Origin of the sequence: Clostridium kluyveri, from assembly GCF_001902295.1 — a bacterium.
Lineage (GTDB): Bacteria > Bacillota > Clostridia > Clostridiales > Clostridiaceae > Clostridium_B > Clostridium_B kluyveri_B.
On the sequence record NZ_CP018335.1, the window covers coordinates 4,145,287 to 4,260,629 of the forward strand.

The following is a 115,343-nucleotide window of genomic DNA, read 5'->3' on the forward strand; positions in this document are numbered from 1 at the left end:
AATGCTATTACTAAAGCATATATTAAATGAAATAAATTCTGTGGATTTACATAATCTATTGTACCAATTTTATCTAGTATTAAATATGCAGGTGGAAATAATGTAGTTATCCATTTTAAAAAAGAGAATGCTTGGATAAGAGGTTTTTCAACAACTGAAATAATAATAATAATATTTAAATACAATATTGCCATTTTTCTATCCTTAACTAATCTAGAATTAAATAAACTTCCAACAGCAACACCAAGAAATCCAATAATTGCATGATTAATTAAAGCAACGATAATATCCGATACAACAACTTTTCTAATAAAAACACCCTTTAAAATTGGGTAGTAAACTGTTAATATATCCAATATAAGAATGAAAAACCATACAAACAGTATTTTACATAAGTAATAAATATTTTCTTTTTTAACATGCAAAATGGTTAGCTGCTGCTGTACAATATCTTCATTATCAATAAATCCAAAAGCTACCCATGCAGAAATTGCATATATACATATACATGTAATTGCATAGGAACTCATTACATAAGCAGGCTTAACTGAATATATACATGCCATTAAAATTATATATACTAATAAAGGAGCAATGTACTTATGCGATCTTTTATAATCTTGAAAAAAATATAATATTAAATACTTAAAAGTATTCATACTTCAATTTACCTCTCTAACCAATTATAATTCAACTTTCATTTACCGAAACAATACTACAGCCCATTTGTAACAATCTCAATATATTAACATCACTATATTGTTTATTCATTAATATACTAACTGATTGTCCATTCTGTATCATATTTAATAAGCCAGTAAATTCTTTTACTATACTAACATCAAATTCTTTAGCTACTTTAAAACATATTAGCATATTTGTATAACCATTATTCTCATTATGTGTATTGGATACAATTTCACCACCCTTGATTTCTACAATTTTATCTGCCAATTTATCAACTAAATGCATCTCATGACATGCTAAAACAATACAAATTTCTTCTGTTTTAAATTTCTGTAATATGTCAATAAATCTCTCTTGAGATTTGTTATCCTGTCCTGAAAGTGGCTCATCTAATAGCAAAATATCAGGTCTTGATATAATCGCCTGTATAACAGCAACTTTTTGAATCGTACCTTTTGATAAATATTTTATACGAGTATTTTTCATTAAAGCAATGTTAAAAGTATCAAATAGTTCCTCTGAAAACTGATTTATATATGCTTGAGAAAGTCCCTGCATTTTTCCCATATGACAAATATATTCATAAGGGGTAAAATTAAGTTTGGGAAAATAATCTGGAACATAACCAATTTTAAGTTTATCTCCTTTATCACATAAAATCCTTCTTCCACTAGATAAATTACTTAAACCTGCTATTATTCTTAGCAATGTACTTTTTCCTGTACCATTAGCCCCTGTAACAGCTAAAGTTTCCCCTCTTAAAATAGTTAAATTTATATTATTTAAAACACTCTTATTACCATAATGCTTACTAACATTTTCGAGCACAATTAATTTTTTCATAAATATGATATTTCCTTTCCCTGTATATAATTTTCATTTTTTTACATAAACCAAGTGAAATGTCATTAAGCCTCTTATCAATAAAGATATTCAGAATCTCATTCTCACCATGAATAAATAATATAATATACGAGGTAATCCGATAGCAGATAGTATTGTGATTGCAGTATGTACTTTTTTCTCATCTCGTAATATAAACAATAAAAACTTATACCCTAAAATACCAATCAATCCACCCAAACAATTTAGAATTATATCATCAATGTCTGATGCTCCAATGCCTAAAAGCCCTTGAATGATTTCAACAAACAAACTCACTATAAATATAAACAACAAATTGCTTATTACTCTTTTATCATTTTTGAATAATGACAAATATGTACCAAGGGGAATAAAAATAACTATATTGCCAACCACATTACTAAAAGAAAATGCTTTTATATTCGCAGAGCTGCCAGATATATATTCCATTATACTATAAAAAGGAATGAGATTGATTGACCTATGCTCCAAATGCGAAATTCTTGATAAGAACAATACTTTAATTAACAAAATCATGTAACAAATGAAAACACCATATAAAAAGACTGTTTTAATTCGCTCTCGTTTATTCATAATACCTCCATTTTTCATTTCATCTCTGCTTATTCTCTGACGTTCAGTTTATAAATAATCTTCAGTTCGCACTTTATAACTGTTCCAACTCAACACACCAGAACGCATCTTGGCCGTTATAAAACTTGTATATTGTAAAATCTTTATTTTTAAAATAAACTTCAATTAGGTCCGCTATGGACTACTCATCGTCTACAACCAAAATATTCATACTCATAAGTTCTATCCCTTCTTCCTGATTAAGCACTCATTATTATAGTACTACAAAACAAGATTTATATCATAATAATTTTCTTAATAAAACCTTAAGGTTTTATTAATATAGGCCTTAATCTTTATGTAAGTCATTTAAATATTCATTAAAATTCTCTAATGCTTTCAAAACATTCTGCATGTAGAGGTCTGAATTTAAGCCCCCTTGAAGATTCCTTCCATCAATCATACACTGGAGGTTAAACATTGGTATGCTTAATGTCCTAGTATATACCTTTAAAAACACGGCAATATAATGCGCTCCTTCCTTAAACCCTTGACAGACCAAATTTTTGCCGTGTTATGGCTTTGCCGAAAACGGGGAACAGAGAAACAAGCGGGAGGCGTTGTCAACGGGAACGTGGAATAGCAGAGAGAGCGCAGCGGAGGAGCATACAAAGCCTCACACTTACCCGCAGGAGTGTTTGATGTCCGCCGGTCACGCCCGGCCGCATGGAAGCGGCCGACAAAATTGTAAGGCAATTTGGAATGACATAGGAAAACCCTCCAAACTCACGTTTTTTTATTTGGCTGGTACCGCCTTTGGATATTTTACGGTAATAATGAAATAGAAAAAACCTGCCGCAAAGAGGGTATAAATGTCAACCTAGAAATGTAACTTTTTGATCATTTAAGAATGTAGTTTTTTTAATCTTCCTCTTGCTTAAAATGATCTTTCAGTCTATACGACTTCCCATTAATTGTAACAACATGGGCATGATGTAAAACTCTATCTAAGATAGCATTAGCGATGACAGCATCATAGAAAATATCATCCCAGGAATTAAAATTTATGTTAGTGGTTAAAGATCGTGCTTTTTTTCTCATATCTCATATCGATTAACTGGAAAAATAATTTTGAATCTTCCTTATCTACAGGTAAATAACCCAATTCATCAATAATAAGAAGCTTATATTTACTAAAGTGCTTAAGTCTAGCATCTAATCTATTTTCTAGATTTGCTCGCTTTAGCTGTTGCAACAAATCATTACACTTAATGAAATATGTGCTGTAACGTCGCTTTGCAGCTGCAATTCCTATAGAAGTGGCAAGGTGTGTTTTCCCAACGCCACTAGAACCTAGAAATACAATATTTTCTCGTGATTCTAAAAAACGTAGTGTCAAAAAATCCAATATTTGATCTTTATTAATGCCAGGTTGAAAATTAAAATCAAAGTCCTTAATTTCTTTTTGATGTGGAAAAGCTCCAACTTTAACCATAGATTTAATCATGTTTGCTTCTTTACAGTCAATTTCATGAGTTGTAAGCTTAATAAGAGCATCAACAAAAGATAAATTATTTTTTGTTGTAAAATCAATAACTTCGTCCAAATGATTAATCATTTGCTTCATCTTCAAATATTCTAAATTATTTATAAGTTGTGTATATGTACTATTCATTCTATTGTTTAAATCTGAAACAAGATTATGTAGACCTTCATAATTCAGTGTTCCATTGTACGCTCTTATTTCATCTAATAGTTTCATAGGAGCTTCAACTTTAGCTTTTGTATTCGGTCTTCCTGCTATACAGGGACGAACCTTAAATCCATAGTCATCTGCAAATTGTTGAAATCTATTATTTACTTTTCCCTTAGAATAATTAGTTCTAGCTTCATCCATAACAGTTTCCATGTTATCTGTTAGCAATTCTTTTGCTACTCCTCCAAATGTTTCAAATGACTCGTCTAAAAACGAAAGTAGCACATCTTGTGTTTTATCAAGAGATAATTTATATACTCTAAACCTTGAGTATGAGAGGATTAATACAAAAACATTTATATTAATGACTTCTCCTGTAGTTAACACAAATTCTATATTTTCCTTCCAATCTAATTGTGCTTGTTTCCCTTTTTCAGTTTCATACCGCATAGGCGAAGTAGTGGAAATATATCTTTTTTCCTATTATTAAAGTACTCATTAAATTCTGAGTGATTGGAAATGTATCTTCTGAACGAAGATTGCGCACAATCTAGTCCGTGATTATCTTTAAGATACTGCCATAAAATGCGCTTGTAATAAAATATTTGAATCAAATCTTTACTAAGAAGCTTCTTATATGATCATTTCCTTACATTATTATCTTACCATTTATAAACATAGCCATGTTCTCCTTTTTTATAAGTTTATTTTTGTGGATTCAGCTTATATTTTAGGACTTGGCTATGTTTTTTTCTATACTTTTTTATTAGTAATTTAACCCTTGGTTGACATCCCCCTTTTCACTGTCCATAGATCAGCCCCCAGAACATTTATTGCCAATGGGCGCATAAATAAACATGTATAAAAAGCAGGTATATAACTATAGCAATCCCCGTTACTAGTAAAATGACGGGAGCAACTCTGTAGCACCAGGCTTTCATAATTATCACAGCTTTCTGCAGGTACATTTTCGAGTTTGCTTTTTGAAGTCCGATTTTAACATAAATAAGTATGTTTATACCTATTAGGCTTTTCTTTTGTAGAAGCTGCATTTAATTCAATTACCTCTTTTGAAAAAGGAAAACGACGGTTTTGAATCAAGTCATATCATCCCGAAGCGCGTCGATAATATTTTCTCTTTTTATCTTGCTAATGGCATACAGCATTGTAATGAACACCACAAAGAGCACGCTGAACACGCTAATTCCGATACTGCCCCACGGGAACACAAAATCGATATTGTCCGCCCCACCGGCGACCATCCATTTGTAAATCAGCCAAGAAGAGATTGCCGCTATAGGGAGCCCCAAGAGCAACGCCCTCATGCCATAAAAGGCACACTCGAAATTCATCATCTTTTGGAAATCGCGTTCAGACATCCCCACAGAGCGGAGCATGGCAAGCTCTCGCCTGCGCAACTTGATATTCGTGGAAATCGTGTTAAACACATTGGCAACCGCAATAAGCGAAATCATAATGATAAAAGTATAAGCGAACACGTTGGCAATGAATATATAATTGCGGCTCTCATCAAATATTTCATGAGAATTGTACAGTTTATAATTGGATTTAATTCCTGCACCCTTAAGCATCGCTTCCATTTTAGCCGCCGACTTTGAAGGATTCTTTGAACTAAAGGTCATTCCCTTATTAGACACATGGATATCCGGGGTTTCAAATTTCTCTTTGAGCGAATAGGGAACCATCACCCTAAAAATGAACGGATTGTTCGACCCGGAGTTTTCTAAGACCGGGAGTGTATCAGGCGGCACGATATTGACAAACTTAATGTTTACGTTTCGCCCCTGTTCCATCTTCGGCTTGCCATTTGTTTCGGGAGCGATGGTAAAATTCATGGAAGAACTCTTGAACATATCAACAAACTTGTCAACCTCCTGATTGGCTTTCATGTGGCTTGTTATTTTGGCAACGGCAATCATTTTCGTATTTTGCCCGGTATATTCCTCTGCGGACAAGCCCAAGCCTTTGATAATACTCAGATAGGTGCTGTCATCAAGAAACTGGAGATCCATTGGCAGATTAACCGTTTCACCCGGCAAATGTGAACCCGCGTATTCCCAGTAATAGTCTGAAAGATCGCTTGCTTTGGCAGCGCATGAATACTTCATAAGCGCTTGATACGAGCTTTTGTAAACACCGTCGGCAGTTTTTAGTTTGTCGTAAAGCGGCAACATTTCGCTGTCGTCCATGTCCTGTGTGGCAACACCGATGTCATAGGTAGTAAGCTCTACTGCCCGCTCCGACACCTGTTTAAAATCCGTTACAAAAGCATTGGTCGATATAAACAGCACTACGCTTAAAACAAGTGATAGCACAATGCTGCGATAGCGTTTCTTGTTTCTTTTAAAATTCTTTAGCGCAAGGGTTCCCTCCAAACCGTAAATACGCTGCGCCAGTTTTGACGCTTTCACGACTTTGGATTCAACTTTGACCTCGTTGGTCTGGCGAATACTCTCCATAACGGGAGTGCTTGCGGCCTTCCTGGCCGGGATATAGGCCGAAATCAGAATCGTAACCATGCTGACTGCCGCCGCGCCGACAATCGCGGGGACGGACACTGTCAAGGTGAAAGAGACATTGCTGTAGGCAATGTTCTCAAAATTCCTGGCGACAACGGAAATCACAAGCCCGATGCTGCCCATGCCGACCATAACGCCAATCGGTATGCCGACCGCACCAATGCAAAGTCCCTCAAACAGCACCGAATTTCGCAGCTGTGTCGCTGTGGCTCCCACCGACGAGAGAATTCCGAACTGGTGTGTGCGTTCGTTCATCGATATATTGAACGAATTGTAAATCAGAAAAATCGAACCTACCATTATCAAGGCAATCAAAATGCCGCCAATCGAGTACAGAAGCGTGTTGAACAAATTATCGTCCGAAAGACCCATGAAGCGCAGCACATTATCGTTAAAGACGTAAGCTTGGCTTCCGGCTGTGCTTCTTGCGTAAGCGTGAACACCACGCGGGTTTTTAAGCGTGACCAATAGGCTTAAGCTGTCCGCTTTGTCTTGTGCATCTGCTTTCGTTATCAAGGTATATCCCGGTGCGGAAGATTCCTCAAAACCGGGTCTTAGGCAGATTCCGACAACCGTGTAGGTTTTTTCGGCTTTTGGCATAAGAGTTTCTTTCCCGGAAATGTAAGGGTCGTGTTGACCGAGGTTTTTATTTCCATCCATGCGGCTTCCAACAGCAAGTGAAAGCGTGTCACCCACCGCGAATTGAACACCGCCGCTTGCTTCGACGCTCATCGGAACAAGAATCTCCCCACTGTTTTTCGGCAATCTACCTGAAACTAGGGTTATGGGCAAGGTATCAAAGGCTTTCTTGCTGAATCCGGCTATAAAAAGATACGGCCTTTTGGGGTCTTTCCCGACCTCAAGTTTTGCGTAGCCGATATTTTCAAATGTTGCTGTGTTTGCAACTCCATTGTCGAGGGCTCGTTCCTGTGCGAAAGAGGAATCAACGTTCAAAAACTCGACGTGCCAACCACCGTATTTCTGGGCCGCGCCATTTGCCAAATAGTTCAGCAGGGAAACGCCCAAGGTAGCAACTGCCGTAATCATGGCGGCGGATAGGATAACTCCGATAACCGTTACAATGGTTCGTGTGCGGCTCTTTTTCATGCTTTGCAGGGTAACTTTGTTGAAAATGTTCATGGTCTCACCCTCTCGTCTCGCACTACTTTGCCGTCTGATATGCCGATAATGCGGTCTGCTTGCAGGGCGATATTTTCGTCATGCGTGACAACGATTAGGGTCTGCTGATATTTTTTATGGCTTAATTTCAGCAGATTGATAATTTCATGTCCATTTCGGCTGTCCAAACTACCCGTGGGTTCGTCGGCAAGCATGACCGCCGGAGCGTTCATTAAAGCACGTCCTATGGAAACGCGCTGTTGCTGACCGCCCGAAAGCTGATTGGGTAAATGCATTTTTCGGTCTTTTAGCCCAAGCAGTTCCAACAAGTCATTCAGCCGTTCCTCGTTGACCTTCCGTTTGTCCATCAGTATAGGCAAAGTGATGTTTTCCACCACATTTAGAGTTGGGATGAGGTTGTGAAACTGGTAAATCAGTCCAACCTGCCGCCTGCGGAAAATGGCGAGTTTTTCATTGCTTTGGGCATATACATCCTGCCCGTCCAAATACACCTTTCCGCTTGTTGGCACGTCCACGCCGCCGATGATGTGAAGCAATGTGGATTTGCCGGAACCGGAGGAGCCGATGATCGCGGTAAACTCCCCCTTTTCGATTGTAAGCGAAACATGGTCAAGTGCGGTAACTTGGTTTTCGCCCTTGCCGTAGACCTTGCATAAATTTTCAATTTTTAAAAATTTCATTATGTGAGTCTCCTTTCTCATGTTTTACCTATATAATAGAACCTTCAACTTACATCTCTGTGACTTTCAGGTGAGAGATTAGTCACTTTGGGAAACGAATGGCAAATATCGCGCCGCCCTGCGGGTGATTTTTTGCGGTAATCGTCCCTCCCTGCCGTGTTATAATCATCTTGCAAAGAGCCAATCCAATCCCATATCCTGTTGCGCCTGCGTTTTTCCCACGATAGAACCTGTCAAACAGGCAGGGTAAATCTTCTTTTTCAAAGCCTGCGCCGCTGTCGTGGATGGCAATCTCGGTAAACAATGAGTTGTCCACGCAAACAATCTCAATCTTCCCGTTCTCGCCTGCGCTTTCTATGCAATTTTTGAGGATGTTTTGAATTGCTTCCGAAAGCCAACTAGAATCGCCCTGAATGATTATCTTTTTTGGCACGTCTATTTGCAAAACAATATCGTGCAGTTCCATTGGGATTAGGAACGGGCGAAGCGCGGCGCATATCAAGTTGTTGACATCTATCTGCTCGCTTTGGAACACCACAATGCCCGCGTCCAGGCGGGATAATTTCAACAGGGAAGTAAGCAGCCAATCCATCTGTACAAACAATTCCTTTGTTTCCCGTATCAATACTTTCCGTTCATTTTCGTCAGGGTTATTCTCTAACAATGACAGAATAAGGTTCACGGATGTGAGAGGGGTTCGGAGTTGGTGTGCTATGTCGGCCAGCGAATCGGCAAGATGTTCTTTTTCTTTTTTCAGCGCGTCGTTTTGCTCCCGAATGCGCAGCGTCATTTTTGTTATCTCGCTTTGCAAAATAGAAAGTTCGCCCTCGTCCGATTCACCAATATACAGATGGTCAGCGTTATGAAGCACAAGATCGATTTGATCTGAAATCTGCGCAATGCTTTTATATCGGGCTTTGGTAAACGCAAAAAACGCTGTTCCAAAGGCGGCGGCAGAAGCAATGGCAAGGATTCCAGCCAACCTATTGATTGCAAATTCCAGCGTTACAGTGGTGGCAGCTATTAAGGAGAACAAAATAGCAAGCTGCCGAAACTCTCTATTCCGAAGCATACCCGTCCCCCAATCTATATCCCGTTCCGCGAACGGTCAGAATGATTTGCGGGCTTGCGGGCTTGTTCTCTATCTTCTCCCGCAGGCGTTTGATGTACACGGTCAATGTATTGTCATTAACAAACTCGCCCGCAGCATCCCACAATTCGTCAAGCAGTCTGCTCCTTGTGATAATACTTTTTGGGTTACTAATAAACACCAGTAACAAGCGGTATTCTAATGCTGAAAGAAAAACCTCGTTGCCGTTTTTTTTCACAACGCCGCTTGCCATATCGACATAAAGTCCGCAGATTTCAAAAGTCGATGGAGAACGTCCGCTTTTTCGCAGGGCGGTTCTGATTCGTGCGATCAGTTCACGCGGACGAAAAGGCTTGGTGATATAGTCGTCCGCGCCCATATTCAGCCCGGTAACAACACTCGCCTCATCGCCGGAAGCCGTCAGAAAGATAACGGGAACATCTTGCGTTTCTTTGATTTCCGTGCAAACCGTAAAGCCATTTCCGTCAGGCAAAGAAATATCAATCAACGCCAAGTCAAATTTATTCCCGGCAAGTGCAGCAATAGCTCCACTCCGCGTAGGGGCGTGAGTGACTGTAAATCCCTCCGAGCGGAGCAAAAGCACAAGGTTTCTGGCGATTGCCTTATCGTCCTCAACCAAAAATATCCGTTTCATTTATTTTCACCATCCTTTACTTTACTGCTCCTATATCGTCCATCAACCGGTTTTTCAGCGTCAGCAGGAACAAGCCACGTATTTCCCATTTTTTTAGCTCCCTTAATCCGTCCAGCAGAGCAATGGTACACTACCATCCTGTCTGTGATTCCCCAATTTTTCGCTACTTCTTTTGTTGTTATATAATCCACGCATAACACCTCCATAATTTTATTATATTTCTTTTAGCGGAAATATACAAGCTGAGCTATAAAACAACGTCAAGAGATGCTAAAAGCATACCGAGTGCAATTGAAATCAATGCAATCATTCTATTTTTATTGGTTAAAGTTGTCACAGTTATCATAGCTTTCTTAAATGTAGTACCGTTCGTTCAGTTTGTATTTGCTCTGGCTTTCATAAACAATATTTCCAATACCCAGTCTATCATTAGATTGTGTTACTTGATGTTTCCGACTTCATTTTTCAGCATTTGTATGGCAAGAAGCGTCATCCAACACCAGACAACCGAAATTGAAATACGTTGAAATAAACCACCAAAATTAACAAAGCCATGTATCTGTCCAAATCCCAAGCTTGAGAATACAAAGAAGCATACGAATAGAATTATCGATATGAAAGAATAGATAGCCCAACTTACATTTTTGAATTTTAAAAAATATCTACAATATTTATATGCGGCAAAAGGAAAACCAAGAAAGAAAAATGATGAGAACAAATCATGGAGTTTTCCTGAAACACTTCTATTTGCTGGAAGAGTATGCTGTCCCATAGGATATCCACTCAATGGATCGGATACAAAAAAAGCCGCGCCAATAAGCCCAATTGCACAAAGTGCTATTAATATAGCACCCGAAGTCGAGACACTTTTAAATCGAGATATGTGGATAAGCGCAACAGAAAATCCTAATAAGAGGATTCCAGTTAATAAAAAAGTGGTAATCTGCGTCCATCCGTAACTCCCGATGGATAAAGAACTCACTGGATGGCGTAAAGGATCATATCCTTTACGAGTTGCTCCTGCTATTAACCAAGAAAGTGTAAAAATAGGTCCAGCTATAAGGCCACATATGATTAATATTTTCAGTGTTATTGTCTTCATAATAACACTTCCTTCTTAAAATATAATTATTAATTTTATTGTTGATCTACATATCTCCACCATACAAATGTTGCTATTGCACCAGTCATGCCTGTCAAAAAAACAATGATAAAGCTCACGAAAGGAAGAACTATACTACCTGCCGCTCCAGAGTAAATTCCAAGAATGCTCCAAGGGAAGTAAGCACCATGCCCCATTGTTGCCATGATATTCCCAACAAACAATACAAAAATTAAGAATCCGAGAGGCGGTAAGTATCCCTTTCCAAAACAAGCAAAATAAGCAATTGGAGAACTTAAGAAAATCGCCATTAAACTACAAACAGAATACGTACCAGCATTTATTAAATAAATGTGCATATCAAATCCGGGTATAGAAATTAACCCTCCAATAATGGTCGCTACTAGGAATGCAGTAATGGCCAGAAATGTACTCCAAAGGATAACCGAGATAAATTTTGCAGTTATAATTATACTTCTCGCCAATGGCAAAGCAAGTAAATCCTTTATCGTACCATCTGAGTACTCCCTTCCAAAAGTCCAACTTGTAATAAATCCAAAAAGTATAATACCACCAACCGAAATCATCTGAGAAATCAGACCTAAATACGACTGCCAACCTGCAACCGATATAATTTTAGCCTTTTGCGTTATTATTCCAGACTTTTGTGCTAAATCGGGATGCATTGCTATAAACATAAATAAACTGCAAACCAAAGGCAAGAATAAGAAACTGATAACGGATATATAAAAAATCTTTGATTTTCTTATTTTAAGACATTCTGTTAACACAACTGTAAATAAAGCGTTCATCATCAAACCTCCTTTTGTGCGATAATTCTAAAAAAATACGACTCAAGCTCCTCGTTCTTTGTAAATAAAGATTTAGGAGGACATTCGTTTTTTACAAGTACTTCAGCTATTTTCTCCGGGTGCATAACAGCTTTTTCATCACAACATGTTAGAACAGATTTACTTTCAGTAATGTTGTAGCCATTATTTAAAAGTATTGATTTTGCACGATTATTATCAGTTGCTTCAATTAATACCGTTTTCTCCCTCAAATTTTCAAAATCATAAGCATTGAACTCACTTATCAATTTTCCTCCATGAATAATACCAATTCTACTTGCTGTTTTAGAAATCTCCCCAAGCAAATGGCTTGAAATAAGTATTGTTATCCCCATGTTTGCAGCAAGGTCTTTAAGCAAGTTCCGTATTTCAACAATTCCAGCTGGGTCTAACCCATTTGTCGGTTCATCAAGAATCAATATTTTCGGCATGTGTATTAGTGCTTTGGCTATGCCTAACCTTTGTTTGTTGCCCAGTGACAAAGCTTTTGATCTTTTATTAATGTGTTCAGTTAGAGCAAGCTTTTCAATGATTCTTTTTGAAGCTGAATTATCTTTTATATTTCTGAGTTTCCTTGCAATTTCAAGGTTTTCATATACAGTAAGTTCGGGATAGGCATTCGGCATTTCAACCATATAGCCGACATTTTCCCATAGCTTATAGTTCCCTGCATTCACAATATTGCCATTTATATAAGCCTTGCCCTCCGAAGGCTTAATCATTCCCAGCAGCATTCTTATCATTGTAGTTTTACCAGCGCCGTTGAGACCTAAAAATCCATAAATTTCACCCTCAGAAACATTTAATGAAACATTATTTACTGCTGCTAATTTTCCATAATATTTGGATATATTATCTGTTGCAATAATACTATTCATAATCCTTCACAACCTTTTCAACAATGCTTTGGAGTAAAATATCTGTTATTATGCTGTTATCACTATCAGATTGATTCTGTATACAGGCTATCGTTGCCTTTTGAAACACCTTAGCCACTATAGGATGTGGATAATTAAATCTAATTTTATGATTTTCAAATATTTCAAGCCTTAAAATATCAGATTTTAATTCCGCATCAACTTTTTCCTGTGGCAATTTACGATATAGAAGTTCAATTATTTCAGAATTCACCATGCCGAGCAAAGGATACTCAGTAAGTTTTTCTAAGGCGGTTTTCAGAAATAGAAAAACCTTTTTCTTATCAGAACAATTATCAAACGATAGAATTGGCTCAAGGTCGTTGAATAATTTTTGCTGATAGTAGGTACTAATATCTAGAAACAGTTCTTCTTTGGTTTGATAAAATGAATAGAATGAACCTTTTGCAATGTGTGCAGCACTTGCCAGTTCATCAATTGTCACTTTTTTAATACCACGTGCCACAAATAGTTTTTGTCCCTCTTCTCGTAGAATAGTAATAATTCTTTCTTTTTCAATTTCAGTAAAACCTCTTGGCACAATATCGCCTCCGTCTATATGACTATATTTGAATATTTGGTCATATAGATTGTATAACAAATATATTAGTTTGTCAATAAAAATAGCTTAGGAAACTACAATGCCCTTTTTAAGGGATCATTACATATAAACCTTTTTCAATAAAATTAGCATTCATATTTTCAAGATTGGCCATTACAATAAGCTGCTCAATTGTTGCATAATCTCTTATATTTCCTTTTAAATCCGAATTCTCATAGCGCCACTGTTTTGCAGTTTTTCCAAACAGGGCCATATTCAACATATCTGCCTCATTTGCATATGTAAATCCTATTTGCTTATTTGTTAAATCGTTAGAAATTAGATTTTCTTTTATAGCATCTGTATGTATCTTATAATTTACTTTAGAAAGCACACGATTTACATTCCACTCAAGAGATAACCTACTGTTTTCATCTTGTTTTAATCTTTGATAGTCCTTAATTATATAAAGTTTAAATTCTGGTGAAATCCATGAAGCAAATTCAAAAGCAATATCCTTATGGGCATATGTTCCACCGTACCTACCTGATTTTGAAACAATACCAATTGCATCTGTTGCTGATACCCATTTTTGTGGTGACAATACAAATACATTAGAACCAACTTGATTTTTAAACTGGTCGAATTCGACCAGTTTAAAATCTGGATTGTTCATCTTCTCCCACAATCCTAAAAATTCTATAGTACTTCTACTTCTTAACCAATTTTTAACTATATCGGCAGGATACTCCGGATTTTTATGTTTTGCAATATCAGTTAAGCTTATATAATCATCTTTGTTTCCTTTTGAAACAACAGAAATATTTGTTCCATTTGCATGTATAGTTTCTTTATACTCTTTCTCTTTAGGCATTAATTCCACCTCGCTTCTTGCCATTTAATTAATATTATTTTATCATATAGCTAATTAACTTGTCTTATTTTGTCTTAAAAATTTATCATGTGTTTTTCTCACACTATCTCCCGATGCATATAGACTAATACTTGCTACAACTTACGCTGTTCCCAAGCAAATGTAAGAAAGTGAAAATCTCACCTTCCTATTACCAACAAATCTAAATTTTTACACCTAAAATCTTCAATTGTTCATTAATCTCTGCTTCAAGTTCCGCAATTTCCTTATTATCTTGTTCTAACTGCTTATTTACTTCTTCCAAATCAATTAGAGCTTCTTCTTCAAAAGTGTCAACATAACGTGGAATGTTCAAGTTAAACTCATTTTCCTTGATTTCCTCAATTGATGCCACATGAGCATATTTATCAACATCTTTACGTTCTTTAAACGTATTGATGATTTTATGTATATTTTCATTATTTAAGTTATTTTGATTCTTACCCTTTTCAAAATCATTACTTGCATCAATGAATAATATATCTTTCGTTTTACGATTCTTCTTGAATACTAAAATTGTTGTTGGAATACTAGTTCCATAGAATAAGTTAGCTGGCAAACCAATAACCGTATCAAGATAATTTTTCCCAATCAGAGTTTGACGAATTTTACCTTCTGATGCACCACGAAATAGCACGCCGTGAGGCAAAACAATAGCCATTGTGCCAGTGTTGTTTAAATGATATATACTGTGCAAGATAAATGCATAATCCGCTTTTGAAGCTGGTGCTAATTTCCCATAATCGCTAAAGCGTGGATCTTTTAATTTTGTTTCATCATTATCCCATTTTGCAGAATATGGTGGATTTGCAACCACTGCATCAAAACTGCGTGGGTGGTCAATCCCTTTTCCGTCTGGTCCATCTGGCCAATCACTTTCCAAAGTATCAGCATTATTTAGTGTCATATTATTATAAGGTACATCATGCATCATCAAGTTCATACGAGCCAAGTTATAAGTTGTCGTATTCAACTCTTGACCAAAGTACTTCACAGGACTACCATTAGGCAATTCTTGTCCAACAGTAAGTAGTAAGGAACCTGATCCCATTGTGGGGTCATATACATTGAAGAATTCATCTGATTTTTCTACACCGTTAGTAACTACTTTAGCTAAAATTTTACTTACTTGATGAGGTGTATAGAATTCTCCACCTTTTTTACCAGCACTTGCAGCAAATTGACCAATTAAATATTCATAGATTTCGCCTAAAATATCTTTTCCATCATCTCCCTTGTATTCAATTCCATCAACTAACTTAACTATATTGTTAAGTGATTTTGCACGTTCATTTGTAGAACTTCCAAGACGTGAATCTCCCAAGTTAATATCGTTGAATATACCACGAAAATCTTTCACCGCTTCTTTATTTAATTCCGCGTTTTTATTAAAGTTATCGAAAATAGTTTGATAGTCACTAGGAATAACTTGTGCATCATTAATTTTATTAGTCAAAGATTCCCATGTATCATTTGGGGCAATTGCATACCCCAAACTTAATGAAATATCTTGTAAATAGTCATCTAAATCTGCACCTATTGCTTGTTTTAGGTAAGCATCATTAATAGATTCTCGCCCTGCAACATCAATAACATTGTTTCCCACCAAATACTTCTCTTGATGTTCCGAAAGGTATCGATAAAACATAAATGCTAAGATATAGTTTTTGTACTCTGATGCATCCATTGTGCCGCGCAGTTCATTTGCCATAGCCCAAAGTTTACTTGTAATTGTTTGTAGATTATTACTCATTGTTTTTATTTCCTTTCTCTTTTCAGCTTATTTTATACAAACATCTGTTGTAGTAATGCTTTCTTTTGTTCTTGCAAGTGATTTAACTTACGTTGATGAAGGATGATAAAATCGTCAAATTGTTTAAAGAACTCCCCAATTTTTTTCTGTTCTTCATAACTTGGTAACACTACTTTAATAGTATAAAATTCAGAATGATTCAAATCTGGTATTGTAGACGTTCCTGCTCTAGATAAAATTTCTTTTTGTATACAGACTATATTTAAAAGATAATACAAAAACATTTTGTCATACTTTGAATGATTGAAATCAATCTTAAAAAAGTTATTATGATAGGCACCACTCACATTTGTAACTATTTTCCCAGTGTTTCCCGTTCTAGTCATTAATATATCATCTTTTGTTGCTACTACATTTTTAAGTGGATTTTTAATGTAATATTTTTTATCGCTTTTAGGATTTAGAAATTCATTTGTAATATAAAAGTATTTACTACCATCTATATTTTCTGTATATCTTTTACTTATTGCAATCTGTAGCCCTTGTGATAATTTTGTAAAATCTTCAAACTTACGCTGTTCCCAAGGGTCAGTAAATCCTGGGAAACGAAGTTCTGGAAAATCTTCGCCATTTTTGGGGAACATTTTTTGTAACAAACTTTTCTTCTTATCTTGCAAGTGATTTAACTTACGCTGATGAAGGGTGATAAGGTTGTCGAGGTCCTTGAAAAAGGTGCCAATTTTACTCTGCTCTTCTTCATTTTCAGGAATACTAATTACTAAATCTTTAACAATGTTCCCAGATAAATTTCCTTGTCCACCTTGTAAATAAGTATTGACTATTAAGTTTCTTTGTTTTCTTAGCCACTGAGCAATAAAATAACAATTATATTTTGGACTTGGTTTGATTGCTAAGATTGCTTGGTTAATAGCCCCATTCATATGTGATATTCCTACTTCACCGCTAGTTGCACCATAAAGGGCGTACAAAATATCTCCCTTCTTTACTTCTTTAGCTGATGAATTTTGCAATCCTTCTTCTGTTAAAAATAATTCTGTTGAATAAGCATTTATTTCACCTGATCTAATAAATGGAATGGTACCTCCATAATATGTTTTATTTCTTACACTTGGCGTGCCTCCAGAATAACATTCTGTTATATCTCCTAACTTACACTGTTCCCAAGGGTCAGTGAATCCTGGAAACCTTATTTTAGGTACATTCGCTTTATCTTTATCCATTTTATCTCCTATCTTAACTGTCAATTGATAGTCGGCAGTTCAATAATTAATTTTAAAGTGTTATTAGATATAAATTAGCTTTCAGCCTGTTCATCCGCTAATTTATAAATTGCTTCACGCAAACTATTACGATACTTGATTTTAGACAAAGATTGTATCCCTTCATTATGTGCTAACGTCTTATAATCCACGCTTGCTTGGGCAATTATATCTCGAATTTGACCAGTATCATCTAAATCTTGTAAGCCATAACGATGATGACTAAACAATTCACGCATCTGAACACTTGTGATAATATCTGTAATTCCCCACTTCACTCGAAAATCCAGGAACATTCTATCAAGGCTGACATTGTTAGCCGCTTGAATAATTTGTTCACTATCTCTCAATTTTACTGGATATTTAAAATTAGAACCTTCTGGCGGAAAATGTCCTTTGATAATAGCAGTTGCTGCATTCATAACCTTCGCAGCGTAATTTCTGTCTTCCAAACCAGTGGCAAATTGATCAATTTTCTCTTTCGTAGCTTGCGCTTCTTGGCTCTTGCCCTCATGCACTTGGTTTAATAATTGTTCCACCAATTCAGTTAAATAATCATAATCTATTTTCACATCCTTGATATGAGTCATTCTTAACTCAATTTGATAAAAAGGAATTTTCTTTTCTTTTGATATATGTTGTTTAAGCTCATTGGTTAAAACTGTAGTAAGCATAACTTCTTCTTCACTAGTCATGCCTAATTTTTCAACTAACTCATCAGGATTGTCGTAATTGAAACCTACTGTATTTCCATCAACTTCTTCAGGGGTATATTGTTTTAATTTAGCCATACCAGCATTATAATCACGCAACAAATCAAGCATATATTCTTTTTGCTTCTCAGAAGGTGGTAATTGTTGAAACTCATTAGTTAAGCTGTCTAATTTCTCAACAACCTCTTTAACTTCATTAAATACATCTTCAAAAGATTTAGCTATAATACCATCTTTTTGGTTAGATTTACGTTGCTCATTTTCTGATAAAATTGCGGAATCTTTATTAGCATAAATTGCGAGAGCTTCATTCATCAATTTCTCATTTTGAGCAGGCCAACGATAATTTACAATATGCCCCCAAGGTTTTTCTTGCGTATCAGCAATACGATTTGTTCTTGAATAGGCTTGAATAAGTCCAGCCCCTTTAAGTGTTCTATCTACATAAAGTGTATTAAGTTCTGGTGCATCAAATCCGGTCAAAAGCTGATCTACCACAATCACAATATCTAAGAATTTCTTATCTGTAGCAGTTTTATTCAAACGACTAGTAACATCTTGTGTATATCCATCTACATCATCCATACCAAAGCTTGTACCGAATTCTTTGTTATAGACCTTGATAGCATCATGCAAACCTTGATTGGTGGCAAGCATACTATCATTATTAGATGAGTTTTGACTAAATGTAACTGCCACTTTTAATGCTTGTCCGCCATTCTTCTTATTCTCACCGTTTACTCGTTGAAATTCATTGAAATACATCATTGCCATTGGAATACTTACTTTTCCACCACCAACATGAGTAGTAAAGAGGGCGTTATACTTACCTTCATTTGAACGATTTCGCCAGTTCTTGAAAATATCTTCAACTACTAACTTAATATGATCTGGATTTTCATCATAGAAGCTTGGTTCAACCGCATCATCCATGTCTTCTTGACTTATATTATTAATCTTCTTTTGAATCTGTTCTTCAGTCCACTTCGGATAACGTTCTCTATAGAAATTTGGCAGATATTTTAATTTCATTTGTTTTTCATCAATGGTTGTTTCAAAATCCACTTTAAAGCCCAAAACATTTCTATCTGCAATTGCTTCACGAATAGTATATGCATGTAACAATGGTCCAAAAATATCTTCTGTTCGCAAACCACTAGTAGTTTCATCAAACATGGGCGTTCCTGTATAACCAATCCAAGCAGATTTTCTAAACGCCTTTTGTATCTTTGCAAAACTTTCGCCACCAGTTGAACGGTGTGCCTCATCCACAATAAATACAATATTTTTATCAGGTGCTTTAAAAGATTTACGTTTCACTAAGGTATCAAGCTTTTGAACAGAGGTAACAATAATACTATTATCTTTACTTTTTAGTTTACGGCTCAAATCATTAGTATTATTAGTATCTTGAACGCTGCCAATAACATCTTCACCAGCATCTGGATCATAGGCCCTATAATTTTCATTTGTTTGTTTCGTTAAAGCAATTCTATCCACTACGAAGACAACTTTATCAACTTTCGGCATGCGGCTTGCAAGCCATGCTGTTTTAAAACTAGTTATAGTTTTACCAGAACCAGTAGTATGCCAGATATAACCTACTTTATTTGTGCCCAGTTCAAAATCAACTTGCTTTAAATTTTCAATTACATTCTGAGTCGCATATACTTGATATGGACGCATTACCTTTAACATTTGTTTGTTTTTTGTGCCATCCAAAATCATATAATTAGTAGCCATTTGATGTGCCATTGGAATACTCAACATTAAATCTGCAAACTCCTTCCAATTACGCACAATGGTATTATCACTTTTACGCTGCCAGTTAAAAGCAAAGTCCTTATTGAACTTATCCGATGTGGTATTCGCCATATATTTCACGTTATTTGGCGTAATTGCCACCAATATTTGTAGAGTGGAAAAAATATCACGATATTGGTTTTCTTCGGAATATTGATGCATTTGATTTAGTGCTTCATTGACATCATGTGTATCACGTTTTTCTTCAATTTGTATGATAGGTAAACCATTAATAAGAAGTGTTGTATCAAAACGACGATTTTGTTTCCCAGTGATAATTGCAGGGCGTTCAATTTGATTGACCACTTGATACACTGTATCTCCAGCACCAATTTGTTTTTGATCGAAAACCGTTAAAAACACGTGACGACCGTCATCTAAATCAATTTCGATTTGCGATACACCATTAAGTCCATATAAAAATTGTCCAGCTTCATATGGTATTTGAATACCAGATATAATCTTTTTAACTTGATTAAATTCCACAGTACTTAGTGGATGATCAAGTGTATTTTGATTGTGCCTCTCAAGAATCTCTTTAAAGTTATCCCAAAGTTTTTCTGTAGTTTTAATTTTTGGTTCATACTTCCACAGCTTTGTTTTTACACTGTAATCAACAGATTTTTCACTAATCACAAAGTCACTGATTCCTTCTAAACGTTCAGGTTTAGTTATGGTTCCACTGGTAATATATTGTATTAATTCAGTTTCAAATTGAGGTTCATTCATCTCTTCATTGCCTCCTCTAACTTGGATAATCTGATTTTTGTTTCAAGTTCTGCTGCCCTATTTCTAAGAGTTTGCAGCCTTAACTGACTAAAATAGACTTGTCCTATAATTTTTTGCTTATCTATGGAAGGTATTTTAGGTATTTCAAGCTCTTTAAGTTGCTTGAGAGTATACTTTAAAACTTGTGAACCTTGCAGTCCCAGCATAAATTGTTTTTTGATTGTTTTGTTTTCATTAATGAGATAAACCAAAAACTTTGAATCAATGTTTTTGCCAGGCAATAATTTAACGTAGTTTTGCGTATAAAGGTATCCCTGGTGCTCTTTTCTTATCATCGTTGCAATTCCCGTGATTAAACTAAACACCACATCACCCTGGCATAAAGTATTTACTTTATCATTAGTTCTAACTTGCTTATTATGCACATCGTTTGAAGTAACGCCTACTAAATCATCTGTTAAATCTGTTTGACTATAATAAGTAAAAACAGGTGTTTTCTCATCAAACGCTTCAGTAATCCTAAATTGAGGTGTTCCACTTACTAACCTAACCAATTCATTCAACTTTTTCATAAAATATTGTGCCTTTCTAAAATTAACTTTATTTACTATAATATAATCATAGCACAAAAGGAATTTTATTGCAACTATCAAAAATGTAATTTTAAAAAATTACATTTTTAAATTTTTTCACTAATTACTCTCGCTAAAAAGTAAACACCCTTGCACCCTTTTACACACTTCTAGTACATTTTTACTATTAGGTCTTAATTTTAATGAAATAATTTAGTCTAACCAACTTATTAATTTTAACAAAAAACGATGAAAGCCACTGATTTCAGTGACTTTTTATTGTATCAAAATTTTAGTTCTTATTTGATGGAGGCAAGGGGTATTATACTTGCTGTTTCCTACCCGTATCACTAAATATATAAAGTTTTTACCACCTACTAATTGCAGCTATACCAATGCCTCTAGCTGTCTTTACTTTTAAGCTTAACTACCGTCTCTACATGACTTGTTTGCGGAAACATATCTACAGGTTGTACCTTTTCAACCCTATACTGGAAATTCCTTAAAATAGCTAAATCTCTTGCAAGAGTTGCAGGATCACAGGATACATAAACTATTGTCCTTGGCTTCATATCCGCAATGGAATGAAGAAGTGCTTCCTCACATCCTTTCCTAGGAGGATCTACTACCACTACATCTGCTTTTATCCCTTTTTTTATAAGTTCTGGTATTACCTTTTCCGACTTCCCCACTATAAATTCCACATTGTCTATGCCATTTTCTATGGCATTCATATTGGCATTTTCTATGGCCTGGGGAATTATTTCTACTCCATAAACTTTTTTAGCTTTCTGTGACAAAAATAGAGATATGGTTCCAGTTCCACAATATGCATCAAATACAACTTCACTTCCGGTTAATCCCGCATACTCCAATACCTTGTTGTAAAGTACCTCTGTCTGCACAGGATTTACTTGAAAAAATGACAATGGGGATATGCTAAATTTAAATTTTCCAATATAATCATTTATGGTGTCCCGTCCCCAAAGAGTTATACACTCTTTTCCCATTATTACATTAGTTCTATCCCTGTTTATATTTTGTACTATGCTTTTTATGCCAGATACATTTCTAGTTATTATTTCTATAAATTCTTTCTTATAAGGTAAATGAGCCACAGCTGTTACTATTACCAGCATAATTTCACCTGTAGTAAAGGCTTCCCTTATCATTATATGTTTTAGGATCCCTTTACCATCTTTTTCATTATAAGGCTCAATATTATATTTTTCAATCCACTGTCTAGTTAGCTTAACTATTTTATCAGAAATTTCACTCTGTATGAAACAACTGCTCATATTGATTATCTCATGAGTTTTCTTTGCATAAAATCCTATATTTATGCCATCCTTTGATCTGCCTATCGGCAATTGTACTTTATTTCTGTACCTATAAGGATTTTCCATGCCTATAGTATGATATAAATTTGTCACGGCTTCATGTTGGTGAATACTTTGTTCTCCTGAAATTACTTGAAGCTTACCTATTCTCTCCAAACAATCTTTAACTCTATTTTCCTTAAAAAATAGTTGTCCATTATAGGATACGTGCTGAAGCTGACACCCGCCACACCTTTTATATATGCTGCAGGTAGGAGTTGCCCTGTACTTAGAAGCTTCAGCTACTTCCATTAATTTGCCAAAAGCAAAATTTTTATTTACCTTTACAGCTTTTACTCTGACTTTTTCCCCTTGGATGGCTCCAGGTACAAAAATTGTAAAGCCCTCTATTTTTCCTACTCCCTCTCCTTGATACCCCATTCCATCTATAGTTAAAACATATTCTTTATTCTTATCTATTTTATTTGCCATAAATTCACCTACCAAAAAAAATTGCACCTGTAAAGGTGCTTAAATATGGAATCAGTTGTCTCTTAATTTCCCATCATATAATTTTAACCATATATTTCTGTAATATACAATAAATTTATGTAAATTTTTAATGAACATTTTTTACATTATATTGGCTCTGCCATTATACACTATTCCTCTTATAATATCCATAGTTATAAATGTACCTGTTTTCAATATTTCAGTGGCTCCTCCAGCTCCACAGATAATAGGTATTTCCCTTGTAAGACATTCAATAGCAAGATGAGAAGTTAATCCCCCATTTTCAGCTATAATCCCTGAAACCCTATCCAATACATCCATATATTCTATATCTAAATCTTTAACTACTAAAATATCCCCATCTTCTATTATCTCCTTGGCATCCTTAGGATTATAAACTATTTTTGCATTTCCATAACCAGGTCTAACTCCTGACCCTCTCCCTTGAACTAATATATCTCCAACTATATGAACTTTTAACATATTAGTAGTGCCAGAATAACTAACCGGTATGCCTGCTGCTATAATTACTAGATCTCCTTTTTTAACATAGCCACTTTCTAATGCTATCTTAACTGAATCTTCTATTAATTCATCCGTAGAATCCACCCTTTTAGTAAGTATGGGAAATACCCCCCAATTTAATGCAAGCCTTCTTGCCACTTTACCGCTCGGAGTTACAGCTATAATATGACATTGTGGTCTATACTTTGAAACCATTCTAGCCGTATGTCCGCTCTGTGTAGCAGTTATTATAGCAGAAGCTTTCAATTCCGAAGCAGTGCTGCAGGTAGCAAGGCTTATAGCATTTGGTACATTCTGTATATGAACTTCCCTCCTTTTTTTCAATAAGGAATCATAGTCGATTTTTTCTTCTGCTGCCTGGGCTATTCTTGACATAGTCCGTGCTGCTTCTACAGGGTATTTTCCATTGGCAGTTTCACCACTTAACATTATGGCATCTGTTCCATCAAATATGGCATTGGCTATATCTGATGCTTCAGCCCTAGTAGGTCTTGGATTCCTTATCATAGAATCAAGCATTTGAGTTGCAGTTATAACCGGTTTACCTGCTTTATTACACTTTTGTATTATAGTTTTTTGTATTAAAGGTACCTGTTCTATGAGAATTTCCACTCCCATATCTCCTCTTGCCACCATTATTCCATCAGAAAATTTTATTATTTCGTCTATATTATCAACACCTTCTTGATTTTCAATCTTAGAGAATATCTGTATGTCTTGTCCTCCATTTGCCTCCAGTACCTTTCTTATGGCAAGTATATCAGAGGCTTTTCTTATAAAAGATGCCGCTATCATATCTACGCCAATTTTGCATCCAAATATCAAATCCCCTTTATCCTTTTCTGTTAATGCCGGCAGTGAAGTAGAAACTCCCGGTACATTCACCCCCTTATGATTACTGATTGTTCCATTATTTTTAACTATGCAGTATATTTTATTATCTTCAATATCATCCACTTCCAAGGCAACCAATCCATCATCAATTAATATACTGTCTCCTTTTTTCAAGTCATTACCTAACCCATCATAAGTTATGGAGCATTTAGTATTATCCCCTATAATGTTATTTCCACAGTAGATGGTAAATTTATCTCCCTCTTTTAGCTGAACTTTCCCATCTTCAAAGTCCCCTGTTCTTATTTCAGGTCCTTTGGTATCCAGCATAATTGCTATAGGTTTACTGTACTTTTCTCTGAGCTTCTTCACTGTATTTATTCTCTTCTCATGACTTGGATAGTCACCATGAGAAAAATTGTGTCTGGTTACATTCATGCCAGCTTCAATAAGTTTTGATAAAACTTCTTCTGAATCACTGGTGGGTCCAATTGTAAAAATCATTTTAGTTTTTTGCATAATTCCCATACTCTCCTTATACAAAATTTATTTTTATCACTATCATAATGCCATCATGCCAATGCTTCTGCTATTTCATATAGTTTCTCATCAAATGTTCTTGGCATATTTAAGGCCTCATCTATGTTTAAATCAATAATCTTTTCCTCTTTAATGCCAATAACTCGTGAGGTTTTTCCCTCTTCCAATAGCTCAACTGCTCTATATCCAAACCTCGAAGCCAATATTCTATCCCTGCAAGTAGGACTGCCTCCTCGCTGAATATGTCCTAATTTTGTAGCTCTAGCTTCTATTCCAGTAACATACTGTATCTTTTGGGCTAAGGCTTCTCCTCCTCCTATACCTTCTGCTAACACTATCAAATTATGCACTTTACCATTTAGCTTTGCCTCCAGTACATTTTTACACAATTCTTCTTCTTCATATCCCTTTTCTGGTATAATTATATTTTCAGCTCCACCGGCAAGTCCTGCATAAAGAGCTATATCTCCGCAATTTCTTCCCATAACTTCTACAATACTTACCCTTTGATGGGCCGTGGAAGTATCTCTCAACTTATTAATTGCATCTAAAACTGTATTTGTTGCCGTATCAAATCCTATGGTAAAGTCTGTATATGCCATGTCATTATCTATAGTTCCCGGTATTCCAATAGTAGATATGCCCAATTTGGATAATTCCTGAGCTCCCTTGAAGGAGCCATCTCCACCTATTACTATCAATCCATCTACTTGAAACTTTTCCAGTATACCTACAGCTATTTTTTTGCCTTTATCTGTTTTAAACTCTTCTGATCTAGCAGTCTTTAATATAGTACCTCCCCGCTGTATAATATCTGCCACACTTTCTCTTTCCATAGGTACTACTTCTCCATTCATGAGTCCCCTATATCCTCTTTCTATCCCCAGTATATTGAAATCTTTATCCAGAGCAGTCCTTACAACTGCTCTTATGGCAGCATTCATACCTGGTGCATCTCCCCCACTAGTTAACACAGCTATTTTTTTCATACACAAACCTCCCATAATTACAGGGAATCAAATATCCCTGCCAACTTAAAGCAAATTTCTATCCAATCTATTAATTTTATTTATACCACACTTATGTATTTTTTACCATAAAATAATTAATCCTGCTCAATTTGTACTTATACACGAAAAAAGTTTTCTTTAATATTTTGTTTACTTTACAATAAAATATACAAATTTCATCTTATATAATTTTTACATTGTTATCTCCAAATCTTTTTCTCAATATACTCATAAGATCCGGATCAGATTTTATCCACAGATCCCTATCTAATCTGAATTTTTTTCTCTCCTTTTGTGTACATAAATACACCGGAACACTTCCACTAAAATTTATAAGTAAAGGTTTCACTTCTTTCAATGTATTTTTTATATCCTGCTGTTCTTTAATTAATATATAAAGTTTTTCTGTATCTATTCTCATAAGAGGTTCTACAATTTCACAGATCAATTTAGGCTGTTCCTCTTCTCTAATGCTTATTCTGCCCTTTACTAAAATCATGGAATCATCATAAATTAGACTTTTAAATTTGTGAAAAGTTTTAGAGAATATTATTATTTCCATAATCCCATATAAATCTTCTAATCTGGCAAAAGCCATCATGTCATTATTCTTAGTAACCTTTCTAGATACCTGTGATAATATTCCTCCAACTATAACCTTATCTCCATCTCTTACTCTGGATTCTTCTATGAAACTTTCTTCTAATGTCTCCCGGGTTATTATATCTGATATTTTAGTATCTGTCTGTAATTTTAAAGTTTTCTCATACTCATCTAAAGGATGACCTGAAAGATATAAACCCGTCATTTCCTTTTCCATGGACAGCATATCTCTTTTCATGAATTCTTTTATAGAGGGATATTGTATTTCTATACTGCTATCCTTTATCTGGGAAAAAAGACTTATCTGTCCTTTTATATTTTTTTTCCTTGAATTTATGACACTGTCAATTATCTTTTCATATACTAAACTTAATTGTGAACGATATTTTCCAAAGCAATCAAAAGCCCCTGCCTTAATTAAGCTTTCCACCACTCTTTTATTTATTGATTGTATCTCTATACTACTACAAAAATCCACTAAATCTTTAAATTTACCATGTTTTAATCTAGATTTAACTATACTGTCTATTATATTTTCCCCAACATTTTTTACAGCAGACAATCCAAATCTTATTCTGCCATCTTCTACTGTAAATTTTGCATAACTTTCATTAATACTAGGAGGTAGTACTTCTATTCCAATCCCTTTTGCAAACCTTATATAATACGCTACCTTTTCACTATCGCCTTTTACACTGTTTAACATTGCTGCTGTGAATTCTGTAGGATAATAACGCATTAGGTATGCTGTCTGAAATGCCACTACAGCATAAGCAGCAGCATGTGATTTGTTAAATGCATAGGATGCAAAATCTATCATGGAATCAAATATATCATTGGCAGTCTTTTCAGATATGCCATTTTTTATACATCCCGGTACTTCTACTTTTCCATTTTCATCTACTATTCCATATACAAAGTTACGCCTTTCCTCTTCCATAACATGGTGTTTTTTCTTAGACATTGCACGTCTTACCAGATCACTTCTTCCCATGGAGTAACCTGCCAGATCTCTTACAATCTGCATTACCTGTTCTTGATACACCATGCATCCATAAGTAACAGATAGTATATGCTCAAGCTGGGGGGTTACATAATTAATTTCATGAATACTATTCTTATTTTTAATATATTTTGGTATTTCAGCCATAGGTCCCGGTCTATAAAGGCTGATTCCGGCTATTATATCCTCCAAAGAATCTGGTTTCAATTCTTTCATGAAAGAGGTCATTCCCGGAGATTCAAGTTGAAAAACTCCTACAGTTTTTCCCTGTCCTATCATATCATACACTGCTTTATCATCATAATCTATGTTATCTAAATCAATGCTTTTTCCTTTATTTTCTTTAATCATGGTTAGGGCATCCCTTAAAACTGTCAAAGTTCTAAGCCCTAAAAAGTCCATTTTTAAGAGGCCAAGTTCCTCTAAGGTATTCATAGTGAATTGAGTTACTATATTGCCTTCATTTTTCTGAAGGGGCACATAATTTACCAGAGGTTTTGAAGCTATAACCACTCCTGCCGCATGGGTAGAGGTATGTCTTGGAAGTCCTTCAAGCGCTCTTGCCACATCTATTAACTCCTTAGTTCTAGGTTCCTCTTCATAGGCCTCTTTAAGTTCAGAATTAATTTCAAGGGCTTTATCTATAGTTATATTTAACATTGTGGGAATCATTTTAGCTATTCTATCTACCTCTCCATAAGGGTAATTCATTGCCCTTCCCACATCTCTTATACATGCTCTGGCAGCCATGGTTCCAAAAGTTACAATTTGTGATACATTGTCTTTACCATACTTTTCCACTACATAGTCTATGACTTCCCCTCTTCTCTCATAACAAAAATCACTATCGATATCCGGCATGGATATTCTCTCTGGATTCAAAAAGCGTTCAAATATCAGGTTATACTTTATTGGATCTACTTTAGTAATTCCAAGGGTATATGCGACTATTGAGCCAGCTCCGCTGCCCCTACCCGGTCCTGTCATAATTCCATTTTGTACGGCAAAACTTATAAAATCCCAAACTATTAAAAAATAATCTACATATCCCATTTTCTTTATTATATCTAATTCATATTCCAGTCTATTTATTAAATTGTCATCTATATTCTTATATCTTTTTTTAAGTCCTTTATAACACAGTTCTTTCATATACTCATAAGGGTCTATACCTTCTTCAAGAGGAAACTTAGGTAGTTTTGAATTGTGAAACTCATAGTCAAAACTGCACTGGCCTGCTATTTTAACTGTGTTTTCCAGAGCTTCCGGCACATAAGAGAATATTTCATACATTTGTTCTGGAGATTTTAAATAAAATTCGTCTGAAGGATATCTCATCCTCTGTTCTTCGTCCACAGTTTTCCCTGTCTGTATACAAAGCAAAACATCATGAGACCTATAATCCTCTTTTCTTATATAGTGCACATCATTTGTTGCAACTAAAGGAATATTAAGTTCCTTTGACATGGATATCAGTTCCTGGTTTATTTTTAGTTGTTCTTCTATACCATGATATTGAAGTTCAAGGTAAAATCCTTCTCTAAATATCTTTTTGTAAAGAAGAGCTATTTCCTTAGCTGTCTTTATATTATCTTTCAGTATATTTGCCTGTATTTCACCACCCATGCAGGCACTTAATGCTATTAACCCTTCACTATGTTCCCTTAGATAGTCATGGTCTACTCTTGGTTTATAATAAAATCCTTCAATAGAAGCTGTAGAAACTATTTTCATCAAATTTTTATATCCCTCTTTATTTTTTACCAGAAGCACTAAGTGATAATTCTCATTTTCCCCATTATTTTGTTTTACATACATAGACTTTTGGGATACATATATTTCACACCCTATTATAGGTTTAATTCCCTGCGCTTTAGCTTCTTTATAGAACTCCACACAACCATACATACTCCCATGATCTGTTATAGCAATGCTGTCCATCTCTAATTCCTTAGCTCTGGCTATGAGTTCTGAAATTTTGGCTGAAGAATCTAAGAGAGAGTACTCTGTATGCTGATGCAGACTTACCCATTTATATTTTTTATCACCCATTTAAAATATTCTTCCTCCTTTTTTATAAAATTATTTGTAAATTATGACATTTTTTCTACAGTCTTCGGATAAAAAATAACCGGCCATCACGCCAGTCTACCTCCCATCAAAGCTTTATAAAATATATTATTTTCTTATTATCCTTGCAGATAAAATAGATTTTCCGGCTATATTCTTATTATTAAACATATTTACCTCTACCTTGCAGTGATTTATTCCAAGGTCTATTACATCAATATATATTTCAATCTGATTATCTATTTGTACAGGTTTTATAAAATATGTGCTTATACTGTCCACTACCAACATATTGGCATTACTTTTCTGTCTTAAAGTCACAATGGCCATAGTAGACAAAATCATATTTAAAGAACTCCATGAAGCTGTTCCTATATCATTTAACATCTCTGGAGTTATCTTTCCTATAAAACAAAATTTATTATCCCTTACCTGACACTGAAATTTCTTCAATATCAGATCTTCTAATGTCTCTCCTACTTGAGGCTGTCTTGCCATATAATGAAGTGCTTTTATTATATCTTTTTTAGTTATAATTCCTATGAGTTTTTTATGATTTACCACTGGAAATACTTCCAATCCTTTTAAATCCATCATATGGGCTGCATAGGCCACTGTAGTTTTGGGTTTTACTACAATAGGCTCTTTATGCATTATCTTACTTAAAGCTTCATTATCTGAATTACAACTTAACAGATCCTCTGAAGATACAATTCCTATTACTCTTTTTTTGTCATCTATCACAGGATATATTTTATAATTAACTTTTTCCATAACTTTTTTCCATACATGCACCGTATCTGTATCCTTAAGATAACAAGGATCACCCTGCATTATATCTTCCACAAGAACTATTTCTTTTTTTATCAAATTTTCTGAAAGTGCTCTATTTATCATACTTGCCACTGTAAAGGTATCATAATTTGCAGATATTATTGGAAGACATTTCCTGTTTGCCAATTTCCTTGTTTCACTGCTGCATTTGAAACCTCCTGTTATAAGAACTCCTGCCCCATTTAAAAGGGCAAGTTTTTGAACGTCCTCTCTGTTACCTGTTATAACCAGACAGTCTTTTTCTATATACTGCTTCATAGTGTCTATGGTCATGGCTCCTATTATGAAATGATGTAATATCTTATATATTCCATCTTTTCCCCCAAGCAAATTTCCATCTATAATATTTATAACATCCCCATAAGTTAATTTTTCTATATTTTTCTTTTCAACCTTTTCTATCCTTACGGTTCCCACTCTAGGAATGGTAGTAACTATACCAAGATCAGCAGAATGTTTTATGGCTCTATATACGGTTCCATGACTAACACCCAATTCACTGGCTACACTCCTAACTGAAATTCTGGTCCCAGCTTTTAATGAAAGTATATATTTCATTAGCTTTTCATGTTTTGACATTCAACAAGTTCCTACCTTTCTTTTCTTAGTTCCTCCGCTATTTTTTCAATTCTTCTCAATCTATGATTTACCCCGGATTTACCTACTTTTGGGGTCAGCATTTCACCCAACTCTTTTAAGGATTCATCTGGATATTTTAATCTTAATTGTGCAATTTCTTTTAAATTAGTAGGAAGTCTATTTAGTCCTATTTCTCTTTGTATAAGTTTTATACTTTCAGATTGTCTTACAGATGCATTTACAGTTTTACTTAAATTTGCAGTTTCACAATTTACAAGCCTATTAACATTATTTCTCATTTCCTTTATTATTCTTATGTTCTCCAATTCAAGAAGAGAAGAATGAGCTCCTATTATATTTAATAAATCTACTATTTGTTCTCCCTCTTTAATGTAAATTATAAAACTATTTTTTCTCTGTATTACTTTAGAATTTAACCCATATCCATTTATAAGTCTACTCAATTCCTTAGCATATTCATTGTTATGGGTAACAAATTCAAGATGATAGGTTTTTTCTGGGTTGCTGATACTGCCCCCTCCTAAAAAAGCCCCTTTGATATAGGCTCTTTTAAGCTGTTCACTTTCCATAATATTTTTAGGTATACTGTAATCTAAAGAAAAAACACCCTCTTCTTCTTTTAAAATCCCCACTTTTTTAAGTAAGGATTTTACATCCATATTTTCCGTTATCATTATCATATAAACATTATTCTTCTTAAAGGAATTATTCTTTTTAACAAGTATTTTGGTATGTATATTAAACTTATCCTTTAATATTCTAAATATAAGTCTAGCAGTAGCAGCATTTTCAGTAATTATTTTAAAATTAAACTGTTTATTTGCACCTAAAAGCAGGGTTCCGCTCACTTTCATTATTGCAGATAATTCTGCCACCGCTTCCCTTTCACTAATAATTTTATATCTACAAATTTCATTTTTTACTTTCAATGAAAATGACATGTCTCTCTCCCACTTACTTTTTATTTTCTTTTAATCTCTCTGACAAATAGAAATATTCTATTCTCTTCTTTCTATCATACAAAAGCTTTTTATCCATAATAGTTTCTATTAGTATGGATGCTAATTTTTCAGAGTTATGCCTTATTAAACCATTTTTAATACTTATAAAATCTCCTTCAATAACTTTTACGCCTAAAGAAGATATATTATCATCATTTATCTTTACCAAATGGGATTCTTCTTCTTTGTATTTCCCTTCTAATTCTACATCTATCTTTCCCACATTAACAATAACATAATCCATTATATCATTTCCTACATGCTTAAAAATAGTACTTATATGATCCTCTACAGAAAATCCATCTGTTTCTCCCGGCTGTGTCATTATATTTGAAACATACAGTCTTATAGCTGGGGTTTTTCTTACTGCATTTGCTATATCTTTTACCAAAAGGTTCGGGATTACACTGGTATAAAGACTTCCCGGCCCCAATATTATGGCATCTGCTTCTAATATGGCATCCACTGCTTCCCTTAAAGCCCTGGCATTTTCAGGTTCTATAAATATTTTATCTATACAGGTATTTTGAACAGTAGCCTGATAGGGAATATTGGATTCTCCAGATACTACAGTGCCATTCTTTAATCTTGCCTTTAAGACCAAATTATCTAAGGTAACTGGCATTACTCTTCCTGTTACTGCAAGTACAGAACTCATTTTATGAACGGCCTCTTCAAAGTTTCCTGATATGCCATCCATAGCTGCTAGAAATAAATTGCCAAAACTCTGATTTTTCAACCTTCCATTTTTAAATCTATACTGTAAAAGTTCTTCCATAAGAGGTTCCGTATCTGCAAGAGCCATTATACAATTTCTTATATCTCCAGGGGGAAGCATTCCAAGATCCTCTCTAAGATCTCCAGACCCCCCTCCATCATCTGCCACAGTAACTATAGCTGTTATATTTGAAGTATAATACTTAAGACCTCTAAGCATAGTAGAAAGACCAGTGCCTCCCCCTATGGCAACAATTTTAGGACCTTTGATTAATAAACGTTTCTCATATATTAAATTTTCTAACTTTTTAGAATCTAAAGATACACTCAAATATCCTTTATTTATAAGGGCTATTATAGATCTCATTCCCTGAGTTACAGAAATATATACTACAAAAATTCCTGATGCCATCAAAAATACATAAAAAGATATATAATAATAACTATACAATCTTCTATTTATAAACTCAATTACTCCAAATATTATAAAAAGTACCCCCATAGCCCCCAACATAACCCATCTTTTAACCTTAATGCCAGGTCTAAACCAATCTATAATCTTCATAGCTTTTTACCACCTTTAATATCTTCTTCTATATCCCTGTGGTCTATATTCACTCTATGGCCATTATTTTTTAATCTGTTATAAATAGTGTTTGCAATGGTTACAGAACGGTGTCTTCCCCCTGTACATCCTATAGATACAATAAGCTGTCTTTTACCTTCCTTCAAATAATTTGGTATTAGAAATTCAAGTATATCCTCCAATTTATCTATAAACTCAACAGTTTCCTTAAAGTCCATTATATAGTCAACTACAATTTTATCTCTGCCGGAATGCTTTTTAAGTTCAGGAATGTAGAAAGGATTAGGTAGAAATCTCACATCAAATACCAGATCCGAATCAACAGGTATGCCATATTTAAATCCGAAAGAAAGCACGGTAACTATCAATTGAGTCTCCATTTGGCCTTCTTCGGAATATATCCTCGTTATCTCTTCCCTGAGTTCTCTTGTTGCCAATTTAGATGTATCTATTATGTTATCTGACCTATCTTTTATTTCTCTAAGTCTATTTCTTTCCATAAGTATTCCGTTTAAAATTCTGCCATCAGGTGCCAGAGGGTGTTTTCTTCTAGATTCTTTAAATCTTTTAATCAATACTTCATCTGAAGCATCTAAAAATAATATTTCATATTTATATCCTTGTTTTTGTAGATAATTTAAACTTTCAAATATATCATCAAAAAACTGTCCTCCTCTTATATCTATAACAAGTGCTATCTTATCAATTTTTCCATCAGTTTGATAACAGGCCTCTGCAAATTTAGGTATTAGTGTAGGAGGCAAATTATCTACACAAAAAAATCCTAAATCTTCTAAATTTCTTATAGCTTGAGTTTTTCCTGCTCCTGACAATCCTGTTACTATAACAAATCTCACAGTTACATCCCTCCATGAGCAATATTTTATTTAGTCATATCAAATTCACAATTATAGTACATATTTATTTCTTAATTATAACATACCAAGCTGCTACGATAAAATATAACTAAAAAGGAGAATCCAGTGCAGTATACACTAATCCTCCAGCTTTAATGTCTTACCTTTACCTAGTCTTCCCCTATAATTCTAACTTCAGTATATAAATCTATATCAAAGTTTTGCCTTACCCTATCCTGTACAATAGATATTAAAGTCAAAATATCTTTTGCAGTAGCATTTCCTTTGTTTATTATAAAACCTGAGTGCTTTTCAGATACCTGTGCATCTCCTACACTTTCTCCTTTTAAGCCACTGTCTTCTATGAGCTTCGCAGCAAAATGTCCCTGGGGTCTTTTAAAAGTGCTTCCTGCTGAAGCATACTCCAAAGGTTGTTTTTCATTTCTTCTTCTGCTTAAGTCTTCTATACGATTCATTATATTTTCTTTATCGCCTTTTTCCAGATTGAATGTAACTTCTAAAATGGTATATCCATTTTTTAATATAGAACTCATTCTATATCCAAGTTCCATTTCTTCTCTATTAAGTACTATAATTTCTCCACTATTGCATATAACTTTAGCACTTTCTATTACATTTGAAATTTCTCCATTATAGGCGCCTGCATTCATAGTGACTGCACCACCTACGCTTCCTGGTATTCCACAGGCAAACTCAAATCCTGTTAAACAATTTTCTAATGCTGTAGTTGAAATATCCTTTAATGATACACCACTTTCTGTAATAATTTTATTTCCTTTAACTTGAATTTTGTTTAACTTTACGAGCTTGATCATTGCTCCCCTTATACCACCATCTTTTACCAGCAAATTAGAGCCATTTCCCATTATATAATAAGGCATATTTTCTTTTTTACATAATTTCACCACATCTACTACCTGGTTAAAATTTTTAGGGGTAAGTAATATATCTACAGGTCCTCCTACTTTAAATGAAGTATGTTCTTTCATGGGCTCATCTATTTTTATGTCCTCTATATCCAATATCTCTCTTAACTTTATAGCAAAATCTTCAAACTTATTCATCGTAAATATTCTCCTCGAAAATTAAAATTATGTACTATACTCAGTATAATGTATGTATAATTCTTAATCAATATTTAGATATACTCCTTCTAAAATTAGCAATATAATAACTGCTGCATTATTTAATTTATAATTTTCATATTTATTTAATACCACTAATTATAATATATTGCCATATAAAACTAAATTGGTTTAACTTTTATATCCTCTAAAATAAGAAATTATACTTTCTGCTGTACGCATATCTATAGAGGGGGTATTTATAAGCTCCTCTATACTTGCTTTTTTTATATTTTCTACACTTAAAAATCTCTTTAAAAGCTCTTTTCTTCTTTTAACTCCTACATTGGGTATATCCTCTAATACAGAATGAAGTACCCTCTTACTTCTAAGACTTCTATGATAAGTGACAGCAAATCTATGAACTTCATCCTGTATTCGGGTAATGAGTTTAATTATATTAGAGTTCCTATTCAATGGCATTTCTTCATTTTTATAAACAAGTCCCCTAGTTCTATGTTTGTCGTCCTTTACCATGCCGCATACAGTTATATCTATGTTAAATTCTTTTAATACCTCAAGAGCTGCACTTACTTGAATTTTTCCTCCATCCATAAGAATCAAATCAGGAAAAAAGCTAAATTTTCCTGCACTAAACTCCAATTCCTTTTCTTTTATTCTCTTTATTTCTTCCATACCATTTTGGAACCTTCTTCTTAGGATCTCTTTCATGCTCTCATAATCATTGGCCCCTTTTACCCCATTAATTTTGAATCTCCTATAATCGTTATGCTTTGGCCTTCCATTTTCAAAGACCACCATGGTACCTACAGAATCTACCCCCTGAATATTAGATACATCATAGGCTTCTATCCTATGCGGTATATCATCCAGATTAAGTATTTCCATAAGTTCTTCCAGAGACGTTTCATACATTTTTTTATCTTGAATGAATTTTAATTTAAAGTTCTGTAAAGTGGTCCTAGCATTTTTTTCTACTAAATTTAAAATTGCCTTTTTATCGCCTTTTTGGGGTATTCTAATATGTACCTTAGAATTCTTTTTAATACTAAGCCAATCTTCTAATAATTGAACATCATAAATTTCCGGTACATATATGGTTTTTGCTATATATGCTGTACCTCCATAAAATTCCTTAATAAAGTTTGCTATTATTTCTCCCTTAGGAAGATCCTGCGTATCTTCTATAATAAAATGTTCTCTTCCTATTATTTTTCCCGTTCTTGAGAAAAACACTTGAATACAACTATCTTTTTCATCAGAGTGTATATTTATAAAATCTTCATCTTCAAAACCGCCAGTGGTTATTTTTTGTTTTTCAATAATCTTTTCTAACGCAAAAATCTTGTCTCTCAGTTCCGCTGCCTTCTCAAATTCCATATTTTGAGATGAAGCATCCATATCCTCTTTTAGTTTTTTAATTATATCTTTGTTCTTTCCTGATAAGAAATCCATAACTCCTGATATAATTTTCCCATATTCTTCTTTACTGATATGACCAGTACACGGTGCCTTGCACAATCCTATATGATAATTTAGACAAGGTCTACCTTTTACATCTCCTGTTTTTATGTTAAGCCTGCAGTTCCTTATAGGAAATATCTTCTTTATAACCTCCATGGTTTCATAAACTGCCCCCGTACTTATATAGGGTCCAAAGTATTTTGCCCCGTCTTTTATCTTATTTCTGGCACATATTATCCTTGGAAAATCTTCATTTAGAGTTATCTTTATAAGTGGATATATTTTATCATCTTTTAACAATATATTGTATCTGGGTCTATATTTTTTTATTAAATTACACTCTAATACAAGGGCTTCCATCTCAGAATCTGTAACTATATACTCAAACTCTGAAATATGTTTAACCATTGTTCTTACTTTTTCAGAATGATTTTTAGACTTCTGAAAATATTGTCTAACCCTATTTTTTAAGACCTTTGCCTTTCCTACATATATTACTTCTCCTAAAGAATTTTTCATTAAATATACTCCAGGTTTATCCGGCAATATTTTTAACTGCTGCTCAAAATCAAACACTAAATTCACTCCTAAGATTATTTATATATAACTGGAAGTTTATATATAGTAAATAAAAGCCCGAATATCATTAAAAGTTCTTCTATGGTACAACCAATTTTAGAATTAGTCTTGTAAGTTAAAGGCATCTTGAATTTTTTATTTTTAAAAGGATAAAACAATGGTACTCCTCTATCTGTAATCATATCACATAATAGGTGCATGCCATAACCTATAATAAAATAATATACTAAATAATGTAAATTATACATATTCCCTAAATATCCTATAATAAAGGAAAACATTATCATGCCTGTTAAACTATGAGTTAGTCCGTTTCTGTGAGTAGATAAAGCTATTATAAAAAATGATATACCAATGGCCTTAATTACGGGCTCCCCTTTATATAAATAATCGTACCAAAGTAATATTGTTCCTAAACAACTATAAAAAACAATTTTAGTAAGCTTATTTCTAAAAGGAAGTATATATTTATTTATTATACTTTTTGGATGATCTATATCTGGGAGTATGGATGCAAATATAACTACAAAAATACCAATATAGTTAAACTTTCCGGGAAGTATATCATAAACAGATAAAAAAGTAACTACTCCAACACCTGCATGAGTTTTACCCTTCATATTTTCTCCTTTAAAAACAATTATAATATCAAATTTCCATTTAACGACTTTTTAAGTACCTATATTATAACATTAAATTCAGAGAAACTTTATCTTTTGCTTCGAAATTTCCCGATAAAAATTTAAATTTTAACTATTTTCGAAGTGCAGTCCTTATCACCTCTGATGCTATAGAAGCAGCTAGTTTTCCTCCTTGTCCTCCATTCTCTACAATCACCGCCACTGCTACCTGGGGATCCTCATAAGGCGCAAATCCTATAAACCAGGCATGTGGAGCGGAATTTTTCCCTTGTGATTCATTATCTGCTGTTCCAGTTTTTCCTGCCACTTCCACTCCTTCTACAGAAGCATTGGTTCCTGTTCCTGATTCTACTACAGATCTCATCACATCTTTCATAGTAGCAGCTACATCTGAAGAAATTATCTGACCTACTTGTTCTGGTTGTATATTCTTTACTTCCTCTCCCTGACTATTTGTTACATCACTTACCAGATGAGGTTTCATCAAAACTCCGCCATTTGCTATAACACTTGTAACCACTGCCATTTGAAGGGGACTTGCCAAATCGCTGCTCTGTCCTATGGCACTCTGGGCTATACTTCCTTTTTCATAAGATTTCAATTCAGGAAATTTACTAGGTTCTACTGGTATACCGTCTGCAGGAATTTCCTTATTAAAGAAAAATTTTTCTGCAGTTTGTTTTAATTTTTCATTCCCAAGTTCAAGACCTAGAGAGCCAAAATATACATTACTAGAATGAGTATATGCATCTTTAAAATTAATACTCCCTAAAACTTCCCCTTGAAAATTATGAAGAGTATAATCCCCTCCTATATATAACTCTCCGGTATCCTGAAAATACCTTCCCTGAATTCCACTTATATTTTCTAAAGCACTTATGGCAGTTATGGTTTTAAAAGTAGATCCTGGTGGATAAAGTCCTGCTGTAACCCTATTTATGAGAGGTCTATTTTCGTCTTTATTCAACTGCTCCCAAGTACTTCCTAAATCATTTGGATCAAAAGATGGTTTTGATACCATGGCTATTACCTCTCCAGTTTTAGGATTTAATACCACTACTGCTCCTTTGTTATCTCCCAATAAATCATAAGCTGCTTTCTGTGTCTCTAAATCCAAAGTTGTTTTTAAATTATTACCAACTTTTTTTTGAGTTTTTCCTTTATTCTCAATGAGGCTTTTTATACTATCCTTAATATTTGTAGACATTAATTCTTCATCATACTTTCTTTCAAGTCCTGTAATTCCATACTTGATGTCTACATAGCCTAGTGCATGGGCAAACATTGCACCTCCGGTGTATTCTCTTTTTTGATTTTCTTGATCTATAGGTTCACTTTTAGTGAGAGCATTCCCATTCCTATCATATATAGTTCCTCTAAGCACCTCATTCCTCTTTATCCATAATCTTCTGTTATAAGCATTATTGACTATATTAGGTCCAATGGCCATCTCAAAATAAGTCATATAAGAAATGAGTGCTATGAAACATATTAAAAAAACCATCATTACCTTTTTTATATTATTCAATATGTCATTCATCTTACTACCTACCTTCTTCCGATATCTTTTGTATTATACCTAAAGAAAAAAATGTTATAAGCATGGAACTGCCTCCCCTACTCACTAGTGGAAGAGTTATACCTGTAAGAGGAATTGCATTCATAACTCCTCCCACTATAACTAAAACCTGTGATGCTATCATTGCACTATAACCTACTGCAAGAAGTCTTGAAAACTCATCATTACCATATACCGCAGCTCTCATACATCTATAAAATAATAAAAAATATAATATTATTATAGAAAAACCTATTAATATTCCTAATTCTTCACAAAGTACAGCAAATATAAAATCCGTAGTGTTAATAGGAACATATTCTGGATGCCCTAGTCCCAGGCCTGTACCTGTAAGGCCTCCAGAGGCTATAGAAAACATAGATTGTACAATTTGATAACTTTCATTGGTGGCATAGGGCCAGGGATTTTTCCATATCATAATTCTAGTTCTAACATGATTAAATAACTTATAACTGAGGAAAGCTCCTCCGGACGAAAGTAAAAAACAAATCAATACATACCTGAATTTAGAAGTAGCTATATAAAGCATGGTTATAGCTATTCCAAAAAATATAAGGGCAGAACCCAAATCCTTTTGAAGTACCATAAAAGCTAAAGATATCATTACTACTATACCTGGTACTATTAAGTTTTTAAAATTTTTATAGTTTTTTAAATCTGATGCCAAATATGCTACTAAAAACAATTTTGCAAATTCTGAAGGCTGGAATTGAATTCCCGCTAAATTCACCCAGTTTTTAGCACCATTTATTTCATTTCCTGTGGCACTACCCACAACTGTACCCATTCCCATAAATATCAATGTGCATATTAAATATATGTATTTATACTTGCTAAATCTGCTGGTATCCGGCATTAAAACTACAATAAGTATAAAGCCTGTTACCCCGATTGCAAACCATATTATCTGTTTAATGGCAACTGTCATATCTATTCTATACAACATTACCATACCTATAACTGATAATATGCTTGAAAAAATAAATATGTATTTATCTCCATCAGAAAAAAACTTTCTTATTACAAAATAAGAATATCCTATTAATAAGCAGACCACAACTGCCATCACCATGGCCCCTTTATCAAAGGGCTGCTTTATTATTGCTAAATTCAAGAAACAGACAAAACATAATAAATATGTATATCTTAATAGTTTCTTCTCGTCTCTAGTAGTATCCAATATATCCACCACCTATAAATATTATAGTAAATTTCTATTTCAACAGTGTTTAAGCAAACTATCCTATAACTTTAAAAGCTGTATTTCCAATTTTAATTTCATCACCAGCCGCTAGATAATGCTTTCCTCTTAATTTTTTGCCATTCAAAAGAGTTCCATTAGTGCTTCCGAGATCTTCTAATACACAATCTTTCGCATTCTTTATGTAAATTCTAGCATGATGACCTGATGTATACGGATCTTCCAATATAAGTTGATTATCACTTTTCCTTCCTATGGTCACTTCTCTTCTTACAGGAATTACAGCACCTCTTCTAAGATTTGAATTTTTACCTGGATTAACTACTTCAAGTCCAAAGGATTTTCTGATTAGTTTTCTACTTTTTTTACCTCCATTTTTTATATCTTTATACATTATTCCTAATGCCCAAAATATTATAATATAGACTATACCTATAATTACGATTTTAAAAATCATACTTAATTTACTTAGATCCATTTAAAAATATCCTCCCTTAACACATGTAAAGACTAGCATTATAAGTACAGCAGCTAGTCTTTACGTAAATTATAACATCTTTTTTAGATATTGTCCTGTATAGGAGTCTTTATTTTCAGCTACCTGCTGCGGGGTACCTGTACAGAGAATAGTTCCACCCTTATCTCCTCCTTCAGGTCCAAGATCAATGATGTAATCTGCACACTTTATAACATCTAAATTATGCTCTATGACAACTACCGTATTTCCTGCATTTACAATTCTCTGAAGTATATTTATAAGTTTACTCACATCATCTATATGAAGTCCTGTAGTAGGTTCATCCAATATATATATGGTTTTTCCCGTACCTCTCTTAGATAATTCATAAGCTAATTTAATTCTCTGAGCTTCCCCTCCAGATAACTGTGTTGATGGTTGACCTAATTTAATGTATCCAAGTCCTACATCCATTAAAGTCTGTAATTTATTTTTTATTCTTGGTATATTTTCAAAGAACTTCAGTGATTCTTCTACAGTCATATTAAGTACGTGATCGATATTTTTATCCTTATATTTAACTTCTAGTGTTTCTCTATTATATCTTTTACCTTTACATACTTCACAGGGAACATATACATCTGACAAAAACTGCATTTCTATTTTTATTATTCCATCACCGCTGCAAGCTTCACATCTTCCCCCCTTTACATTAAAGCTAAATCGTCCTGGTTTATATCCTCTCATTTTAGCTTCATTGGTATTTGAAAACACCTGTCTTATTATATCAAATACCCCTGTATAAGTTGCAGGATTTGACCTTGGAGTTCTTCCTATGGGACTTTGATCTATATTTATTACCTTATCTATATTTTCCATCCCTAAAATGCCTTCATGCTTTCCAGGATTATGCCTTGAATTGTTCAATTTTTTATGTAGGGCCTTATATAATACTTCATTTACTAAAGTACTCTTCCCAGAACCAGATACTCCAGTAACACAATTAAATACCCCAAGCGGAAATTCCACACTTACATTTTTCAAATTATTTTCTCTGGCTCCTATTACCTTTATAGATTTCCCATTTCCTTCTCTCCTGTACTCCGGTGCCTCTATTTTTTTCTTACCGCTTAAGTACTGACCTGTTATAGAAGCATCACATTCTATAATATCTGAAACACTTCCACAAGCAACAACTTCTCCTCCATGCTCCCCTGCTCCTGGTCCTATATCTACTATGAAATCTGATTCTCTTATAGTATCTTCATCATGTTCTACAACTATAACCGTATTTCCAAGGTCTCTTAAATGTTTCAAAGTGGAAATTAGTCTGTCATTATCTCTCTGATGAAGTCCTATACTTGGCTCATCTAGTATATAGAGCACTCCTACCAAACTAGATCCTATTTGTGTAGCAAGTCTTATTCTCTGAGCTTCCCCACCTGATAGAGTTCCTGCTGTTCTAGATAAAGTTAAATAATCCAGTCCCACATCTATTAAAAATTCCAACCTAGAATTTATTTCTTTCAATATCTGCTCACTTATAATAGTATCTTTCTCAGATAATTTTATTTCTTTAAAAAATTTTAGCTCATCTTTTATGGACATGCTGCATAATTCAAAGATATTCTTTTCTCCCACTGTAATTGCAAGAACTTCAGGTTTCAGCCTTGCTCCTTTACATTTGGGACATGGATTATGGCTCATATAATTTTCTACTTCTCTTTTTACATAATCTGAATTTGTTTCCATATACCTTCTCTTTAAATTATTTACTATTCCTTCAAAGGAATGATTAAAATCCACCACTCTGTTTTCTTTCTTATATTTGACTCTTATCTTCTCTCCCTTTAACCCGTGCAGTAATATATCTAAAATATTAGAATCCAATTTTTCCACAGGAGTATCTAACTTAAAATTATATTTACCAGATAAAGCTTTCAATATACTAAAAGTCCATGAGTCTTCTTTTAGACTTCCTTCTCCCCAGCACATTACAGCTCCCTCCAATATACTTTTCTTCTTATTAGGTATTATGAGATTATCATCTATTTCAAGTAATGTGCCAAGTCCATCACAGGTATCACACTTGCCAAAAGGAGCATTGAAGGAAAAAGTTCTTGGAGTAATTTCTCCCAGGCTTATTCCACAATCTGGACATGCAAATTTATCACTAAATAAAATATCTTCCCCTGCAATGATATTTATAATAACTGTTCCCTCTGACAGTTTTAGTGCCATCTCTATAGAATCTGCCAGTCTGCTTCTTATTTCTTCTTTTATTACAATCCTGTCTACTATTACTTCAATGACATGCTTTTTATTTTTTTCAAGCTTTACTTCCTCATCTTGAAGGTCTACTATATTTCCATCAATTCTGGCCCTTACAAATCCGCTTCTAACTATATTCTCCAGAATTTTTACATGCTCTCCTTTACGCCCTTTTACCAAAGGAGAAAGAACTTGTATCTTAGTTCCCTGATCCATAGCCATAACCCTGTCTACCATTTGGTCTATGGTCTGCTGTGTTATTTTCCTGCCGCATTTAGGGCAGTGTGGCACTCCTATACGAGCATACAATAATCTTAAATAATCATATATTTCAGTAACAGTTCCTACAGTAGAACGAGGATTTCTACTAGTTGTCTTCTGATCTATAGATATGGCTGGTGACAATCCTTGAATATATTCAACTTCTGGTTTATCCATTTGTCCTAAAAATTGCCTGGCATATGCAGATAAAGATTCTACATATCTTCTCTGTCCTTCTGCATATAATGTATCAAAAGCTAAAGAAGACTTTCCCGAACCTGAAAGTCCAGTGAACACTATGAATTTATCTCTAGGTAATGTTAAATCTACATTTTTTAAATTGTGAACTTTAGCACCTTTTATCACTATGCTATTTTTCATTAATTTTACTCCTTAGATAATTTAGTTATTTATAGATATTTTGTTTTTTCTGTTTTTTTAACTTTACAATCTTGTCTCTTAGTTTAGCTGCTTCCTCAAACCTCAATTCCTTAGCCGCTGCAGCCATTTGCTTTTCATACTCTTTAATAAGTTCTTCCACTTTTTTATGGTCTGCCTTTACAGCTTCTTCTAAAGTATTATATGTCTCTTCTTGTTCTAAAATCATAGTAGATTCTATTATTTCTCTAATGGCTTTATCAATAGTTCTAGGCTTTATACCGTTCTTTTTATTATACTCTATTTGTATCTGTCTTCTTCTTTTAGTTTCACTTATAGCTTTATCCATAGAATTTGTAATGGTATCTGCATACATTATAACCTTACTCTCAGAATTTCTCGCTGCTCTTCCTATGGTCTGTATAAGAGATTTTTCTGATCTTAAAAATCCTTCTTTATCCGCATCTAAAATTGCAACTAGTGCAACTTCCGGTATATCAAGTCCTTCTCGCAGTAAGTTAATTCCTACTAATACATCAAATTCTCCTTTTCTCAGATCTCTTATTATTTTCATTCTATCTATGGTAGTTATACTGGAATGAAGATATCTAGTCTTTACATCCATATCTTTAAAATACTCTGTTAAATCCTCTGCCATTTTCTTAGTAAGAGTAGTAACAAGCACTCTATATCCTCTATGTATAGTTTCTTGTATATTATTATAAAGATCATCAATTTGGCCTTTAATGGGTTTTACTAAAATTTCAGGATCTAATAATCCTGTAGGTCTTAATATTTGTTCCGCTATATTTTCGGAATTATTCAATTCGTATTCTGCAGGAGTTGCACTTACAAATACTACTTGATTTAATTTTTTCTCAAACTCCTCAAATTTTAAAGGCCTATTGTCAAAAGCAGAAGGCAGCCTAAAACCATACTCTACTAAAGATTCCTTTCTAGACCTATCTCCTGCATACATGGCTTTTACTTGAGGAAGGGTAACATGACTTTCATCTATGAATAATAGAAAATCCTTCGGGAAATAATCTATGAGAGTTTGAGGAGGACTTCCTTTTGGTCTTCCATCCAATATTCTGGAATAATTCTCAATACCACTGCAATAGCCTATTTCCCTCATCATCTCTATATCAAAATTGGTTCTCTGTTTTAATCTCTGGGCTTCCAGCAATTTATCTTCAGCTATAAGTTTTTTAAGTGTCTCCTCTAATTCTGCCTCTATTTTTCCTATGGATATCTCCAATTTTTCTCGTGAAGTGGCAAAATGAGATGCAGGAGATATTGAAACATGTTTTCTTATTCCAAGAGTTGACCCTGTTAATACATCAAATTCCCGTATTTTATCAATTTCATCTCCAAAGAATTCCACACGTATACCACGTTCTGTGGAAGAAGCAGGAAATATATCCACAGTATCTCCTTTTACCCTAAAAGTACCTCTTATAAAGTTTAAATCATTTCTTTCATATTGTATTTCTACTAATTTTTTAAGTACTTCATCTCTATTCTTTATCATTCCCTGTCTTAAAGATAAAGTCAATTTTTTATACTCCTCTGGATTTCCTAACCCGTAGATACAAGATACAGAAGCAACTACTATTACATCCCTTCTCTCAAGCAGTGCAGAAGTAGCAGAATGCCTCAATTTGTCAATTTCATCATTTATAGATGCATCTTTTTCTATATAAGTATCTGTTTGAGCTATATATGCTTCTGGTTGATAGTAATCATAATAAGACACAAAATACTCCACACAATTTTCTGGAAAAAACTCTTTAAATTCTGAACAAAGCTGTGCCGCCAGAGTTTTATTATGGGCAAGCACCAGTGCAGGTTTTTGCACTTTTTCTATTATATTTGCCATAGTAAATGTTTTGCCAGAACCAGTAACTCCAAGCAGTGTCTGAAACTTATTTCCCTTAAAAATATGACCGGATATACTTTCTATAGCCTGTGGTTGATCTCCCGTAGGGCTGAATTGAGAATGCACTTTAAATTTTCCCATTTATCAATCATCCTTATCCTTGTTTTTTATTTTATTTAATATTTCTGAGAACCTATTTTTATCTAGTTTTACTACCATACTATTTTTAGGAACATTCCTAGGAACAAAAACTATTCCAAGTCTTTTATTCTTATTCATTCTATTGTAACTAACCTGTTCAAAATTTCCAGCTACCCTTTTTACTTTAAACCATATAAAATTTGAACATTCTTTTATTATCTCCATTATTCTGTCTTCACTTTCGATTTTTTCACTATTTACTTCCACTAACAGATCTCCACTTTTAATTCCCATTTCATTAGCAGGAGAGTTAGGTGCTACAGCTAATACCATAATACCTTCATTGCTGCTTATATATTTAGGTTTGCCTTTCATTTCAACACTTCTCTGAAGCAACATGATTCCCTCATGGGCCAACGGTGCAAATACCAATGCCAAAAATTTAAGCCATATATTAAAAACAGCAGCCTGTGCTATTCCAAATAAAGCTAAACTATATAAAATTATAAGTCCTCCGGACATAGCTGTTTTTTGTTTAACATCCCTGGTAAATGTTACACTATTGTATCCCATTACTGCATAGAATGGTATTAACACCATAACTGCATTTTGTAAAATACTATGTGGTATAGAATTATTTATTAAGGGCCACCAATCCTGAACAGATATCTGTGAAAAGCTGCCTATCATAGACTTTGGATGAAGCATAAAAATTATAGCCATAGGAATAGCCCAATACCTCTGAAGTGCAAATCCGCCTATTATATTTCCATCCTTGCTTGTAAAAACAGGAATAGCTCCCCTTTTACCATCTATAATGATTAAAATTCCCTCTACTAAATGTAATATAGCCACCATACTCATAAGTGAAACCACATCTATTTTTAAGAAATTCAAACTAGCTATATTAAGTTCCTGTGACAATACACTCAATATAATACTTATGAATCCCAATATTGCACCTGAATAAGAAAAACATATAAATCTAGGATTAAAAAACATAAAAATTATTGATGCTAAAAATATCAAATCTATAGCTGAATTTTCATCAAAAATTACCCCAAGATAAGACATAATGACACTTACAAGAATTCCACCGAAAATTCCTATTACAATTTGGGATATTGTGAGTTCAAAAGGAGAATTAATTTTTTCTCCAATTATCATTTGCTGCATTATGACTGTCTGTTTATTTTTTCTATACAATGTAAATGCTAATATAGCCAAAAGAAGCACCAAATATGGTTCTGTAAGTGCATAAGCTACAGATTTTAATGTGTACAGTAGTATCATTAAAGTTAATTCCCCTCTCCATAAACAAAATTCTTAAATTTAAAATTCTCTAATATTTTAAAATTTTTTTAGTTTTAAACCCATGAGTACAATAGTTAAATAAATTAAATTAGACAGAGTTTGTCTGCCTAACTTAAAAATCCCAAATATATTTACAATTAAATCCAAAATCCAATTATTTTACTTTGTTTTTTGCTATTTCATAGGCCTTATTAAACTGTGGATCTTTACTCCTATCATAACTGGACTCTTTAAGCTCATCTGGATATTCCACTTCTACATCAGGATTTATTCCTTTTTTATTTATATCACTGCCATTAGGTGTGTAGTACTTTGATATAGTAACTTTGAGTGCAGTGCTATCTCCAGTATCCAATATAGTCTGAACTACCCCTTTCCCATAAGTCTTTTTTCCAACTATAGTAGCAAGCTTATAATCTTTTAATGCCCCTGAAAATATTTCTGAAGCGCTAGCTGTGTTTTCATTGGTAAGTATGGTCACAGGTAGATTATTAAAATCTCCTCCCTTTGACTTATATTCTTTTTTATTTTTATATTTGTCTATAGTTGAAACTATCACCTTATCCTTTGGAACAAAATTAGAAACCATATCTACACACTGATCTAGCATACCTCCTGGATCATCTCTTAAATCCACAATTAGAGATTTCATCCCCTGGGAACTTAATTTCTTTAATTCATTTTTAAAACTTTCTGCTGTATTCTCATCAAACATATCTACTTGGAGATAGGCCACATTATCTTCCAGCATTTCACCTTTTACAGTATTAATATCTATTTTTTTTCTTTTAACCTTTACATCAAAACTGCCTTTACTTTCTCTATATAATGCAAGGGTAACTTCCGTATTCTCTTTTCCTTTTATGAGAGATACAGCCTTATCTAAATTTTTCCCAGTTACAGCAGTACCATCCACTTTTTGTATTATATCACCAGAAGTTATTCCCTGTTGTTTTGCAGGAGAATTATCGAATACATCCACTACAACAATATTATTTTCTTTTGCCATAACTTGGATTCCAATTCCATAATAATTCCCTTCAGTTTGAGCACTAAAACTTTCAAACTCCTTCTTATTCATAAATACAGTATATGGATCATTCAAAGATTCTGTCATACCTTTAATAGCTCCTTCAACTAACACGCTGTCATCTATAGAACCATAATAATACTTATATAATTGATTTCTCACTTCAAACAACTTTTCAAATTTACCCACTGCATTTCCCTGAGCGTTTTTTATAAAACTAACTGTACCAAACATGGTAAGAACATTTGTTATAATTACAATAACCACAGTATATGCTATCCAATTCCTCTTGACTTTCAATCTATTAACACCTCGTTTTCTGAAACATTCACTATATATAGTATTTATGTAAATCTTAAATAATTATAACACTAAAAAAAATAAATTTGCACCACTATTATTAATACTTTATCAATAGAATATATAAAATCAGCATGCAGAAATCAAAATATTCTACATGCTCCACTTATGTATTTACCATAGATAAATTTTTTGAAAAACCTAAACTGCAAGAAATTTTCTGATAGATAGTACACTGCCTACCGCACCTATAATTATACCTGCCAAGGCAAATACACCCAGAATATTGGTAATTATATATTGGGGATTAACCATTTGAATCATTATAAGAGCATTAGACGCCTTATTATACACTATCTTATATAAATAATATAATATTATGTTTGAAACTAACGCTCCTATCAGGCCTATTATAATACCTTCTATAATAAAAGGCCATCTTATAAACCAGTCTGTAGCTCCAATATATTTCATTATTCCTATTTCTTTTCTTCTGGAATACAATGTTATTCTTATAGTATTTCCTATTAAAAATAAACAAACTCCAATCAGTATTATAAGTATAATGCTTCCTGCCCATTTTATAGTTCTACTTATAGCTATAATCTTATCTACAATACCTCTTCCATCTTGAATACTATATATGCCAGGCATACCCTCTATATTTTCAACTACTGTAGAAACAACTTCAGGTTCTTTAACCTTAATTATAAATGCACTAGGAATAGGGTTGTCCTTGTCTAACCCTTCTACAAGAGACTTATTTTGTTCTCCTAACTGACTTTTAAATTTATTCAATGCTTCAGATTTTGTTTCATAAGTCAACTTGACTATACCATCTATAGAATTAACTTTTTTTTCAATATTAGCTCTTTGAGATTTAGTTATATTGTCTTCAAGATAAACTTTTACCTCTACTTTTGATTGAACTTCCATTATGCCCTGCTTGATATTAAGCATTGCAAGTATAGCTATACCAAATATAAATAGTGTAGCTGCCACTGTGGCTGCTGCTGCTATGCTTATAGTCTTATTTCTATTTAAACTTCTAAAAGCATCTTTTATAAAAAAACTTATGGTACTAATCCTCATAATCGTATGCACCCCTTTGCTCATCTCTTACAATTATACCATTTTCTATTTCTATAACTCTTTTCCTCATGGAATTAACTATGCTACTTGCATGGGTTGCCATTAGTACTGTAGTTCCTGCATGATTTATATCATTTATGGTATCCATTATATCCATAGAAGTATCCGGGTCCAAATTTCCTGTGGGTTCATCTGCTATTAATATAGAAGGGTTGTTTACTATAGCCCTTGCCAAAGAAACTCTTTGCTGCTCGCCACCGGAGAGTTCATGAGGAAATGATTTATACTTGCTGGATAATCCCACTAAAGACAATACTACAGGTACTTTTTTTCTTATTTCCTTTAAAGGAGCCTCTATAACTCTCATTGCGAAAGCTACATTTTCATACACATTAAGTGTAGGTATTAACCTAAAGTCTTGAAAAACTACTCCTAACTTTCTTCTATAAAAAGGTATTTGCCTTCTCTTTAAATTTGTGACATTTATATTATTAACTATAATATCACCAGTTGTAGGTTGAATTTCTTTTAAAAGTGCTTTTACAAAGGTAGTTTTTCCAGCTCCGCTGGAACCTACCAAAAAAACAAATTCACCTTTTTCTATTTCTAAATTTATATTAGATAATGCAAATATGTTATTATTATAAACCATACTTACGTTTTTAAACTCTATCATGTAAACCTCCTATACTTAACATTTTCAAAAATTGTCACATTATAAAGTTTATTATATCATAAAGGTCCAAAAACCAAAATTGTAAAATTATTAACATTAAATAAATTATTAAAATGAAATTTACATTATATTTTAATATGCTCAATTAAAAAACGATGTTATAAAATTATATAGCATCGTTTTTATAATAATTTATTTTAAAGTCAATCCCTTTTTCACTGCTTTAACTATATCTTCTGCGGTTAATCCATAAGCTTTCAAAAGTTCAGCAGGCTTACCACTTTCTCCAAAAGTATCTTTTATCCCTACTCTTACCACAGGAGTAGGCAAATTTTCACTTAAAACTTCACACACTGCAGAACCAAGTCCTCCAATAATACTGTGCTCTTCTGCAGTTATAACAACCCCTGTTCCTCTGGCCTCATTTATTATCTCATCTTTGTCTATAGGTTTTATTGTATGTATATTTAAAACTGATACCTTTATACCTTCCTCAGCCAATATATTATAAGCCTCCAGTGCTGCGTCTACCATTATACCGGTAGCTATAATCACTGCATCTTTCCCTTCCCGCAGTTTTACTGATTTTCCAATTTCAAATTTATAATCCTTATTATCATTTATAACAGGCACTCCAGATCTTCCAAGCCTCACATAACAGGGACCCTTTGTCTCCACTATAGCTTTAATAGCCTCTTCTGTTTCTACAGCGTCACTTGGACAGATAACTGTCATGTTAGGTATACTCCTCATAAGGGATATGTCTTCCACAGACTGATGAGATGCTCCGTCTTCACCCACAGTAATTCCTGCATGAGTAGCACATATTTTAACATTTAAATTAGGATAACATATTGAATTTCTCACTTGTTCAAAGGCTCTTCCTGTAGCAAATATAGCAAAGGTACTTACAAAAGGTATTTTATCACAGGTGGAAATTCCTGCTGCCACTGCCATCATATTAGATTCAGCTATACCCATATCCATAAATCTTTCAGGATATGCCTTCCCAAAGTTGCATGTTTTAGTGGATTTAGAGAGATCTGCATCAAAAACCACTATTTTTTCATTTTTTTCTCCTAATTCCAATAATATTTTTCCATAAGCTTCTCTAGTTGCTATTTTATTTGACATTACTCTTCACCTCCCATTTCCCTTAAAGCTTTCTCGCACTGTTCTATATTAGGTGCCGTTCCATGCCAGCCCACCTGATTTTCCATAAAAGAAACCCCTTTACCTTTAATAGTACTACAAATTATCACAGTAGGTTTACCCTTAACTGATTTGGCTTCCTCAACTGCATCTATTAATTCTTTTAAGCTGTGACCATCTGCTTCTATAACATTCCAATTGAATGCTTTAAATTTATCTGAAATAGGATATGCAGACATTACTTCCTCACAAGGACCATCTATCTGAAGTCCATTGGCATCTACAAAAGCAGTTAGATTATCTAATTTGTAATGTGCTGCAGCCATAGCAGCTTCCCATACTTCTCCTTCTTCAAGTTCTCCATCTCCAAGTATGGCATACACTCTATAATCCTTATTGTCAATCTTGCCGCCTAATGCCATTCCTACTGCTGCAGATATTCCTTGACCTAAAGAGCCCGTGGACATGTCTATCCCAGGTACATCATTCATATTAGGATGACCTTGAAGCATAGAGCCTAACTTTCTAAGGGATTGAAGTTCATCTACATTAAAATATCCCCTTTCGGCAAGGGTACTATAAAGTGCAGGGGCCGCATGGCCTTTTGACAGTACAAATCTATCCCTATTTAAATCCCTAAAATTCTGTGGATTGATATTCATTTCATAAAAATACAAAACAGTTAAAATTTCCACTATGGATAAAGAACCTCCTGGATGTCCTGAACCAGCTTTAGTTAACATTTTTATTATATTTTTTCTTATAGACACTGCAATCTTCTCAAGTTTTTCTATATTTTTTTCCACAAACTTAACCTCCTAATAAACTAAAAACTTTTTATAGTTATTTTAACATAAAATTTTATTTTTATATACAAAAACCATACAAAACTTTACCCCTGTGGTTTAACACAGGGGTTTATATCGGTAAAGTTATTTATAAAATTAAAATTATTGGCACACAATTAATTATATATGAAGTATTTATTGAAGTCCAACACTTACTAAAAGTGCTCCATCTACTTTTTCCATGTCAACATCTGTCATATGGCCAATCTTTTCCTTCAATCTTCTTTTGTCTAAAGTTCTTATTTGTTCAAGTAATACTACTGAATCTTTGTTAAGTCCATAGGCTTCTGATGATATTTCCACATGTGTTGGAAGTTTTGCCTTATTTATCTGAGAGGTAATAGCTGCAACAATTACTGTAGGACTGTATTTATTGCCTACATCATTTTGTATTATTATAACAGGCCTTACCCCTCCCTGTTCAGATCCAACCACTGGACTTAGATCAGCATAAAATATATCTCCTCTTTTCACTATTGTTGTCATCTTGCAAATCACTCTCCGAAAGCTTCGCTTCATATTCTTTAAATTCTTTCATGTCACTTGCAAAGCCCATTTCTGCGAATTCAAGATTAAGCTGCGCCATTTCCCTATACCCTTTTTCCATTTCTGATATTTTATTTAACCTTTTTTTCTCACTAATATATAATATGATAACTTCCCTAATAAATTCACTTCTTTTTTTGCAATCTTCTTTGAGTGCCTTGTTGAATTCATTATATAGTGTTTCTGAGAGGTTTATTACTAATCTCTTTGAAGTTGACATATACAAATTAATACCTCCTATTACCCTAAGCGAAAGATATATACAAACCAATTATATTACCAAATCTATAATTGTGTCAAAGAAATTATCTATAATTTCATCATTTTTCTACTTGTAATTTTTTACATAGGGCTTTTTATCTTCATAAATATTTAATATAATCTTTTATACGTCTCTATTTAAGCATATTATAATTTATTATGTAAAATTTTAGATATTAATTTATGTATATATGTATTTACTTTCAAATTATAAAAATACACATCTTCCTAGTATAAAATAAACTGTAATAAAACTTATACTACATAAAAATTTGTATTTATATATTCCAGATAAATTTTTTATTCTACTAATTAATTATTATATTATATATTATACCAACTTTCAAATTTATATTCACAACTCTACAATATATACTTCAAGCCACTTTAATTCTGCTAAAAGAAATGATACAGTTTCTTGACACATAAAATGTAATTATTTCAATAATTGTATTTCACAAAACAATTGTTTTAAAGACTATATGCAAGTATTATTATCTTCAGTGACATAACCTAAGAATCACTTGATATTACATAATTTTTAATCTTAACTACCTCCCCTCCCTTTATATATAATTTTGGAACTCTTCTACCTATCATGCAAAGCACTTCATAACTTATGGTTCCAGTGATTTCAGCTATATCATCTGCATTAAATTTTAATCCATCCTTTTCACCTATAAGTACAACCTCATCTCCTATATTAACTTCACCTACATCTGTTACATCTACCATGCATTGATCCATACATATATTTCCTACTACTGGAGCAAATTTCCCATTAATTATAACCTTTGCTTTGCCGAATAACCTTCTAGTGTATCCATCTGCATACCCTAAAGGTAATGTGGCTATTACACTTTTTCTATCACATTTAAACTTTCTTCCATATCCAATATAACTTCCTGGTTCTAGTACTTTTACATAAACTACGTTAGCTTTTAAAGTCATTATGGGTTTTATACTTAAATTATTCTTGTCTACTTCCATAGAAGGATAATACCCATACATTATTATACCAGGTCTAACTAAATCACAGTAAGTATCAGGCAATTCCATTATAGCTGCACTATTTGATATAGTTCTCATATTTATTTTCACATTTTTCTTTACTAATTCCTCATATAATAATTTATACTTTTCAAATTGTTCACAGCTATATGCCTTATCTATTTCATCTGCTGTAGAAAAATGTGAAAATAAACTCTGTATTTCTATATTGGGCAATTTACTTATTTTACTTATCTCTTCTACACTATTTGGGTCTATGGAAAATCCTATTCTACCCATTCCCGTATCTAGTGCAATATGTACTTTTATTTTTTTATCCTTACTTTCAGCTAATTTAGATAACTTACTAGCATAACTATAAGAAGGTACTATAGGTTCTATATCATAATCCATTATTTCATCTAAAAATGCATGTGGTATTATACCAAGCACCATTATAGGAACTTTAATTTTATTTTTTCTAAGCTCTATTGCCTCATCTAAAATTGCTACAGCAAGTCTACTTATTCCATTTTCTAGTAACACTTTTGCAATTTCTACAGCTCCATGACCATAAGCATCAGCCTTAATGACACCTATCAATTCCTTATTTCCTATTTTAGATTTTATTTGACCTATATTATATACAAGGTTATCTAAGTTAATCTCTTCCCATACAGGTCTATACTTTTGAAACATAATATACCATCCCATCCATTATAATTTTATTTAGTAGATTAATAAGAAACAGTTTTTATAAAAAAATAAAAACATACTAAAATTATATACCTTTTTTATTATGAATGTGAATATATTATGGGAATTAAAAAATGCCTAAATAAAAACTAATTTGTGTTGAACACATCTTCTCCCAATTCTGGATTAGCTTTAAAATCAGTATAATGTACTTTTATTCTCTCCTTTCCATCAGAATCATATATTATCAAATATGTGGGAATACTACCTTTTACATTTACATATAATTCTGCCTTATTTATACTTTTATTGTTCCCTGGTATATCCAAATGTATAACTTGATACTGCTGGTTATCTATATTCTGAAATGAATTTTCAATTTTTTCATTAGTGTAAATTAATGATATATATTGATCTATAAAGCAAAATTTGAACAGGCTATTAAAATTTTTATTATAATTATATATATTCCCGCTTCCAATACGTTTTGCAACTATCTTATTTTGTTTATAAAAGATTATTTCATCTTTTCCCAAATCTAATCTATCACCATATTTAACATGATAAAACTGTTTTCCACTATAATTTATTTCCTGTTTAGCATTTTTTATGGACATATTTACATTACAGCTATAACTGTTTAAATCCTTTAAATAGTATATTATCTCTTCCGTATTTCTGGTATTTTTATTACAAGATGAAAAAAATATAATTAAAGCAAAAGACATAATTCCTAGGACTAGCTTTTTTGTCACTTTGCACCTCCACATTTCACAGTTTTTCACTACTAATCTATTCTATTATGTCTCCCTATATTACTTTTTTCATTTAATGCTTTAGTTTAAATTACTCTGTTAATTCCTTTATAGAAAACGGCAATTCTTCTAAAATATGACTTGCATTTACACAAAACATACTTTGAGATAATTTGTCTCCACAATATCCATGTACAAATGCTGCAGCACATACTGCTTGAAAAAGACTATACCTTTGAGCTATAAAAGAAGCTATTATTCCTGTTAAACAGTCTCCCATACCTCCCGAAGCCATTGATGAATTTCCTGTAGAATTCACAGCTACCACATTTCCATCTGTAACAATTGTGTTGTATCCTTTTAAAAGCAATATTACATTTTTTTCTTTCGCAAACTTTTTTGCCACCTCAATTCTATTTTCTTTTATATATTCAATATCTAAACCAGTAATTCTAGACATTTCTCCTAGGTGAGGAGTTATGATTACAGAACATTTTTTACTTTCTAAAATATGAAGATTTCCACTCAAAACATTAATTCCATCTGCATCTATTACTACGGTTTTTGTAAAATTTTTTATAATTTTTTCTAATAAATTTAATGTGTTCTTATTAGTTCCCATACCAGGGCCTATTGCAATAACATCACTTTTTTCTATAGTTTTTTCTAAGTTTGTGGTTTCATTTAAATCCACGGTCATACCTTCTATAAGTTTTGAGCTAAGTATGGATCTAACATCTTCGTAACAGCCTAGAGTAACAAGTCCTGCCCCACTCTTTATAGCCCCTTCTGTACATATATAGGCGGCCCCCGTAAATCCCATAGAACCCGCTATAATAAATACTCTTCCATAATCCCCTTTATGGGAAAATTTATTTCTTTCTTTTAAAATTTTCTTAATAAAATCTCTGTCAATAATAAAATAATTCAGACTAAATTTTTCAACAACTGCTTTAGGGATTCCTATATCCTCAACTAATATTTTCCCGGTAAATTCATGACTTCCATATGTCAGAAATCCTTTTTTATATAATTGAAAAGTTACGGTTACATCGGCCCTTACACAATTTCCCAGAACTTTTCCCGTGTCTCCATTAAATCCTGAAGGAACATCTATAGAAATTATATATTTGCTATTTTCATTTATCAAAGATATAACAGAACTTTGTATTCCTACTATTTCTCTGGAAATTCCTGTTCCAAACAATGCATCAATTGTAACATCACTTTTTTGTATACATTTTTTAAGAGTATCAATTTCTTCTTGAGAATTCAATTTATATATGTTCAATCCCAAGTTCTTTAAAATAGTATAATTAACTTTACAGTCTTCACTCATGCCCTCTTCTTTCCCTACTAAAAACACTTGTACTTTTTTATTTAGATTGTAAAGATGTCTTGCTACAGCAAATCCATCTCCACCATTATTACCCCGGGTGCATATTACACAGAAAGAATTGCAATTTGTTAAATCTATATTTTTAATTACCTTAATTGCTGCATTTTCCATCAAAACAATACCAGGTATTTTAAATTGATTTATAGCATAATTATCTATATCTCTAGATATCCTTACAGTCGCTATCTTCAATTTTATCAACCTCCATTATGGCATAAGCTATAGCATTATCTACTCCATGAGATATGCTTAAATGGATTTTATAATTTCCATACTTATTTGCCATTAATTTAGCTTTTCCCTTCAACACTACCGTTGGCCTTCCAGAAGCAGTTCTGTCTATTTCTATATCTTTAAAGTCAAAGCCTCTAAATCCACTACCTAATGATTTTACAACAGCTTCCTTTGCTGCAAACCTACCTGCAACAAATTCAGGTCTTAGATTTCTATTTTTAAGATACTCTATTTCGTTTTTGCTAAAAATCCTATCTATAAAAGTATTATGTTTTTCGATAGCCTCTTTAATTCTCCTAATTTCAACTATATCTACTCCAACACCAAATATCAAATACAATACACCCCCAGAGCAATTTTAAAATTATACTATTATATCTTATATTACATTTATTTATCGATACAGTAAATACTAAATTAGGTCCAATTGAAACTAAATTATATCAACTTTTCATGTTTTTACATAATTAAAAAAGAGGATTTCTCCTCTTTTTTATTAAATTTAATATGCTGCTATATATCTTACTTCTCTTTCAAAATCTAAGATATATCTATCTACATAATCACCTGCTATATCAACTAAATGTAATGGTGATACCTTATTCTCATATAATAATCTTATTAGATTATGTACTTTATGCCTATATGGACTTATATGTTCTATGCAATCTCTCTGTACATTCACTAATTCTTCATTTAATATATCCTGTCTCTCTACCTCTATTCCATAGGATTGAACTTCTATTGACTCTTTTTCATAAGTGATAATTGTCTTTCCCTTAAGTAATCTATAAAAATATACATATTTTGTATTTTCTACTACCTCAGTGGAAATAAAATTCTCTACTACCATAAACCAATACCTCCCCATAATTATTTACAGCAATGATATTATTAAAATTATATTAACATATACTATAAAAAAAATGTGTCAGTTCATAGATTAATACAATTATAAATTATCCCTTATATATGACAATAAAAATCTTCTACCTACGGTTATATAAGAATATATATACTTATATACAACTTATTAACAATTTTTATTAACCAATATTGTCGAAAATTTAATCATTTTGACTTTCTGTTTTTTATAAATTTAAAGCAATATTATGATTAAACTGATTACTTTTACTTTAACTTATACATAATTAACTGATTTTTCCCAGCTTTAACCACTTTACCTTCATTATATTTTATATCTTTAATGATTTCTGAATTTGTTATAATAATTGAGGTTATAAGAGAATATCCCTTTTCTTCTATAAATTTTCTATCTAATTTTATTATAGGCTCTCCTACTTTTACATGCGTACCTTCTTCTACTAGCCTTTCTAATCCTTCTCCATTTAATTCTACAGTATCAACGCCCACATGTACTAATATTTCAGTTCCATTTTTTAAAACCATTCCAAAGGCATGATCTGTCTTAAGTATAAGAATTACAGTTCCATCTGCAGGAGCCAAAACTATATCCCCAGTAGTATCAATTGCAACACCATCCCCCGCCATTTTTCCTGAAAATATTTGATCTGGCACTTGTGATAAATCTATTATTTCTCCATCAATTGGGGCAGTTAATTCAAAATTTTTCTTTAGAAAATGAAACATGCTTTAATCACTCCCAATATATTATTTTTATAATTTCATAATTTTATTATACTCAATTATAATGCATATTAATATACCGTGAGGATTAAAATTAAAATATATTTTTATCTACAGAATCTATGTTTACCTATAATTTTAATAAGAGGTCTTGACCATATCCATGAGCTAGTAGCAGTGGAAGGATTAAAATAATATATTGCTCCCTCTGAAGGATCCCACCCATTTAAAGCGTCTCTGGCAGCATTTATAGAATTTTGTTCCATATTAGCATGTACCTGGCCATCTACCACAGCAGTAAATGCTCCTGGTTGATAAATTACTCCTGCCAAGGTAGATGGAAATCTAGGATCTCTGGTTCTATTTAAAATTACAGCTCCAACCGCAACTTGCCCCTCATAAGGTTCTCCTCTGGCTTCACCATTTATCAATCGTGCCAGCAGCATTACATCCTGATTATTACTTCCGGATGATCCACTACTTACATTTATAGCTAATGCCGACAAAGTAGCATCTCCTACTACTCCATCCACATTTAATCCATTTTTAGATTGAAAATACCTCACAGCAGTATAAGTTTGATATCCATAAATTCCATCTACGCTTCCATTATAATATCCCCAATCTCTAAGCTTTGTCTGTATTTTTATAACTACGTCTCCCCTTGAGCCATAATAATAAGCTATGGCTTTTACTGCATTTCCATAGGGGAGTAAAAACAAAGAAGTAGATATATATGTAAATATTATAATAAATACTAGTATTAATTGTATTTTAAACCTCATAATTTTCTTGCCCATACAACCATCTCTCCTTTTGAAATTTTATTATGTAAATTTAGTTTGCTCACATGTATAGTAAAAAATACATAAAAAAATACTATTAATTTCACTATCCTAGTGATCATTAATAGTATTTTTAAAAAATTTGAATAATAATATTGATTACCCTACCTTTCTCAACCTCTTCTTCCAATTAGGTATTAGTATATCCTCTACTATATCATTCATTATTACTATGCCACAAAGCTTTCCCTCATCATCTAATACCGGTAATGAAAAAAGATTATATTTTGAGCAAATTTCTATAGCTTTATCTATATTTTCATTATGATTTATGGTAGATACACTGCGTTCCATTATATCCTTCAAGCTATCCTCAAAATTTGATAATATCAAATCCTTAAGTGATACCACTCCTTGAAGTTTTTGTTTATCATCAATAATGTATATATAATATGATACCTCATCTTCCGGTTTAATTTCCTTTAAAAGTTCAATGGTTTCCTTAACTGTTATATTTATATTAAAAGAAATGAAATCTTTATTCATTATACTTCCCACAGTCTCTTTTTTATAACCCATAAGCTCCTTTACTTCTTCTAAGTCTTCTTTTTTCATATTGATAAGTATCTTTTCAACAGTTTCCTCATCAGCTTCCTCTAAGATGTCCGCTATTTCATCATTGGGCATATTATACAATACTTCATCCCTTTTAGATTGACTTAAATTCTCAAGAATGTCCACTTGTATTTCAGGAGCTATTTCTTCTAAAGTATCTGCAGCTAAATTTTCATCTAAGCTTTCAAAGACTCTTTTCCTGTAGTTTATATCCATATCTTCTAATATATCCGCCAAATCTGCCGGATGAAGTTTAGATAATTTCTTATAAGGTATACACAACTTAAGATTATTATCTATAACCTCTAAAGATTCTACATTATTCCATATTATTAAGCTGTCTTCAGGTTTTTTACCAAATAATTCATAACACTTTTTTACAAACTTCTCAATGCCAAATCTTCTACCTAAAGCTAAAACTCCCGTATCCACAGCTACAACTCTATACTCTCCTGCTATTTCTGTAATTCTTATGTCATTTACCTTTACAAGTTTTTTGCCATTAATATCTACTATCTGTTTATCTAATAAATGCTTTGACAAAAGGTAAGAATATTTTTGAAGTATTATTTCTCTTATTCCCTCTCCTTTTATTATTACCTTGTCATTATCTTCATAAAAATTTATATTTTTGCACTCACAATTATATACTTCTGACTTTTTTTTTACCTTATACCCTATAGCCCTTGGTATTCCATCATCAACGGATACATAAATATCACATAGCCTTCCTACGTATTCATTAAATTCGTCATAGATCTTCCTGTAGAGAATTTTACTCAAAAAGAAGCTAGATAATTTTTTCATAAATATTCCTCCTCCAATATACAGAGAAATATTTCATATAAATTAACATGACTACTTATTTAAAATAATTCTCTATATATTTTGAAATTTTTGTTTTAAGATACACCGACCTCCATAAGGTCCGTTTTCCATTTAACACACCACCTAAATTAAAAAATTTAAATATATGCAAATAAAATAAATTAAAAAAAGCCCTAGAGGGCCTTATTAAACTAAAACTTTTAAATCGTCTGAGTTTTAGCACTATATAGCTTTAGACTAAATTTTGTCCAGCTACATTAAGTAAAACCTTAATTCGGTAATACCTGTTGACCCATTGGCATCTCTCGATGTTTCCGGGCAGTAGCATATATCTATATAGGAGCCTCACCTAACATAATAGAAATATATAATTTTATTCTATACTATAATTATATTACAAATTCATTGAAATGCAACACTAAATATAAAATTTATTTATATTTACCTATTACATAAATTTATTTTAAATTTACTCATTATAATGGCATATATCATAATATAACTTCAATTATCTTAAAAAATAAATATTAATTTAACCAAGTATTGCATTCTTCTTAACTTTATTCAATGCATAAATTAATGCTAGAATCCAGAATATATCTCCAACTATATTTTCTGCTAAAATTCTTACACCTACAATCCATAATATAAATTCTATTACAGTTACAGAAGCTGCTGTCAATACTAAATATATGCCTAATCCACTGCTGCTTTTCTTATTAACAAACCCTATAATAAAGAATATTATTAAAGTATTAAATACTATGTATGTCCAATATACATATATATGTTGTAAAAAAACTAATGTGTATACAGATTCTTTTACACTCTGTAATACAACCTTACAATTATACATAATAAAAACATACATCAATGTCAAAACTATGGATATTATGAATATATAATAAAATTTAATATTATTTTTTCTTATAAAAATATACAATATAGTGAACGCCATTATAGGAACCGCAATCAAATTTAAAAAAAAAGGAATCTTAAGCATATATAGATATTCCATATTGGTAGCAAAAAGCATAATCAGTATTGAAATATACCTAAATATCATAGCTGTAATAACAATAAAACTTATTGCTTTTATTTTATAAGGTAAGAACTTAATCCAGGCCAATCCCTGAATTAGCAATAGAAATATAATAGGTAATAGAAAAATATAAATTGCCATGGGTCCTCCTTGTTCTTAGTAGTATCCTAAATTATATTTATTATTATTACCTTATTCATATTACTATTTTAAGTAAAAACTTATTCAAATTATAATTTATCCTGTATTCCCAAAACTTCTAATCCACCTTTTATACACTCTACCATAAGTGGAAAATCCGGTCCCCTTTCTCCATCTATATCCGTTACTATACCTTCGTCACAATATATTTCTATTTTATTTGACTTAAAATATAAAAGACCTGATGTATTTTCCAGATGATCCCCTCTCAACATTTTTATAAAGAGGGCAATAGTATCTTTTATCATTCCTGCCTTTATTATAATTATATCTAAAAGTCCATCATCTATCTCAGCTTTATATGCAAATTTAAGATTACCTGCTGTCTGACCATTAAATATGAGCATCAGATACATATTCCCATCAAAAACCGCATTTTCAGATTTCACTCTTACTTTCAATTTTCTAAGATTAGTAAGTTGTTCTAATCCCTTTACGTAGTAGGCTAACTTTCCAATTGTATTTTTTAAATTCACATCTGTTTTTTGAGATACATCTGTAAATAAACCTGTACTAGCTACATTTATAAAATACTTATCATTTACTTTTCCTAAATCCAACTTTTTAGGAATGCTATTTACTATTTGTTCACAGGCCTCTTCAATATTTTCTGGCATACCTATAAATTTGGCAAAATCATTAGCGGTACCTACAGGAAGTATAGCTATAGGTATATTTATATTTAATCTTTTCATGTGGTTTACAGCAGTATCTACTGTTCCATCTCCTCCAGCCACCAATATATATTTATAGCTTTTATCTATATCTTTGAAAGCTTCTTTCATATCAAATTCAAAACTAACTCTAAAAGGTATTATTTGATATCCATATTTTTGATGTATTTTAATAACGTTTTCTATATTATATACTATAGTTTTTTCTCCAGAATACGGATTATAAATAAATTTTACTTTATTCATATTGAACTCTCCTAAATGATCAAGTTTCTAACTAAATTTCAAAATTATAATTATTATTCCTAGAACTCTAGTCTAAATATTAAAATTTAGGCTCTATAACTAAAATAAAACTTTATTGTTAAATATATGACGTAACATAATTATATCACCACGAATAATAAATCCACAAGATTAGTTGTAATTCTTGTGGACTTATTTACAAATTGTTAATCTCTAAAATTGTGAATTATCTGGCTGAGATATACTGCTTAAAGCATCTCCAGCCTGATTATTGGATCTAGGATTTACTGCCAGATCACCTAGAGATACTATGCCAACTACATTATTATTTTCTACTACCGGAACCCTTCTTATCTGCCTTTCACTCATTATTCTAGAAACATCTTTAACATCCATATCCGGCGATGCTGTTACTGGATTTGATGACATGATATCCCTTACTGTTTTAGAATTAGGAGCAGCTTTATTTCCCACGGATCTTATAGATATATCCCTATCTGTTAAAATTCCTATAATCTTTCCTTGTTGACATACTGGCAGAGAACCTATATTATTCTCCATCATAACTTGTGCTGCCTTATCTACAGTATCATCAGGATTTAAACTAGCTACCGACTTAGTCATTACATTTTCAACCTTCATTATAACACCTCTTTAAATTTTGGATTTCAAAAATTATTATTTCCTAATTTAAAGAGCTATATTACTTATAAATACTGGTACTTTTATGCTTCTTGTATATGTAAATTGAAGTAAAAGCTATAATAAACAGGATTATTACAGGTATTATAAATTTAAAGGAAAAAGGACTTCCCAGATGTTTTCCCATTAAAGAATAAGCTATAATTTCCGGAAAAACCCCTATTAAAGTTCCTAAGATAAAATCTCTATATTTAATTTTTGTGAGTCCTGCACTATAACTTAAAGGATCATATGGAAATATAAAGCACAACCTCATCATAGTCATAATCTTAAAACCATATTTCTCTATATTTTTATTTAACTTTAAAGCCTTTCCTTTCAAACACTTGTCTACAAATGAACGTCCTAGAAACCTAGCTAAAAAGAAAGCTATTGTGGCAGAACCAAAACATCCAATCATACTCAATAACACGGCTGCATAATAATTAAAAATATTCCCTGCAATAATAGACATCAAAGATGCAGGTATTACAAATACTACGGGCCTTAACATATAAATTAAAAGAAAAATTAGAACCGAGAGTCTCCCATAACTTTGTATATAAATTTTAATACTTTCTATATTTACACAATGCAAATGTTTTTTATATTTAAATATCATAACTATAATTAGTATAATTAACAAAATATTTACTGCATATTTTAAAATACTTTTTTTATTATATATCATAAATTTTAAATTATCCTTCTAACAAAAATTAATCTTAATAGAACTGCACTATTTTTGTAAATAATGTCAATATGTATGTATATAAATATACTATATATTATATTTTACTTAACTAATTTATTAAAATGAGTTATAATTAGCTTATGTAATTATATACTTTTTACTCATTTAAAACAATAAAATATTTTTTATTTTAAGGAGTGATTACAATGGCTAAAATAGCCAAAAGTTCTGTGCCTAATGTATTCACATTTACTAATCTTAGTTGTGGTGTAATGTCTTTAATGATGTCTTTTGAAGAAAATTATATATGGGCTGGTGTATTTATATTACTTGCATGTTTAGCCGATAGATACGATGGACGAATTGCCCGATTTTTAAAGGTTTCTAGTAATTTAGGTAAAGAATTAGATTCTCTTGCGGATCTGGTTTCATTCGGCGTAGCCCCTTCAGTACTGGTTTTTAATATTTACAATTTTTCCCAATTGGGACTAATAGGGTATTTATTAGTGCTATTGTTACCAATATCTGGTGCTTATAGATTGGCAAGGTTTAATGTTACTGACTTTGAGGGGGAATTTTTAGGTATTCCTATAACTTTTACAGGTATGTTTATATCCCTCTATTGTTTACTTACTTTAAATCACCCTCTCCCTTCTGAAATTACAATTTTACTTATTGTAGCACTTTCTTACCTTATGATATCCAATTATAAATTTAAAAAAGTTTAATATCATAAAAAGATATATACCTTTGTTATTCTATATAAAAGATTAGGTGAAACACTCTATGCCTAATCTTCCTTTATATCATCACCATCATCACTATCTTCTAAATCATCTAAACTATTCAAAAATAATTCCTCATTTATTTCAGTTTCTATGTATTCAACCATCATTTTTCCCTTCATAATTTCATCTCTTATTTTACAATATTCCACATATCCTCCTGTAGATTTTTCCAATGTATTTAACACTTTATCAATTATATCACCCACCTTATTTGCTCTATGCAGTGCATCTTTAATATCTTTTTTATGAGATACCGCCATAGAATTCATCTCTCCAGCACCTCCTATAAGCAGTCTATAGTTATTTGATAATTTAGATAATAAATCTGTCAGATTATTTATATCACAATAATACTCCTCCATTAATTTTCTATGAGACACATTTATCACCCTATCTTAAATTTATCATATATAATTTATCTAAACATTGTAATTAACTTATATTTTCTAATGTATATCATCTATATTACTATATTACTATTTAATAAAAATCATGCTAACAAAGGGAGAAATTTTCAATACTATATAACAAAATGAAAAACACATTAAACTATTAAATATAAATCCATAATTTAATGTGTTTTATAACAATAATATTTTTAATAAATCTTAAAGTTTACAACTGAATCTTTGTTCAAATTGAGCTGTTAATTCTTCCCTAAATTTAGGATGTGCAATTTTTATAAGCTCCTTGGCTCTTTCTCTTATGGATTTACCCTTGAGAAGTGCAATACCATATTCTGTAACAACATATTGAACATCATATCTTGAAGTAGTAACTCCTGCTCCTTCAGTTAAAATAGGAACTATTCTTGAAATTTTGCCGCCAGCTGCAGTAGATGGTATAGCAAGAATTGATTTTCCTCCGTCAGCCATGCTAGCTCCTCTCATGTAATCAACTTGTCCACCTACACCGCTTATCTGTTTAAAACCTACACTTTCAGCACACACTTGTCCTGTAAAATCCACTTCTACACAGGAATTTATACATACCATTTTGGAATTTTGCATAATAACCTTAGGATCATTTACATAATCTACAGGATATCCTTCTACCATAGGATTGTCATTTATGAAATCATATAATTTCTTAGTTCCCATTAAGAATGTAATGATTATCTTTCCTGGGTGAATAGACTTTTTCTTATTTGTAATTACCCCTGCCTCAACCAACTCCACAACACCATCGGATATCATTTCTGAATGTATACCCAAATCCTTTTTATCCTTCAAGAATAAAAGTACTGCATCTGGAATAGCTCCTATTCCAAGCTGAAGAGTAGAACCATCTTCCACAAGAGATGCACAGTATTTTCCTATTGTTTTCTCTACTTCTCCTATTTTAGGCGGAGTCAATTCTAGAATTGGTCGTGAACTCTCTACTATGTAATCCATATCAGAAATGTGTATAAAATTGTCCCCTAAAACTCTTGGCATCTGATCGTTTACTTCTGCAATTATAAGCTTTGCAGACTGTACCATTGCCTGTGAATAATCAGTTGATACTCCAAAACTACAGTATCCATGACTATCCGGTTTACTTACATGAATAAAAGCTACATCTGCATTTATATACTTTTGTTTTAATAATTTTGGTATTTCATAAAAAAAGCATGGAGTATAATCTGTTCTATTACAATTAACTGCTTCCTTTGTACCTCCACTTACAAAGAAAGTATTTCCATGAATATACTTTTCTGATTCCGGATCAGTATATATATCATTTTTATAATTAAGTATAAGATTGTGTATCTTTACACTCTTATACTTTTCCTTATTTGCAGCCAAGGCATCTAAAAGTGTAAGAGATGCTCCACAAGCATTGCCTAAAATTATACTATCTCCACAGCTTACTTTAGATACAGCTTCGTCTGCACTAACAACTTTACTTTTATAAAGATCCTGCCAATTTTTAAAAACCATTCTAAAAACCACCTTTCAAAATTTTTATTAATTAATTTTTAAATAAAAACACCTTCCTCATTTTATGAGCAGGTGAGAATATGGATATAATTACTTGTTAAAATAATAACAACACCTTGCAAAAAATACCTGTTGAATTTTATAAAAATACATTATAAAGTGCCTATTATCTTATTATGAGTATAATATACATATTCTTAAAAGTCAATATATTTTTTATTTACTTAATTTATAACATATTGCAACCCACACAACTGTAAAAATGCATTTATTTTATAATTTAATTCTACAAAGTACTCATTTAAATTATACCACAATATAGACTAATTGTTACTATAAATTATACATTATTAACTATAAAAACAACTGCCTCCTATAAATTCTCTTAAAATAGAATTGTCAGGAACAAATTTTAAATCTACAGATTTAAAAAAGTGCAAGAAACTTTTAAGTCTTAGTGCCTCATAATATACAGGGCTGGAACTTTTTATTTTTGTTAATTCCTTCAATGCATAATTTTTCAATACACAAAGTTCATACACCAGCGTAGAATTAAACATAATATCCGCATTTTCCTGAAATACAAATATATTTTTTTCTTCTCCTCTTCTTATGGAAGGCCACATTTTCAAAGTATCTTCTCCACTAAATGATCTATAAAAAGAATCCCTTACTATTCTTCTTATTATCCTCACGTCCGTAGTAGCTATTCTATTGTGATTGTCCACATTCAATTGTGTAAGAGCACTTATATATATTTTAAACTTGTTTTTTGCAGCTATTGAAGAAGTTAATATTTCATTCAGCCCATGTATTCCTTCAATTACAATCACTCCATTTTGTGGAAGTACTATTTGTTTTCCCTTCCATACCCTTTTCCCTTCTTTAAAATCAAAGGAGGGAATTTCAATTTTCTTACCCTTCATAAGGAATTCCAAGTGTTCATTAAAGAGTTTCAAGTCCAGAGCATATATGGCTTCAAAATCATAATTACCATTTTCATCTTTAGGAGTATGCTTTCTGTCTACAAAATAGTCATCCAAAGAAATTGGAACCGGTTTAATTCCATTTACTCTCAGCTGTATAGAAAGTCTTTTTGCAAAGGTAGTTTTTCCAGAGGAACTTGGACCTGCAATTAATACAACCTTTATTTCACTTCTATCAGATATCATATCTGCTATATATGCAATTTTTTTCTCATGGAGTGCTTCAGCTACCCTTATCATATCTATAATTTCATTGCTTTCTACTTTATCATTTAGAGAGCCCACATTCCCTACATCTAGTATATTATCCCACTGCTTGGTTTCATAAAATATATTACTCAATTTTTTATATTCCAAAAATTCAGGTAGATTATAGGGATCTGACTCTACAGGATATCTAAGTATAAATCCTGAATCATAATACATAATATCATATAGTTTTAATATGCCTGTAGAAAATGCCATGGAACCATAAAAATAATCGTACCTTCCATCCAATTCATATAATTTTACTTTTTCTGCATTTACATGCTTTAAAAGCGTTATTTTATCTTCCATATTGTAACTTCTAAAAATTTCTATGGCTTCCTCTTTTTTTATCTCGACTTTTCTTATATACATATCTTTTTTTATTATTTCATCCATTTTATCCTTTATAAGTTTTATATCTTCCCTGGAAAGTGGTGTATTTTTATGAATCTCTCCAAATATACCCTTACTTAGCGAATGCTCTACAACTACCCTAGCTTCCGGAAATAAATCGTATACAGCTTTAATAAGCACAAACTGAAGTGTCCTTATATAAGCCTTGTTGCCCAATGGATCCTTTATATCCACAATTTCAAATATCCCAGATTCCTGCAAGGAATTGGTAAATTCATAATACTTTCCATTTACTTTAGCTAGCACTATAGGTATATGACAGATATCATAATTATCTTTAAATATTTTATACAGACTAGTTCCAAATGGAACTGCTATATCTTTACCATTTAATTTTAATTTTAACATATCATTCTGTTCCCTGTGTAAAAAGGGTTTGATACACTTATCCTTTAACTGAATATCTTTATTACCCATATAAACTTCAACTCCTTTAGTAATATATTATACTTCATATTTAATTATAATTGTGTTAATTTTACTTATAATTTTCTGTATTAAATGTAAAAATATAATTAACTATAAAATTTTAGAAGGTGATACTTTATGTTTACAATACTTTTTAGAACTATTATCTTATATTTACTGGTAGTTGTATCCATGCGTCTTATGGGTAAAAAACAAATAGGTGAAATGGAGCCTTTTGAACTATCTATAGCAATAATGATATCAGAATTGGCCTCTCTTCCAATGCAAGATACCAGGGTGTCCATAACTCATGGCATAATACCCATAATAACACTTTTAATGATGCAGACTTTAATGGGCTTATGCCAGCTAAAAAGTGAAAAAATGAGATTAATTTTTAGTGGAAAACCCAGTATATTAATTGAAAAGGGAGAGTTAAACTTAAGAGAATTAAAAAACGAAAAATTTAATATGAATGATTTGATAGAAGAACTTAGAATGCAAGGATATTATAATTTAGCTGATGTGGAATATGCAATACTGGAAACCAGCGGACAACTCTCAGTTATACCTAAAACAGAAGCTGCCCCTGTAACCAGAGCAGACCTAAAAATAAAATCTACTCAGGATACTTTACCTATAACCCTAGTATTAGATGGAAAAATAAATTTAAAAAATTTGATCAAGGCAAACAAAACTGAAGACTGGCTATATAATATGCTGAAAAAAAATAGTATATCTTCTACAAAGGATATATTAATAGCTCTTCTAGATTCAAAGGGAAAGTTTTATTATCAATTAAAAGAAAAAAGTAGCTAGGATGTGATTAAATGAAAAATACAATAATATCTTTCTCCATATTTATTTTAATGCTATTTTCTATAATATTCTCAATAAAATATTTAAATAACACCTGTATAAAATTACAAAATTTAAATGTTAAAATAGAGCAAGCTATTCAAGCAAATGACTGGGAGGAATCCTATAAAAATTCTGAACATCTTATGGCAGAATGGAAAAAATATTCATCAAAGTTATCTATCTTTTCAAACCATCATGAAATTGATGACATTAATAATGAACTGTGGAAACTTATTCACTATACAACATACAAAAATAAAGAAGAGGCTTTAATTTCTGTAAATATAATAAAAAATTCAATTTACAGTATACTTCATATGCAGCAATTAAATATAGAAAATTTATTCTAGTAAATGTATTATATTGATATTGTAGTAAAAATAAATTATTTATGATATACTATAAGTGTATATATTATATATTTATAGTATATTGTTTAATGTATAGCATATACTTAATATCATAAATAACCATGAATATTAAATTAAAAAAATTTTAAAGATTAGATTATGGAAAATAATAAATATTAATGTATAATGGAAATTGGTTATTAACAGTATTAGCATTTAAAATAACATTAAGAATATATATTTTAAAAAAGGCATCTTGAAACAAATAAATAGTTGATATGAGAATCTATTTTACACAATAATGTTTAAAGATAGACTTATTATCTTGCAATTATTATTTACTCTAAGATACCTAAAATATTTTATTATTGAAAGGGTGGAATAAGAAATGGCATTAGTTACTACTAAAAAAATGTTTGAAAAGGCTTACAAAGGACATTACTCAATAGGTGCATTTAACATCAATAATATGGAAATAATTCAAGGGGTGGTAAATGGGGCTAAAGCTAAAAATTCTGCTGTTATCCTGCAATGTTCAGCAAGTGCAATGAAATATGCAGGACCAAAATATTTAAAAGCTATGGTAGATGCTGCTGTAGAGGATACTGGAATAGATATTGCCCTCCATTTAGATCATGGTCCAGATTTTGAAACTGTAAAATTGTGTATAGAAACAGGCTTTACCTCTGTTATGTTTGATGGTTCACATTTAGACTATGAAGACAATGTATCTCAAACCAAACAAGTAGTGGAATATTCCCATTCTCACGGGGTAGTAGTAGAAGCAGAACTTGGTGTACTTGCAGGAATTGAAGATGAAATATCTGCTTCAGATCATATATATACAGATCCAGAACAAGCTATAGACTTTGTAAATAGAACAGGTGTAGATTCTCTAGCTATAGCCATAGGAACATCCCACGGAGCTTTTAAGTTCCCTCCAAACTTTAAACCTAAATTAAGATTTGATATATTAGAAAAAATACAGAAAAACCTTCCGAACTTTCCTATAGTTCTCCATGGAGCTTCAGCTGTAGATCCTAAAGCTGTAGAAACTTGTAACAAATATGGTGGAAACATAGCTGATGCCAAAGGAATCCCTATAGATATGCTTAGAAAAGCCTCTAGCATGGCTGTATGTAAAATAAATATGGATACAGACCTTAGGTTGAGCATGACTGCTGCTATAAGAAAAACTTTTGGAGATAGTCCAAAGGTTTTCGATCCAAGAAAGTATTTAGGTGCTGGAAGAGATGCTATTCAAAAAGTTGTTGAAGATAAAATAGACAATGTTTTAGGATCATCCAATTCCTTATAAGAACTTATCTAGGCACGTTAGCCACGCTTATCTACCACTTTGAAGAATATGGAAATATCAACCAATTACCGCATTCGGATAAAGTTATATTATGGAACTTTCCTAAATTCAGGAGAGTTCTTTATTTTTATCCAAACACTATCATTTTATTTTATTAAATTAATTATGCTGACTCACTTTTATGGTATAATGCAAAATAAGTAGTTTTGTAAATGGAGTGAATTTTATGAAGGAGTATGAAACACGAATAATACAAATAGACCCTGATGATATACGAAACAGATTAAGAGTAGTTAATGCTTTAAAGGTTAAAATGGAGAATCAGATAAATGAAATATACGATTTTGAGAATGGGTTTTTAATAAAGAATAAAGGATATGCTAGAATAAGAGTTATAGAAGATTTAATACATAATTCTACTCATTGTTATATGACTACTAAAAAACTTTTGAGCCAGGGAAAATATAAAATAATGGAAGAAGATGAAACAGAAATATTGAATAGGGAAGCAGGAAAAAATATCTTTCAAACACTGGGATTAAAATTATTGCAATCTATAAAAAAATACAGAGAAAGTTACAAATACAAACATAGTCTAATTGAAATAGATATAAATGAAAAATCTTTTTGCCCATTTCCCTATTTGGAAATAGAATCAGCAAACGACCAGGAACTCTATGAAATAGTAAATTTACTTGGATATTCTCTAGAGGACACCACCTCTGAAACCATATATGAAATATTGGGCAAAAATAAAAAAAGATAGGAAAATTATATGTTTGGTTATGTAACCCCATGCAAAATGGAACTTAAAATGAAAGATTATGAAAAATTCAAAGCCTATTATTGTGGATTATGTATATCCATAAAAAATAATATAGGAAATATACCTAGGGTTTCTTTGAACTATGATATGACTTTTTTAGCTCTACTTTTAGATTCATTAGAATGTGACAATCAAGTTTATATGAAAAAACGCTGTTTATTCCATCCTGCAAACAAAAAAATTATTTTAAAAGATAACGCTCCTTTAAAATATGCAGCTTTTTGTAATATATCTCTAAGCTATTTTAAAGTTCTAGATGATGTTTATGATGAGAATTCTTTAAAGGGCAAAATAATGTATTTATGCTTAAAAAGATATTTAAGTAATATGCCTGATAACTTTAAAAACATTTTTGAAAATATAAAAAATAAACTTGAAAATTTATATACACTAGAAAAAAGTTCCCAAAGTATGTCCATAGATGCTTTATCACATCCCTTTGGAGACCTTACAGGATTTATACTAAAATCTTATAATAATTATAATGCTTCCGTTGAAGACTTGTATTTACTTGGATATAATCTAGGAAAATGGATATATATTATAGATGCATTTGATGATTTAAAAAGGGATATGCAGAAAAATAAATTTAATGCCATAAATGTCTGCTTTAATGATAAAGATCTTTGTTATGATAATTTTATAATAGAAATAATGCCTAGAATAGATTTTATTTTAGGAACTTGTGCAGCACAATGCACAAATATTTTTAACAAGCTTCCCATAAAAAAAAATAAAGAATTAATTTATAATATACTACAATATGGACTTTTAGATAAAATGGATAGAGTATTTAAAAGGGGTGTTTACAAAAATGAAAAATCCATATGAAATACTAGAAATAAAGGAAAATGCTTCACAAGAGGAAATAAAAAAAGCCTATAGAACTCTGGCAAAAAGATATCATCCTGATCAATATGGCAATAATCCACTTAAGGATCTAGCTGAAGATAAAATGAGAGAAATAAATGAAGCTTATGATTATTTAATGAAGAACCCATCAAAAGGTACATATAATAGTAGGAGTGATAATACTTACAGCGGCTCTAACTCCTCAACTTATCAATCTGTAGAAAATGATATTTATAATGGTAATATCAGAAATGCGGAATCAGTACTTATGGGAATTAAGACAAGAGATGCCCAGTGGCATTACCTTATGGGAATTTTAAATATGAGAAGAGCCTGGTATAATGATGCTTATAATAATTTGACTACGGCTTGTAGTCTTGATCCTAACAACTTTAAATATCAAAATGCACTCAACAAACTTAGAGGAATGAATAATTCTTATAGACAGCCTTATTACGATACTAGAAGAAGAGATGATATATGCAATATTTGTGCTACCTTATATTGTCTTGACTGTCTTTGTGATTGTGGTGATTGCGGGGGCTGTTAATACTTAAAGAAAGGATGGATTTTAGTATGGCTAGGATTTCTAGTAATTCCTCTTATATTGCCAAGGGAGGCCTATTAACTGCCATAAGCGTTATTTTAGTGTACTTAAGTGGGATAGTTCCTTTAAACAAAACTTATTTACTGACCCTGTCTTCATTTGTCATCCCGTTAGCTGTAATAATTACAAACGAAAAAATTGCCTTTACAATTTATATTTCAACTGCCTTATTATCTCTCTTAATATGTGGATTAAAGGGAACAGTATTATCCTATGTGGTATTTTTCGGTCTCTATGGACTTGTTAAATACTATATAGAAAAAATAAGAAAACTACCTATTGAAATCATATTAAAACTATTATTTTTTAATCTATGTTTATTAATACTATTCCTGTTATATAGTCTGTTTTTTCCTGAACTTTTAAAAATAAAGTTTAATTTATATTTAATTATAGTAGGAGTACAAATAATATTTTTAATATATGATTATTTATTAACATTGTTCATAAATTACACTAATAAATATATACTAAAGGCCCTAAGATAAATTGTACTTTATTAAAATGAAACTATTGACATATAAATTTAGGATGATATAATATTTAGTGTTGAGATTCACATAATATTGCCCATTCGCCAAATGGTAAGGCACCTGTCTCTGGAACAGGCATCTGTTGGTTCGAATCCAGCATGGGCAGCCAAAGAGAACTCTTGTTTTACGGGTTCTCTTTTAAAATAATTTTAAAATTATAATTTACTTTATTTAAGGGCAGCTCTTGACAAAAAGTCGGTTGCTATTATAAAATGTAAAATAATTCAATACTTAGCTTTGAAGAAGGAATAGTAGTATTTATATCACCAAAGAGAACTGTTGCAGGGTGAAAAACAGCGTGAATAGAATATGAACTCACCTTAAGAGCTTTATCTGAAAAAATCAGATACGGTAGAAACCGTTATTTATTTTGAGTGAAATCAATTTTATTGATTTAATTAGAGTGGTACCGCGGAAAGTAGTCTTTTCGTCTCTTAATCCTAAGAGATGAAAAGCTTTTTTATATTCTAAAACTATACTGAAATAAAAAAATGTGGAAGTATAAATAAAAATTACTTAAGACCTACTGTTTCTTATCTGATGTAATTTATCAGAATCTCTTTAATCTATAAAAACATAAGTAAAAGGAGAAGATATTATGTACAGTACTAAAACAGATAAAAAATGGCAACAAAAATGGGACCAAACAAATATTTATACATTTGATGAAAAAAAATCAAACAAAAAATTATATACTCTAGAGATGTTCTCTTATCCTTCTGGCAGTAATTTACATGCAGGTCACTGGTTTAACTATGCACCTGTAGATTCTTGGGCCAGAATGAAAAGAATGCAAGGATATAATGTATTTCAGCCCATGGGATTTGATGCTTTCGGTCTTCCTGCTGAAAACTATGCCATAAAAACTGGAATTCATCCAAAAGATTCTACTGAAAAGAATATTGATACCATGGAAAAACAGCTTAAATCCATGGGAGCTATGTTCAATTGGGAGAACGAGGTAGTTACCTGCCGCCCTGATTACTATAAATGGAATCAATGGCTATTTCTCCAATTATATAAACACGGCTTGGCTTATAGGAAAAATGCCCCTGTAAATTGGTGTCCCAGCTGTAATACAGTACTTGCCAATGAACAAGTAAAAGAAGGTGAATGTGAACGCTGTGGTACGGAAGTTACAAAAAAGGATTTAACACAATGGTTTTTTAAAATAACAGATTACACTGAAGAATTGCTTAGAGATCTTGATAATATAGATTGGCCGGAAAAAACAAAAGCTATGCAAAGACACTGGATGGGTAAATCCACAGGTACAGATGTAACTTTTAAGGTAGCAGATTCTGATATAAAATTTAATGTATTTACCACCCGAGTGGATACATTGTTTGGTGTTACCTATGTAGTCATATCCCCTGAAAATGATTTAGTGGATAGTGTTACTAAAGAAGAATATAAAGAAGAAGTTGAAAAATATAGAGAAGCTGCTAAAAAGCAGACTGACATTGAAAGACAATCAATTACCAGAGAAAAAACAGGTGTATTTACGGGTTCCTACGCTATAAATCCTATAAACGGAAGAAAAGTACCTATATGGATAGGAGATTATGTATTAAACACCTACGGTACAGGTGCTGTAATGGCAGTTCCTGCTCATGACGAAAGGGATTTCGAATTTGCCACAAAATACAAATTGCCTATTGAAAGAGTTATAGAAGGAGGCTCTTCCCTACCTTATGTAGAATACGGAAAGATGATAAATAGTGATAAATTTAATGGATCATATACTCCAGAAGGTAAAGAAGCTGTGACCAAGGAACTAGAAAACGTTGGATTAGGTTCTGGAAAAATAAATTATAGATTAAGAGACTGGCTTGTATCAAGACAAAGATACTGGGGAACACCCATACCTATAATATACTGTAAAGAATGCGGTACAGTCCCAGTACCAGAAAGTGATTTACCGGTTGAGCTTCCTTATGATGTACAATTTTCTCCTGATGGAAAATCTCCTCTTCTAAAATCAGAAGAGTTTATGAATACTACATGCCCTATTTGCGGTAAACCTGCCAAAAGAGAAGCTGATACATTAGATACATTTGTGTGTTCCTCCTGGTATTACTTAAGATATGCTGATAATAAAAATACAGAAAAAGCCTTTGATAAGGATAAAATAAATAAACTACTTCCTGTAGATATGTATGTAGGTGGTTCCGAACACGCATGTATGCACCTTTTGTATGCTAGATTTATCACTAAAGCACTTAGAGATATGGGTTTTTTAAATTTCGATGAACCCTTTTTATCCTTAAGACATCAAGGATTGATACTTGGACCTGATGGTCAAAAAATGAGTAAGTCCAAGGGTAACACCATATCTCCAGATGACTGTATACAAAAATATGGTTCAGATGTATTTAGAATGTACTTAATGTTCGGATTTGATTATGCCGAAGGTGGTGCCTGGAACGATGACGGTATCAAATCCATGAGTAAATTTGTAGATAGAATTGAAAGAATTGTAGGCAGCATAACAGAACTTATAAATAGTGGTAAGAACTTCAAAAATTCAATGGATACTGCAGAAAAGGAATTGAATTACTCAAGAAATTATTCAATAAAATCTGTATCAGAAGATGCAGGCAAGTTTCAATTTAACACAGCTATTGCTAGAATTATGGAATTCACAAATTCACTTTATAAATATATTCAGGAGGATACTAAAAACATATCCCTTTTAAAAGATACTATACTTGATTTTATAAAGATAATAGCTCCTTTCGCACCTCACTTTGCAGAGGAACAATGGGAGGTATTAGGACAAAAATATTCTATATTTAATGAAAAATGGCCTGAATTTGACCCTAAAGCTTTAGTAAAAGAAGAAGTAGAAATAGCCATTCAAATAAACGGTAAAATTAAGGCTAAAATAAATATACCTACAAATTTAAATGATGAACAAATAAAAGAGCTATCTATATCCAATGATAATATTACACCTTTATTAGAAGGAAAAAACATAAAAAAAATTATAGTAGTAAAAGGAAGACTTGTAAATATAGTAGTTAAACCTTAACCACCAGTTCACTGGTGGTTTTTTATTATCTATTGTTTATAAATTTTAAGTAATTTTTCTGTAGCTCTTAACAAATTCACTAACTCAAATACTTCTCCCTCTTCAATTAATTTATTTAACTGTCCTTGATACCTTGTTGCTTCAACTAGCTTACCCATGGATGACAATGTCAATATATTATTCATTATATCAGAAACTAAATTGGATTTTACTTCAAATAATTTTTGGGCATCCTTTATCTCGTCTTTGATTTGGAGCATTTGCTCATCCAGCTGAAATGCAGCATCTGCGGCATTTTTAAGTTTTAATTTAATATGATCGGGAATATCCTGCTTGTATTTATAATTTAAGGAATGTTCTATAGTAGCCCAAAAATTCATGGCAAGTGTTCTTATCTGAAATTCTGCCAGTATTTCCATTTCCCCCTCTGCCATATTAACGGGATACTTAATTATTACGTGATAACTTCTATAACCGCTTTCTTTTACATTATCTATATAATCTTTTTCATACATTATATTCATATCTTTTCTATTTCTCACTATCTTAACCACTTTATCTATGTCATCTACAAACTGGCACATAATCCTTATACCTGCTATATCTTCTATTTCATATCTTATTCTATCAAGTGGTATGTTAAACTTATTAGCTTTCTCTAATATACTCGATATCTCTTTTACCCTGCCCGTAACAAATTCTATTGGCGAATATTCATTCCTTCTTCTATATTCTTTTCGTATGCTTCTAAATTTCACTTTTAATTCTTCTACAGCTTGGTCATATGGTATTAAAAATGTTTTCCATTCCCCTATAGCCATATAAATCACCTCCAACAGAAAAGTATATAATAACATTATATCAAATATACTAAAAATATATGATTTTAATCTCCATGTTTGATATAATAATTATACTAATTAGTGGAGGTGATACAGACGTGCTTGATAACACATTTTCAACTTCAGACACTTCAGAGAAGAAGAATCATCTATATGATGAAGATAAGCAAAAATTAATGCTTTACAATAAAAAGATAACTTGTCCCGTTTGCAGTACAATATTTAATGCTAAGGCTATAAAAAAATCCTCATATAGAATATTAAAAAAAGACTCTGATCTTTTTATAAGATATTCAATTATAAATCCATATTTTTATGATGTATGGGTATGTGATAGATGCGGTTATGCATCTATAAAAAGTGATTTTGAAAATTTAAGTGACTATGATGCAAATATAATAAGAACTGAAATTTTACCAAAATGGCATAGTAAAAATTACCCTGAAGTATATAATCTAAATTTAGCAATACAAAGGTACAAACTATCTCTTTTAAATTATGATATTATCAAAGCCAGAGCCAGTAAAAAAGCAATTAACCTGCTAAAAATAGCATGGATGTTTCGATTAAAAGAAGATAAAAAAAGTGAACTGGAGTATTTAAATTATGCCCTGGAAAATTTCAAAAACGCCTACTATAATGAGAATTTCCCTATATGCGGTATGGATAGATTTACTACTATGTACCTTATAGGTGAAATATGCAGACGTACTGATAGAGAAGAGGAATCCTTAATATGGTTTGGACAAGTAATAACCGCTCCTACAGCATCACAAAAAATTAAAAATATGGCTCGTGATCAAAAAGATTTGATAAAAACCAACTTAGAGGATACAAACTCTGAAGATAATTTAAAAGATAATAAAAAACAAAATATTTTTTCTAAGTTTCACAAATAATATTTAAATCTTACAGGTTAAGTGCAAATTAAATTTGTTTTAAAAACATTTTAAACTTGCAGTATAGCCTGTAATTTACTTCATAGTATCCTTATCGGATTAAAATTTATGTAATCTGCGGAAGTTACTATGTATTCCACTCCATTTACAACTCCAGTTATAGATTTTGAAAGAGATTCTCCATGAAGGTGTCCATATATAACTTTTTCTACACCATAATTTTCAAATATACATCTAAAATCAGAATTCATAAATTTTTCTCCTATAGGGGGATAGTGAATCATCACTATAAATTTATCATATCCTGCTTTCACTGCGGAATTTAAAGAATTTTTCATTCTCAAAAGCTCCCTATTATATATTTTATCATCATGGGTTGAAAAATTTTCACTTCCTGGACAAATCCATCCCCTAGTGCCACATATGGCATAATCTTTATATCCAAAAAAATTATTTTGTATGAAATTCATATCTTCATACAAATTGTTTAATTTGGTAATACTGCTCCACCAATAATCATGATTGCCTTTTACCAAAATCTTTCTTCCAGGCAGATTATGAATCCACTCTAAATCACCAAATCCTGATTTTATATTCATAGACCAGGATATGTCTCCTGCTACAAGTATTGTATCTTCCCCAGTTATATTATCAATCCAATTTTTTTTTATTTTATTATCATGTTCTATCCAATTATATCCAAAAACACCCATGGGTTTATTCCCAGTTATATCTAAATGTAAATCTGATATTGCAAATAGTGCCACACAATCACCTTCTACTTATATTTTCGTCTACATCTACTACATAGGCTATCACTTTTGCCACTGCATCATATAGTTCAATAGGTATACTATTTCCTATATCCACATTACTCAAAAGATTAGTAAGTTCCTGGTCATAAACTATAGGTATATTGCTTTCCCTTGCTTTATTCAATATGTTGTCCGCTATTTGTCCAATACCTGCTGCAGTAACCATAGGTGCTTCATATGTTGGTTCATACTTTAAAGCTACTGCTTTTTTCCTATTTTTCATAACATTCTCCCCATTTATTTCTCAGATATTTTTACCTCCTGTAATCATGCCCTGGTATTCAACATTCCTATATCATTATCATCAAAAAATTCTCTACAAGCAGCTATGTTCATCTCTTCTTTTTTTTCGTGAAATTCAATATCTATATTATACCCTATGTTTGATAAACTCTCCAGTATTGTTTCATATCCTTGTTTCATTAAGCCTATCCACTCCTTATTGCATTTAATATCTATATTCATATTGATATTATTCACCGTTAGATATGCATCTACTATTCCCATATTTTCAGTACTTATAGATGTTATTATCTTCACATTAGTTGCATCTATTTTTTTCCCCTTTTTTCTATCATCTTTAATCATAAGTTTGCACTGATAATCCATGTCATTTAAATTTATAGGCAAATCCATATAATAATAAGAATTAGATATGGTGTTAAATAACTTAAAATCATTTACATTGCTATTTAATTGAGAAATTATATTTTTAGAAAATTTATTTTCACTATCATTATTTTGTTCTAAAAATGTTCTTATTATATCTTTCATTTCATCTGTTTTCATATTTATCTGTTCTTTTATATGGTTTACCATTTCATCCATATTACCTGCAATCACATTTAAATCTTTAGAAGTTCGAGACGTTGTTCCTTTTTCCTTTTCAAAATAGTTAAGTATATTATCTAATTTCTCTTTGATCCCCTCTTCCTGTATATCTTTAGGACTAATATTTTTATTTATATCTAACGATTGGTCATTTTTAGTCTGTGATTTATCTTCGCCATTGATACTTTTTATCTCCTCTGAGAATTCATTTGGTTTATCTATATTTTCTGTCATTATACTAGGTCTTAAATCTGTATTTGTTTTTTCTCCATTTGCATAAGTAACTTTTCCATCTGTATTTAAATTACCTACTATATTGTCTTGCTGTTTTTTATATATACCAGATTCTTTTGCATTTTCAGTATTTTCTATGCTCTTATAAGTTAATTCATCAGCTTTTAGAATATCCCCTAAATATTTTATTTCATTATATATAGTACCTTCCTCTTTAAACACTTTATTAAAGCTTTTTATATTATCTTCATTTAATTCTATATTGTTTTCTAGTAGAATAAATAAGTCTTCTTTGCTTATATTTTTTAGTTCGCTAAAGAAATTCTTAAGGGTATCTTTTATAAAATTTCCTTTTTGGCTATCAGATTCTACATTTTTACTAAGCAAATAATTTTTTATAAATGTATCTTCCTCTGTAGGATTTTCTTTTATTTTATTTATAAAATCTATAGTGGTTTTTATGTTAGAAATATTCTCCTTGGTAAGCGGTATTTCACTTTTTACCATTTTCTCTATGATATCATAATCTTCACTGTTTAAGTTAAGGGAATTTTCTTTAATAAAAAGTCTTATGGAATCTTTACTCTGATTTTGTCCTTTTTCTTCTGCCGTGACAATTTTTAGTTTTAATTTATCATTTTCAAATCCTTCTACCTGAAGCCTTATAAGCTTATTTTCCACGATACTTTCAGGATTATCTATTTGGGCTGAAAATTTCCAACCATCTAAGAGTTTCAAAAGTATTTCTCCTGTATATTTATTTAAATTTAATACCCTAGCAGAAAATTTTTCTCCTATTTCAAAAGACAACTTTGCAGATATTTGTTTACTATTCATGTTATATACACTATTTACATTCCATATTCCCGCCAACTTAATCACCCTTTATAATTTATTAAAAATATCTCTTAATTGAAATTATCGTATACAATTACTGTTTTATAAAGTGAAAATACAATAAAAAAATCTGGAGACATGTCCCAGATTTTTAGTTGCTATTTTGTGCTAAATTTTTACTTTTTGAGAGTTCTTTATTTTGTTATGTTCCTGCTTTAACAGAGGTGAAACACTCTTGTAAAGAACTAGTGTTAAAATGGTAAGAGTTATACCTTTTAACAAGTTAAATGGAACAATAGCCAGTAATACAAATGTATTCAAATCCGTTATGCTGCTGTTTATTTTTGCTGCCATATCCACCATTGCACTTATAGGGAAATTAAGCGCTCTCTCATAAAGTGGAAGCAATATGAAATAATTCAAAAGTCCTGCTGCTATTGACATTGCAATAGTGGCTGCCCCTAAACTTATCACTGCCACCTTTCTGGTCTTATGCCTGTTATATATATACCCCGCTGTAAAAACTAAAACAGAACCTACTGCAAAGTTTGCAAGTTCTCCTACAAATGCAGTTTTTCCATTGAATATTCCATGAAGTACATTTTTCAAAAACTCTATGGCAATTCCAGCTCCAGGTCCTAATGCAAAAGTTCCAATTAAAGCCGGCAAATCGCTTATATCCATTTTTAAAAATGTCGGAAATATAGGAATTGCAACTTCTATGAACATAAATAAAAATCCTATTACGCCTAACAATGATACCTTCACTAATCTGTTTAATTTACTACTGTTCATTTTAAATACCCTCCTAAAATATTAAGTATAATCTCCTAGGTGAATAATAAAATAAAAAAACCCGGCAAAAACACCAGGGCTAATAAACATACTATTCTATCTTCTCCCATCCAGACTCTACTGTCGGCTTCAGAATTTCACTGAATCATGCTGCACACGCAGCTCGCGGGCTATACCGCCGGTGGGGAATTTCACCCCGCCCTGAAGATTATATTTTAATTTTTATAAGTTCATTATAATACTTTTAACGACAAAATTCAATACATTGTTAAAATAATTTTTATCTATTAATAAATATTTATAACTAATTATGTTAATTTTATATTCATTTTTCTGCTATTTCATACTGAGTGAAATTCTTTTTCTCTTTTCATCAACTTCAAGTACAGTTACATTGACAATATCTCCCACCCGGACTACATCTAGTGGATGCTTTATAAATTTATCAGACAGCTGACTTATATGTACTAAACCATCCTGATGAACACCTATATCTACAAAAGCACCAAAATCTGCTACATTTCTGACTGTACCTGTAAGTGTCATTCCTGTTTTAAGCTGGTTTATATCAACTATTCCTGTTTTCAATATAGGTTTTGGCAGTTCCTCTCTTGGATCTCTCCCTGGCTTCTTTATTTCTTTCATTATATCCTTTAAAGTAGGAATACCTATATCAAGTTCCCGTGATACATTATCTATACTAATCTTTTCAACTCTATTTTCTATATCTACAAGACCGCTATTTTTCAAGTCTTTATCACTATACCCAAGGGTTTTCAAGAGCTTTTTAGCAGCACTATAGGATTCTGGATGTACTGAGGTATTATCAAGAGGTTCATCACTTTCCATAACCCTTAAAAATCCTGCACATTGTTCAAAAGCCTTTGCTCCCAGTCTCTTAACCTTTAAAAGCTCTTTTCTATTTTTAAACTTACCATTCTCTTCTCTATAAGCTACAATATTTTCGGCTATAGCTGAATTTATTCCAGATATATAAGATAGTAAAGAAGCCGTTGCCATATTTAAATCTACTCCCACACTATTTACACAATCCTCTACAATACCCTTTAGCGACTCATCCAATTTTTTTGGTGAAACATCATGTTGATATTGACCTACCCCTATGGATTTAGGATCTATTTTCACAAGTTCCGCCAGAGGATCCTGCAGTCTTCTTCCTATGGATATAGCTCCTCTTAGTGATACATTTATATCGGGATATTCTTTTGCAGCCAGTTCCGAAGCAGAATATACAGAAGCTCCAGCTTCTGATACCACCACATAATAAACATCCTTATTTTTTTCTTCTTTTATTTCTTTTATAAGTCTGCCAATTACTTCTTCTGATTCTCTACTTGCTGTGCCATTTCCAAGAGATATCACACTAACATCATATCTATACACTAAATTCTTTAATATCTTTAGAGAACCTTCTACATCATTTTGAGGCGCTGTAGCATAAACTGTAGCAGTATTTAGAAGTTTTCCCGTATCATCTAAAACTGCTATTTTACATCCTGTTCTAAATCCAGGATCATATCCAAGCACATTTTTTCCTTTTATAGGTGGCTGCATTAAAAGTGCTTTTAAATTGGCCTTAAATATCTTTATGGCACCTTCTTCTCCCATATCTGTGAGTTCAGATCTTACTTCCCTTTCAATAGAAGGATATATAAGTCTTTTTAAAGAATCCTCTACACTTCTTTCTATATAACTATCAGTTACTTTATTTCCCTTTAGGCACTCTCCTTTTAAGTATTCTATTATTTTATTCATATCACAGGTTATTTTTACAGATAAAATTTTCTCTTTTTCTCCCCTATTTATAGCAAGTATTCTGTGAGGAGGGATAGACTTTATCGCTTCATGATAATCATAATACATTTCGTAGGGAGTTGGTTCCTCACTTTCCCCCTTTGTTTCAATCGTTCCATTATCTTGAACAAATTTTCTTATCCATTTCCTATATTTTGCCTCATCAGATATAATCTCGCTTATTATATCTACAGCTCCTGAAAGAGCATCTTCTGTAGAATTTACATCCTTTTCTTCATTTATAAATTTTTCCGCATATTCTTCTATATTATCTTTAAAATTGCCGCCTAACATTATCTGTGCTAGTGGTTCTAGTCCTTTTTCTTTGGCAATAATAGCTCTTGTTCTTTTCTTTGGTTTATACGGCCTATATATATCTTCAACTTCTGTTAGGGTAGTGCAACTTTCTACAGATTTTTTTAATTTCTCTGTAAGCTTACCCTGTTCTTCTATTATTCTTATTACGTCCTCTTTTCTAGCTTTAAGGTTTCTAAGATATATAAGCCTTTCTGCCAGTTTTCTCAAAGTGACATCACTCATGCTTCCCGTTAACTCTTTTCTATACCTGGCTATGAAGGGAACTGTATTGCCAGAGTCTAATAATTCTATTACATTATTTATATATTTTTCATTTACGTCTAACTCTCTAACTAGTATGTCTACTATATCGTTCATTTTAACCTCCCGATGAATACTATTGATTATGTTTAATTTATCTAAATATGTAAACAATTAATTTTTCAGTTAATTTAAAATAAAAGCTTTATAAATTTATGTTAAACTAGCTAAAAATATATTACAACAGTTGAATGGACTTTGGCAAATTAATATATTCAAGAATCATTAATTTGAAGCAAAAAATATAAACTATTTGGCCTTATAAGAATATAAATGAGATTATCTTTATAATGTTCCAATACTACTCTGTCTCCCAAATTCCCTGTTGCACAAATTTTAATGCTTTCTCTTGAGCTTTTTTACGATATTATGATTATATCCTAAAATACCTAGAAGTTTTATAGCATTCTGGGTTGTGGCCCTGCCATTATGGATTTTATAGTCAAATAATATTTCATCATTTATAATTTTCTCTTGAAAATGATAATTTTCAAAATACCTTTCTAATATATAAGTAAGCTCTACATCATGAGTGGCAGCTATACATATACAGTTATTTATAGTTAAATATTTCAAAACCTGTGAAGAAGCTGCCATTTTATTTTTTCTCCTTATTGTAATTTTAAGGTCCAAATATTACTTATAAATAGCCTTAATAGGATCCAAGTTTGCTGCCTTATATGCCGGAATTATCCCAAAAATTATTCCCACAGTAATAGATGTAATAGATGACCCTATTAATATTGCTATGGTTATAACTGGATTGAATGGTAAAAAGGCTCCTAAAATTAAGGATATCAGATATCCTATAACTATTCCAATAATTCCTCCTATACCTGTAATAAATATTGATTCTATTAAAAACTGCAGTAGAATTGCACCTGGTTTTGCACCTATAGCTCTTCTAATACCTATTTCACGACGACGTTCTGTGACAGATACATACATTATATTCATTACTCCAATTCCACCCACAAATAAAGATATTCCTGATACAACAGCTATAAAAATAGTTATACCACTTATTATTTTTTCAAAAGCTTTAGAGATAGCTTTGGGATCCCCCTTAGTATAACTTCCTTTTACATCTGGGTGAAGAGTTTCTAGTTCTTTTTTTACTTCTTTAAATACGGAGTCAGAGCTGAATCCCTGCTTAACTTTAACATCAATTGAAGAAATTGATATATCATTTTCTAAAAGTTTCTTTGCAAATTTAGGCACATAATCATATTGCATGGACAATAAACCTGAACCTCCATTTTCAATGCCAATAACTTCAAAAAACTCATCCTTTATTTTAATTCCCTTTCCAATCCCCTTATTTACATCTTCTCCAAACAATGCTTTAGCGTGATCTTTTGAAAGCACCACCACATAATGCTTAAACTCATCGTCTTCCTGGGTTATGCCTCTCCCTGCCACAATGCTTGAATTCTTGTCATAATTGTTTATCGTAAGATAAGATTGCTTATCAAAAAAAGTTGCATTTTCAACAACTCCTACCAGACCTTCCAGTCCGCTGCTGCTCTTAGTAACACTTTCTACACCATCAACATTTTTAAGAGATTGAAAGTCCTTATACTCAAATGGTGTATCTACTTTTGTAGAATTCACATCTGAAGGTTCAAAATTAACAGTAATAGTATTTGCCCCCACATCACTAGTAGATTGATTTACCTGTGCTTTTAACCCTTCTCCAATAGAAAGAATAATAACCACAGAACTTATTCCAATAATTATTCCTATCATGGTCAAAAAAACTCTAAGCTTATGTGTACGTAAACTTAAAACTGCACTATATATAAGTTCCCACAAATTCATATATTATCCTCCTCAGAAAAAATACCGTCTTTGAGAAAAACACAATGAGTAGCGTATTTTTTAAGATCACTATCATGAGTTACCATTATAATAGTTTTATTTTGTTTATTAAGTTTAACCAATATATCAATGATTTTTAGGCCAGTTTTCCAGTCCAGTGCACCTGTAGGCTCATCTGCCAGAATGACATCGGGATCATTAACAAGTGCCCTTGCAATTGAAATACGCTGTTGTTGCCCCCCAGATAACTCATTTGGATAACTTTTAAATTTTTCCTCAAGTTCAACATTTTGAAGACTTTTTTTTACCATGTCAATTCTTTGCTCGTTACTATATCCTCCATGATACAATAGTGGAAGTTCAATGTTTTGAGCTACTGTTAGAGATTCAATTAAATAAAATTGCTGAAATATAAAACCAATATGACTATTTCTAAATGAGCAACGTTGGTTTTCTGTCATTTTCGTAACATCTTGTCCATTGAATAAATAACGTCCTTCATTGAAATTATCAAGAAGCCCTAGGATATTCAACAAAGTGGTCTTTCCACTGCCTGACTTTCCCATTACAACCACAAATGAACCTTGTTCCACTCTAAAATCAAGATTCTTTAAAATATGACAGCACTCTTTATCCTGTTCATACCACTTACATAACCCTTTAACTTCCAGAAGATGCTTTGTCAATGCTGTCCCCTTCTTTCATTTCACTAGATGGATTTTTCATAATTTTATCATTAAAATCTAAACCACTTTTCACCTGCACATATGTATTATTATATTTTTCAACCCTTACACGTACTTTTCTTAATTTTTTATTTTTTACAAGCCATACAGATTTATGTCCATTATCATTAAAAACTGAGGATACTGGAATTTTGGGCAGTTCACTTTCATCCACCGCAGTTCCCTGAATATGAAAACCTGCATATATGCCCTGATGATTGTCTATATCAATATAAACAGGGTAATAAGACAGACTGCTTCCTGTAGCTTGTGTTAAGTTTGAGGCTGGAGCACCTTGAATAGCCTGTGCTTGTGATGGTTCAGTACTAATGGAACTAATAGTGCCTTTAAATTCTTCATTTGTACCATACACAGTAATCTTTATTTTTTGACTTTCTTTAAGTTTTAACACATCTTTTTCACTAACACTAGCTACTACCTGCATTTTAGGGTCAATCAATGTCAAAATAATTTTATTAGTACTATCCTCATTATCTGATATCATTGAAACGATACCATCAAAGGGAGCGGAAATTGTAGTATATCGTTTATCCTTAATATTGTTTAACTGCTGTTTTAAACTTGTCTTCTGACTATTGATTTCAGAAATTTGAGTACTATTTTGTACATTTGCCATGGATTTTGCTTGAGTCTCAATACTGTTAAGCTGCTGGGTGAGAGTGTCATATTGCTCTATCATCTGGTCATTCTTATAGGTGAATAAAGTTTGCCCCTCTCCTACCTGTTCTTTGTCCTCCACATTTATTTTATCAACGGTTCCCTTAGTTGCATCTTCAGTAAAATTTAATTTCCTGGAATATTGAACCTCTCCGTCTAAAAATATATTCTGCTGTGCTGGAATAGTATATATATCAAATAATGAATCATTTTTATGTGCGTTTCGTTTATTATAATTTAAAAAAAGTGTTACAACAAACAATATAATAATTACACCAACAGCAGAACCAATAATTAATATTTTTTTTCTATCTTTCATAAGTCCATCCCTTTCTCTGCATTGGTATTGTCAAAAATTTTAATATAATTTCTGACGTAACCCTTTTATTTTCAACAATTTTATATAAATAACTTGCTCCCCCCAAACTTTTAGGGTAAATTAGTGATTTGCAAAGTCATAATTTCCAGCAAAGAAGAAAGGAGCAAGCTACAAGCATGATTAACGAGTTTCTTGTTAAATACATTATTTACCTACACAATATGATTAACCTATTATTTATTCTTTTAGTTGGCAAACCCATGTTTACCCCTGCCTCTGACGAACCAGTAAAAAAGGAATATAGAAAGCTTCAGGTAGACAAAATACCTATATTTGAAATACCTGAAAAGCTTGATTATAAAGTTCTTCTACATAACTATTTTGAAAGTCACAAGAAAGAACTTACACCTGTTAAGCCACGTAAGAATAAAACTATCATTCCTAAAGAAGTTAAGTGTCCTAAATGTGGTGCTCCCCACCAGTATCTTTACGATAATAATGGTGGCAGAGGTCAATACCTTTGTAAGGTATGCAACACAGTATTTAACCCTAAAAATTATTTTCAAAAGTCCGTTATTTTAAAATGTCCTTACTGTGGTAAAACACTTGAAAAAATCAAAACTCGCAAGGACTTTTATGTGCATAAATGTAAGAATGATGAGTGTGATTTTTATAAAACCAATTTAGCTTCAATGACTAAAAAAGAAAGAGAAGACTTTAAAAATAACCCTCACAACTATAAAGTTAGATATATAACTAGGGAATTTACTTTTGACTATAAGCCTTTTAGCAGTAAAAGCCCTGTTAAATCTAAAATTAGTCTGCCTAAAATAATGGTTTCGTCTCATACTTTAGGATTAATTATGTCTTACTACGTAAACTACCATATGTCTTCAAGACAGACGGCTTCAATAATGAGGGATATTCACGGTATTAAAATATCTCATCAAACAGTTTTAAACTACGCTGATGCTGTATCCCATGTGGTAAAGCCCTTTGTTGATAACTACAATTATGAGTTATCTAATTCTTTTTGTGGTGATGAAACATACATAAAAGTTAACGGTAAATGGCAGTATATCTTCTTTTTCTTTGACTCTGTTAAGAAAATTATTCTTTCTTATAGAGTTTCACCAAATAGAGATACTCTTTCAGCAGTTAAAGCTTTAGACGACGTTTTATCAAAGCTTAAGGATATACCTAAAAAACTAAATTTCATTGTTGATGGTAATCCAATCTACTTGTTGGCACAACATTTTTTCGCAAGCGAAGACATTAACTTCGATATTACTCAAGTCATAGGTCTTACAAACAATGATGACGTTTCAAAGGAATACAGACCTTTAAAACAGATAATTGAACGTCTTAATAGAACCTTTAAAGGCAGTTATAGGACAACCTGTGGTTTTAATAGTTCAGATGGTTCTATAGCATTTGTAACATTATTTGCTGCATATTTTAATTTTCTAAGAACTCATTCAACACTTAATCATAAGGTTCCAGTTCAAATACCTGTACTTCAAAGTCTTCAAACCATGCCAGCTCGTTGGTGTAAGCTTGTTGAACTAGCTCAAGACTATTGTATATCACAGGCTACCTCCTAAGATTTTATATCTATTTAGCTGAGCCCTAAAGCAGCTGTTGCCGTCAGCGAACCCTTGACAAACCGAATTAGACAAATTTTAAAATTGGTTTTCAGAGGGCTTTTTGTCATGTCTTTATATCTTTTCCCTTCGCCCTCTTCAAGGTAAAACAAAATTTGGATAATGTTTGTCAAGGGCAACTGCGGTTATTTGTAACAAACTTACATTTATGGGTGCCCTAAAAATTTATTATTTTATAGTTTTTCATAAACTTTTTACACTACCTCTGCATTCAAATCACCAAAATTGCCGCATATTAAAGTTACTTTAGAGTTTTAAATAAGAGTGTAAAGATATAATCATAACAAGTATGCAGGAAATTGCAACAATAGCAAAACTTTTCTTTTTTGAAATCTTTCCAACTACGGATATGCCTATAGTCAATAATACTATCTGCCATATATTGAATATATCAAAGTTATCTAAAAATCCATTTAGTAATGTAGGTTTAGTTAATGCTTTTACCCCTAAAGGGTTACTTGTGATGGCCATATACAACCATTTTATAATTTTACCAATAGTTATAGACAGCATACTTAAACAGTATACAGATACAATCTGTTTGTATTTTATTTTAGAACCAAAAATTCTAGCCAGCCCCATGTAAACCAATGCTCCTAAATATATACCTATTATAGTAGTTATTATAATAGTTACAGTCTGTATAGGTATTGAGGTTGCATATTCTATAGATTTTTCTATAAGTGCTTGAGATGTGCCAGCCGCTGCTTCTTTAAATTTATCCGTAATTGATTTTTTTAAAATATCTATAGAAGTAGTCATTTGCATGATTCCGTAAATTATATTGATTAAAATAATTAAAAGCATAGTCCATAAATACTTAGGTTTTTCTATAAATTCACTAAAAATAATGCCTGGTTTCTTGAAAAAATAAACAATCTTTTTGTCAATACTCAAATTTTCCTCATTTTCTTTAATATCCATGAAAAGTCCCTCCTGTATTTCATTTTTAAAATTACATATTCTACATAATCATATAGAATTCCTCCTTAGTTCTATAAAAAGACTCAAGAAAATGGTCAAAATACATCATAAAAAAAATTATGGATGCATCATGCACCCATTTATCATTTACCACTTTGTTGTTTTAAATAACCTTTTATAAAATTATCTATATCACCATCCATTACAGAAGATACATTACTACTTTCTACGCCGGTCCTATGATCTTTCACCAAATTATATGGATGGAATACATAAGATCTTATCTGACTTCCCCATCCCATATCTTTAAGTTCTCCCGTAAGATCCTCTATTCTATCTTTGTGTGCTCTTTCTTTCAGTTCTACTAATTTGGCCTTTAAAATTTTTAATGCTTGTTCTTTATTATAATGCTGACTTCTTTCATTTTGGCACTGTACAACTATTCCAGTAGGTATATGAGTTATCCTCACCGCAGATTCAGTTTTATTTACATGCTGTCCTCCTGCACCCCCTGATCTAAATGTATCCACTTTCAGATCTTCAGGTCTTATTTCTATATCCTGATCCCCTGTCAGTTCAGGCAAAATCTCCACAGATGCAAAAGAAGTCTGCCTTTTCCCATTGGCATTAAAGGGAGATATTCTGACTAAACGATGAATACCCTTTTCACTTTTTAAATATCCATAGGCAAACTCCCCAATAATGTTAAGGGATACACTCTTTATACCGGCATCTTCTGCCTCAAGCATATCTATGATATTTACCTTATATCCCATTTTTTCTGCCCATCTTATGTACATTCTAAGAAGCATTTCAGTCCAATCCTGAGCATCTGTGCCACCTACTCCCACATGTAGATTTAATATGGCATTATTTTTGTCATATTCTCCACATAAAAGTATTTCTGTTCTAAATATTTCAACTTGAAATTCTATATCCTTTATATCCTTCACGACTTCTTCAAAGGATAAAATATCTTCTTCCTCTCTTATAATTTCCAATAGAACCTTAGCATCTTCTATACTCTGTGATAATAGGTTATATTTATTTAGTCTACTCTCCAAGTTTTTTTCTTCACTTGCTATTCTCTGGGCATCATCTATATTATCCCAAAAATTAGGTTCTTGCATCTTTGCCTGAAATTCCTCTATCTTATTTCTTAAGTTATCTAAGTCAAAGAGACTCCTTTATTTCTTTTACAATTTCTGATAATTCATTCAGTTTACTAATGGTTTCTTCTAGTTGAATCAACATCTAATCACACCTTCCCAATCTTAAACAGTTCTCCCACAACAATTTTTATACTTTTTACCACTACCACACGGACAAAGATCATTTCTTCCTACAGTCTTTTCTCTCTTTACAGGCGTTTTCCTTGTAGAATCTGATTCCTGATTTGTTATAACATTTTTTACTACTCTCTCCCTTTCTGGAGCTCTCTCAATTTGCACATGCATTAGATATTTTACTGTATCCAATTTGATATTATAAATCATTTCCTCAAACATTTCACTGCCTTCAAATTGATATGCTTGCGCTGGCTCCTGCTGCCTGTAAGCCCTAAGTCCAATAGCCCTTTTCAGATGTTCCATGTCATCTATATGATCCATCCATCTTGTGTCAACAACTCTAAGTAGTATAACTCTTTCTATTTCCCTCATTTGTTCTGAAGTAAATTCTATTTCTTTTTGTTCATAGATTTTTTCGGCTATATCTATAAACTTATCTTTAATAGCTTCATTAGAAAGATTTATAATATCTTCTTTTTTAACAGAATCTTTAGGTACATATACATCTTCCATATATTCAATTAATTTTACTATTTCATCTTCAAATTCCTCTTCTATTCCTGATATATGGGAATCTACAATGGAGTTTATTAAACTCTTTATCATATCCTGCACATCATTTTTCAAATCTTCCCCTTCAAGGACTTGAGATCTCTGCTTATATATAATTTCTCTTTGTTTATTTATTACATCATCATATTGAAGCAAAGTTTTTCTTATATCAAAATTATTTCCTTCCACTTTTTTCTGTGCATTTTCTATGGCATTTGAAACCATTTTACTTTCTATTGCCTCATCATCTTTAAGTCCTAATTTTTCAACTATACCCTGCAGCCTGTCTGAACCAAATATTCTCATAAGATCATCTTCAAGAGATACATAAAATCTTGACATTCCCGGGTCTCCCTGACGTCCAGAACGTCCTCTCAATTGATTGTCAATTCTTCTTGATTCATGTCTTTCAGTTCCTATTATTTTCAATCCATCTAATGCAACTACTCCTTTTCCAAGCTTTATATCTGTACCACGACCTGCCATATTTGTAGCTATAGTAACAGTTCCTTTTTGACCTGCATAGGAAATTATATCTGCCTCTTTTTCATGAAATTTCGCATTTAAAACCTGATGAGGTACTCCTCTTTTCTTTAACATATCTGAGAGTAATTCAGATTTTTCTATACTTACTGTACCTACAAGTGCTGGCTGCCCCTTTTTATAGGTTTCATATATTTCATCCGCTATGGCTTTGAATTTGCCTTTTGCACTCTTATACACCACATCTGGAAAATCTTTTCTCACTATAGGTTTGTGAGTAGGTATAACTATTACATCTAATCCATATATATGTCTGAATTCATTTTCTTCTGTTTGTGCAGTACCTGTCATACCAGACAACTTATTAAATATTCTAAAATAATTTTGATAAGTAATAGTAGCTAAGGTTTTAGATTCCCTTTCTACCTTAACTCCTTCCTTTGCTTCTATGGCTTGATGAAGTCCATCACTATACCTTCTGCCTTCCATCATTCTTCCTGTAAATTCATCTACTATAAGCACTTCTCCATTTTTCACCATATAGTCTTTATCTCTTTTCATTATATAATTGGCCTTTAAAGCCTGCACTACATAGTGTTGTATTTCCATATTTTCTGGGTCAGCATAATTTTCAAGACTAAAAAAAGTTTCCGCTTTTTTTATCCCTGTGTCATTAAGCATTACTGCATTTGCTTTTTCATCTACTTTATAATCTTCCTTTTCTAGAGATTTTGCAAATCCATTGGCAATGTTATAAAATTCTGTTGATTTTTCCCCTTCTCCAGAAATAATAAGTGGTGTTCTGGCTTCATCAATCAAAATTGAGTCAACTTCATCTACTATAGCAAAATTTAGTTTTCTTTGAACTCTTTCTTCCTTGTAAATAACCATATTATCTCTCAAATAATCAAATCCGAATTCACTATTAGTTCCATAGGTTATATCACAATTATAGGCCTCCTGTCTCTGTGATTGACTCATATCATGTAAAATAACTCCTACTTTAAGTCCTAATGCTTCATATATGGGTGCCATGGTATCTCTGTCTCTTTTTGCAAGATAATCATTTACCGTAACTATATGGACTCCCTTACCTGTGAGAGCATTTAAATATGCTGGTGCAGTAGCAACAAGAGTTTTACCTTCACCGGTTTTCATTTCTGCTATTCTTCCCTGATGAATAACTATTCCCCCTATAAGTTGTTCTCTATACTGCTTTAACCCTACAGCTCTAAACCCCACTTCCCTGACAACTGCGAAAGCTTCAGGCAATATTGAATCTAATGATTCTCCTTTATCCAATCGTTCTTTGAATTCATCCGTTTTATTTCTTAGCTGTTCATTGCTTAATGCCTGAACCTTTGAATCTAAAGCATCTATTTTATCAACTATAGGCATAATTCTCTTTACTTCTCTTTGGCTGTATGAGCCAAATATTTTTTGAAAAAGTTTCATTCTCTTCATCCTCACCCGTTAAATTTTATAAAAAAGTACATCTTTTAGATTATATCACCTAATTATGCGCTATTCAACTTAAACACTAATTTGAAATTTAGCAATTATTGTATATATTAAATTATAAAGAGAGGAAGCTCCGCTTCCTCCCTGTAGTTGACCTTTAAAATTCAGGTTCTATCAATCCATAATTTCCATCTCGTCTTTTATATATCACATTTACATCTCCTTGCTCAGCATCTCGATATACAAAAAAGCTGTGACCCAAAAGTTCCATCTGAAGAACTGCTTCTTCTGATGACATAGGCTTCACTGCAAACCTTTTAGTTTTTACTATTTTATGTTCCTGGTTGTCAGTTTCTTTCTCATCTGGTATAAATTGAAATCTTAAAGATTCTGAATTGTTTCTCTTTAAAAGCTTCGTCTTTTGTTTTCTTATCTGCCCTTCTAATTTGTCTAAAACCAAATCAATTGAAGCATACATATCATCATTTTCTTCTTCTCCTCTTAGTATAACCCCTCCAAAAGGAATTGTGACTTCTATTCTCTGCCTGTTTTTTTGTACACTTAATGTAACATGAGCTTCTACATCAGGGTTGAAATACTTATCAATTTTAGATAACTTTTTCCTCACTGCATTTTTTAATGCATCTGTCAGTACTATGTTCTTTCCATTCACAGTTATTTTCATATTTCCAGCCCCTTCCTTATGATTATCCTTGGCATATACTTATGTAAAGGATATATTTCATAAAATTATTATTGATTATTAACTATATTTTAATACTGTTGCCCATAAATTACAATAGAGTTTAATGGTAAATTAATAAAAATTTAGTTTTATTGATATCCTAAAAATCACTTGATATCTCTATGATCCACCCTTGTGGAGCCTCTACATCTCCAAATTGAATACCATAGAGTGTATCATAAAGTTTTTTAGTTACAGGACCTACTTCTGTTTCACTGTAGAATACATGAAGCTTATCTTTATACTCTATACCCCCAATAGGAGTTATTACAGCTGCTGTACCACATGCTCCGGCTTCAGCAAACTCATCTATCTTATCTATGTAAACATCTCTTTCCTCAACCTGCATACCTAAATATTCCTTAGCTATATATAATAAAGAATATTTTGTAATACTAGGCAATATAGATGGTGACTTTGGTGTTACAAATTTACTATCTTTGGTAATTCCAAAAAAATTTGCTGCTCCTACTTCTTCTATTTTAGTATGGGTAGCAGGATCAAGGTATATACAATCTGCGAAACCTCTCTTAGCAGAATTTTCATGAGGAAGTAAGCTTGCAGCATAATTTCCTCCAACTTTTGCTGCTCCTGTACCATAAGGTGCTGCTCTATCATAATCTGAAATCATAAAGTTAACAGGTGTAACTCCTCCTTTAAAATAAGGTCCTACTGGGCAACAGAATACACAAAATATATACTCTTCTGCTGGTTTAACTCCAATATTATCTCCCACTCCTATTATAAATGGTCTAATGTAAAGAGTAGCTCCTGTACCGTGAGGCGCAACATATTCTTCATTAGCTTTTGCAACCTGAACACATGCACTAATAAATTTTTCTTCTGGTATTTCAGGCATTAATAAACGTCTACAGCTATTGTTTAGCCGCTTTGCATTTTGATCAGGTCTAAATAATTGTATTTTCCCATCTTTTCTACGATAACATTTCAATCCCTCAAAACATTGTTGTCCATAATGAAGCGCTGGTGAACCTTCACTTATAGTAAGCATATTATCTTCTACTAGTTTTCCATCATCCCAGCTGCCATCTTTCCAAACAGAAATATATCTGAAATCTGTTTTGATATAATCAAATCCCAGCTCATTCCAATCAATATTTATAGTCTTACCCATATTATGTTAATCCTCCTTTAGATTTAAGATAATATTTTATACTGATATTTTAAAAAATATCCCTGTATTATTCATTAAAGTTTTTACTTAATTATAGTACTTTAATAAATAAAAGTATACACAACAACCTATTTATAATATAAAATTATACTCCAACAATATATAAAATTTAATTGTTTTTTGACATTCCACTAAAATTATTATATATTAATTTACATAGAGTTATATGGTACTTTGAATATTTTATGAAATATATTATGACAAAATTGTACAAAATAATTATTTTGTATAATAAATAGTTGAGGAGAATAATTATGTCAAGAAATAATGAAACTAAAATTAAATATTTAACACAACAAGAAGCATATTCTCTTTTTAAAACAATTGAAAACACTTATACTTCTCATTCTCTTAGGGATTTAGTGATTTTTAGAATAGCTTATAGGTGCGGTTTAAGGGTTTCGGAAATTGCTTTATTAAAAATGCAAGATTACAATGCTTCAAAAGGTGAACTTTACTGCAGACGACTTAAAGGCAGCAATAACAACACCTTAAGATTAGATTCTAAAACCAAATATATTTTAGATAAATATATTGTTGAGAATAACATAACTTCAACCTCTCAGGTATTATTTTCAAGTCAAAAAAATAATCCAATTTCAAGACAGACTCTGGATTATCTTATGAAGAAATATTGTTCCATGGCTGGTATTGAAGACAAATCCAAACATCATTTTCATGCTTTAAAGCATACAACCGCTGTTCACCTTGCTGAATCTGATATGGATATAAAGGAATTACAGTGGTGGTTGGGTCATAAATCTGTTTCTAATACAGAAATATACTTTCAATTTACAACTAAGCAACAGGATAGGATGTATGCAAAATTAGATGAAAAGAGTGAAATGGTATAATTTTATTAATTACTTTACTCTCTTTGTACAAATACACTAATATTCCATTAAATGTATAATTTTTTATTAAGATATAGAAGCACTATACTAATTAATGTTCATTAACATTATTAACTAAATTTTCAAAAAATACAAATTTAATTAATCAATATAACACCATATTGTAACAGTATAAACATAGAATAATAAATATAAAGTGATTCAGAGGTTCAGATGGAGTTTTCTTGTGGAGAATATTTTCTCCACCTGAATCTTGGAAGAACTTATCTAAGCGCAAGCAGTACTTATCCCACACTTTAAAGAAGTTGGGGATTAGTTAATTCCAGCGTTTAGATAAAACATTACATAAATATGGGGTTTAATATGAATTTAAAAAATTGTAGAGAAAATTATTTTGATAATTTAAAATTATTATTAATTACTCTGGTAGTAATTGGACATACCATAGAACCATTAATAAATTCACATTCAAATATTAAATTATTATATGTAGTTATATACTCTTTCCATATGCCTTTATTTGTTTTTATTTCAGGATATTTTTCAAAGGATATTAATAACGAAGAAAAGTTATTTTCCAAAATTACCAATATTTTTGTACCTTATGTTATTTTTCAATTATTATATTCTCTATTTAATATTTACGTTTTAAAAGCAGAAAATTTTAAAATTACTTTAGTTTATCCTTATTGGATTACATGGTATCTTCTTTCTCTATTTATATGGAATCTTATATTACCTTATTTTTGTAAAATTAAATATTCTATTATAATTTCACTTCTTATTTCTATATTATGTGGATATGACACTAACATTGGATATTATTTAAGTTTATCGAGGACTATAACATTTTTCCCTTATTTCTTAATGGGATACTTTACTGAAAAGCGTCATATAACTATCATTAGACAGTATATTGCAAAAAAATATGCGGTTTTAACTTTACTGGCTATTTTCCCCTTGTTATATTTAATAAATAATAAAATTAATTATAAATGGTTCTATGGAAGTCTCTCCTATTCACAATTAAATAGCTCTGTATATCCAAATTATATTATTGATATAACTTTATATATATTAGCTATAATTATATCCATTTGTATATTGACACTAGTTCCAAATAAAAAATTCTTTTTTACTCATTTAGGTTCTAGAAGTATGACCGTATATGTATTTCACGGTTTTATTATAAAATTATTGCTTAAATATAACTTTTTTGATTACATAGAATCTTTCAGGACAGAAATATTTATTATTATACTTTCATTTTTTATTGTTATAATTCTCTCTTCCAAATATATCAATAAAATTGCCAGAGTAATAATTTATCCGAAAATATTAAAGCAAGCCACAAGATAGTATTAAATAACTTATACACCTAATTAAATAATTAAGTGTATAAGTTACCATAGCAGTTTTTTAAAATACTACTATACATTAAAATTATCATACTTGTAGATTAATTTACCTGCTCACAATTTTAAGAATATTTTCACTTCCAAATATATGAGTAGGGATTTTTGACTTATCTTCGATTTTGCAATAAATCCACTGTTCCCAAGACAATATGGGCTAACCCAAATCCCAAAGCAGCTGTTTCTATCATAGGAACAATATCATTTTTATGCATTCTCCTATTTTTCAAATCCGATGCCCTTAATGCAACTGAACCTGCAGTGACTGCAGTACCTAACGCCGTCGTAATTAATCCATTTCTCATATTATCATCACCTATATTATTTTTTGTGTACATCTGTTCTTATTTTAACCAGTTATTAAATTTGTATTTAGATAATACAAATTTAAATTTTAAACATTCTAATCCATTGTAAATTTGAAATAAAGCCCGTATCCCTATTAAAGGTACAGGCTTTTTATTAAATATTACTTTAAACCTTGTTCATAAGCTTCAACCATTTTTTTAACCATATTTCCACCTATAGAACCAGCTTCCCTGGAAGTAAGATCTCCATTATAGCCATTTTTTAAATTTACTCCCACTTCTCTAGCTGATTCTATTTTAAATTGATTTAAAGCTTCTCTAGCTTCTGGTATTACTAATTTATTACTGTTATATGCCATAATAAACACTCCTTTTATAGTGATTTTTACTGCTTATACTTAAAGTTTATACACTTTTATAAAAAATACTCTAGGCAATTGGATGGATATTTAGATATATGTGTAAATATGTTATGCATAGTCATTAAGAACTTTTGAAAAATTTAATTATAAAAAATAAAGTGAAAAGTTCTTTATAAAAAAAGATAGCCATCACACTAAAAATATAGTATCCTTTTAGTTGTCAAATCAAAAAGGAGGATTGGCAATGTATGACTATTTGATTGTTGGATCTGGTTTATTTGGATCAATATTTGCATATGAAGCTAATAAAAGAGGTAAAAAATGTCTCGTGATAGATAAACGTTCTCATATTGGGGGTAATATATATACAGTACAAATAGAGGGAATTCAAGTACATCAGTATGGTGCACATATTTTCCACACAGATAGCAGGAAAGTGTGGGAATACATGAATCAGTTTGCTGAATTTAACAGATACACCAACTCCCCTGTTGCTAGATATAAATCTGAACTCTATAACATGCCCTTTAATATGAATACATTTAATAGAATTTGGGGAGTAATTACCCCATCACAGGCAAAAGCTAAAATTCAACAACAGATCGAGGAAGCTGGTATTATTGAACCTAAAAACCTTGAAGAACAGGCAATAAGTTTGGTTGGTAGAGATATCTACGAGAAATTAGTGAAAGGTTATACAGAGAAACAATGGGGACGCAGGGCAACAGAATTGCCAAATTTCATTATAAAAAGGCTGCCAGTCCGTTTTACCTACGATAACAACTATTTTAATGATAGATATCAGGGAATACCCATCGGAGGTTATACACAGATCATTGAGAAAATGCTGGAAGGCATCCAGATTCATCTTGAGACTGATTTTTTTATGCAACGTGATAAACTGACATCTCTTGCAGATAAAATTGTTTTCACCGGAATGATTGATGAATATTACAAACATTGTTATGGAAAGCTTGAATATCGTTCTCTTCGTTTTGAAACAGAAATTTTAGATTGTGAGAATTATCAAGGTAACGCAGTTGTTAACTTTACAGAATATGATGTTCCATATACCCGAATAATTGAACACAAGCATTTTGAATTTGGCTGTCAAAGTGGAAATTCTAATCCTAAGACAGTAATCACAAGGGAATATCCCGCCATATGGCATCATGGTGATACCCCGTATTACCCAATGAATGATGATAGAAATAACAAATTATACGCAAAGTACAAGGCATTAGCAGCTGCAGAAAATAAAGTTATATTTGGAGGACGTCTTGGGATGTATAGATACTTTGATATGCAAAATATTGTAGCAGAGGCTTTGATGTGCGTAGAAAATGAACTATCTAAAAATATCTAGTAAGATGCATTGAAAGTTTAACCATAAAACCTTCGATGCATCCACAAACAATACTTATTAACAATATAGATCTCTTATTAGTTAAATCCAAATATCCTTCTTGATAATGAATAAGCTAATAATATAATATTCTTTCCTACTAAGCCTTTAATTTGCACAAATAATCCCAGAAAGGATTTATTTATTTCTTTATACAAATCCTTATTTTTAGAATTTAGATAATACCAAAGTTCCTTTTTTTTATTTAAACTTTTTTCTGTATTATCTTTTAATAATAGTACCGTACTAACTGTCATCATCATTACTAAATATTTAATCATATATTTGCGCAACTTTTTACATTCTATAATCATTGGATTATAACAGTCAATAATTATTTTTGTTACCCTTATCTGTTGATCAATACGCTCAATCATTATTTTTTCATTAACTGATTGATCTTCTCTCCCAATAAAATATCTGTAAAGATCCACATTTATATAATACATTGTTTTTACATAAGGCAACGGTTTATATACAAAAATATTGTCCACATAAAATGTATGTTTAGGAAGCTTTAAATTACATTTTTTAAGAATCTCTGTACGATAAATAACTGAGTGCATTAATATATTTTGACTGTTTTTAAGATGTCCTAAGTCATCCCATGTAAATATTTTTTCTTCCGGCATTGCACCTTTATAATTAATACTTTTTGATTTATGCATATTTATATTCTCATACACATAATTTACAATAAGCATGTCCAATGTTTTGGAATTATTAATCATATTTTTTAATATATCAAGTACTTTTTTCAAGCTATTTTTGTCAAACCAATCATCACTATCTAAAACTTTAAAATATATGCCCTTTGAATATTTAAGCCCTGTGTTTATTGCATCACCATGACCACCATTTTCTTTATGTATTGTACGTATTATGTTAGGATATTTCTTCTCATATTCATCAGCAATTATTGAAGTATTATCACTAGAGCCATCATCTACAATCAAAATTTCCAAATCCTCGTCTCCAATTAGCAACGATTCTATTGCTCTATCCATATAAGCTGCTGAATTGTAACAGGGTATTACTACAGTAAGAACTTTCATTTATACCTCCTGATTAATAAGCTTAAATGTTTTATAAAGTTGTAAATGTAAAGATAGCCTCCATGTTAATTCAGCCAACATAACTCCCCCTAAAACATCAATTATAACGTGCTGTTTTGTTGTTAATGTTGAAATACATATCATTATAGCCATAAATAAAGAAAAATATCGATACCAAGCAGGAATGCCCTTACAATTTCTTAAGCCAACAAAACAATACCAACTAACCAGACAATGAATCGACGGAAAAAGATTATCTGCTGCATCTATACTATATAAAAATTTAAGCATGTCCGAAAAAATATCTGGCGTGATAATATTAGGTCTTATATTAGTTGTAGGAAAATTTATATATATAATACCACATATTAATTTTCCCAATAAATCTGCCGTTAAAAAACGATAGCAATGTTCTTTATTTATGTTACTAATTAATATATAATTAACAATCCAAAAAAGATAGCCTCCAAAGTAAACCAATACAAATATCGGAACCACTGGAATCCTGTCATCATAGTATGAGGTTAAATTATGAAAAACTCTATGTTTATAAAACAATCGTGCTCCTAAATATATAGCGAAATTAAAAAATACACATACAATTAAAGGTTTAATAGAATACTTTGGTATATAGTTATATATTCGTTTTATTATTTTCATCTTTTTCCCCTAAGTTATTTTAAGTATAATATTTTAAGTGATATCAAGTCAATATATTAGTGTTGTTTTATAAAAAATTCTGCCTATCATTACTTATTTTTAACTAAATAAATGTTAAAATGCTTTTCTACAACATCAGATTTAATACCTCTTGTCCATAAGTATTCCAATCTTTTTGAAGCTGTTTTGACTTAAATCTTCCAAGTTCTAATTGAAATTTAATCCATTCAAAAGGTTTATATAAATTATTAGATATATCTACAAAACAATATCCTGTAATTGTATTATATATTCTAATTATACCATCTCTATTTCTCTTTGCTTATACTCTTTAATAATTTGTTTTTTACTCGTACCATCCATTATGTTCACCTCACAATTTTTATACTATTATTACTTATATCTAAAAATCCATATATAATTTTAATTATCATTTATCATCATTTCGATTTCTCTTACAAAAGCACTTGTCTTTATATTTAAGTTTTCACAAATTTTAAAAATAACATTCAAAGTTGGCTTCCTCTTTTCTCTTTCCAGTAAACTTATGTAAGTTCTGTCAAGTTCACATCTATAAGCCAGTTCTTCCTGTGACAGTCCACATTTCAATCTATTGTTTTTTAAAATTATAGCAAGAGCTTTTTCTAAAGTCATAAATTTCACCTCTTGCATATAATTTTCAAAGAATTTTTATAAACATTCTACGGACTATAGTCTTCAAAGAAGATATTTATGTTATAATTAAATGAAGATTTAAAGAACTAAATGTAGTACAAATTAGTATACAAATGGGAGGTAATATGCTTAAAGAAAAGATGGAAGAATTAAGAGAGAAACTATATTTTCTGATTACAGAAAAGGCTGAGTATAATCAAATATTAAAGGTAAGTCAGGAATTAGATAATTGCATAAATGAGTTTACCCATAGAATGCCATATGATATAAATAGTAAAATTATAAAAAAGCTGCACAAAAATAAACCAAACAAATCAAAAATTCAAACTTATTGATATTATTTACACTTATTATAAATTCCAAGTAAATATGAATTATACTATATTAGTTGTAAATAACAATATTATAAATAAACGCAAAACTATATGAAAAAATCACACAGCCTTTATTTTTTATTTATTTGAAACTAAGTTATTATTTTTAGGCCCTACAGCGAATATTACTCTATCTATTTGATAATTAGGTATTTCAAAGCAACCTTCCATAAGGAAGACAAAAGAGGAATTTGAACCATTAAAATTCGCTATCCATTGATACTACTTGATCCAAGCAATATTTAAAGCAAAATTACTACAATTATTGATTTCGAAATAATCTTTGCATATTTTTGAGCCTTGGCTTCATAAGTTAATCCTAAATGTGATTCCCTATTTTGTTTTGTTAAGTCCATATAATTATCTCTTAAGCCCCTAAATAAACTTGGACAATTATATCTATATTTATTATAATATAGAAAGTGATTGGAGGCAAACTATGAAAGGAAAAAGTTATACAAAAGAATTAAAAGAAGAGGTATTAAGAGAAGTGAAAGAAGTAGGAAATGTTTCACTGGTATCAAGAAGGCATGGGATCTCAAAATCAACTATATTTACGTGGATAAAGAATTCTAAGGATGAGATTAAAGTTAAGCCTGGTAGAAAAGCTTTGGTTGAGGGAGAAAAAGAACTTGAAAATGAGTTAACAGAAGTAACAAAAGAGAATGATCATCTAAAAAAATTGTTAGGAGAAAAAGATTTAGAAGTAGCAATTCTTAGAGACTTAATAAAAAAATCAAACCCTCAATTAAAGAAAAAGTAGAAATAGCTAAAAAATATATAGATCAAGGATACAATGCAGTATTTGTACTTAAAGTAGTTAAACTCGGAAGATCAACATATTACTATAATTTAAGCGTAGAAGGCAAAGAAAAGGCTAGACCTAAAGGTGGAAAGCCAAAAGGATACAGTATAAACGTAGATGGTGAGAAAGTATGCGATGATCAGATTAAGGAATTTATTTTGGAGGCCATTGATGGGGATGCTATTAACTATGGATATAGAAAAATAACTTACCATCTAAGAAAATATTATAATCTTGTGATTAATCACAAGAAGGTTTATCGGCTTTGCAAAGAGCTCAGAATACTTAAAGACCAGAGAATAATTAAAGCTAAAATAAAGAGAACTATTGCAGTTAACAGAACTATAACAGGCTCAAATCAACTATGGGAAATGGATATAAAATATGGCTACATAGAAGGTGAAGATAAGTTCTTCTACTTACTAAATTTAATTGATATCTTTGATAGGAGCATTATAGATTACCACATGGGTTTACACTGTGAGGCTAAAGATGCTACAGCACTACTGAGAAAGTGCTTAATAAGAAGAAACTTGTTTGAGGAAGGCTCTAAAAAGCCAGTAATAAGAACAGACAACGGGCCTCAGTTTATAAGTCATAAATTTGATGAATGCTGTGAAGGACTTAAAACTGAACATGAGAGAATACCAGTGAAGACGCCAAATAAAAACGCACATGTGGAATCATTTCACAGAATACTTGAGGATGAGTGTTTAAAAATTAATGAATTTCAAAGCTATGCGGAAGCATACAAAATAGTAAATGAATTTATGGAATTCTACAATAATAGGAGATTACATTCAAGTTTAAGATTTATGGCTCCACATGAATTTTATAACCTTTATTTTGGAGAAAACCTAACAAATATTCAAATAAGGGTCTAAATTTAAAAGAAATGAAGAATTTATTAGATTCTGTCCAAAACGAGGGGGTTAATCCGGTAAAAATTCCTGGACAAATAGCTTATCTAAAAGGAAAAAATTCTGATGAAATTGAAGTATTTACTTCAAATGAAAGAAACAACATACTTAACTATTTATATAAAATTAATAGCAGAATAGCTGGCATGGCTTATTTAGGATTTTCTCTTGGTATGCGTGAAGGGGAAATATTGGCCTTGAGCTGGCACGACGTTGATACTAAAAATAGAATTTTACATAGTTATTAATATATAAAATTCTACTATAAACAACTATAGAAGTAATGATAACTATATCTATGAAACTTTATATTTAAATTAATCATTGTAATAAATTGTACAATAAAACATGTGATTTCTAGTGAGTGGTTCAGCAAATTTCGCCTCCACCACTAAAACCACAATTATAATTGTACTAAAGAAATTTCAGTAGGTTTTTACTTTGTTATGGTAAGAATATAAGTTACCAAGAGGATCAATATATGTACCTAAAAAAGGCATAATTGCCTTTTTAGATTACCTCATAAAATATAAAAGATACGACAGAACTGAAGCTAAAATTAGGTTACCTAAACTCTACAAATTAGAATTTGTTCTTACTCTATATCAAATTACATGTTCGCATTATAATCACACTTTTGACATTGAGAAAGCGTATTTTCGTTGTCCTCAATATGATAAACACCAGACCACCTACAAATACTTTGCAAAATTGGAATTACAGACTGACCTTTCGAGGTCAATGAATATTCAACTCTCGGAGGTATTTCATCATAAGACTGTCTTTTTATAATTTCATCTGCAATCAATTCCTTTAATGTTGCAGCCAGTACAGCATCTGTTATATTCGTCATTTCCTTACGAATGGAACTATATCTCAAGGTTTCCTTTTCAGCTAAAACGCAGATTATTCTTGACTTCCACTTGCCACCAAAAACGGTTAATCCATACTCTAACGGACAACGAATATCTTTTTCTAATTTAGGTTTATACATTGACTTTACTCCTTAATTTTTTAATCATAGTATATGACAATTCTTTGTAGAATAAAAGTTACTATGAAATTTATTAGTGACTCATAAATTTGCTAATATATTCTATTTTCCAAGTCACCTTGTTATAATCCATACAAGCTCATCAATAAGAGCTAGTAAAAATTATTCAGGAGGTATTATCATGAAAGTAAATGCTTATTTGGAAATCACAATGAAAATTGACAACAACAATCGTCAAGCTGCTGCAAAGGTCTACACAGACTACAGAAGACCTTTCCTTGAAACAATCGAAGGTGCATTAACAAAAGACCTTTTGATTCGTGATGAAGACGTTCAAGTTCTTCATGGTTTCGACAGCATTGAACATGCAAATGCTTACTTATCAAGCGAAATGTTTAAAAACGATGTATTTGTGGGACTGCAACCTCTGTGGAATACAGACCCAGAAGTAAAAATTTATAGCGTAGCTTAATAATTAAAAGCCATTCTATCATTGATAGCGTGGCTTTCTTGTTAATCTTTGCTACAAAGTACTATTTATATTACCATTTATACTACTCAACATTAAATTGGAAATTATCGAGCTTCATAAAATGCTCATCATACAAATAACATTGTTACTTATGTTCTTGATTAATTATCAACAGCATTTTCAATGTTTTTGATAATGAAGTTTATAACCATACGTGTTCCCCTTGTTTTAATACGTCTATTCATTTCTTCAATACACTCTTTAAATTCTTCTTCACTTAGTGGAATAGTATGAGATAGAGATTGCGTTTTAAACAATGGTATTCCTATCATTTTCTTTATACCATTTTGTTCTATTACAAAATAATATTCTTCTAATAAGAACTTTTCTCTGTTTTGAAGGAAAAACTCTTTCCATGATTCTAAAACATTTAAAGAAACTGTAACGGGGTTTCCGTTATACTTATATTTTTGACAGATTTTATTTGCAATACAATTTTCAATTTTATCAATCATCAAAGGTAAGAAATCTTTTACATCACCTAAGAAACCTTTTGCAGTATTGTAATTATCATTGTTTTTATCGCTAGGGGGGAAAGGCATATAGTTACCAATAGAGTGAGTGAGGTTTGCAAAAGTTTCAAATTCTTTTAAAATACTTGAATTTAAATCTTTTGAATAATCGGAAAATTTATCTAATAACCAAAAATCTCTATACAACTCGCATTTTTTATATTCTTCTTGATAGTCATTAATCCATGAAGTATTGTTACGTATATAGTCAAAAAATAGAGTTTTCATAGAATTTATACAATCTATGTACGTCTCACCCAAAATCTCTTTTACAGACAAATCAGCATCAAAAATGCTTCCCTCAGATTTGGATTTAATAATATCATTTACTACAGTATAGCGCAGCCAGTTTTTTGTATTTAAATATTCACCTTTATTTTCAGAGTATTTTAATTCTACATTGTCAAGTTTATTTTCAAGAAAAAGATTTTTAAGTATTTCATCCTTCTTTTCAGATATTTCTTTTGCTGCATCATTATAAATATATGCTTTTTTAAAATCATACTCCACGATTTCCATAATACCTTCATAAGTAGATGTTTCTTTTAATTTTCCAATCTTATCGATAATCTTTATATCCATTTATTTTCCTCCTATGCCAATTATAAATAATCTGCACGACAAATTACTATTTATTGAGTTGTTTAATATTTTACATGTGACACAAGTATAAGAAAAGATTACGAAATTACCTTAATTTTAAATTTAGGAAATTTTTAATCTAATGTTCCAATAACATTATTTAATTTCAATAAAGCATCTGGTTCAACTTTTAAAGTAGTATTTTCTTCACCTAATCCACCATATACAAAAGAAAATTTAAGAAGTCTCTTATCAATTATATATGGCAATGAAATTCCGAACATCGGAACATTCCCAACTGAAAATCCCGTTATCAATTTAACTTCCTCTTTAGTGGCTAATCTAACATTTTTACAGTTTAGCAAACATTTTATTTCCTTGAAATTTACATGGCCTCTTTCACCTGATATAACTATTACATAAAACCCTTTATTTGTATATATTATTAATGTTGGTGCTATTTGAGCAATATCAATTTTAAAATAGTCAGCACCTTCTTTTGCTGTATAAATAGGCTTATCATTATGAATTAATTCAAATGAAAAACCATTCCCTTTTAAAATATCTTTTATATCTTTCATTAAATTTACCTCCTAGTAGTACATATTTCAAAAAAATTCGCTATCCCCTATAACCTTTTTAATTGGAATTTTATTGGAAATTTTATAAATTCCTATACATTAAAAGAATATACTATAAACTTGCTATCTGAATTGTTATAACAATCACTTTCAGAGGTTTATCCGCTTCATTCCATATAGATTAAATTGATGAACTAAGTACTATTATTGAACCCTGATTACTAACATTTCGTTTCCACCTTTCACAAATTCATAATTTACTTTTACTGTTTTAATTTCATATTTAGAAAAGCATCCATCCTCTATTAATTTGTCAACAAACAGAGACTTTTCACATTTTAAATTGACTATTGGAAATACTCTTATTTCCTTCGATGTTATCCTTACTAATTCTTCAATAACCCTTTTATGGAACTCATAATCTAAATGCTCATCATACATAAACAGAAAGTGTGATACAAGAGCTATATTAAACTGTTTATCTTTAAAATGGCTTTTAGGGTACTCGGTAGTAACATATTCCGCCCTTGAATTTTGTTTAAAATCCCTAATAAATGCTTCATATGCTTTTTTACGGTGTTCTTTTAAATGTTTAATGTCTTTAAAATACTTCCACTTATACAAATCTTTAATCTCTTCCATTTTTCCCATTGTTATTTCTAAATCTTTTGTGCACTTTTCTTCTATATCCCTAGCCGAAAAATAATAAATTCTATCAGAATCAGTAACATCATATCCTTAAGCTCTAGCTTCTGCACAAAAAGAACTGACACCTGAAGCTACATCCAATATTCTCTCACTTTTACTTATATTATGAATATCAAACATCCTATAATATTCATTAAAAGTTCTGCCTATTAGAACGATATTATTATGCGTGATAGGTAAGACTTTGAAATTATCTCAATCTTTTCCCCCCACCTCACACCGGACATGAGATTTTCACCTCATCCGGCGTTCCAACAAATTGCATTTTACTAATTAAATAACTGAATTTTCTACTAACTTTCTTAAAGAATTAACTCGTTTTAAACCTATTTTATTTAAATCTAGTTGTTCTAAATATTTTTCAATAGTTTCTTGTTGTACTGCATGAACTAATCTGTGGACTTCTGTTTTTATCCACACTAGATTATTATAACTATCATCCCCACCCAGACTTTTAGGTTTTTTATGATGACATTCCATGTTTCCTATATTTAACAAGTTACCTGTAATATAACATCTTCCTTGTTGTCCAACTAATAATGAAATTCTATTATCATTAAACTCAGTCGAGTTGTTTTCAGATGTATTTTTTAATAGGTATAATAATGTTTTGTTGTATCCTTTTAATTTAGCATGAATAATCTTTCTACCTTCTTTTGTATAGTTGCAAATATCTTTAGGAAAACACATTGGTGGTTTTGTTTTACATCCATATATAGGGAATATTGTCACCCCTTGTATCGTTCTTATTTTTCCTTTATAATTTTCATAAAGCCTTTTATAGGTTTCAGATAGTTTAGGTTTATCACTAATTATATCCCTTAATCTAATATCCAAGGTTTTTGTAACTAAGAAATTTATTTCTTTAAAATCTAAAATCACATTTGTTGCACTATTGTAATAATTATGGCTACCTAAAATAATGGAATTTACTTTAGAGACTTCTTTTGAATTTTGTTCTTTTTGTATTATTTTAATTTGTTGTTTTAATTTATCTATGGTATTTTGTTTCGTCTTGTCACACATTCTACTTTGACATACATATTTATTTCTTTTGATTTTAGCCATTAACTTGAATCCTAGATATTCTGTATAATTTTTTCTTAGATTGGTTATTTTAGATTTATCAGGACTGATTTCTAAGTCTAGCCTCTCTATTAACCACAATCTTGTTGCATTATAAATTTTTTGAGCTGTTTTATAATCTCTACAGAAAATTTTAAAATCATCTGCATATCGAACTAGCCATATTTCTTTGAGATTTGTTTTTTTAATTGCTCTATATTTATGTAATTGAGCATACTTATGTTTAGTTTCAAAGGTTTCCCATTGATCACTAATCCACCAATCTAATTCATTAAGTACAATATTTGATAGCAGTGGACTAATTATCCCACCTTATGCAAAGTTGGAGATTATGCGAAGTAAACCTCATCAGGCATTGGTTTAACTGGGTTCTCTGAAGATTTACTTTGCATAATATCTCGACTACTTTAATTTAGAAAGCCAATTTAGTAATGACGCATCTTCACTCCAATCAGGCAGGTTGATATCAACTAAATCGGGATAAGCACTCTCAATTGCCTGACGTTTTAACTCTGTATCACACTTAGCATAAGTCTCTGTAGTTTTGATGTCCTCGTGTCCTAAAAAATCCCGGATATATATCAGATTGACTCCGGCTTGTAGCAGATGCATTGCTTTGCTGTGACGAAACATATGTGGTGTTACTTTTTCAGGGACAATCGTTGAGATTCTTCTTGCTGAGCATACATACTGTGAAATAATGTATGCAATACCCTCTTTAGTAAGTTTGTTATGCTGCTTGTTCGTAAATAAGGGGTAGTCACTTTTCCAATTCACGTTTAAGGAATTTTCCTGAATATAGCGTGACAATAAAGCAAGTGCATTTTTCAATAGTGGAACTCTACGTACCTTATTTCCCTTTCCAGTAAGAATAAGAACTCCTGGATTATTCAACACAACATCACGCACCCTTAGATCGACAAGTTCCTGTACTCTGCATCCAGAATCATAAAGGATACTTAAAAGGGTTAAATCACGACGTCCTTTTGGAGTAGTCTTGTCTGGCTGGGATAATAAGAGCTTCATAGCCTCTGGTGTAAGATGCGGTATTGATGGTTTTTGTGTCTTCTTAATCGGCAGTGAAATCACTTTTTGAAAATGAAGAATTCCCTCTGGTTCCTCGTACTGCGCATAGCGAAAAAAGGAATGTATAGCTGCAAGTCGTTGGTTTCTAGTTGAAATACTACATTTTTTGCTTGTTTCCAGCCACTCAAGGAAATCCTTAATCAATCCATGCGTCAGCATGTTCAGGTTGAGTCTTTCAACAGGCATATTTCGTTGTTCCTGACAGTATCTAATTAGCAGTTTAAAGGTATCCCGGTAGGATGTTATTGTATTTTTGCTAGCATTTTTTTGTCTTGGCAGGTATTCAGACAAGAATCCAGTAAGGTGTATTGCAAAATCAGTAGGTTTCACCAGCATCACCTTCCAATTCGGGGATAATGTCTGGATAACATCCCTCTAGCTTAATAGATATATCGGGGAATACATCAGCAGTCATTCTAAGGTAATATGAAGTTTCATTAAAGGAGTCGTGTCCCATATATGTCTTCAGTATTGGAAGGTAAACTGAAAGGTCTTTTTCTTCTAGAACCCATTTTTTCAGACAGTGGCATGCAAAAGCATGGCGAAAGTCATGAACTCGTGGACCCTTGCCGCGGCCTCCATGTGAAATTCTAGCTCTCCATAGAAAGCGCCTAAAGTTGTGATATACATTACCTATAGTCATTGGCTTGCCATCCAATCCGGGAAAAAAGTAATCGCTACGCTTGGAAATCACATGGACACATTTGAAGTAATCGCGACAGCGACTTGTTAATTCATCCGACATTGGAACTAGACGGCTGTTGTCTTTCTTGGAATGCTGGATGGTTAGTACTCCATCCCTAAGATCTACATCATCTATTTTAAGTAGTCTTGCTTCTGAAGAGCGAAGACCGCATGAGTAGATCATTCTAAAGAATACTGGCATAATCAAGTGTCGTTGTGGACATTCGCTGACATAAGGACATTTGTCTGTCTCATGGAAGAAACGCTGCAATTCATCTACTGTATAAATATATGGAACGTATTTCTCTTCAACCGGATAGTAACCTTTTGGAAGAATATATGCATTTATTCCTATACTATCCAAATATATAGCAAACTGTCGAAGTACTGAAGCTCTTGAGCATTGATTAGCTTGTGCCTCATAAATCTTCTTAGAGCACCAGTCTAAAACTATTTCTCTTGTAAGTTCTTTTGCTTTAGAATACTTTTTAGCAGTAAATGCAGAGAATCGCAGGAGATGCTCTTTCTCAGTTTTATACTTATATCCGATTGCTTGTTTTAACTTAACATGGTTTTCGATATACTGAGCAAATGGGCCTTTGAAAAAATAATCACTCATGGTTATCCACCTCCGGTGTATTCAGGCAGCATTCCTTCAGCTTATTTAAATCTACTTTTAAATAAACTGCTGTGGAATCAGTATCCGTGTGACCAAGGATATCTGAAATTACTGCGAGAGGTGTGCCATGTTCAAGCATTCTCGATGCTGCAGTATGTCGAAGCGAGTGCATACCCCGACGTTTTTTTAGTGTTGGCAGATGGGCAATTACCATGTAGTTCTTGATTAATTGAGATAAGTGATCCCCTTCTGAAAAAGGGAGGAACGGTGCCATATGTCTTACAAATACAATTGATGAATCAACCTTTGGTCGTCCATATTTCAGATAATCAATAACAGCCCATCCTACTTCAGAGGGAATTGGAAGAGTAACTGTTTCTCGCGTCTTTGATTGTACGAATACCAACTTCTTCTCTTCCCAGTGAAAGCAATTAAACGTCAGGTTTTTGATGTCAGTAACCCTAAGTCCCAGCATACAAGCGAGAAGAATGATGGCATAATCCCGTTTTCCTTTTGGGCTTCCACGATCAATAGCTCCTATCAGTGCGACCAATTCAGCCTTTGTCCAAACGGAAGGAATGCGTGTCTGCTTACGTGCTTGAACCATCGGTGTCTTTGCAGCTAAATCAGTTTTTAAAATGTCCTGCTCGAGAAGATATCTCAAAAAAGTACGTATTGAGCAGATATTCTGTTCCACAGTTTTATAAGTGTAACCAGCTAGAGTTCTGATATAGCTATGTATAATTGAAAGGCTGATATTACGGCAATTACAGATGCCCTGTGAAATAAGATAATCCATAAATCGCTCCGCTTGATTCACGTAGTGATCAATAGTTACCTTAGAATAACTCCTAGCTTCACAGTAACTTTTGAAGTCACTGCTGATTTTCATAAAGTATGGATCAGTCAAAAGATCTCTGTATTTATAATACCGCCTTAAAACGGTATTATGCATTTGGAAATCGCCAATCATTCTGATGATACGAAGTTCCTGAGTATCCTTTTGGCACAAGGTTTTATCAAAATCCTTTTTAAAAATCTGAAAGTATTTTTCTACAAAGTCTATTCCCAATTGTTCGGAGTAATAAGTTTCGTTACGATTTTCTGCAAACTTTATGATTTTCTCCCAACGATTACGATAAAACTTCATAGAGCCTTCAGTGTAGCCTAATCTCAGTAGCTCCTGTTCTAAATCTAGCAATAATTCTTTAAGTGGTTTTCTATGCATATAAAATGCCTCCTTCAATAATTTTTTAGTTTTTACATTATTATCATTGACGGAGATTATGCAAAGTAAAACAAGTGTAATACCTGCAAGAATGCGGCAATTCAAGATTTACTTTGCATAATTACTTTCTTTGCATAAGGTGGGTTATGCGAAGCTTTGCATAAACCGCCTTGTGGCGTTCCTTTAGTTGGTATTCCTATACCTTGAATTTCTGATTTTAATATCTTTCCAATAATGCTTAATAGATTTTTATCTTGAATTCCTAAATGCCACATCTGCTTTTTTAATTTGCTATGGTTTACATTATCAAAAAATCCTTTGATATCTATATCTACGACGTAATGTAATCCTGCTCTATTTATTAGTTTATAACATCTTGCTATGGCATGTTCTGTTGACCGATTAGGTCTAAAACCATAACTATGTTTATGGAATTTAGCTTCGCATATTGGTTCTAAAATCTGCTTGAT

At 31.7% G+C, this 115,343-nt stretch carries 101 protein-coding genes, 1 tRNA gene, 5 pseudogenes, 2 riboswitches and 1 other annotated feature (2 of these 110 only partly in view); of the genes and pseudogenes, 18 read left to right on the plus strand and 89 right to left on the minus strand.

The genetic code is table 11. From position 1 onward, the window contains the following. From BS101_RS20350 to BS101_RS20620, 56 genes and pseudogenes are all read right to left on the minus strand, one after another. Positions 1-530: the 5' portion of a hypothetical protein gene (locus BS101_RS20350; RefSeq protein WP_156876113.1), read on the minus strand. The gene continues 61 nt to the left of window position 1, outside the view; the window shows 530 of its 591 coding nt (coding positions 1-530); its start codon is at positions 528-530; its stop codon lies beyond the left edge, outside the window. Positions 531-690: 160 nt separating this feature from the next. Continuing rightward, the gene (locus tag BS101_RS20355; RefSeq protein WP_073540465.1) at positions 691-1,530 is read right to left on the minus strand and encodes an ABC transporter ATP-binding protein; all 840 of its coding nucleotides are present in this window, start codon (positions 1,528-1,530) and stop codon (positions 691-693) included. Between the two features lie 90 nt (positions 1,531-1,620). Next, a complete protein-coding gene (locus BS101_RS20360) occupies positions 1,621-2,145 on the minus strand; it encodes a VanZ family protein (protein WP_073540467.1) in 525 nt (174 codons plus the stop codon). A 76-nt stretch (positions 2,146-2,221) separates the two neighbouring features. After that, positions 2,222-2,362, minus strand: a pseudogene (locus BS101_RS24100) (DNA-binding response regulator); the annotation flags it as partial. 683 nt (positions 2,363-3,045) lie between these two features. Then, a pseudogene (gene istB / locus BS101_RS20365) lies at positions 3,046-3,799 on the minus strand (IS21-like element helper ATPase IstB). Then, a pseudogene (istA, locus tag BS101_RS23580) lies at positions 3,790-4,455 on the minus strand (IS21 family transposase); the annotation flags it as partial. The pseudogenes istB and istA, both read right to left, overlap by 10 nt. 462 nt (positions 4,456-4,917) lie before the next feature. Further along, the gene (locus BS101_RS20375) at positions 4,918-7,500 is read right to left on the minus strand and encodes an ABC transporter permease (RefSeq protein ID WP_073540471.1); all 2,583 of its coding nucleotides are present in this window, start codon (positions 7,498-7,500) and stop codon (positions 4,918-4,920) included. Next, a complete protein-coding gene (locus BS101_RS20380; protein WP_073540473.1) occupies positions 7,497-8,180 on the minus strand; it encodes an ABC transporter ATP-binding protein in 684 nt (227 codons plus the stop codon). Before BS101_RS20380 ends, BS101_RS20375 begins: the two co-directional genes overlap by 4 nt. A gap of 82 nt (positions 8,181-8,262) precedes the next feature. Next, positions 8,263-9,252, minus strand: coding sequence for a sensor histidine kinase (locus tag BS101_RS20385; protein WP_073540475.1), 990 nt, complete (start codon positions 9,250-9,252; stop codon positions 8,263-8,265). Beyond that, positions 9,239-9,925 (minus strand): response regulator transcription factor, encoded by a 687-nt coding sequence (locus BS101_RS20390; RefSeq protein ID WP_073540477.1) that lies wholly within the window; start codon positions 9,923-9,925, stop codon positions 9,239-9,241. The genes BS101_RS20385 and BS101_RS20390 overlap by 14 nt, the downstream gene beginning before the upstream one ends. After that, positions 9,922-10,116 (minus strand): helix-turn-helix domain-containing protein, encoded by a 195-nt coding sequence (locus BS101_RS20395; protein WP_073540479.1) that lies wholly within the window; start codon positions 10,114-10,116, stop codon positions 9,922-9,924. The genes BS101_RS20390 and BS101_RS20395 overlap by 4 nt, the downstream gene beginning before the upstream one ends. A gap of 248 nt (positions 10,117-10,364) precedes the next feature. Further along, a complete protein-coding gene (locus BS101_RS20400; RefSeq protein ID WP_073540481.1) occupies positions 10,365-11,027 on the minus strand; it encodes a DUF998 domain-containing protein in 663 nt (220 codons plus the stop codon). A 35-nt stretch (positions 11,028-11,062) separates the two neighbouring features. Next, a complete protein-coding gene (locus BS101_RS20405) occupies positions 11,063-11,842 on the minus strand; it encodes an ABC transporter permease (RefSeq protein ID WP_083585789.1) in 780 nt (259 codons plus the stop codon). Beyond that, positions 11,842-12,756, minus strand: coding sequence for an ABC transporter ATP-binding protein (locus BS101_RS20410; protein WP_073540485.1), 915 nt, complete (start codon positions 12,754-12,756; stop codon positions 11,842-11,844). The genes BS101_RS20405 and BS101_RS20410 overlap by 1 nt, the downstream gene beginning before the upstream one ends. Beyond that, entirely contained in the window at positions 12,749-13,336 is a 588-nt protein-coding gene (locus tag BS101_RS20415) for a TetR/AcrR family transcriptional regulator (protein ID WP_073540496.1), read from the minus strand. The genes BS101_RS20410 and BS101_RS20415 overlap by 8 nt, the downstream gene beginning before the upstream one ends. A 109-nt stretch (positions 13,337-13,445) precedes the next feature. Continuing rightward, the gene (locus tag BS101_RS20420; RefSeq protein WP_242951347.1) at positions 13,446-14,234 is read right to left on the minus strand and encodes a KilA-N domain-containing protein; all 789 of its coding nucleotides are present in this window, start codon (positions 14,232-14,234) and stop codon (positions 13,446-13,448) included. Between the two features lie 178 nt (positions 14,235-14,412). Continuing rightward, positions 14,413-16,002 (minus strand): type I restriction-modification system subunit M, encoded by a 1,590-nt coding sequence (locus BS101_RS20425; protein WP_073540498.1) that lies wholly within the window; start codon positions 16,000-16,002, stop codon positions 14,413-14,415. A 32-nt stretch (positions 16,003-16,034) separates the two neighbouring features. Continuing rightward, the gene (locus BS101_RS20430) at positions 16,035-17,243 is read right to left on the minus strand and encodes a restriction endonuclease subunit S (RefSeq protein ID WP_073540500.1); all 1,209 of its coding nucleotides are present in this window, start codon (positions 17,241-17,243) and stop codon (positions 16,035-16,037) included. A gap of 74 nt (positions 17,244-17,317) precedes the next feature. After that, positions 17,318-20,527: a type I restriction endonuclease subunit R gene (locus tag BS101_RS20435; RefSeq protein WP_073540502.1), complete on the minus strand. Its 3,210-nt coding sequence runs from the start codon at positions 20,525-20,527 to the stop codon at positions 17,318-17,320. Continuing rightward, positions 20,524-21,099 carry a restriction endonuclease subunit S gene (locus BS101_RS20440; protein WP_073540504.1) on the minus strand — a complete coding sequence of 192 codons (576 nt, stop codon included), beginning with the start codon at positions 21,097-21,099 and terminating at the stop codon, positions 20,524-20,526. The genes BS101_RS20435 and BS101_RS20440 overlap by 4 nt, the downstream gene beginning before the upstream one ends. A gap of 401 nt (positions 21,100-21,500) precedes the next feature. Further along, positions 21,501-22,910, minus strand: a complete 1,410-nt coding sequence (gene rlmD / locus BS101_RS20445; protein ID WP_073541446.1) for a 23S rRNA (uracil(1939)-C(5))-methyltransferase RlmD — start codon at positions 22,908-22,910, stop codon at positions 21,501-21,503. A gap of 141 nt (positions 22,911-23,051) precedes the next feature. Continuing rightward, positions 23,052-24,809: a pyruvate kinase gene (gene pyk / locus BS101_RS20450; protein WP_073540506.1), complete on the minus strand. Its 1,758-nt coding sequence runs from the start codon at positions 24,807-24,809 to the stop codon at positions 23,052-23,054. 53 nt (positions 24,810-24,862) lie between these two features. Beyond that, positions 24,863-25,819 (minus strand): 6-phosphofructokinase, encoded by a 957-nt coding sequence (gene pfkA, locus BS101_RS20455; RefSeq protein WP_073540508.1) that lies wholly within the window; start codon positions 25,817-25,819, stop codon positions 24,863-24,865. 202 nt (positions 25,820-26,021) lie between these two features. Then, a complete protein-coding gene (locus BS101_RS20460) occupies positions 26,022-29,498 on the minus strand; it encodes a DNA polymerase III subunit alpha (RefSeq protein WP_073540510.1) in 3,477 nt (1,158 codons plus the stop codon). 126 nt (positions 29,499-29,624) lie between these two features. Next, positions 29,625-30,929, minus strand: a complete 1,305-nt coding sequence (locus BS101_RS20465) for a DRTGG domain-containing protein (protein ID WP_073540520.1) — start codon at positions 30,927-30,929, stop codon at positions 29,625-29,627. An 11-nt stretch (positions 30,930-30,940) separates the two neighbouring features. Beyond that, positions 30,941-31,891 carry a DNA-binding protein WhiA gene (gene whiA, locus BS101_RS20470; RefSeq protein ID WP_073540521.1) on the minus strand — a complete coding sequence of 317 codons (951 nt, stop codon included), beginning with the start codon at positions 31,889-31,891 and terminating at the stop codon, positions 30,941-30,943. A gap of 13 nt (positions 31,892-31,904) precedes the next feature. Beyond that, a complete protein-coding gene (locus BS101_RS20475; protein ID WP_073540523.1) occupies positions 31,905-33,233 on the minus strand; it encodes a gluconeogenesis factor YvcK family protein in 1,329 nt (442 codons plus the stop codon). Further along, positions 33,230-34,111, minus strand: coding sequence for an RNase adapter RapZ (gene rapZ, locus BS101_RS20480; RefSeq protein WP_073540525.1), 882 nt, complete (start codon positions 34,109-34,111; stop codon positions 33,230-33,232). Before rapZ ends, BS101_RS20475 begins: the two co-directional genes overlap by 4 nt. A gap of 170 nt (positions 34,112-34,281) precedes the next feature. Beyond that, entirely contained in the window at positions 34,282-35,196 is a 915-nt protein-coding gene (gene murB / locus BS101_RS20485) for a UDP-N-acetylmuramate dehydrogenase (protein ID WP_073540527.1), read from the minus strand. A gap of 192 nt (positions 35,197-35,388) precedes the next feature. Beyond that, positions 35,389-37,257, minus strand: a complete 1,869-nt coding sequence (gene uvrC / locus BS101_RS20490; RefSeq protein WP_073540529.1) for an excinuclease ABC subunit UvrC — start codon at positions 37,255-37,257, stop codon at positions 35,389-35,391. Positions 37,258-37,274: 17 nt separating this feature from the next. Continuing rightward, complete coding sequence (locus BS101_RS20495; RefSeq protein WP_073540531.1) at positions 37,275-37,880, minus strand: metal-dependent hydrolase; 606 nt, start codon at positions 37,878-37,880, stop codon at positions 37,275-37,277. Positions 37,881-38,013: 133 nt separating this feature from the next. Continuing rightward, positions 38,014-39,441, minus strand: a complete 1,428-nt coding sequence (locus tag BS101_RS20500; protein ID WP_073540533.1) for a peptidoglycan D,D-transpeptidase FtsI family protein — start codon at positions 39,439-39,441, stop codon at positions 38,014-38,016. 4 nt (positions 39,442-39,445) lie between these two features. Then, positions 39,446-40,660 (minus strand): FtsW/RodA/SpoVE family cell cycle protein, encoded by a 1,215-nt coding sequence (locus BS101_RS20505; RefSeq protein WP_073540535.1) that lies wholly within the window; start codon positions 40,658-40,660, stop codon positions 39,446-39,448. Between the two features lie 58 nt (positions 40,661-40,718). Further along, the gene (locus BS101_RS20510) at positions 40,719-41,159 is read right to left on the minus strand and encodes an FHA domain-containing protein (RefSeq protein ID WP_073540537.1); all 441 of its coding nucleotides are present in this window, start codon (positions 41,157-41,159) and stop codon (positions 40,719-40,721) included. Positions 41,160-41,228: 69 nt separating this feature from the next. Beyond that, positions 41,229-44,051, minus strand: coding sequence for an excinuclease ABC subunit UvrA (gene uvrA, locus BS101_RS20515; protein ID WP_073540539.1), 2,823 nt, complete (start codon positions 44,049-44,051; stop codon positions 41,229-41,231). 25 nt (positions 44,052-44,076) lie between these two features. Beyond that, entirely contained in the window at positions 44,077-46,071 is a 1,995-nt protein-coding gene (gene uvrB, locus BS101_RS20520) for an excinuclease ABC subunit UvrB (RefSeq protein WP_073540541.1), read from the minus strand. Positions 46,072-46,074: 3 nt separating this feature from the next. Next, entirely contained in the window at positions 46,075-47,364 is a 1,290-nt protein-coding gene (locus tag BS101_RS20525; RefSeq protein WP_073540542.1) for a PDZ domain-containing protein, read from the minus strand. A gap of 175 nt (positions 47,365-47,539) precedes the next feature. Further along, positions 47,540-48,715, minus strand: coding sequence for a S41 family peptidase (locus tag BS101_RS20530; protein ID WP_073540544.1), 1,176 nt, complete (start codon positions 48,713-48,715; stop codon positions 47,540-47,542). Positions 48,716-48,916: 201 nt separating this feature from the next. Beyond that, positions 48,917-49,807 carry a permease-like cell division protein FtsX gene (gene ftsX, locus BS101_RS20535; protein ID WP_073540546.1) on the minus strand — a complete coding sequence of 297 codons (891 nt, stop codon included), beginning with the start codon at positions 49,805-49,807 and terminating at the stop codon, positions 48,917-48,919. Next, a complete protein-coding gene (ftsE, locus tag BS101_RS20540; RefSeq protein ID WP_073540548.1) occupies positions 49,797-50,483 on the minus strand; it encodes a cell division ATP-binding protein FtsE in 687 nt (228 codons plus the stop codon). Before ftsE ends, ftsX begins: the two co-directional genes overlap by 11 nt. A 192-nt stretch (positions 50,484-50,675) precedes the next feature. Then, positions 50,676-51,617, minus strand: coding sequence for a transketolase family protein (locus BS101_RS20545; protein WP_073540550.1), 942 nt, complete (start codon positions 51,615-51,617; stop codon positions 50,676-50,678). Beyond that, complete coding sequence (locus tag BS101_RS20550; RefSeq protein ID WP_073540552.1) at positions 51,617-52,441, minus strand: transketolase; 825 nt, start codon at positions 52,439-52,441, stop codon at positions 51,617-51,619. Before BS101_RS20550 ends, BS101_RS20545 begins: the two co-directional genes overlap by 1 nt. A gap of 177 nt (positions 52,442-52,618) precedes the next feature. Next, a complete protein-coding gene (locus BS101_RS20555) occupies positions 52,619-52,969 on the minus strand; it encodes a type II toxin-antitoxin system PemK/MazF family toxin (RefSeq protein WP_012103902.1) in 351 nt (116 codons plus the stop codon). Beyond that, positions 52,929-53,249: a CopG family ribbon-helix-helix protein gene (locus BS101_RS20560; protein ID WP_041701016.1), complete on the minus strand. Its 321-nt coding sequence runs from the start codon at positions 53,247-53,249 to the stop codon at positions 52,929-52,931. Before BS101_RS20560 ends, BS101_RS20555 begins: the two co-directional genes overlap by 41 nt. Before the next feature lie 554 nt (positions 53,250-53,803). Then, on the minus strand, positions 53,804-54,979 hold the full coding sequence (alr, locus tag BS101_RS20565; RefSeq protein ID WP_073540554.1) for an alanine racemase: 1,176 nt from the start codon (positions 54,977-54,979) through the stop codon (positions 53,804-53,806). 146 nt (positions 54,980-55,125) lie between these two features. After that, a complete protein-coding gene (locus BS101_RS20570; protein ID WP_073540556.1) occupies positions 55,126-55,731 on the minus strand; it encodes a germination lipoprotein GerS-related protein in 606 nt (201 codons plus the stop codon). A 91-nt stretch (positions 55,732-55,822) separates the two neighbouring features. Continuing rightward, the gene (locus BS101_RS20575; protein ID WP_073540558.1) at positions 55,823-57,322 is read right to left on the minus strand and encodes a bifunctional ADP-dependent NAD(P)H-hydrate dehydratase/NAD(P)H-hydrate epimerase; all 1,500 of its coding nucleotides are present in this window, start codon (positions 57,320-57,322) and stop codon (positions 55,823-55,825) included. Further along, positions 57,294-57,698, minus strand: coding sequence for a holo-ACP synthase (gene acpS / locus BS101_RS20580; RefSeq protein WP_012103907.1), 405 nt, complete (start codon positions 57,696-57,698; stop codon positions 57,294-57,296). The genes BS101_RS20575 and acpS overlap by 29 nt, the downstream gene beginning before the upstream one ends. A gap of 168 nt (positions 57,699-57,866) precedes the next feature. After that, positions 57,867-58,217: a DUF6514 family protein gene (locus BS101_RS20585; protein ID WP_073540560.1), complete on the minus strand. Its 351-nt coding sequence runs from the start codon at positions 58,215-58,217 to the stop codon at positions 57,867-57,869. A 278-nt stretch (positions 58,218-58,495) separates the two neighbouring features. Beyond that, a complete protein-coding gene (locus BS101_RS20590) occupies positions 58,496-58,975 on the minus strand; it encodes a PTS sugar transporter subunit IIA (RefSeq protein WP_073540562.1) in 480 nt (159 codons plus the stop codon). A 104-nt stretch (positions 58,976-59,079) separates the two neighbouring features. Then, entirely contained in the window at positions 59,080-59,772 is a 693-nt protein-coding gene (gene sleB, locus BS101_RS20595) for a spore cortex-lytic enzyme (protein WP_073540564.1), read from the minus strand. Between the two features lie 144 nt (positions 59,773-59,916). Further along, positions 59,917-61,179 (minus strand): magnesium transporter, encoded by a 1,263-nt coding sequence (locus BS101_RS20600; RefSeq protein WP_073540566.1) that lies wholly within the window; start codon positions 61,177-61,179, stop codon positions 59,917-59,919. Between the two features lie 214 nt (positions 61,180-61,393). Next, positions 61,394-61,565: riboswitch (M-box (ykoK) riboswitch) on the minus strand. A 167-nt stretch (positions 61,566-61,732) separates the two neighbouring features. Then, positions 61,733-62,383: a hypothetical protein gene (locus tag BS101_RS20605; RefSeq protein ID WP_073540568.1), complete on the minus strand. Its 651-nt coding sequence runs from the start codon at positions 62,381-62,383 to the stop codon at positions 61,733-61,735. A gap of 89 nt (positions 62,384-62,472) precedes the next feature. Then, positions 62,473-63,363, minus strand: coding sequence for a YegS/Rv2252/BmrU family lipid kinase (locus BS101_RS20610; RefSeq protein WP_073540570.1), 891 nt, complete (start codon positions 63,361-63,363; stop codon positions 62,473-62,475). A gap of 213 nt (positions 63,364-63,576) precedes the next feature. Next, on the minus strand, positions 63,577-64,005 hold the full coding sequence (locus tag BS101_RS20615; RefSeq protein WP_073540572.1) for a CBS domain-containing protein: 429 nt from the start codon (positions 64,003-64,005) through the stop codon (positions 63,577-63,579). A 61-nt stretch (positions 64,006-64,066) separates the two neighbouring features. Further along, on the minus strand, positions 64,067-64,558 hold the full coding sequence (locus BS101_RS20620) for a TVP38/TMEM64 family protein (RefSeq protein WP_242951348.1): 492 nt from the start codon (positions 64,556-64,558) through the stop codon (positions 64,067-64,069). A 386-nt stretch (positions 64,559-64,944) separates the two neighbouring features. Here BS101_RS20620 and pssA point away from each other — a divergent pair, with 386 nt between their 5' ends. Then, positions 64,945-65,466 carry a CDP-diacylglycerol--serine O-phosphatidyltransferase gene (gene pssA, locus BS101_RS20625; RefSeq protein ID WP_073540576.1) on the plus strand — a complete coding sequence of 174 codons (522 nt, stop codon included), beginning with the start codon at positions 64,945-64,947 and terminating at the stop codon, positions 65,464-65,466. Positions 65,467-65,528: 62 nt separating this feature from the next. On the opposite strand, the gene BS101_RS20630 is transcribed toward pssA, so the two are convergent. The 3 genes from BS101_RS20630 to BS101_RS20640 all read right to left on the minus strand — a co-directional run bounded on the left by BS101_RS20630 (position 65,529) and on the right by BS101_RS20640 (position 69,445). Beyond that, positions 65,529-65,906, minus strand: a complete 378-nt coding sequence (locus BS101_RS20630) for a hypothetical protein (RefSeq protein WP_073540578.1) — start codon at positions 65,904-65,906, stop codon at positions 65,529-65,531. Between the two features lie 228 nt (positions 65,907-66,134). Beyond that, the gene (locus tag BS101_RS20635) at positions 66,135-67,448 is read right to left on the minus strand and encodes an acetyl-CoA hydrolase/transferase family protein (protein WP_073540580.1); all 1,314 of its coding nucleotides are present in this window, start codon (positions 67,446-67,448) and stop codon (positions 66,135-66,137) included. 350 nt (positions 67,449-67,798) lie between these two features. Beyond that, a complete protein-coding gene (locus BS101_RS20640) occupies positions 67,799-69,445 on the minus strand; it encodes a nucleoside kinase (protein WP_198039625.1) in 1,647 nt (548 codons plus the stop codon). 198 nt (positions 69,446-69,643) lie between these two features. Between BS101_RS20640 and BS101_RS20645 the strand changes: the two genes are divergently transcribed. From BS101_RS20645 to leuS, 8 genes are all read left to right on the plus strand, one after another. Next, positions 69,644-70,324 carry a DUF421 domain-containing protein gene (locus BS101_RS20645; RefSeq protein WP_073540584.1) on the plus strand — a complete coding sequence of 227 codons (681 nt, stop codon included), beginning with the start codon at positions 69,644-69,646 and terminating at the stop codon, positions 70,322-70,324. Positions 70,325-70,335: 11 nt separating this feature from the next. After that, positions 70,336-70,716, plus strand: a complete 381-nt coding sequence (locus BS101_RS20650) for a DUF4363 family protein (protein WP_073540586.1) — start codon at positions 70,336-70,338, stop codon at positions 70,714-70,716. A gap of 388 nt (positions 70,717-71,104) precedes the next feature. Then, on the plus strand, positions 71,105-72,034 hold the full coding sequence (fba, locus tag BS101_RS20655) for a class II fructose-1,6-bisphosphate aldolase (RefSeq protein ID WP_073540588.1): 930 nt from the start codon (positions 71,105-71,107) through the stop codon (positions 72,032-72,034). A 226-nt stretch (positions 72,035-72,260) separates the two neighbouring features. Then, complete coding sequence (locus BS101_RS20660) at positions 72,261-72,800, plus strand: class IV adenylate cyclase (RefSeq protein WP_073540590.1); 540 nt, start codon at positions 72,261-72,263, stop codon at positions 72,798-72,800. Between the two features lie 9 nt (positions 72,801-72,809). Continuing rightward, positions 72,810-73,691: a DUF5685 family protein gene (locus tag BS101_RS20665; protein WP_073540592.1), complete on the plus strand. Its 882-nt coding sequence runs from the start codon at positions 72,810-72,812 to the stop codon at positions 73,689-73,691. Next, positions 73,675-74,262 carry a J domain-containing protein gene (locus BS101_RS20670; RefSeq protein WP_073540594.1) on the plus strand — a complete coding sequence of 196 codons (588 nt, stop codon included), beginning with the start codon at positions 73,675-73,677 and terminating at the stop codon, positions 74,260-74,262. Before BS101_RS20665 ends, BS101_RS20670 begins: the two co-directional genes overlap by 17 nt. Before the next feature lie 624 nt (positions 74,263-74,886). Further along, a tRNA-Gln gene (locus BS101_RS20680) sits at positions 74,887-74,961 on the plus strand. 119 nt (positions 74,962-75,080) lie between these two features. Then, positions 75,081-75,290 (plus strand) — a binding site (T-box leader). Between the two features lie 160 nt (positions 75,291-75,450). Further along, complete coding sequence (gene leuS, locus BS101_RS20685) at positions 75,451-77,886, plus strand: leucine--tRNA ligase (protein ID WP_073540597.1); 2,436 nt, start codon at positions 75,451-75,453, stop codon at positions 77,884-77,886. A 29-nt stretch (positions 77,887-77,915) separates the two neighbouring features. Here leuS and BS101_RS20690 read toward each other — a convergent pair whose 3' ends face one another. Then, positions 77,916-78,707 (minus strand): GTP pyrophosphokinase, encoded by a 792-nt coding sequence (locus BS101_RS20690; protein ID WP_012103928.1) that lies wholly within the window; start codon positions 78,705-78,707, stop codon positions 77,916-77,918. Positions 78,708-78,826: 119 nt separating this feature from the next. On the opposite strand from BS101_RS20690, the gene BS101_RS20695 reads away from it, so the two are divergent. After that, complete coding sequence (locus BS101_RS20695) at positions 78,827-79,627, plus strand: DUF2225 domain-containing protein (protein WP_431732546.1); 801 nt, start codon at positions 78,827-78,829, stop codon at positions 79,625-79,627. A gap of 80 nt (positions 79,628-79,707) precedes the next feature. Here the strand turns inward: BS101_RS20695 and BS101_RS20700 are convergent, their stop codons facing one another. The 9 genes from BS101_RS20700 to BS101_RS20740 all read right to left on the minus strand — a co-directional run bounded on the left by BS101_RS20700 (position 79,708) and on the right by BS101_RS20740 (position 89,115). Next, positions 79,708-80,394, minus strand: a complete 687-nt coding sequence (locus tag BS101_RS20700; protein ID WP_073540599.1) for a metallophosphoesterase — start codon at positions 80,392-80,394, stop codon at positions 79,708-79,710. 4 nt (positions 80,395-80,398) lie between these two features. Continuing rightward, on the minus strand, positions 80,399-80,665 hold the full coding sequence (locus BS101_RS20705; protein WP_073540609.1) for an EscU/YscU/HrcU family type III secretion system export apparatus switch protein: 267 nt from the start codon (positions 80,663-80,665) through the stop codon (positions 80,399-80,401). Between the two features lie 44 nt (positions 80,666-80,709). Continuing rightward, the gene (locus BS101_RS20710) at positions 80,710-82,389 is read right to left on the minus strand and encodes a hypothetical protein (RefSeq protein ID WP_242951349.1); all 1,680 of its coding nucleotides are present in this window, start codon (positions 82,387-82,389) and stop codon (positions 80,710-80,712) included. A 123-nt stretch (positions 82,390-82,512) separates the two neighbouring features. Then, a complete protein-coding gene (locus BS101_RS20715; RefSeq protein ID WP_073540610.1) occupies positions 82,513-83,139 on the minus strand; it encodes an ECF transporter S component in 627 nt (208 codons plus the stop codon). Positions 83,140-83,233: 94 nt separating this feature from the next. Beyond that, a riboswitch (FMN riboswitch) is annotated at positions 83,234-83,352 on the minus strand. A 123-nt stretch (positions 83,353-83,475) separates the two neighbouring features. Continuing rightward, on the minus strand, positions 83,476-85,629 hold the full coding sequence (locus BS101_RS20720; protein WP_073540612.1) for a Tex family protein: 2,154 nt from the start codon (positions 85,627-85,629) through the stop codon (positions 83,476-83,478). 279 nt (positions 85,630-85,908) lie between these two features. Next, entirely contained in the window at positions 85,909-86,169 is a 261-nt protein-coding gene (locus tag BS101_RS20725) for a hypothetical protein (protein WP_242951350.1), read from the minus strand. A gap of 39 nt (positions 86,170-86,208) precedes the next feature. After that, positions 86,209-87,393, minus strand: a complete 1,185-nt coding sequence (locus tag BS101_RS20730; protein ID WP_073540613.1) for an ABC transporter permease — start codon at positions 87,391-87,393, stop codon at positions 86,209-86,211. Next, the gene (locus tag BS101_RS20735) at positions 87,390-88,079 is read right to left on the minus strand and encodes an ABC transporter ATP-binding protein (RefSeq protein ID WP_073540615.1); all 690 of its coding nucleotides are present in this window, start codon (positions 88,077-88,079) and stop codon (positions 87,390-87,392) included. Before BS101_RS20735 ends, BS101_RS20730 begins: the two co-directional genes overlap by 4 nt. Beyond that, positions 88,054-89,115 carry an efflux RND transporter periplasmic adaptor subunit gene (locus BS101_RS20740; RefSeq protein ID WP_073540617.1) on the minus strand — a complete coding sequence of 354 codons (1,062 nt, stop codon included), beginning with the start codon at positions 89,113-89,115 and terminating at the stop codon, positions 88,054-88,056. Before BS101_RS20740 ends, BS101_RS20735 begins: the two co-directional genes overlap by 26 nt. Positions 89,116-89,336: 221 nt before the next feature. Here BS101_RS20740 and BS101_RS20745 point away from each other — a divergent pair, with 221 nt between their 5' ends. Further along, the gene (locus BS101_RS20745; RefSeq protein ID WP_207649431.1) at positions 89,337-90,719 is read left to right on the plus strand and encodes a DDE-type integrase/transposase/recombinase; all 1,383 of its coding nucleotides are present in this window, start codon (positions 89,337-89,339) and stop codon (positions 90,717-90,719) included. Between the two features lie 306 nt (positions 90,720-91,025). Here BS101_RS20745 and BS101_RS20750 read toward each other — a convergent pair whose 3' ends face one another. The 5 genes from BS101_RS20750 to BS101_RS20770 all read right to left on the minus strand — a co-directional run bounded on the left by BS101_RS20750 (position 91,026) and on the right by BS101_RS20770 (position 97,368). Next, positions 91,026-91,703 (minus strand): Yip1 family protein, encoded by a 678-nt coding sequence (locus BS101_RS20750; protein ID WP_073540619.1) that lies wholly within the window; start codon positions 91,701-91,703, stop codon positions 91,026-91,028. 143 nt (positions 91,704-91,846) lie between these two features. Beyond that, positions 91,847-92,957, minus strand: a protein-coding gene (gene prfB / locus BS101_RS20755) for a peptide chain release factor 2 (RefSeq protein ID WP_156876114.1) whose coding sequence is annotated in 2 segments (ribosomal slippage) — positions 91,847-92,878 and positions 92,880-92,957 — 1,110 coding nt in all. Because the reading frame shifts where the segments join, the coding sequence is not laid out codon by codon here. 20 nt (positions 92,958-92,977) lie between these two features. Then, positions 92,978-95,482 carry a preprotein translocase subunit SecA gene (gene secA, locus BS101_RS20760; protein ID WP_073540622.1) on the minus strand — a complete coding sequence of 835 codons (2,505 nt, stop codon included), beginning with the start codon at positions 95,480-95,482 and terminating at the stop codon, positions 92,978-92,980. Positions 95,483-95,645: 163 nt separating this feature from the next. Continuing rightward, a complete protein-coding gene (hpf, locus tag BS101_RS20765; protein ID WP_012103941.1) occupies positions 95,646-96,173 on the minus strand; it encodes a ribosome hibernation-promoting factor, HPF/YfiA family in 528 nt (175 codons plus the stop codon). 160 nt (positions 96,174-96,333) lie between these two features. Next, complete coding sequence (locus tag BS101_RS20770; protein ID WP_073540624.1) at positions 96,334-97,368, minus strand: branched-chain amino acid aminotransferase; 1,035 nt, start codon at positions 97,366-97,368, stop codon at positions 96,334-96,336. Between the two features lie 314 nt (positions 97,369-97,682). Between BS101_RS20770 and BS101_RS20775 the strand changes: the two genes are divergently transcribed. Both BS101_RS20775 and BS101_RS20780 read left to right on the plus strand, forming a co-directional pair. Next, a complete protein-coding gene (locus tag BS101_RS20775) occupies positions 97,683-98,282 on the plus strand; it encodes a tyrosine-type recombinase/integrase (protein ID WP_012103943.1) in 600 nt (199 codons plus the stop codon). A gap of 363 nt (positions 98,283-98,645) precedes the next feature. Beyond that, entirely contained in the window at positions 98,646-99,641 is a 996-nt protein-coding gene (locus BS101_RS20780; RefSeq protein WP_073540626.1) for an acyltransferase family protein, read from the plus strand. Between the two features lie 166 nt (positions 99,642-99,807). On the opposite strand, the gene BS101_RS20785 is transcribed toward BS101_RS20780, so the two are convergent. Next, positions 99,808-100,002: a hypothetical protein gene (locus BS101_RS20785; protein ID WP_012103945.1), complete on the minus strand. Its 195-nt coding sequence runs from the start codon at positions 100,000-100,002 to the stop codon at positions 99,808-99,810. A gap of 164 nt (positions 100,003-100,166) precedes the next feature. Beyond that, a complete protein-coding gene (locus BS101_RS20790) occupies positions 100,167-100,364 on the minus strand; it encodes an alpha/beta-type small acid-soluble spore protein (protein ID WP_073540628.1) in 198 nt (65 codons plus the stop codon). Positions 100,365-100,611: 247 nt separating this feature from the next. On the opposite strand from BS101_RS20790, the gene glf reads away from it, so the two are divergent. After that, the gene (gene glf, locus BS101_RS20795; RefSeq protein WP_073540630.1) at positions 100,612-101,733 is read left to right on the plus strand and encodes a UDP-galactopyranose mutase; all 1,122 of its coding nucleotides are present in this window, start codon (positions 100,612-100,614) and stop codon (positions 101,731-101,733) included. 77 nt (positions 101,734-101,810) lie between these two features. Here the strand turns inward: glf and BS101_RS20800 are convergent, their stop codons facing one another. From BS101_RS20800 to BS101_RS20815, 3 genes are all read right to left on the minus strand, one after another. Continuing rightward, entirely contained in the window at positions 101,811-102,827 is a 1,017-nt protein-coding gene (locus BS101_RS20800; RefSeq protein WP_073540631.1) for a glycosyltransferase family 2 protein, read from the minus strand. Next, entirely contained in the window at positions 102,828-103,487 is a 660-nt protein-coding gene (locus BS101_RS20805) for a phosphatase PAP2 family protein (protein ID WP_073540633.1), read from the minus strand. 423 nt (positions 103,488-103,910) lie between these two features. Continuing rightward, positions 103,911-104,141, minus strand: a complete 231-nt coding sequence (locus BS101_RS20815; RefSeq protein WP_073540634.1) for a helix-turn-helix domain-containing protein — start codon at positions 104,139-104,141, stop codon at positions 103,911-103,913. A gap of 146 nt (positions 104,142-104,287) precedes the next feature. On the opposite strand from BS101_RS20815, the gene BS101_RS20820 reads away from it, so the two are divergent. The 3 genes from BS101_RS20820 to BS101_RS20835 all read left to right on the plus strand — a co-directional run bounded on the left by BS101_RS20820 (position 104,288) and on the right by BS101_RS20835 (position 106,509). Further along, the gene (locus BS101_RS20820) at positions 104,288-104,497 is read left to right on the plus strand and encodes an aspartyl-phosphate phosphatase Spo0E family protein (RefSeq protein WP_073540636.1); all 210 of its coding nucleotides are present in this window, start codon (positions 104,288-104,290) and stop codon (positions 104,495-104,497) included. A 478-nt stretch (positions 104,498-104,975) separates the two neighbouring features. Beyond that, positions 104,976-106,225 (plus strand): IS3 family transposase gene (locus tag BS101_RS22495; RefSeq protein WP_156876115.1). Its coding sequence is split into 2 segments (ribosomal slippage): positions 104,976-105,264 and positions 105,264-106,225, totalling 1,251 coding nucleotides; the frame shifts between segments, so codons are not numbered across the junction. Positions 106,226-106,236: 11 nt separating this feature from the next. After that, positions 106,237-106,509 (plus strand): tyrosine-type recombinase/integrase, encoded by a 273-nt coding sequence (locus BS101_RS20835; protein ID WP_073540640.1) that lies wholly within the window; start codon positions 106,237-106,239, stop codon positions 106,507-106,509. Positions 106,510-106,871: 362 nt separating this feature from the next. Here the strand turns inward: BS101_RS20835 and BS101_RS20840 are convergent, their stop codons facing one another. Next, on the minus strand, positions 106,872-107,255 hold the full coding sequence (locus tag BS101_RS20840; protein ID WP_073540642.1) for a winged helix-turn-helix transcriptional regulator: 384 nt from the start codon (positions 107,253-107,255) through the stop codon (positions 106,872-106,874). 181 nt (positions 107,256-107,436) lie between these two features. On the opposite strand from BS101_RS20840, the gene BS101_RS20845 reads away from it, so the two are divergent. Then, positions 107,437-107,727 carry a hypothetical protein gene (locus tag BS101_RS20845; RefSeq protein ID WP_073540644.1) on the plus strand — a complete coding sequence of 97 codons (291 nt, stop codon included), beginning with the start codon at positions 107,437-107,439 and terminating at the stop codon, positions 107,725-107,727. A 161-nt stretch (positions 107,728-107,888) separates the two neighbouring features. On the opposite strand, the gene BS101_RS20850 is transcribed toward BS101_RS20845, so the two are convergent. The 9 genes and pseudogenes from BS101_RS20850 to BS101_RS20885 form a co-directional block, all read right to left on the minus strand. Next, positions 107,889-108,881, minus strand: a complete 993-nt coding sequence (locus BS101_RS20850) for a hypothetical protein (RefSeq protein WP_073540646.1) — start codon at positions 108,879-108,881, stop codon at positions 107,889-107,891. Positions 108,882-109,015: 134 nt separating this feature from the next. Continuing rightward, positions 109,016-109,462 carry a YbaK/EbsC family protein gene (locus tag BS101_RS20855; RefSeq protein WP_073540649.1) on the minus strand — a complete coding sequence of 149 codons (447 nt, stop codon included), beginning with the start codon at positions 109,460-109,462 and terminating at the stop codon, positions 109,016-109,018. Positions 109,463-109,666: 204 nt separating this feature from the next. Continuing rightward, positions 109,667-110,113 (minus strand): hypothetical protein, encoded by a 447-nt coding sequence (locus BS101_RS20860; protein WP_242951351.1) that lies wholly within the window; start codon positions 110,111-110,113, stop codon positions 109,667-109,669. A gap of 330 nt (positions 110,114-110,443) precedes the next feature. After that, on the minus strand, positions 110,444-111,238 hold the full coding sequence (locus BS101_RS20865; RefSeq protein WP_242951352.1) for an HNH endonuclease: 795 nt from the start codon (positions 111,236-111,238) through the stop codon (positions 110,444-110,446). 12 nt (positions 111,239-111,250) lie between these two features. Beyond that, a pseudogene (locus tag BS101_RS24110) lies at positions 111,251-111,562 on the minus strand (reverse transcriptase domain-containing protein); the annotation flags it as partial. 96 nt (positions 111,563-111,658) lie between these two features. Beyond that, positions 111,659-112,672, minus strand: coding sequence for a site-specific integrase (locus BS101_RS20870; protein ID WP_073540651.1), 1,014 nt, complete (start codon positions 112,670-112,672; stop codon positions 111,659-111,661). Continuing rightward, on the minus strand, positions 112,659-113,645 hold the full coding sequence (locus BS101_RS20875) for a tyrosine-type recombinase/integrase (RefSeq protein WP_073539205.1): 987 nt from the start codon (positions 113,643-113,645) through the stop codon (positions 112,659-112,661). The genes BS101_RS20870 and BS101_RS20875 overlap by 14 nt, the downstream gene beginning before the upstream one ends. After that, positions 113,638-114,873: a site-specific integrase gene (locus BS101_RS20880; RefSeq protein ID WP_073539206.1), complete on the minus strand. Its 1,236-nt coding sequence runs from the start codon at positions 114,871-114,873 to the stop codon at positions 113,638-113,640. The genes BS101_RS20875 and BS101_RS20880 overlap by 8 nt, the downstream gene beginning before the upstream one ends. 161 nt (positions 114,874-115,034) lie before the next feature. After that, positions 115,035-115,343: pseudogene (locus BS101_RS20885) on the minus strand (reverse transcriptase domain-containing protein) (its annotated part continues 414 nt past the right edge of the window); the annotation flags it as partial.

What these genes read in the sequence shown, in the direction of transcription:
- ftsX (WP_073540546.1), bottom strand. Translation starts at nt 49,807, where the DNA reads ATGAGGATTAGTACCATAAGTTTTTTTATAAAAGATGCTTTTAGAAGT.
- BS101_RS20510 (WP_073540537.1), bottom strand. Translation starts at nt 41,159, where the DNA reads ATGGATCTAAGTAAATTAAGTATGATTTTTAAAATCGTAATTATAGGT.
- BS101_RS20500 (WP_073540533.1), bottom strand. Translation starts at nt 39,441, where the DNA reads ATGAATGACATATTGAATAATATAAAAAAGGTAATGATGGTTTTTTTA.
- BS101_RS20740 (WP_073540617.1), bottom strand. Translation starts at nt 89,115, where the DNA reads ATGAAAGATAGAAAAAAAATATTAATTATTGGTTCTGCTGTTGGTGTA.
- glf (WP_073540630.1), top strand. Translation starts at nt 100,612, where the DNA reads ATGTATGACTATTTGATTGTTGGATCTGGTTTATTTGGATCAATATTT.
- BS101_RS20705 (WP_073540609.1), bottom strand. Translation starts at nt 80,665, where the DNA reads ATGAAAAATAGGAAAAAAGCAGTAGCTTTAAAGTATGAACCAACATAT.
- BS101_RS20665 (WP_073540592.1), top strand. Translation starts at nt 72,810, where the DNA reads ATGTTTGGTTATGTAACCCCATGCAAAATGGAACTTAAAATGAAAGAT.
- BS101_RS20790 (WP_073540628.1), bottom strand. Translation starts at nt 100,364, where the DNA reads ATGGCATATAACAGTAATAAATTAGTAATACCAGAAGCTAGAGAAGCT.
- BS101_RS20545 (WP_073540550.1), bottom strand. Translation starts at nt 51,617, where the DNA reads ATGTCAAATAAAATAGCAACTAGAGAAGCTTATGGAAAAATATTATTG.
- BS101_RS20780 (WP_073540626.1), top strand. Translation starts at nt 98,646, where the DNA reads ATGAATTTAAAAAATTGTAGAGAAAATTATTTTGATAATTTAAAATTA.
- BS101_RS20555 (WP_012103902.1), bottom strand. Translation starts at nt 52,969, where the DNA reads ATGACAACAATAGTGAAAAGAGGAGATATATTTTATGCTGATCTAAGT.
- BS101_RS20385 (WP_073540475.1), bottom strand. Translation starts at nt 9,252, where the DNA reads ATGCTTCGGAATAGAGAGTTTCGGCAGCTTGCTATTTTGTTCTCCTTA.
- BS101_RS20805 (WP_073540633.1), bottom strand. Translation starts at nt 103,487, where the DNA reads ATGAAAATAATAAAACGAATATATAACTATATACCAAAGTATTCTATT.
- BS101_RS20615 (WP_073540572.1), bottom strand. Translation starts at nt 64,005, where the DNA reads ATGAAGGTTGAAAATGTAATGACTAAGTCGGTAGCTAGTTTAAATCCT.
- BS101_RS20860 (WP_242951351.1), bottom strand. Translation starts at nt 110,113, where the DNA reads ATGGGAAAAATGGAAGAGATTAAAGATTTGTATAAGTGGAAGTATTTT.
- murB (WP_073540527.1), bottom strand. Translation starts at nt 35,196, where the DNA reads ATGAATAAGTTTGAAGATTTTGCTATAAAGTTAAGAGAGATATTGGAT.
- BS101_RS20425 (WP_073540498.1), bottom strand. Translation starts at nt 16,002, where the DNA reads ATGAGTAATAATCTACAAACAATTACAAGTAAACTTTGGGCTATGGCA.
- fba (WP_073540588.1), top strand. Translation starts at nt 71,105, where the DNA reads ATGGCATTAGTTACTACTAAAAAAATGTTTGAAAAGGCTTACAAAGGA.
- BS101_RS20525 (WP_073540542.1), bottom strand. Translation starts at nt 47,364, where the DNA reads ATGATACTACTGTACACATTAAAATCTGTAGCTTATGCACTTACAGAA.
- BS101_RS20730 (WP_073540613.1), bottom strand. Translation starts at nt 87,393, where the DNA reads ATGAATTTGTGGGAACTTATATATAGTGCAGTTTTAAGTTTACGTACA.
- BS101_RS20800 (WP_073540631.1), bottom strand. Translation starts at nt 102,827, where the DNA reads ATGAAAGTTCTTACTGTAGTAATACCCTGTTACAATTCAGCAGCTTAT.
- BS101_RS20590 (WP_073540562.1), bottom strand. Translation starts at nt 58,975, where the DNA reads ATGTTTCATTTTCTAAAGAAAAATTTTGAATTAACTGCCCCAATTGAT.
- BS101_RS20855 (WP_073540649.1), bottom strand. Translation starts at nt 109,462, where the DNA reads ATGAAAGATATAAAAGATATTTTAAAAGGGAATGGTTTTTCATTTGAA.
- BS101_RS20745 (WP_207649431.1), top strand. Translation starts at nt 89,337, where the DNA reads ATGATTAACCTATTATTTATTCTTTTAGTTGGCAAACCCATGTTTACC.
- BS101_RS20435 (WP_073540502.1), bottom strand. Translation starts at nt 20,527, where the DNA reads ATGAATGAACCTCAATTTGAAACTGAATTAATACAATATATTACCAGT.
- BS101_RS20430 (WP_073540500.1), bottom strand. Translation starts at nt 17,243, where the DNA reads ATGGATAAAGATAAAGCGAATGTACCTAAAATAAGGTTTCCAGGATTC.
- BS101_RS20670 (WP_073540594.1), top strand. Translation starts at nt 73,675, where the DNA reads ATGAAAAATCCATATGAAATACTAGAAATAAAGGAAAATGCTTCACAA.
- BS101_RS20770 (WP_073540624.1), bottom strand. Translation starts at nt 97,368, where the DNA reads ATGGGTAAGACTATAAATATTGATTGGAATGAGCTGGGATTTGATTAT.
- BS101_RS20820 (WP_073540636.1), top strand. Translation starts at nt 104,288, where the DNA reads ATGCTTAAAGAAAAGATGGAAGAATTAAGAGAGAAACTATATTTTCTG.
- BS101_RS20880 (WP_073539206.1), bottom strand. Translation starts at nt 114,873, where the DNA reads ATGCATAGAAAACCACTTAAAGAATTATTGCTAGATTTAGAACAGGAG.
- BS101_RS20690 (WP_012103928.1), bottom strand. Translation starts at nt 78,707, where the DNA reads ATGGCTATAGGGGAATGGAAAACATTTTTAATACCATATGACCAAGCT.
- secA (WP_073540622.1), bottom strand. Translation starts at nt 95,482, where the DNA reads ATGAAACTTTTTCAAAAAATATTTGGCTCATACAGCCAAAGAGAAGTA.
- BS101_RS20405 (WP_083585789.1), bottom strand. Translation starts at nt 11,842, where the DNA reads ATGATGAACGCTTTATTTACAGTTGTGTTAACAGAATGTCTTAAAATA.
- BS101_RS20585 (WP_073540560.1), bottom strand. Translation starts at nt 58,217, where the DNA reads ATGGTAGTAGAGAATTTTATTTCCACTGAGGTAGTAGAAAATACAAAA.
- rlmD (WP_073541446.1), bottom strand. Translation starts at nt 22,910, where the DNA reads ATGGCAAATAAAATAGATAAGAATAAAGAATATGTTTTAACTATAGAT.
- hpf (WP_012103941.1), bottom strand. Translation starts at nt 96,173, where the DNA reads ATGAAAATAACTGTGAATGGAAAGAACATAGTACTGACAGATGCATTA.
- BS101_RS20835 (WP_073540640.1), top strand. Translation starts at nt 106,237, where the DNA reads ATGAAGAATTTATTAGATTCTGTCCAAAACGAGGGGGTTAATCCGGTA.
- BS101_RS20440 (WP_073540504.1), bottom strand. Translation starts at nt 21,099, where the DNA reads ATGAAAAAGTTGAATGAATTGGTTAGGTTAGTAAGTGGAACACCTCAA.
- BS101_RS20420 (WP_242951347.1), bottom strand. Translation starts at nt 14,234, where the DNA reads ATGGCAAGAAGCGAGGTGGAATTAATGCCTAAAGAGAAAGAGTATAAA.
- BS101_RS20635 (WP_073540580.1), bottom strand. Translation starts at nt 67,448, where the DNA reads ATGGTTTTTAAAAATTGGCAGGATCTTTATAAAAGTAAAGTTGTTAGT.
- BS101_RS20390 (WP_073540477.1), bottom strand. Translation starts at nt 9,925, where the DNA reads ATGAAACGGATATTTTTGGTTGAGGACGATAAGGCAATCGCCAGAAAC.
- BS101_RS20360 (WP_073540467.1), bottom strand. Translation starts at nt 2,145, where the DNA reads ATGAATAAACGAGAGCGAATTAAAACAGTCTTTTTATATGGTGTTTTC.
- BS101_RS20375 (WP_073540471.1), bottom strand. Translation starts at nt 7,500, where the DNA reads ATGAACATTTTCAACAAAGTTACCCTGCAAAGCATGAAAAAGAGCCGC.
- BS101_RS20775 (WP_012103943.1), top strand. Translation starts at nt 97,683, where the DNA reads ATGTCAAGAAATAATGAAACTAAAATTAAATATTTAACACAACAAGAA.
- BS101_RS20620 (WP_242951348.1), bottom strand. Translation starts at nt 64,558, where the DNA reads ATGTTAAGGCCCGTAGTATTTGTAATACCTGCATCTTTGATGTCTATT.
- whiA (WP_073540521.1), bottom strand. Translation starts at nt 31,891, where the DNA reads ATGTCATTTTCATTGAAAGTAAAAAATGAAATTTGTAGATATAAAATT.
- BS101_RS20465 (WP_073540520.1), bottom strand. Translation starts at nt 30,929, where the DNA reads ATGTCAAAACATGAAAAGCTAATGAAATATATACTTTCATTAAAAGCT.
- BS101_RS20875 (WP_073539205.1), bottom strand. Translation starts at nt 113,645, where the DNA reads ATGAGTGATTATTTTTTCAAAGGCCCATTTGCTCAGTATATCGAAAAC.
- BS101_RS20610 (WP_073540570.1), bottom strand. Translation starts at nt 63,363, where the DNA reads ATGAATAAAGTAAAATTTATTTATAATCCGTATTCTGGAGAAAAAACT.
- sleB (WP_073540564.1), bottom strand. Translation starts at nt 59,772, where the DNA reads ATGGGCAAGAAAATTATGAGGTTTAAAATACAATTAATACTAGTATTT.
- uvrB (WP_073540541.1), bottom strand. Translation starts at nt 46,071, where the DNA reads ATGGGAAAATTTAAAGTGCATTCTCAATTCAGCCCTACGGGAGATCAA.
- pyk (WP_073540506.1), bottom strand. Translation starts at nt 24,809, where the DNA reads ATGCAAAAAACTAAAATGATTTTTACAATTGGACCCACCAGTGATTCA.
- BS101_RS20355 (WP_073540465.1), bottom strand. Translation starts at nt 1,530, where the DNA reads ATGAAAAAATTAATTGTGCTCGAAAATGTTAGTAAGCATTATGGTAAT.
- BS101_RS20845 (WP_073540644.1), top strand. Translation starts at nt 107,437, where the DNA reads ATGAAAGTAAATGCTTATTTGGAAATCACAATGAAAATTGACAACAAC.
- BS101_RS20460 (WP_073540510.1), bottom strand. Translation starts at nt 29,498, where the DNA reads ATGGGTGATAAAAAATATAAATGGGTAAGTCTGCATCAGCATACAGAG.
- BS101_RS20600 (WP_073540566.1), bottom strand. Translation starts at nt 61,179, where the DNA reads ATGAAAAAATTATCTAGCTTCTTTTTGAGTAAAATTCTCTACAGGAAG.
- BS101_RS20560 (WP_041701016.1), bottom strand. Translation starts at nt 53,249, where the DNA reads ATGTCAACTTCAAAGAGATTAGTAATAAACCTCTCAGAAACACTATAT.
- BS101_RS20650 (WP_073540586.1), top strand. Translation starts at nt 70,336, where the DNA reads ATGAAAAATACAATAATATCTTTCTCCATATTTATTTTAATGCTATTT.
- BS101_RS20785 (WP_012103945.1), bottom strand. Translation starts at nt 100,002, where the DNA reads ATGAGAAATGGATTAATTACGACGGCGTTAGGTACTGCAGTCACTGCA.
- BS101_RS20715 (WP_073540610.1), bottom strand. Translation starts at nt 83,139, where the DNA reads ATGAACAGTAGTAAATTAAACAGATTAGTGAAGGTATCATTGTTAGGC.
- BS101_RS20725 (WP_242951350.1), bottom strand. Translation starts at nt 86,169, where the DNA reads ATGGCAGCTTCTTCACAGGTTTTGAAATATTTAACTATAAATAACTGT.
- BS101_RS20495 (WP_073540531.1), bottom strand. Translation starts at nt 37,880, where the DNA reads ATGAAGGGTAAAACTCATGCAGGTGTTGGAGTAGTTACTTTTTTATCT.
- BS101_RS20815 (WP_073540634.1), bottom strand. Translation starts at nt 104,141, where the DNA reads ATGACTTTAGAAAAAGCTCTTGCTATAATTTTAAAAAACAATAGATTG.
- BS101_RS20400 (WP_073540481.1), bottom strand. Translation starts at nt 11,027, where the DNA reads ATGAAGACAATAACACTGAAAATATTAATCATATGTGGCCTTATAGCT.
- BS101_RS20750 (WP_073540619.1), bottom strand. Translation starts at nt 91,703, where the DNA reads ATGGATATTAAAGAAAATGAGGAAAATTTGAGTATTGACAAAAAGATT.
- BS101_RS20720 (WP_073540612.1), bottom strand. Translation starts at nt 85,629, where the DNA reads ATGAACGATATAGTAGACATACTAGTTAGAGAGTTAGACGTAAATGAA.
- BS101_RS20380 (WP_073540473.1), bottom strand. Translation starts at nt 8,180, where the DNA reads ATGAAATTTTTAAAAATTGAAAATTTATGCAAGGTCTACGGCAAGGGC.
- BS101_RS20865 (WP_242951352.1), bottom strand. Translation starts at nt 111,238, where the DNA reads ATGGCTAAAATCAAAAGAAATAAATATGTATGTCAAAGTAGAATGTGT.
- BS101_RS20660 (WP_073540590.1), top strand. Translation starts at nt 72,261, where the DNA reads ATGAAGGAGTATGAAACACGAATAATACAAATAGACCCTGATGATATA.
- pfkA (WP_073540508.1), bottom strand. Translation starts at nt 25,819, where the DNA reads ATGAAAAAAATAGCTGTGTTAACTAGTGGGGGAGATGCACCAGGTATG.
- ftsE (WP_073540548.1), bottom strand. Translation starts at nt 50,483, where the DNA reads ATGATAGAGTTTAAAAACGTAAGTATGGTTTATAATAATAACATATTT.
- BS101_RS20645 (WP_073540584.1), top strand. Translation starts at nt 69,644, where the DNA reads ATGTTTACAATACTTTTTAGAACTATTATCTTATATTTACTGGTAGTT.
- BS101_RS20605 (WP_073540568.1), bottom strand. Translation starts at nt 62,383, where the DNA reads ATGGCAATTTATATTTTTCTATTACCTATTATATTTCTATTGCTAATT.
- BS101_RS20640 (WP_198039625.1), bottom strand. Translation starts at nt 69,445, where the DNA reads ATGTTAAAATTAAAATTAAATGGTAAAGATATAGCAGTTCCATTTGGA.
- BS101_RS20410 (WP_073540485.1), bottom strand. Translation starts at nt 12,756, where the DNA reads ATGAATAGTATTATTGCAACAGATAATATATCCAAATATTATGGAAAA.
- leuS (WP_073540597.1), top strand. Translation starts at nt 75,451, where the DNA reads ATGTACAGTACTAAAACAGATAAAAAATGGCAACAAAAATGGGACCAA.
- BS101_RS20840 (WP_073540642.1), bottom strand. Translation starts at nt 107,255, where the DNA reads ATGTATAAACCTAAATTAGAAAAAGATATTCGTTGTCCGTTAGAGTAT.
- alr (WP_073540554.1), bottom strand. Translation starts at nt 54,979, where the DNA reads ATGTTTCAAAAGTATAGACCTGTATGGGAAGAGATTAACTTAGATAAC.
- BS101_RS20475 (WP_073540523.1), bottom strand. Translation starts at nt 33,233, where the DNA reads ATGAAGATTATAGATTGGTTTAGACCTGGCATTAAGGTTAAAAGATGG.
- pssA (WP_073540576.1), top strand. Translation starts at nt 64,945, where the DNA reads ATGGCTAAAATAGCCAAAAGTTCTGTGCCTAATGTATTCACATTTACT.
- BS101_RS20850 (WP_073540646.1), bottom strand. Translation starts at nt 108,881, where the DNA reads ATGGATATAAAGATTATCGATAAGATTGGAAAATTAAAAGAAACATCT.
- uvrA (WP_073540539.1), bottom strand. Translation starts at nt 44,051, where the DNA reads ATGAAAAATAGCATAGTGATAAAAGGTGCTAAAGTTCACAATTTAAAA.